86 protein-coding genes and 1 CRISPR repeat array (2 of these 87 running past the window's edge) are annotated in these 115,343 nt (G+C 53.0%); of the genes, 33 read left to right on the top strand and 53 right to left on the bottom strand.

Annotation, left to right across the window (positions count from 1 at the left end; translation table 11 throughout):
• A protein-coding gene (locus K6123_RS06245; RefSeq protein WP_221795238.1) for a hydroxyacylglutathione hydrolase C-terminal domain-containing protein crosses the window boundary here: on the bottom strand, window positions 1-349 show its start. 446 nt of this gene lie to the left of the window's left edge; only the first 349 of its 795 coding nucleotides appear in the window; it begins with the start codon at window positions 347-349; its stop codon lies off the left edge, out of view.
• Between the two features lie 24 nt (window positions 350-373).
• The gene (locus tag K6123_RS06240) at window positions 374-832 is read right to left on the bottom strand and encodes an HIT domain-containing protein (protein ID WP_221795237.1); all 459 of its coding nucleotides are present in this window, start codon (window positions 830-832) and stop codon (window positions 374-376) included.
• Between the two features lie 130 nt (window positions 833-962).
• On the opposite strand from K6123_RS06240, the gene K6123_RS06235 reads away from it, so the two are divergent.
• Window positions 963-2,162, top strand: coding sequence for a GNAT family N-acetyltransferase (locus K6123_RS06235; RefSeq protein WP_221795235.1), 1,200 nt, complete (start codon window positions 963-965; stop codon window positions 2,160-2,162).
• A 98-nt stretch (window positions 2,163-2,260) separates the two neighbouring features.
• Complete coding sequence (locus K6123_RS06230; protein ID WP_221795233.1) at window positions 2,261-2,470, top strand: hypothetical protein; 210 nt, start codon at window positions 2,261-2,263, stop codon at window positions 2,468-2,470.
• Window positions 2,471-2,485: 15 nt separating this feature from the next.
• Here the strand turns inward: K6123_RS06230 and K6123_RS06225 are convergent, their stop codons facing one another.
• From K6123_RS06225 to K6123_RS06190, 8 genes are all read right to left on the bottom strand, one after another.
• Window positions 2,486-2,983, bottom strand: a complete 498-nt coding sequence (locus tag K6123_RS06225; RefSeq protein WP_246624639.1) for a TIGR00645 family protein — start codon at window positions 2,981-2,983, stop codon at window positions 2,486-2,488.
• Window positions 2,984-3,005: 22 nt separating this feature from the next.
• Complete coding sequence (locus tag K6123_RS06220; RefSeq protein WP_221795232.1) at window positions 3,006-3,383, bottom strand: MAPEG family protein; 378 nt, start codon at window positions 3,381-3,383, stop codon at window positions 3,006-3,008.
• Window positions 3,384-3,622: 239 nt separating this feature from the next.
• A complete protein-coding gene (locus K6123_RS06215; RefSeq protein ID WP_221795230.1) occupies window positions 3,623-5,011 on the bottom strand; it encodes a TRAP transporter large permease in 1,389 nt (462 codons plus the stop codon).
• Window positions 5,011-5,559, bottom strand: a complete 549-nt coding sequence (locus K6123_RS06210) for a TRAP transporter small permease (RefSeq protein WP_221795228.1) — start codon at window positions 5,557-5,559, stop codon at window positions 5,011-5,013. Before K6123_RS06210 ends, K6123_RS06215 begins: the two co-directional genes overlap by 1 nt.
• A gap of 325 nt (window positions 5,560-5,884) precedes the next feature.
• Complete coding sequence (locus K6123_RS06205; protein ID WP_221795226.1) at window positions 5,885-6,886, bottom strand: hypothetical protein; 1,002 nt, start codon at window positions 6,884-6,886, stop codon at window positions 5,885-5,887.
• Between the two features lie 36 nt (window positions 6,887-6,922).
• The gene (locus tag K6123_RS06200) at window positions 6,923-7,615 is read right to left on the bottom strand and encodes a hypothetical protein (protein WP_221795225.1); all 693 of its coding nucleotides are present in this window, start codon (window positions 7,613-7,615) and stop codon (window positions 6,923-6,925) included.
• Window positions 7,616-7,866: 251 nt separating this feature from the next.
• The gene (locus K6123_RS06195) at window positions 7,867-9,231 is read right to left on the bottom strand and encodes a sigma-54-dependent transcriptional regulator (RefSeq protein WP_221795223.1); all 1,365 of its coding nucleotides are present in this window, start codon (window positions 9,229-9,231) and stop codon (window positions 7,867-7,869) included.
• Complete coding sequence (locus K6123_RS06190; protein ID WP_221795220.1) at window positions 9,228-11,075, bottom strand: ATP-binding protein; 1,848 nt, start codon at window positions 11,073-11,075, stop codon at window positions 9,228-9,230. The genes K6123_RS06195 and K6123_RS06190 overlap by 4 nt, the downstream gene beginning before the upstream one ends.
• 388 nt (window positions 11,076-11,463) lie before the next feature.
• On the opposite strand from K6123_RS06190, the gene K6123_RS06185 reads away from it, so the two are divergent.
• The 3 genes from K6123_RS06185 to K6123_RS06175 all read left to right on the top strand — a co-directional run bounded on the left by K6123_RS06185 (window position 11,464) and on the right by K6123_RS06175 (window position 14,324).
• A complete protein-coding gene (locus K6123_RS06185; RefSeq protein ID WP_221795218.1) occupies window positions 11,464-12,450 on the top strand; it encodes a TRAP transporter substrate-binding protein in 987 nt (328 codons plus the stop codon).
• A 231-nt stretch (window positions 12,451-12,681) separates the two neighbouring features.
• Window positions 12,682-13,650 carry a porin gene (locus K6123_RS06180; RefSeq protein ID WP_221795216.1) on the top strand — a complete coding sequence of 323 codons (969 nt, stop codon included), beginning with the start codon at window positions 12,682-12,684 and terminating at the stop codon, window positions 13,648-13,650.
• A 92-nt stretch (window positions 13,651-13,742) separates the two neighbouring features.
• Window positions 13,743-14,324 carry a DUF2057 family protein gene (locus K6123_RS06175; protein ID WP_221795214.1) on the top strand — a complete coding sequence of 194 codons (582 nt, stop codon included), beginning with the start codon at window positions 13,743-13,745 and terminating at the stop codon, window positions 14,322-14,324.
• On the opposite strand, the gene K6123_RS06170 is transcribed toward K6123_RS06175, so the two are convergent.
• Together K6123_RS06170 and K6123_RS06165 are read right to left on the bottom strand one after the other, a co-directional pair.
• Window positions 14,321-15,460: a tRNA-queuosine alpha-mannosyltransferase domain-containing protein gene (locus K6123_RS06170; protein ID WP_221795212.1), complete on the bottom strand. Its 1,140-nt coding sequence runs from the start codon at window positions 15,458-15,460 to the stop codon at window positions 14,321-14,323. The two genes, K6123_RS06175 and K6123_RS06170, sit on opposite strands and share 4 nt — an antisense overlap.
• A 41-nt stretch (window positions 15,461-15,501) precedes the next feature.
• Window positions 15,502-16,023 carry a hypothetical protein gene (locus K6123_RS06165; protein WP_221795210.1) on the bottom strand — a complete coding sequence of 174 codons (522 nt, stop codon included), beginning with the start codon at window positions 16,021-16,023 and terminating at the stop codon, window positions 15,502-15,504.
• Window positions 16,024-16,183: 160 nt separating this feature from the next.
• Between K6123_RS06165 and rimO the strand changes: the two genes are divergently transcribed.
• The 10 genes from rimO (at window position 16,184) to K6123_RS06115 (ending at window position 25,781) form a co-directional block, all read left to right on the top strand.
• On the top strand, window positions 16,184-17,590 hold the full coding sequence (rimO, locus tag K6123_RS06160; RefSeq protein WP_221795208.1) for a 30S ribosomal protein S12 methylthiotransferase RimO: 1,407 nt from the start codon (window positions 16,184-16,186) through the stop codon (window positions 17,588-17,590).
• Between the two features lie 59 nt (window positions 17,591-17,649).
• Complete coding sequence (locus K6123_RS06155) at window positions 17,650-18,015, top strand: Fis family transcriptional regulator (RefSeq protein WP_246624638.1); 366 nt, start codon at window positions 17,650-17,652, stop codon at window positions 18,013-18,015.
• A gap of 414 nt (window positions 18,016-18,429) precedes the next feature.
• Window positions 18,430-18,837: a hypothetical protein gene (locus K6123_RS06150; protein ID WP_221795207.1), complete on the top strand. Its 408-nt coding sequence runs from the start codon at window positions 18,430-18,432 to the stop codon at window positions 18,835-18,837.
• 117 nt (window positions 18,838-18,954) lie between these two features.
• The gene (locus K6123_RS06145) at window positions 18,955-19,377 is read left to right on the top strand and encodes a hypothetical protein (RefSeq protein ID WP_221795205.1); all 423 of its coding nucleotides are present in this window, start codon (window positions 18,955-18,957) and stop codon (window positions 19,375-19,377) included.
• A 45-nt stretch (window positions 19,378-19,422) separates the two neighbouring features.
• Window positions 19,423-19,752: a hypothetical protein gene (locus K6123_RS06140; protein ID WP_221795203.1), complete on the top strand. Its 330-nt coding sequence runs from the start codon at window positions 19,423-19,425 to the stop codon at window positions 19,750-19,752.
• Window positions 19,753-20,433: 681 nt separating this feature from the next.
• Window positions 20,434-21,051 carry a hypothetical protein gene (locus K6123_RS06135; protein WP_221795201.1) on the top strand — a complete coding sequence of 206 codons (618 nt, stop codon included), beginning with the start codon at window positions 20,434-20,436 and terminating at the stop codon, window positions 21,049-21,051.
• Between the two features lie 236 nt (window positions 21,052-21,287).
• The gene (locus K6123_RS06130) at window positions 21,288-21,545 is read left to right on the top strand and encodes a ribosomal maturation YjgA family protein (protein ID WP_281423916.1); all 258 of its coding nucleotides are present in this window, start codon (window positions 21,288-21,290) and stop codon (window positions 21,543-21,545) included.
• A 184-nt stretch (window positions 21,546-21,729) separates the two neighbouring features.
• Complete coding sequence (locus K6123_RS06125; protein WP_221795197.1) at window positions 21,730-22,212, top strand: hypothetical protein; 483 nt, start codon at window positions 21,730-21,732, stop codon at window positions 22,210-22,212.
• 37 nt (window positions 22,213-22,249) lie between these two features.
• Window positions 22,250-22,657, top strand: coding sequence for a ribosomal maturation YjgA family protein (locus K6123_RS06120; protein ID WP_221795196.1), 408 nt, complete (start codon window positions 22,250-22,252; stop codon window positions 22,655-22,657).
• Between the two features lie 751 nt (window positions 22,658-23,408).
• Entirely contained in the window at window positions 23,409-25,781 is a 2,373-nt protein-coding gene (locus K6123_RS06115; protein ID WP_221795194.1) for a Vps62-related protein, read from the top strand.
• Between the two features lie 139 nt (window positions 25,782-25,920).
• On the opposite strand, the gene K6123_RS06110 is transcribed toward K6123_RS06115, so the two are convergent.
• The 5 genes from K6123_RS06110 to K6123_RS23130 form a co-directional block, all read right to left on the bottom strand.
• Window positions 25,921-26,370, bottom strand: a complete 450-nt coding sequence (locus tag K6123_RS06110; protein WP_221795192.1) for a hypothetical protein — start codon at window positions 26,368-26,370, stop codon at window positions 25,921-25,923.
• Window positions 26,371-26,736: 366 nt separating this feature from the next.
• Entirely contained in the window at window positions 26,737-27,747 is a 1,011-nt protein-coding gene (locus K6123_RS06105) for an adenosine deaminase (protein ID WP_221795190.1), read from the bottom strand.
• A 148-nt stretch (window positions 27,748-27,895) separates the two neighbouring features.
• The gene (locus K6123_RS06100; protein ID WP_221795189.1) at window positions 27,896-28,228 is read right to left on the bottom strand and encodes a 5-carboxymethyl-2-hydroxymuconate Delta-isomerase; all 333 of its coding nucleotides are present in this window, start codon (window positions 28,226-28,228) and stop codon (window positions 27,896-27,898) included.
• The gene (locus tag K6123_RS06095; protein ID WP_221795187.1) at window positions 28,229-28,441 is read right to left on the bottom strand and encodes a hypothetical protein; all 213 of its coding nucleotides are present in this window, start codon (window positions 28,439-28,441) and stop codon (window positions 28,229-28,231) included.
• A gap of 32 nt (window positions 28,442-28,473) precedes the next feature.
• Window positions 28,474-28,941 carry a GNAT family N-acetyltransferase gene (locus K6123_RS23130; RefSeq protein WP_221795186.1) on the bottom strand — a complete coding sequence of 156 codons (468 nt, stop codon included), beginning with the start codon at window positions 28,939-28,941 and terminating at the stop codon, window positions 28,474-28,476.
• A 248-nt stretch (window positions 28,942-29,189) separates the two neighbouring features.
• Here K6123_RS23130 and K6123_RS06085 point away from each other — a divergent pair, with 248 nt between their 5' ends.
• Window positions 29,190-29,543, top strand: a complete 354-nt coding sequence (locus K6123_RS06085) for a DUF805 domain-containing protein (protein WP_221795184.1) — start codon at window positions 29,190-29,192, stop codon at window positions 29,541-29,543.
• A gap of 129 nt (window positions 29,544-29,672) precedes the next feature.
• Here K6123_RS06085 and K6123_RS06080 read toward each other — a convergent pair whose 3' ends face one another.
• Both K6123_RS06080 and K6123_RS06075 read right to left on the bottom strand, forming a co-directional pair.
• A complete protein-coding gene (locus K6123_RS06080; protein ID WP_221795182.1) occupies window positions 29,673-30,329 on the bottom strand; it encodes a CoA transferase subunit B in 657 nt (218 codons plus the stop codon).
• Between the two features lie 38 nt (window positions 30,330-30,367).
• The gene (locus K6123_RS06075; RefSeq protein ID WP_221795180.1) at window positions 30,368-31,069 is read right to left on the bottom strand and encodes a CoA transferase subunit A; all 702 of its coding nucleotides are present in this window, start codon (window positions 31,067-31,069) and stop codon (window positions 30,368-30,370) included.
• Between the two features lie 437 nt (window positions 31,070-31,506).
• Here K6123_RS06075 and K6123_RS06070 point away from each other — a divergent pair, with 437 nt between their 5' ends.
• Both K6123_RS06070 and K6123_RS06065 read left to right on the top strand, forming a co-directional pair.
• Window positions 31,507-32,439 (top strand): substrate-binding domain-containing protein, encoded by a 933-nt coding sequence (locus tag K6123_RS06070; protein WP_221795178.1) that lies wholly within the window; start codon window positions 31,507-31,509, stop codon window positions 32,437-32,439.
• Between the two features lie 28 nt (window positions 32,440-32,467).
• Window positions 32,468-34,444, top strand: coding sequence for a methyl-accepting chemotaxis protein (locus K6123_RS06065; protein WP_221795176.1), 1,977 nt, complete (start codon window positions 32,468-32,470; stop codon window positions 34,442-34,444).
• 561 nt (window positions 34,445-35,005) lie between these two features.
• Here K6123_RS06065 and K6123_RS06060 read toward each other — a convergent pair.
• The 6 genes from K6123_RS06060 to putP all read right to left on the bottom strand — a co-directional run bounded on the left by K6123_RS06060 (window position 35,006) and on the right by putP (window position 49,901).
• Window positions 35,006-37,567, bottom strand: a complete 2,562-nt coding sequence (locus K6123_RS06060) for a S8 family serine peptidase (RefSeq protein WP_221795174.1) — start codon at window positions 37,565-37,567, stop codon at window positions 35,006-35,008.
• A gap of 53 nt (window positions 37,568-37,620) precedes the next feature.
• Window positions 37,621-39,687: a hypothetical protein gene (locus K6123_RS06055; RefSeq protein ID WP_221795172.1), complete on the bottom strand. Its 2,067-nt coding sequence runs from the start codon at window positions 39,685-39,687 to the stop codon at window positions 37,621-37,623.
• 19 nt (window positions 39,688-39,706) lie between these two features.
• The gene (locus tag K6123_RS06050) at window positions 39,707-43,036 is read right to left on the bottom strand and encodes a carboxypeptidase-like regulatory domain-containing protein (RefSeq protein ID WP_221795170.1); all 3,330 of its coding nucleotides are present in this window, start codon (window positions 43,034-43,036) and stop codon (window positions 39,707-39,709) included.
• Window positions 43,037-43,142: 106 nt separating this feature from the next.
• Window positions 43,143-44,084, bottom strand: a complete 942-nt coding sequence (locus K6123_RS06045) for a helix-turn-helix transcriptional regulator (RefSeq protein WP_221795168.1) — start codon at window positions 44,082-44,084, stop codon at window positions 43,143-43,145.
• A gap of 371 nt (window positions 44,085-44,455) precedes the next feature.
• A complete protein-coding gene (putA, locus tag K6123_RS06040) occupies window positions 44,456-48,112 on the bottom strand; it encodes a bifunctional proline dehydrogenase/L-glutamate gamma-semialdehyde dehydrogenase PutA (RefSeq protein WP_221795166.1) in 3,657 nt (1,218 codons plus the stop codon).
• Between the two features lie 322 nt (window positions 48,113-48,434).
• Window positions 48,435-49,901 carry a sodium/proline symporter PutP gene (putP, locus tag K6123_RS06035; protein WP_221795164.1) on the bottom strand — a complete coding sequence of 489 codons (1,467 nt, stop codon included), beginning with the start codon at window positions 49,899-49,901 and terminating at the stop codon, window positions 48,435-48,437.
• A gap of 462 nt (window positions 49,902-50,363) precedes the next feature.
• Between putP and K6123_RS06030 the strand changes: the two genes are divergently transcribed.
• The 9 genes from K6123_RS06030 to K6123_RS05990 all read left to right on the top strand — a co-directional run bounded on the left by K6123_RS06030 (window position 50,364) and on the right by K6123_RS05990 (window position 61,917).
• The gene (locus K6123_RS06030; RefSeq protein WP_221795161.1) at window positions 50,364-50,834 is read left to right on the top strand and encodes an Lrp/AsnC family transcriptional regulator; all 471 of its coding nucleotides are present in this window, start codon (window positions 50,364-50,366) and stop codon (window positions 50,832-50,834) included.
• 448 nt (window positions 50,835-51,282) lie between these two features.
• Entirely contained in the window at window positions 51,283-52,359 is a 1,077-nt protein-coding gene (locus K6123_RS06025; protein ID WP_221795159.1) for a TRAP transporter substrate-binding protein, read from the top strand.
• A 108-nt stretch (window positions 52,360-52,467) separates the two neighbouring features.
• Window positions 52,468-52,998, top strand: a complete 531-nt coding sequence (locus tag K6123_RS06020) for a TRAP transporter small permease subunit (RefSeq protein ID WP_246624637.1) — start codon at window positions 52,468-52,470, stop codon at window positions 52,996-52,998.
• On the top strand, window positions 52,995-54,284 hold the full coding sequence (locus K6123_RS06015; protein ID WP_221795157.1) for a TRAP transporter large permease: 1,290 nt from the start codon (window positions 52,995-52,997) through the stop codon (window positions 54,282-54,284). Before K6123_RS06020 ends, K6123_RS06015 begins: the two co-directional genes overlap by 4 nt.
• Window positions 54,285-54,382: 98 nt before the next feature.
• Window positions 54,383-55,762: a cache domain-containing protein gene (locus K6123_RS06010; RefSeq protein ID WP_221795155.1), complete on the top strand. Its 1,380-nt coding sequence runs from the start codon at window positions 54,383-54,385 to the stop codon at window positions 55,760-55,762.
• A gap of 32 nt (window positions 55,763-55,794) precedes the next feature.
• A complete protein-coding gene (locus K6123_RS06005) occupies window positions 55,795-56,478 on the top strand; it encodes a response regulator transcription factor (RefSeq protein ID WP_221795153.1) in 684 nt (227 codons plus the stop codon).
• Window positions 56,479-56,722: 244 nt separating this feature from the next.
• Window positions 56,723-58,573, top strand: a complete 1,851-nt coding sequence (locus tag K6123_RS06000) for an RHS repeat domain-containing protein (protein ID WP_221795152.1) — start codon at window positions 56,723-56,725, stop codon at window positions 58,571-58,573.
• A 13-nt stretch (window positions 58,574-58,586) separates the two neighbouring features.
• The gene (locus tag K6123_RS05995) at window positions 58,587-61,277 is read left to right on the top strand and encodes an RHS repeat-associated core domain-containing protein (protein ID WP_221795150.1); all 2,691 of its coding nucleotides are present in this window, start codon (window positions 58,587-58,589) and stop codon (window positions 61,275-61,277) included.
• Window positions 61,278-61,632: 355 nt separating this feature from the next.
• A complete protein-coding gene (locus K6123_RS05990; protein ID WP_221795148.1) occupies window positions 61,633-61,917 on the top strand; it encodes a hypothetical protein in 285 nt (94 codons plus the stop codon).
• 172 nt (window positions 61,918-62,089) lie between these two features.
• Here K6123_RS05990 and K6123_RS05985 read toward each other — a convergent pair whose 3' ends face one another.
• Window positions 62,090-63,034: a DUF4124 domain-containing protein gene (locus K6123_RS05985; protein WP_221795146.1), complete on the bottom strand. Its 945-nt coding sequence runs from the start codon at window positions 63,032-63,034 to the stop codon at window positions 62,090-62,092.
• 41 nt (window positions 63,035-63,075) lie between these two features.
• Entirely contained in the window at window positions 63,076-63,753 is a 678-nt protein-coding gene (locus tag K6123_RS05980) for a LysE family translocator (RefSeq protein WP_221795144.1), read from the bottom strand.
• Window positions 63,754-63,938: 185 nt separating this feature from the next.
• On the opposite strand from K6123_RS05980, the gene K6123_RS05975 reads away from it, so the two are divergent.
• The 6 genes from K6123_RS05975 to K6123_RS05950 all read left to right on the top strand — a co-directional run bounded on the left by K6123_RS05975 (window position 63,939) and on the right by K6123_RS05950 (window position 70,223).
• Window positions 63,939-64,379, top strand: coding sequence for a tellurite resistance TerB family protein (locus K6123_RS05975; RefSeq protein WP_221795142.1), 441 nt, complete (start codon window positions 63,939-63,941; stop codon window positions 64,377-64,379).
• Window positions 64,376-65,242 (top strand): DNA replication terminus site-binding protein, encoded by an 867-nt coding sequence (locus K6123_RS05970; RefSeq protein ID WP_221795140.1) that lies wholly within the window; start codon window positions 64,376-64,378, stop codon window positions 65,240-65,242. The genes K6123_RS05975 and K6123_RS05970 overlap by 4 nt, the downstream gene beginning before the upstream one ends.
• 417 nt (window positions 65,243-65,659) lie before the next feature.
• Window positions 65,660-66,856, top strand: a complete 1,197-nt coding sequence (locus K6123_RS05965; RefSeq protein WP_221795138.1) for a hypothetical protein — start codon at window positions 65,660-65,662, stop codon at window positions 66,854-66,856.
• 83 nt (window positions 66,857-66,939) lie between these two features.
• Window positions 66,940-68,004 (top strand): hypothetical protein, encoded by a 1,065-nt coding sequence (locus K6123_RS05960; RefSeq protein WP_221795137.1) that lies wholly within the window; start codon window positions 66,940-66,942, stop codon window positions 68,002-68,004.
• A gap of 201 nt (window positions 68,005-68,205) precedes the next feature.
• Window positions 68,206-69,018, top strand: coding sequence for an exodeoxyribonuclease III (gene xthA, locus K6123_RS05955; protein ID WP_221795136.1), 813 nt, complete (start codon window positions 68,206-68,208; stop codon window positions 69,016-69,018).
• A gap of 290 nt (window positions 69,019-69,308) precedes the next feature.
• Entirely contained in the window at window positions 69,309-70,223 is a 915-nt protein-coding gene (locus K6123_RS05950) for a DMT family transporter (RefSeq protein WP_221795135.1), read from the top strand.
• 77 nt (window positions 70,224-70,300) lie between these two features.
• On the opposite strand, the gene K6123_RS05945 is transcribed toward K6123_RS05950, so the two are convergent.
• The 26 genes from K6123_RS05945 to csy1 form a co-directional block, all read right to left on the bottom strand.
• Window positions 70,301-71,656, bottom strand: a complete 1,356-nt coding sequence (locus K6123_RS05945; protein ID WP_221795133.1) for a surface lipoprotein assembly modifier — start codon at window positions 71,654-71,656, stop codon at window positions 70,301-70,303.
• Window positions 71,657-71,716: 60 nt separating this feature from the next.
• Window positions 71,717-72,640 carry a hypothetical protein gene (locus K6123_RS05940; RefSeq protein WP_221795131.1) on the bottom strand — a complete coding sequence of 308 codons (924 nt, stop codon included), beginning with the start codon at window positions 72,638-72,640 and terminating at the stop codon, window positions 71,717-71,719.
• Between the two features lie 52 nt (window positions 72,641-72,692).
• Entirely contained in the window at window positions 72,693-82,886 is a 10,194-nt protein-coding gene (locus K6123_RS05935) for a beta strand repeat-containing protein (protein ID WP_221795129.1), read from the bottom strand.
• A 37-nt stretch (window positions 82,887-82,923) separates the two neighbouring features.
• Window positions 82,924-84,366 (bottom strand): tetratricopeptide repeat protein, encoded by a 1,443-nt coding sequence (locus K6123_RS05930; protein WP_221795128.1) that lies wholly within the window; start codon window positions 84,364-84,366, stop codon window positions 82,924-82,926.
• A 54-nt stretch (window positions 84,367-84,420) separates the two neighbouring features.
• Complete coding sequence (locus K6123_RS05925) at window positions 84,421-85,746, bottom strand: TAXI family TRAP transporter solute-binding subunit (protein ID WP_221795125.1); 1,326 nt, start codon at window positions 85,744-85,746, stop codon at window positions 84,421-84,423.
• Window positions 85,747-85,784: 38 nt separating this feature from the next.
• Window positions 85,785-86,168 carry a DUF4150 domain-containing protein gene (locus K6123_RS05920; RefSeq protein ID WP_246624636.1) on the bottom strand — a complete coding sequence of 128 codons (384 nt, stop codon included), beginning with the start codon at window positions 86,166-86,168 and terminating at the stop codon, window positions 85,785-85,787.
• Between the two features lie 33 nt (window positions 86,169-86,201).
• Window positions 86,202-86,849: a DUF3540 domain-containing protein gene (locus K6123_RS05915; protein WP_221795122.1), complete on the bottom strand. Its 648-nt coding sequence runs from the start codon at window positions 86,847-86,849 to the stop codon at window positions 86,202-86,204.
• A gap of 2 nt (window positions 86,850-86,851) precedes the next feature.
• Window positions 86,852-87,922, bottom strand: coding sequence for a pentapeptide repeat-containing protein (locus tag K6123_RS05910; protein ID WP_221795121.1), 1,071 nt, complete (start codon window positions 87,920-87,922; stop codon window positions 86,852-86,854).
• Window positions 87,919-91,071, bottom strand: coding sequence for a DUF2169 domain-containing protein (locus K6123_RS05905; RefSeq protein WP_221795119.1), 3,153 nt, complete (start codon window positions 91,069-91,071; stop codon window positions 87,919-87,921). The genes K6123_RS05910 and K6123_RS05905 overlap by 4 nt, the downstream gene beginning before the upstream one ends.
• A gap of 6 nt (window positions 91,072-91,077) precedes the next feature.
• Complete coding sequence (locus tag K6123_RS05900) at window positions 91,078-93,873, bottom strand: type VI secretion system tip protein TssI/VgrG (protein ID WP_221795117.1); 2,796 nt, start codon at window positions 93,871-93,873, stop codon at window positions 91,078-91,080.
• A gap of 84 nt (window positions 93,874-93,957) precedes the next feature.
• Window positions 93,958-94,950: a type VI secretion system baseplate subunit TssG gene (gene tssG / locus K6123_RS05895; RefSeq protein WP_221795114.1), complete on the bottom strand. Its 993-nt coding sequence runs from the start codon at window positions 94,948-94,950 to the stop codon at window positions 93,958-93,960.
• A complete protein-coding gene (gene tssF / locus K6123_RS05890; RefSeq protein WP_221795112.1) occupies window positions 94,914-96,638 on the bottom strand; it encodes a type VI secretion system baseplate subunit TssF in 1,725 nt (574 codons plus the stop codon). Before tssF ends, tssG begins: the two co-directional genes overlap by 37 nt.
• 8 nt (window positions 96,639-96,646) lie before the next feature.
• A complete protein-coding gene (gene tssE, locus K6123_RS05885; RefSeq protein WP_221795110.1) occupies window positions 96,647-97,069 on the bottom strand; it encodes a type VI secretion system baseplate subunit TssE in 423 nt (140 codons plus the stop codon).
• The gene (gene tssD, locus K6123_RS05880; RefSeq protein ID WP_221795108.1) at window positions 97,069-97,563 is read right to left on the bottom strand and encodes a type VI secretion system tube protein TssD; all 495 of its coding nucleotides are present in this window, start codon (window positions 97,561-97,563) and stop codon (window positions 97,069-97,071) included. The genes tssE and tssD (K6123_RS05880) overlap by 1 nt, the downstream gene beginning before the upstream one ends.
• Before the next feature lie 22 nt (window positions 97,564-97,585).
• The gene (gene tssC, locus K6123_RS05875) at window positions 97,586-99,304 is read right to left on the bottom strand and encodes a type VI secretion system contractile sheath large subunit (protein ID WP_221795107.1); all 1,719 of its coding nucleotides are present in this window, start codon (window positions 99,302-99,304) and stop codon (window positions 97,586-97,588) included.
• Window positions 99,304-102,804: a type VI secretion protein IcmF/TssM N-terminal domain-containing protein gene (locus tag K6123_RS05870; RefSeq protein WP_221795105.1), complete on the bottom strand. Its 3,501-nt coding sequence runs from the start codon at window positions 102,802-102,804 to the stop codon at window positions 99,304-99,306. Before K6123_RS05870 ends, tssC (K6123_RS05875) begins: the two co-directional genes overlap by 1 nt.
• 26 nt (window positions 102,805-102,830) lie before the next feature.
• A complete protein-coding gene (locus tag K6123_RS05865) occupies window positions 102,831-103,490 on the bottom strand; it encodes a DotU family type IV/VI secretion system protein (protein ID WP_221795103.1) in 660 nt (219 codons plus the stop codon).
• Between the two features lie 10 nt (window positions 103,491-103,500).
• The gene (gene tssK, locus K6123_RS05860; protein ID WP_221795101.1) at window positions 103,501-104,892 is read right to left on the bottom strand and encodes a type VI secretion system baseplate subunit TssK; all 1,392 of its coding nucleotides are present in this window, start codon (window positions 104,890-104,892) and stop codon (window positions 103,501-103,503) included.
• Window positions 104,893-104,968: 76 nt separating this feature from the next.
• Window positions 104,969-105,664 (bottom strand): type VI secretion lipoprotein TssJ, encoded by a 696-nt coding sequence (locus K6123_RS05855; protein ID WP_221795098.1) that lies wholly within the window; start codon window positions 105,662-105,664, stop codon window positions 104,969-104,971.
• Window positions 105,665-105,809: 145 nt separating this feature from the next.
• Window positions 105,810-106,355, bottom strand: coding sequence for a type VI secretion system tube protein TssD (gene tssD / locus K6123_RS05850; RefSeq protein ID WP_221795096.1), 546 nt, complete (start codon window positions 106,353-106,355; stop codon window positions 105,810-105,812).
• Between the two features lie 114 nt (window positions 106,356-106,469).
• Window positions 106,470-107,918, bottom strand: a complete 1,449-nt coding sequence (gene tssC / locus K6123_RS05845; RefSeq protein ID WP_221795094.1) for a type VI secretion system contractile sheath large subunit — start codon at window positions 107,916-107,918, stop codon at window positions 106,470-106,472.
• Window positions 107,919-107,931: 13 nt separating this feature from the next.
• The gene (tssB, locus tag K6123_RS05840; protein WP_221795092.1) at window positions 107,932-108,432 is read right to left on the bottom strand and encodes a type VI secretion system contractile sheath small subunit; all 501 of its coding nucleotides are present in this window, start codon (window positions 108,430-108,432) and stop codon (window positions 107,932-107,934) included.
• A 973-nt stretch (window positions 108,433-109,405) separates the two neighbouring features.
• Window positions 109,406-112,373: direct repeats of the CRISPR family, unit length 28 nt; unit sequence TTTCTGAGCTGCCTGGGCGGCAGCGCAC.
• 130 nt (window positions 112,374-112,503) lie between these two features.
• Complete coding sequence (cas6f, locus tag K6123_RS05835) at window positions 112,504-113,058, bottom strand: type I-F CRISPR-associated endoribonuclease Cas6/Csy4 (protein WP_221795090.1); 555 nt, start codon at window positions 113,056-113,058, stop codon at window positions 112,504-112,506.
• 10 nt (window positions 113,059-113,068) lie between these two features.
• A complete protein-coding gene (gene csy3 / locus K6123_RS05830) occupies window positions 113,069-114,094 on the bottom strand; it encodes a type I-F CRISPR-associated protein Csy3 (protein ID WP_221795088.1) in 1,026 nt (341 codons plus the stop codon).
• Between the two features lie 15 nt (window positions 114,095-114,109).
• The gene (gene csy2 / locus K6123_RS05825; RefSeq protein ID WP_221795086.1) at window positions 114,110-115,162 is read right to left on the bottom strand and encodes a type I-F CRISPR-associated protein Csy2; all 1,053 of its coding nucleotides are present in this window, start codon (window positions 115,160-115,162) and stop codon (window positions 114,110-114,112) included.
• Window positions 115,159-115,343, bottom strand: partial view of a type I-F CRISPR-associated protein Csy1 gene (gene csy1 / locus K6123_RS05820; RefSeq protein ID WP_221795084.1) — the final stretch only. The gene runs 1,138 nt beyond the window's last position; 185 of the gene's 1,323 nt are visible here — the last part of the coding sequence; its start codon lies beyond the right edge, outside the window; it ends in the stop codon at window positions 115,159-115,161. Before csy1 ends, csy2 begins: the two co-directional genes overlap by 4 nt.

Genomic DNA, 115,343 nt, shown 5'->3' with positions numbered 1-115,343 from the left:
CCATGGTGTGGCCCGGAGTAAATAGCACCTTCAGCCGAATAGTACCCAGTTCAACCAGGTCACCGGCAACCAGCCCCCGAGCGACATTGGGAATCCGCTCAGCAGCATTCTGGTGCGCCCACACAGGAGCCCCGGTGGCTTGCTGCACCACCGGGTTGCCATCAATATGATCGTGGTGTTCGTGGGTGTTGAGGATCAGCTTGATCTCATAGCCCTGCGCTTCTGCCAGCGCCAGCATTTCATCGGCACCGAGCGGATCCACCGCAATGGCCTGCCGGGTTTTTTCACAGCCAATCAGATAATTGAAGTTACGCAGGTTGTTGTTCATGTAACGACGCAGCACGATCATGGCGATTCCCTCCCTGAGTCCTGATTACCAGTAAATGTTGTTTTCGATGTCTTCGGAACCATCGATATCTTCAACAAAATGACTGGAGAACAAACCTTTCAATTCGTGTACCCGTTGTTCCAGTTCGGCGTCGCCGTATGGCACAGCCGGGCTATGACCCCACACCGGGCCAGGCCAGGCCGGATCTGTCGCTTTACGCACCACATGATGAACGTGCAGCTGCGGCACCACGTTACCCAGCGCAGCTACGTTCATGGATTTGGCGGAGTACTGGTCGGCCAGTTTTTCGGCCACCCAGGCAGACTCGCGCATCATCTGGGTCTGATCCGCGACAGACAAATGATAATACTCACGCGCATCAACCCGCGCCGGTACCAGAATCAGCCAGGGATAACGGCTGTCGTTCATCAAAAGCACCTGACAAAGTGGCAAACGTCCAATGAACACAGTGTCCGCTTGCAGTCGACTATCCAGCGTAAACATAATGGCAACTCCAGTTTTGATGACGATATCGGGCGACAGCTCAAGCGCCGGTTTTTCTTCCTGCGCCGCCAGCCTGTTAACCTGCCCTTTAAGTCATGTTAGGCAATTCCCGGCTTCAGGTCACTGATTTATGGCGACATTCCAGGTTATCCAAAGCATCCACGCGGTGGCAGCGGAGCAATGGCAGCAATTGGTTCCGAACGGTTATCCGTTTCTGGATTACCGTTTTTTAAGTGCATTGGAAAGTTCTGGCTGCCTTGATGAAGACTCCGGCTGGCAGCCGCAATATCTGCTGTTTTTTGACAGTCAGGAACAGCTCGCTGCCGCCCTGCCCACCTTTATCAAGCACAACAGTTACGGCGAATATGTGTTCGACTGGGGCTGGGCGGATGCCTATCACCGCCACGGTCTCAACTATTATCCCAAGCTGCTGTGCGCCGCCCCCTACACGCCGGCAACCGGCCCTAGATTACTGATTCATCCGCAGCAACAGCAGCACAGCCAGCATTGGTGGCGGCAGGCCGTCATCGCTCTCAACAACCATTCATTGCACAACGAGATGTCCGGCTGGCACCTCAACTTCCCCAATCTGGCCGACCTGTCGCTGGCGTCTGATATGGCCGACGAAGGCGAATTTATGATTCGCCGGGCCTGCCAGTTCCACTGGTTTAATCGTGGTTATCAGAGCTTCGACGATTTTCTCGGCTATTTTGCCAGTCGCAAGCGCAAGGGAATCAAAAAGGAACGTCGCAAGGTGATCGACGCCGGTATTGAAATGCGCCGCCTGACGGGCGCAAGCATCAGCGACGACGCCATCCGCCGCTTCTATCGCTGTTATCAGATGACTTATCTGAACCGTGGCAGACAGGGCTACCTGAACCTGAAATTCTTTCGACAATTGCTGGCCAGCATGAATGCGCAAATGCTATTGGTCGAAGCCTGGCGTGAAGACAAGCATCTTGCCAGCGCCCTGTATTTCTTCGATCAACAAACCCTCTACGGCCGTTATTGGGGGTGCATCGACGAATACGACAGCCTGCATTTCGAAGCCTGTTATTACCAGGGCATCGAGTTCTGCATCGAACGCAGCATTCCACACTTCGACCCCGGCACCCAGGGCGAACACAAGATCGCCCGCGGTTTTGAACCTGTACTGACCAGCAGCCTGCATCGTTTACACCACCCGGCCTTTCAGGACGCCGTCGCACGTTTTGTTGATGAAGAGTTCCCCCACATCCTGCGTTATCAGCAGGAAGCGACGGAGTTATTGCCGTTCAGGGAAAATGCCTTTGAGGACAGCGGCCACGAACTGAATCGTTTTGCACCCTGACCCTCGCTGGCAACGGCCAGCACGTCTACAAGACAGAGGTTTGACGAACAGGCCATCGGAATGCAGACTTGGCCGCTGTCATTTTTTCGGTGCCCGTTATGTCCCTGCAAGCCTATAAAGTCGAACACATTGTGGTTTATTCCAGCAAAGGCACCGAAGCCAAATTGCTGGCAGCGCCGAAATTGCGCCCAATGGAAGAATGGCGGGAAAATGTGGATGCCTGGGTGGCATTACGAGCCGAACGAGCGCCGGAACTCGACCATCTGGTCGATCCGGCCGCTACAGAACCCTATATTCAGGCCGAATAAAGGGCTGTCAGAATGTTAATGGGCCTTGCGGGTAATCTTGTCGAGCAAGCCCATGGCAACCGCTGAAATCACAAACGTCAGGTGAATCAGCACGTACCACATCAGTTTGTCATTTGGCACATTGGTGGCGTTCATAAAGATTTTCAGCAAATGAATCGACGAGATTGCCACAATTGAGGCCGCCACCTTGTTCTTTAATGAACCGGTATCCAGCTTGCCCAGCCAGTCGAGTTTTTCTGTGCCTTCGCCCAGATCAATGCGAGAGACAAAGTTCTCGTAGCCTGAAAACATCACCATCACAATCAAACCGCCCACCAGCGCCATGTCGATCATCGACAGGATCACCAGCACCATATCGGTTTCAGAGATTTCCAGCAGGTGCGGCAGTAAATGCGCCAGCTCCACAAAGAATTTTACCGCCAGCGCCACCAGCGTCAGGCTGAGGCCAAGATAGATTGGCGCCAGCAGCCAGCGCGCAGCGTATATCAGGCGTTCAATCAGTCGTTCAATCAAGTGTGTTCTCCTGTCAGGAAAATTAAAAAATTCGTATCCAGATAATCGCCAGTGCCGACAGCATGATGGAACCAAAGGTGCACATAATGCCGGTCACCCGAAAGCGTAACTTCTCATTCAGTTGACTGATGCCCCAGGCATGCAGATAACGTCCCACCAGCAACAGCCCGCCACTCAGTTCAATCAGCCAATGGGCAGCGGACAGGCTTTCGAGCCCATACAGCAATAGCAAGGCCATCGGCACGTATTCAATAAAGTTGCCCTGAGCCCGTATGGCCCGCGCCAGCTCAGCGTGGCCGCCATCACCGATACCGACCAGAAAGCGCCGCCGCAAGCGAATCGTCTGTAGTGAGAGCAACACCAGTAATGGTGCCAGCAAAGCAGCAAATAAAGCCGTCATAGCAGCTCCTTTATGAACACATGAGAACCTTGTGGCTGCGAACATTACCACAGCCGCAGGAAGCTGCCAGCCTCAAACTACATAACAAGCGGCCATAAAAAAGCCCGGCCAATTGGCCGGGCAAATTGCTGTTGCAAACCACATCAACAGCAACAAGGTGCTGAAACAGGGCAAGACATCTCAGCAGTACTTTTTGGTCCGATGCAGGTTTCTGCATCGGAGCAATAACAGCGGGTGGATTACAACCCATCCAGATAGTTAGGCAGCCACAAGCTGATTTGCGGCACAAAGGTAATCACCAGCAGGCACACCAGCATCAGCAGCAGCCACGGCGCACAAGCCTTGATTGCCCAGCCAATGCTCTTGCCGGTGATACCTGCCGTCACAAACAGATTCAGCCCCACCGGCGGCGTCAGCATCCCCAGTTCCATATTCACCACCATCACAATCCCCAGGTGAATCGGATCGATGCCAAGTTGCAAGGCAATTGGCAACAGAATTGGCGCCATAATCAGCAGGATCGCCGACGGCTCCATAAAGTTACCGGCCATCAACAGTAGAATGTTCATCACAATCAGGAAGCCCCAGGCTGGCAGGCCCCATTCCGTGATGGTCGCCGCCAGATGATGCGGAATCTGTTCAGACGTCAGTACATGAGCAAACAGCATGGCATTGGCGATGATAAACAGCAGCGTGATAGATACCCGCGCGGCGTCCTTGACGATCTTGCCAATTTCCGGATTCCAGACCGAGCGCACGATACCCAGTGGCAGCAGGATAATATTACGCACCAGCATGGCGACGACGTTCTCGCCCTCCTTGCGCCACGGCTGATCTTTCAGCGGGCCAACATCGCGATAACCCCAGATCGCCACCAGAAAACCATAGACAGCAGCGACAGCCGCCGCTTCGGTTGGTGAAGCCACACCGGCATAGATCGAACCCAGCACCAGCACAATCAGCAACAAACCACCAGAAGCAGACCAGCCGGTTTTGGCAATGGTGCCGAAACCGGCAAAGGGTTCAGCTGGCAGATTCTTGCGGCGGGCAACGATGTAAATGGTCACCATCAGAATCAGACCAATCAGGATGCCGGGCACAAACCCCGCCATAAACATCCGCGAGGCAGACACTTCCGTCGCTGCGGAATACACCAGCATCACAATCGACGGCGGAATCAGAATGCCCAGCGTTCCGGCAGTAGAAATCGCTCCCGCGGCAAACGACAGCGGATACCCGGAACGCACCATGCCAGCCAGTACAATCGAACCCACCGCTGCGACGGTCGCTGGCGACGAACCCGAGACCGCTGCAAACAGCATACAGGCCAGTACTGACGCCATCGCCAGGCCGCCGCGCACATGACCAATCGAGGCAGTTGCAAAATCAATCAGGCGGCGGGCAACGCCACCAGATGACAGGAATGCCGACGACAGGATAAAAAACGGAATCGCCAACAAGGTGTAGTGTTCCGATACCGACTCAAACAGCTTCAGCGCAATCGACGCCATTGAATCGTTGGTGAACAGCAAAATGGCGGTCATGGAGGAAAAACCCAGCGCAATCGCAATGGGCAGACCTAACGCCATACAGATAAACAGCAAAATAAACAGAGTCGCCGCAGCCATTATGCCTTCTCCCCTTGTTGTTCAGCGTCATCAGCATCGAGACGATCGTCATGCAGCTCGTTTTCGTGGTGTTCATGAAAGCCTGTGGCTTCCAGTTTCCACACCGACACCGCCAGTTCGATCAAGCGCAACGCCAGCGAGGCAAACCCCACCAGCAGGCTGGAAACCACCACCCACTTCGGCAGTGGAATATCGTCCAACTCGATGCCAATCATGTGCAGCTTGGCCACATAGACCCACGAACTTTTCAGGAACAAACCGCAATAGACCAGGCCGACGGCAATGGAAAACAGCAGAATCCATTTACGAACCTGAGGAGAGAATTTTTCAGTCAGGGCATCCACACAAATGTGGGAACGTTCACGCACTGCCCAGGCAGCGCCGAGCAATATCATCCAGGCAGACATTAACAGGGTCGCTTCCTGCGCCCAGTGGATACCGGTATTAAAACCAAAGCGGGCAACCACTTCGACAAACACCAGCAGGGTAATGGCGACCAGCAACAAGCCGATCAGGATATCTTCCAGACGATTAATAAACCGCATCATCTGTGCACTCCTTTTATTTTTGTAAGGCCCGGAGGCCGCTTGGAAAACACGTGAGAGCACACATAGCAGCCACCGTGCCAGGTTGACATTTATCGACACAAAGCCACGGTTTATCAGGCTTGCAGGCGGATCAAGCGGAAAATGGCGGGATCAAAGGCAGGTAATTCGGGGAGAAATACCCCCGTGCGAAATATAAAAGGGAATAATTCCACCCATAATAATTCGCACAGACGGGGCTTTTACTGAGGGGTCGTCCCGCTCTTCCAGGACAAGGAGAGCTTCTGACGCAAAAACCTCAGCATTCCAGTCCCTTTCCGATGAGGGGTCAAAATTCGTTCGCAGGTATACTGTCGCCAGCACCAGAGACAACTTTCAGAGATTGAATAAATTCGTTAGCAGCAATAGCGTTGCAGGATTTTCGGGGAATAAAGTGAGGAACCAATTTCAGCCCTCTATCTATGCTGGAAAATAATACATTGGTGCAGTTATCAGCCAGGATATTACCACGCTCGACCTGCTTGCTCTGGCCATAGCGATAGCGGATAGTAGCCTCTGACGAAGCCAATCTATCGGCGATACTCCATTGGAAATCCATCACACCAAGCTGTAAAGCAGAGCTCGCCAAATCCCGGGCTGTCGATAACAACAAGCCATTTCCTTCCGCATCCAACCAATTCCCATCGTGCTCCATATTTTCAGAAATAACGGTGACGACCCGTTGATAAAGTGGCAGGGATTGGTTTGATGAATCGCTCACGGAAGGAGGCAGTATTTGCATAAGCAAATCCAGTTTTAGCCCCTTCCCATCCTCTGACATGCTGTAACGAAGAGCCAGCTGGATATTCAAAACGTTTTCAGAAGGTTCAGAAACACCATTGGAACCACCGGCAGAGCCTGACTCCAGCTGATCCAGCACTTGTTCCAGCTCAGCTTCCAAATAAACAGAAGTCACAGTAGCAATTTGGTCAGAGACAGGTTCAAGCACCCTATCTGCTGCCAGCTGCGCCTGTTTTTGCTGCTCTTGCTGTCGTGATGAAGCAACGATCATATGAGCAATAAGGGAAGCGACAAAAAGCTCACCAGGATGCAAGGCTTCGTAGCCTCGCATCTGATCTTCGGAGCTTAACTGGCCACGAAACACAACGCCATCCGGTACAACGTCAACCACATAAGAAGCAGACTGACGCGAAACCATATCCATTGATTCTGACTGAATCAGAGAATAATCAATCAACGACGCAGGTCTGGACACATTCTGGTTGCATCCAGAAAGCAACACCAGCATCGCCAAAACAATCACTGCGGCAAGAAATCCTGGAGACTGCATAGCTGCAGCCCCCCGCAAATTGACTACGCAATTCATTTACTTGGCAGTAAATGCATTCAGGACAGCATCCCGAAATTTTTCAACGGCTGAATAATAGGCATTGGTCAGCTTTGGAAAATCAGCAGGCTCATCCCATTCACCTTCAACAGCTTCACGAATATTCAGAGGCATAAACCACTCGTATTGACTGGTTTCGGGATTAACCAAGTACGCATAGCCATATACATATCCCACTGGTGCCGCCGCTGGAATATAACCACTGGAGTACTCCCGGAGTACACCATCGAATTGCACATCAATTACCAAAGCTTTGGAAACCCCTAACTCCTTGGCCAGACCGCTGAAGTCTTTTTTCGAACTATTTTCCAATTTGCTTTTTGAATCCGGTAGCGACTTCAGTACCAAAGGCTTGTCACTAATCACGACTTGCTTGCCCGATTCAGCAAGAACTTGCTTAAGATCTTCTGGTAGAGAAACCAGTTCTTCGGTAGAGAACGTGACAACTTTTTCAGTCAAGGCGGAGTGATTCGCTATGGCAATACCAGCACAAATCAAACAGCTAGCCCCTGGGAAGGTTGTATCAGGTGTAGGAACCTCCGTCGCGATAATTGCAATGGAGTTTGTTTGAGTAAAAGCTTCTTCGTTCAAGGCAACCGGTTTTTGTGCAGCAACTGAACAACCAGTGATAGCCACTACAGCAACCAAGGACAGCAACTTCAAAAATGTCATGCGTCAATTCCATAATTAGTGAGCCAACCGGAAACAGACCATGACTTGACATTCAATTGTCGCCCTGTATGCCCTGTCCCTGGCAGTTTTTGCGTTTTAAGAGATCCTTAAAACCTTTAAAAACTTACTAAATTTTTTGAACCCAGTCACTAAATTACAGAATGCCAATTAAACTTTTCACTTCATAACACCAACACCTCGACAAGACACCAGCTCTTTACTGGTTAAATACAACCAAGACCGAACGGTAATTAATCCCGCAGTTCTTCGCCGTCGTCCTTGAACATCTGTTTGTCGAGGCCGTATTTTTTCATCTTTTCGTAAAGGGTTTTGCGCCCAAGTCCCATTTCTTCCTGGGCGTCCTTGAGCTTGCCCTTGTGACGGGAAAGAATTTCCCGAATCAGGGTTTCCTCGTAACGACTGACCTGTTCAGCCAGCGTGATACCGCTGCCCAGCTCGCCGGTTCGCAGCAGGCGGTCGAACGCCCGTTCGCCTCCCAACAGCACAAAACACTCGGCCAGGTTGCGTAACTCACGCACGTTACCCGGCCAGTCGTGAGCCAATAACTGCTGGCGCTGAGCGGAAGTCAACGCCTGTACTTCAGTGCCATAACGATTGGCCGAAGCCCAGACAAAATGCTCGAACAGCACCGGAATATCTTCGCGGCGATCCCGCAGCGGCGGAATATGCACCTGTACCACGTTAAGGCGGTAATAGAGGTCGAGGCGGAATTCGCCCTTGTCAGACAGCTCTTTCAGATCCACCTTGGTGGCGGCAACCACGCGAATATCCAGCGGAATCTGCTGGTTACCGCCAAGCGGCTCGACCTTTCGTTCCTCCAGCACCCTCAGCATCTTGATCTGCAACACCATCGGCATGCTTTCGATTTCATCGAGGAACAAGGTACCACCGTTGGCGTGCTGGAATTTTCCCACCCGTTTTTTGCCAGCACCGGTAAAGGCACCGGCTTCGTGGCCAAACAGCTCGCTTTCAATCAGGCTTTCAGGGATTGCGCCGCAGTTAATTGCCACAAACGCCTTGTCGCTGCGTTTGCTGTGGCTATGCAGATAACGAGCAACCAGCTCCTTGCCGCAGCCGGTTTCGCCGTGAATCAACACGTCAGCCGGGGTGTCCTTGATGTAGTTGAGTGTATCGCGCAGCTTTTTGACGTCCAGGTGATTGCCGATAATGCGCGGCCCAGGTCGAGACTGTACTTCCACTTCCTGCCGCAAACGGCGGTTTTCCAGCGTCAGCAGACGTTTTTCGTAGGCTCGCTGTACAGTCTCCAGCAGCTGTTCGGTTGGAAAAGGCTTCTCAAGGAAGTCATAGGCGCCGTTGCGCATGGCTTCGACCGCAATCGACACATCGCCATGGCCCGTCAGCATAATGATTGGCAGATCCGGGTCGATCAGCCGAATTTCCCGCATCAATGCCATGCCATCCATCACCGGCATATTGATATCGGTGATCACCACCCCACTCCAGTCAGCGCGAATACAGGCCAGCGCCTCTTTGCCATTGGGCGCGGTGATTACCTCGAAACCTTCGATCACCAGCGTCTGGCTGAGCGCCTTGCGAACGCTATCCTCATCGTCGACAACCAATACTTCAATCATGCCGTTGCCCCGCTGTATTTACGCAGTGTCATCACAAATACGGTTCCTCCGCTGGCCGCTGTTTCTGCCGTCAGGCTGCCAGCCAGTGTTTCAACAATTCGCCGGGAAAGCGCCAGGCCAACCCCCAGGCCTTTGCGCTTGGTGGTAAAAAAGGGTTCAAAAATCCGGCTCTGCAATTCAGGAGCAATCCCCGGGCCATTGTCAGCCACCAGCAGACGCAGCTGTTCACCGGCATCTTCGACCTGCACATGAATGCGGGGATGCGGCTGGTCTTCCATGGCTTCCGAGGCGTTGGTCATCAGATTGATCAAGACCTGCTGGATCTGTACCGGCTCACACAGAATAGCCTGATCAAAATGGGTGGAATCCACCACAAGCTCGACGCCGGCCTTGTTCAGCAAGGGCCGCATGATGGCAACCGAGGCATCAACAATCTCGCCCAGCGGCACCGCCCGTGGTTCTGGTGGCGACTTGCGGGCAAACACTTTCAGCCGCGAAACAATGGAGTGCATCGAACCCGTGATTTGCAGAATTTCATCCAGATTATCGTCGACCATATCCTGACGACCGCGCTGCAACAGCTTCTTGCTGTTTTCAGCATAGGTCTGCAGCGCCAACAAAGGCTGATTGAGTTCGTGATTGATGCCAGCCGACAACTCCCCCAACACCGCCAGCTTGGCGGTCTGGATCAGCTGATCCTGAGTGGCTTCCAGCTCGCTTTGGGTCTGGCGGTAATGCTCCACCAGCTGTTGTAGCTCGGTGTTGGAAGTTGTCAGTTCAGAAGTCAGGTTGGCGACCCGCCGCTCCAGTTCGGAGTTCATGGTCTTGACGTGTGCCTGCACTTCCAGCCGCTTGCGCCAGTACAGCCATAGCACCATCAAGAGGCCGTACAGCAAGGTGAAATAGGTGCAGTATTCAAGCGTGCGGCGCAGCAGTTCGACTCGCGGCATAACCGCAAACAGGTGCCAGCCAGCGTTACGAATCAGGCTACGACCTACCAGATAACGCTGGATAATGCCGTTGGAAACCAGGCTGATATAAGCATCGTTAAAAACATCCTGCCCCTTGCTGCCTACCGTCACCAGCGGCATCAGAGTGGCCTCGCCATAATGCTCTGACTTGCGTACGGCCCGGCGCAGCTCATCCGATACCAACGACAGCATCCGTAATTCCCAGTCCGGGTTCGACGCCGCAAAGACCACCGAGTCATAACCAACCAGCAAATAATCATGCTTGTGCTGATCAACCAGCTTTAGCAGAGGTTCGAGCAGGATTTTCACCACGGCCACCCCAATTACCCGGCCATCGGCCATCACCGGCGAGGAAAAATAATAGCCACGCTCATTGGTGAGCATCCCAACCGCATAATAAGAGCCGTTTTCCCCCAGTAAGGCTTGCTGAAAATAGGGTCGAAAACCAAAGTCATGGCCAACAAAGTTGTTTTTGTCCGGATAGTTGCTGGCCCCAATCACAATGCCGTGAGGGTTCATCACAAACAGTTCGTCACTGCCGAGACTCTGATTGGTCATGGTTAAAAAGCGGTTGAGCCGATCAAGTCCCTCTGGCGTGGCATCAGCCAGCACTTCGCGCAGGGTTTTCAGGTTGGCGACCGATTCGGCAATACCGGCGTATTCATCCAGTGCCGTACGCAGGGTTGCGGCAGATTCATCAGCCTCCATTTTCAGCTCCGCCAGGGCTTCGCGTTCGGTAAAGCTCCAGCTGGTCATCACCACGCTGAGCACACCCACCAGCCAGATAAACACCAGAACGATGACCGACAAAGCCGTCGAACGAACGGCGAAACGGGATTCATTGATCAAGGATTGCGGTACTGCCTCAGTCATGAGTGGAGTTCGACCCATTTATTATTTTTTACGTGGTGATCTCCACCCCGGCGAGGTGAAAATGTACCATAGCATCCGGTATCCGCTCGCTGGGCGAACACCTGTTCGAAATTTTGTGGCACGGGTTTTACGCTCTCAACCCGCTGCCCGACAAATCGTGCCGGAATCGCCTGAAGCCAGAAGCAATGCGGGATGCAGCGTTTCCGGGTGCGACCGATCCAACCAACACCCGAGTCAGGGTAAGCGTATTTGGCTGCCTTGGCAAAAAGCAAAAAAGTTCCATCTGATTTGTATTGGCACGCTGACTGCTATGTCAGCAATCAGCGACCGGACGCAAGCTGTTTGCCCCGTCAGCGTATCAAAACAAATATAAGATTGAGGAAATACAATGAAAGCCTTCGTTGCTGCCACCGTTCTGGCCTGCGCAAGCCTGCTGCCATTTCAGCAAGCTGCTGCCAAACCCATCGAAATCAAATTTTCTCACGTTGTGGCTGAAAACACGCCCAAAGGTCAAATGGCGCTGAAGTTCAAGGAACTGGCTGAAGCCGCCTTGCCAGGCCAGGTTGAGGTCAAGGTTTACCCTAACTCCCAGCTGTTCACCGACTCCACTGTGCTGCAGGCAATGCAGCTGGGTGATGTTGAAATGGCTGCCCCGGCGTTGTCCAAGTTCCAGAAATACACCACCAAACTGCAACTGTTTGACCTGCCATTCCTGTTCAAGGACATCGAAGCCGTTGATCGTTTCCAGCAAAGCCCTGAAGGCCAGAAGCTGCTGAAATCAATGGAAGGCAAGCTGCTGGTTGGCCTGGGTTACCTGCACAACGGCATGAAACAACTGACGGCCAATGATCCGATTCGTACCCCGGCTGACATTTCCGGCAAGAAGTACCGCATCATGACTTCCGACGTACTGCAGGCGCAGTTCGAGGCCGTGCAGGCAATTCCGCTGAAAAAACCGTTCTCTGAAGTCTTCACGCTGCTGCAAACCAAGGCGATCGACGGACAGGAAAACACCTGGTCTAACATCTATTCAAAGAAATTCTTTGAAGTTCAGAAATACGCCACCGAAACCAACCACGGTCTGCTCGACTACATGGTCGTGACCTCCTCTGAATTCTGGTATGGCCTGCCTGACGATGTTCGCAACAAACTGAAAGTCGCCATGGACGAAGCCATCGTTTACGGCAACAAGATCGCGCTGGAAAAAGATTCCGAAGATCGCCAGCAAATCATCGACTCCGGCAAGACCGAAGTCATCAAGATCTCTGCTGAAGAACGCCAGCAGTGGGTCGAAGCCATGAAACCCGTCTGGAACATGTTTGCTGACGAGATTGGTGCCGACCTGATTGGTGCCGCCCTCGAAGCCAACAATTAATCGCTGACGCGAGCAAAAACTTTCCGTAGCGCCGGAGCCAGCCTGGCTTCGGCACAACGGACTCCCCTGATCCTTCTCTGAACACGCTGCAACCGCATGGCTTGCAGGCGCGGCCTTGTCACGCCTGTCAATCCGCTGCGCCAGCCAGTGAGGGTCAGTCACGTGCGTAAACCGGCTAACCACCGGCCAATAAAAACAAACCAACAACACACGACCCTGAGAGCGTTATTTATGAAAATGACTCCTGTGACTACGGCCTCTGTCGCCACACGCATCACGACAACAACAGCAACCATTCTGTCCCTGGCGCTGATGACGGCTTCTGCCTATGCCGCCGAACCGAAAGTCGACTTTTATGGCTCTGTCCGCATCGCGCTGGATAAAAAAGAAGAAGCCATGTCGAGTGAAGATGAACTGTCACGCATCGGCGTTAAAGCCAGCAAGGAACTGGATAACGGCCTGACCGCCGTCGCCCAAGTCGAGTATGAAATTGGTTACGACCAGAAAGCTCCGCTCGAACTGCGTCTGGGCTACCTGGGCCTGAAAGGCAGCTTTGGTGAGATCTACCACGGTTCGCAAACCACCGTCTGGCACAAGTTCGTGCGCGGCGCCTACTTCAGCGACGGTGCCGACAGCTTGCGTATGTACACCATCCGCGACGATGGTCTGACCCAGTACTACTACAAAAACGGTGGTTTCACCTTTGGTGCCGGTGTGCAAACCGAAGACAAGGACGGCAATAACGTCGACACCATCCAGGCCGGTGCCGAGTATAAAATGGGGGCCTTCAAAGGCCAGATCGCCTACGTACAAGACAAAAACAACGCTGGCCGTAATGGCGACAAGGACGCCGGCTTGCTGGGTGCCCGCGTGTGGTACAACAAGGACGGCCTGACCCTGTCCGCCTTTACCCATCGCGCCGACAAGAACTTCGACTACAAAACCAGCAACATCTGCGCTGGCGAAGACACAAGCACCAATGGCGTTTACGGCGGCTACAAAACCGGCGCCCACCTGGTTCATGCCCGCTACGCCGTTAACAGCTGCGATGGCCAGGATCGTGAATCCATCAAGGCCGAATACGTTCACTACCTCGACAAGGCGTTCCAGGTTTGGGCCTCATTCGAACAACTGGACGATGCCAACGGCAGCAGCACCAGCAGTGACTATATGCAGCTGGGCGCCCGTTTCGATTTTTAAGGCGAGCCTGATTCTGTAAACCAGAGTCCCGGCATGCCGGGACCCTGCTCCAAACCTTGCCCAATCCGTAACACCCAGCCAAAGGAACAGATATGAAACTGCCTAAATTACTGACACTGCTGCTACCTTGCTGGCTGGCCGCCTGTGCTGGCAGCAGTCTGAAGCCGGAGTCTGGCGTCAGCATAGGTAACGGTACTATTAACATCGAAGTGCCATCGACTCTGAACGTGCTGTCCGTCAACGGCCATAATTTGAACTCGCCCAACCTCTACACCGGCAACTACCAGCTCAAGGTCAACCCCGGCAGCCAACGTATCGTGGTTCGTTATGAAGCCAATTGGAACAGCACCGACGAATCCGGTTATTACATCCAGTCAGCACCGGTCGCAGTTGATTACGAATTCCGCTCAGACGGCAGTTATCGACTGCAGCACCCGGCTATCGCCAACCGCGACCGGGCACTTGCCATGCAAACCAGCCCGGAAATCTGGCTGCAAACCCAGAGTGGCCGCATTGATGGCCAGGCCGTGATCGAACAAACCGATCAGGTCAGTTATCTGGTGAGTGGCGAGGAAAAAACCGAAGTCACCCGATTGGAACAGCTGCAGGACTTGTGGAACGCCAGTTCAGCCACCGAGCAACAAGCCTTTCGGGAGTGGCTACAACAGCACTAACACTTGAAGGCCAGCCAGTGCTGCCAACGCTGCTCAGCGCTTTCGACGCTTGCGGAGGCATTCGTTGAAGACAACCAGACTGGCAACTCATGCTGTTGCCAGTGCTGCAGCATTTCCCACTCGGCACCGCCCTGCTGCCGGACTTGCAGCAACTTCTGCAAAGATTCCGCTGCCGCTCGGCTATCACCGGCCGGGTAACGACACAGCAACGGATACTGTTCCTGATAGCAGAGATCATCCGGCACCAGGGGTAAGCAGCCCATTGCCGCAGCTTCCAGCATCGACAGCCCCTGAAATTCGTGACAGGCAGTGCTCACCGCAATATCCGCCCGCTCCAGCCAAAGCCAATAGTCGGCCCGACTGACCTTGCCATCGACCACAATCTGATCGGCAAACTGCTCGCGTATTTGCTGCAACACGGCTGGCGTTTTAGCGGCACGCGGCCCTAACAGCGCCAGCTGAAATGGTTGCCCGACAGCCTGCAGTTGCTGCAGCAATTCGAGAAATCTCTCTGGACACTTGTCGTACTCCCAGCGATGACTCCAGAGAATCAGCGGAGCTTCAGCATAGGCGTTCTTGAAAGATAACGGTATAAAATCATTAGACTCAACAACCACAGGCAGCCAGCTGGATTTGGCCGCCAACTCATTTGTCACTTCAGGCGGCACAAAATCCGGCAACTTCTTTAGTAACGCCGCCAGCCCAGCCAGAAAGGACTGCTGATTAAAACGGGAGTTAAACAACAGCTCATCCGCCGCCAGTGCGCCGTACAGCTGCACCATTTGCGGATCTATCGAGCTGTGCTGGCCTTCACCTAGCGGATAGGCAAACTGGTTTTCGTGAAAATAATAGCTGCAGGGAATGTTCGCCAGTTCAGGCAGCAGGCCTTTCAGAGTCGCCAGATCCACCATGCTGGTGGCCAGCAGCCGGTCCGGCTGCCACTCTTGCAACAGCGCCTTTAATTCCACCCGCCACGACAAGGGATTGCCACGAATCCGCCAGCGAAAATAACGCCCTGGCAATTCCAGAACCCGCCAGTCTGCGGCCAGGTTGCGCTGCAGCCAATCTGCCCAACTGGCATGGGAATCCGACCGATAGGCCGACAACAATAGAATTCGGGGACAACGAACAGTCACTGGGCGCTCATGGGAATCAACCAACACAGCTCTGATTATTTCTATTCTGCCAGGGAATCCAACTCTTTTTGCTGCGTTGTAATTTGCGCACTCAGCTGGCTGATCTTGCTCTGATATTCCTGTTGGAGGGAGGTTATCTGTTCACTGACCGCAGCTCGACGATTTTCAGCGTTATTACCTGCGATACCATCATGCGTCTGCTGCAAACTATCGAGACGATTGGCCAGATCCTTTTTGAGCGTATCGAGTTTGTAGGTATTTTCACGCAACTCTCGCTGTAATTTCAGTTTGCGATTGTTACGCTCCAGCTCCTGCAAATGTTCATTGGCATCGCTGATATTACGATCACTGGCCGACGGGTCATTGGCATTCAGCCTGACCCCCTGCGTTTGGGTGTCATAACTACGTTGCTGCTGTAATGTGTAACCAGGCGGGCAGGTATCCTGAGTAAACAGCTTGCCACCGTGGGCATCCAGGCAAACATAGTAGTTACCTGCCCAGGCAGACAGACTGGAAACGCCCAGACAAGTCAGGACAACGCATTTCAAAACAGCAGTTTTCACCGAACTATCCTTCTATAAGTACCGTGCACAACCAATAATAAATACCAGCCGATGACGTACAAAGTCAGCTCATGTAAAATCTTGCGCCTTTTGTCGACTGGTCACATTTCCAGTCTCCCCAGAATGACATCCTGCAGCCCTGCGGCCGAATGAGAGCACTATGACCGATCAAACAGACATCAAGACCACCCCGGACACCAGAACCAACAGCGGCAAGGTTGGGTTTGTATCCCTCGGGTGTCCCAAAGCGCTGGTCGACTCAGAACGCATCCTGACCCAGCTGCGGATGGACAACTACGAAGTGGTTAACAGCTACGACGATGCCGACATCGTAGTGGTTAACACCTGTGGCTTTATTGACGACGCCAAACAGGAATCACTGGAAGCCATTCGCGAAGCCATGGCAGAAAACGGTAAGGTAATCGTCACTGGCTGTATGGGCAAAGGCAAAGATGCTGAAACCATTCGTGAACAAAATCCGAACATTCTGGCGATCACCGGCCCGCAGGCTTACGAAGAAGTCATGACTGCCGTGCACGAATGGGTGCCGCCAGTGAAAAAAGAACATGATCCCTTTACCGATCTGGTGCCACCACAGGGCGTAAAGCTGACACCGCGTCACTACTCTTACCTGAAGATTTCAGAAGGCTGTAACCACAGCTGCACCTTCTGCATCATTCCGGACATGCGCGGCAAACACGTATCCCGCCCAATCGGTGATGTACTGGACGAAGCCAAACGCCTGGTCGACGCCGGCACCCGCGAACTGCTGGTGATCTCGCAGGATACCTCTGCCTATGGTGTCGATCTGAAATACCGCACCGGTTTCTGGGACGGCAAGCCGGTTAAAACCAAACTCTTCGACCTCTGTAACGAACTTGGCAATATGGGTGCCTGGGTGCGTCTGCACTATGTCTACCCCTACCCGAGCGTCGACGATGTGCTGCCATTAATGGCGGAAGGCAAGGTACTGCCGTATCTGGATATTCCGTTCCAGCACGCCAGCCCGCGTATTCTGAAACTGATGAAACGCCCTGCCCACGCCGAAAACACCCTCGAACGCATCAAGAAATGGCGTGAAGTGGTACCAGAGCTGGTGATCCGCTCCACCTTCGTGGTTGGCTTCCCGGGCGAAACCGAAGAAGACTTCCAGATCCTGCTCGACTGGCTGGAAGAAGCTGAACTCGACCGTGTTGGCTGCTTCAAATACAGCCCGGTCGACGGCGCCAAGGCCAACGAACTGCCAGACCATGTACCAGAAGACATCCAGCAACAGCGTTACGACCGCTTTATGCAGGCCCAACAGGTAATCAGTACCCGCAAGCTGCAACGCAAGGTTGGTAAGGTCATGCCGGTAATCATTGACGAAGTCGATGAAGAAGGCGCTATTGGCCGCACCATGGGCGACGCTCCGAACATCGACGGCATGGTGTACCTGAACGAATTCTTCGAGTGCGAACCTGGCGATATTATCGACGTGGAAATCGAACACGCCGACGAATATGACCTGTGGGGTTCCCCGGTGATGCACGCAACCGGGTTTGAAGACGACAGCGACGAAGAATAAGTAGCTCTATTCAAGCGAAAAACAAAATCAGCGGGCCATAAACAGCCCGCTGATTTTTTATGGAAAGCCACCCATTTACTGATATGAAAAAAGCCGACAAGAAAACCTACCAGAATACCGACAACGCCATCATCAAAGCCCTCACCAACGTCTGCGACATTGCCCAGATCGAATCCGAAGGCTTTAAATGGCTGACACATACCGTCAACTATCACCAGTTCCCCGCCTCACTCGTCGTGCTCTGCGTCTATAACACCAACCTCGATCTGGCACTGGCCGACAAAGACCAGATCTACGCCCTTATAAAACACCACCTGGACGCCATCGACATCCAATTGAAAGACATCCCAAAACATGTTCGTTTTGATACCGAAGAAGCCTGCAAGGCCAGTCATAGTGGAAAATGGGCCGAGCGGTTGCATTGATTCAGACATACAATCACGACAACGCCATCCCCCTCATAGCAATCAACACCACGGGTACTCCAGGCACCTGTCAGCAATACCTCTTTTAGTGGGAAAATCTGTATATATAACCTGCATATCGATCAACAACAGAGCCAGCGTGCGTGGTTTATCCGAATGCTTGCTCACTTACTCCGGCACTGCTAACGTAACTTCCTGATACCAAAGGCCTTCTGTAGAAGGTTTACAAGTTAATGCGCACGCCAAAACGAGTTAATGCGCATGCTCGATTTGCCGGACAAGGAATTTTAGAAAAAGGATTTTTGGGTTTATGCCTCAATTAGTTAGCACCGCATTCTCGAAGGATCCTCACCCAGAAAGTGCGCATGCGCACTAATAAACTGTTAGCTGCCAAGGACACTTATGGAGGAGTCTATGCTAAGTCCATGGGTTAGAATACCTTCAGGAATAGTTCTCTTTTTTATAAACTTGTTGTGCTTACTCGGCGTAATCGCAATGCCTATGGCTGTGGATGAAGAGAAATTTCTATTCGGCATACTAATCACAACTGTTTGTGCAATCTTAAATGCATGGCTGTTTATTAAGTGTTTTCAACTCATTTTCAACCTTAATGCTAGGAATGGACTAATCAGTCCTTTTGGCTTCAGAGTTGCAGCTGTTATGTATATGCTACTTCCAATTGTTGGTATTTTTACTGGCTACTATAGTCAGCATGGCTGGCTAGCTGTGGTTCAAGCAGGTATCTACTACTTCATTGGTATATCGTTACTTTCATATGCCAAACAAAGGACAAGCAGATTGGCAGCTAACAAACCGCTGTAGTCGTGCGCTGCGCGCACTGGGACAAAAACACGCAGGCTCCCAGTCGCTTCGCTCCTAATTCTAGCCTGCGTATTTTTGCCCCTAAGCGGGGCGTTAGCAGTTCTAGTGCGAGAGAAGATGAGAGTACTAATTTATCCGTTTAGCTTTTTGGCCTTTGCGCCAGCAATGCTCTTGTTCATGGCCGGCATGATATTGATTGTTCCGGCAACTGTAATTGATTTGTCTAAAGGACATTTTTCAACCCTTCTATATTTATCGCTTCTACTTGGAGGTGGGGCTGGTCTTGCTTCGGCGCTGCTAGTAACTTTTGATGTAGCTGGTAAGCCGTTAGTAGAGTCTTATTTATGGTTAAAGCGTCTAGGTTTAATAATTGGTGTCGTTTCAGAGCTTGTAGTTTTAAGTATTTTCTCACCAGATAAGGAGCCATTTTTACACTACTGGCTACCGCAGTTGGTGGGCGGAGTAGTTTTGCTTGGGCTTTCATTCAGCGTCACTGCTAACAAGTCAAATCAGCAAGGGCCTTCGGCCGGGACGCGCTAACGCGCGCCCCTGTTTGAAACGTCATATGACTAAGGAAGCCGAACATTGAAACAGTTTGAACAATTTGTATGGCACGATCTTCCTGTTCAGGAAATAACTTTCAGTGCCATCGGATTGAAGCTAGTTGTAACTCCATATAATGAGAATGCTGAAGAATACGATAAGTACTGTCTCGAACTCGAAGGGAATTTTGTGTATTCGCTACAAGGCTCTTTCACTTCAGATTCATTAGAACAGCTTGAAGTCGCAACGCTGAATTACGATCTACTTGAAAATGGCACCATTTCTGGAAAGCTTGGCTTGCTGCCCGGCGATGACGGTTATTGGACGATTAGCTTTCAAAGTGCAATGTGGAAGCTCTATCAAGTCACATAACAAGGCCAAACATAAGGAATAGCCACACATGGAGGAGTCTGTGCAGAGAGAAAAATTGGCAATGCTAGGCAGTGGGATTCTTTTTGGATTAGCAATAGTTTTTTTGCCCAATCAGTTTCTATTCTCGAAGACCGTGCCCACTTCATTTTGGACAGAGCATTTCCCTCTACCTTTTGGGGCCGGTTGGTTCATTACATTCGTTACTTTAGTTCCGGTCGTCTGGATAAATAAGTCAGTATTGATTGCTATCAAAGGCTCTATCTCATCCTTGTTGCCGTCCATGTTAGTGGCAGTTCCAATATCGCTAACGGTTATCGGGGGTACGCTGTCACCCAATAACTTGCTAAATCAGTATCTTTGGGTAGGTATCATTTGCATTCCGCCTTTGATTTTCCAAATCATTTTGCGGCGATTCTCATGTTTTTATGCGGACAAATGGCTAACGAAGCGCTGCGCTGATCGAGTATGAAAGACGAAAAATTTCCAGCAAGACTACACGTTCTAGTTGCGCGAGACAGTAAGCGGGCTGTCGTAATACGGAGAGGACCTTCGAAGTCCACTTGTATTCTCGCGTGGGATAGAAAGAAAAATACGTTCGAAGTGTCCCAGTGGCTTAAAGGCCGAATTTACGAAAGAAGGTCTGATATATCTCCCTCCGGAAAGCATTGGATATATTTTGCCATGAACGGCAAATGGGATTCTGAAGCGAAAGGATCATGGACTGCAATTAGCAGAACGCCTTGGCTTAAATCAGTATCTTTATATGCAAAAGGTGATTGTTGGCATGGAGGTGGCCTTTTCCTGGATGAAAAAGAGTTTTGGCTTAATGACGGTCGTGGCCATGAACAACTCATGGATTCTTCCGAGATTAAAAGAAATGAATCATATAAGCCCTCAAAACAATATGGCGGAGAGTGCCTTCACGTTTATTACAACCGACTTCAGCGAGATGGTTGGGTTTTGAAATCCATGAATGAGAAGGGGAAATGGCACTCCGAAACAGTATTCGAGAAATCATTACCGAAGAAATGGGTTCTGGTTAAGATCTGTCACCAGCAAGTATTTCAACCAAAAGGCAAAGGGTGCTATTGGGACGAGCATGAACTTAGAAATGAAGACAATGAAACGTTCAGCAGGTCAAATTGGGAATGGGCCGATTTGGTGGATGACTCAATTGTTTATGCTGATACCGGGTGTCTATATAAAATAACGATTATGAGCTCTATGAAATTGAGTGAACCTATACTTCTGCATGATTTTAATGAATATAAATTCGAAAACATTCAGGCGCCGTACTAAGATATGGGTTAACAAAGCGCTGTTATCAGGCTGGCTTTCCGCTGCGCTACAAACCAGTTCCAAACACAGGCGTTAACAATTCTATGTCGAAACCAATTACCACCTACTCCGCTGCCTGCCTGGTCACTATTATTCTGGGGCTATCCAGCCGATCACCAAACCTAGATTTGCCACTTTTTGTTCATCTGTACGTTGGCGATTTTCTCTGGGCCATGATGGTTTATTTTGGTTGATGCCTGATCACAACGAAATGGCGGTTTCGCAGCCAGATTGCAGCAGCCTTGCTGTTTTCCTACGGGATTGAGTTCTCCCAGTTCTACCACACCGACTGGATCGATAGCATTCGTGCCACCACCATCGGTGGTCTGGTGTTGGGGTTTGGTTTTCGCCTCAGCGATCTGGTCTCCTATACACTGGGCGTAGGAACAGGAGCAGCAATCAACCGGTATCTGCTAAAAAAACCGGGTAATTCATACCACCAGCAGAGCAGCTGATCGACAAACACTCCTACATGGCAATTGCCCTGTTCCGCTTTTTAACCATCCACACAGGATATTTCTGGCCATACCTGCGATCTGACAAAACTGCAAAAAATCCTTTTCAAAGCGCTAAAGCCGTCTCATTTGCGGTCATCTGAAAACCTTATATTTGCTTCCCCAAGTAAATTTCGGATCACGCATGAGCCATATTTTCAGCCCCGTCATCGGCATTTTTACACTGGTGACAATTTTCACAATGCAAGATTGTAGCGCCCTGGAAGCAGATGCAGGCATTTGCAGCAGCTTCACCCTCACCCAAATGCCTGGTGAAATGCTTGCAGGTACCGATATTCACCCACTGCCCTCAACATCTCAAAAGCCCATTGACGAGGGTAATTATTATTCAGACATTGGCGGAGCTGAGGTTTGGCTAACTATCTCTAAATCTTCAGGTTTACACTACCAAGTGGAAATAACTTATATAGAATCCGGAATACCAGCTGAACATTACAGGTCTCTCGATCTCTGCAAGTCCAAAAACACATTACAAAGCAAAGAGATATTAATAAAAGCCACCACTGATGGGATTTTACTAATATCAGACCTAAACAAAACACCATTCCTGCCAGAAGGAATTTGGCTATATCTGATACCGAAGCCTGTAAGCAAGCGGCTGATATAATCGCGGAACTATCACAGATACTATGACAAGGAGTACCATGAGGCACATTCTGATATACAGCATCGCCTGTATTACCACCATCATGCTAGGGCTATCCAGCCGATCACCAAATCTGGATTTGCCACTTTTTGTTCATCTGTACGTTGGTGATTTTCTCTGGGCCATGATGGTTTATTTTGGCTTCTGCCTGATCACGCCGAAATGGCGGTTTCGCAACCAAATTTCAGCGGCCTTGCTGTTTTCCTACGGGATTGAATTCTCCCAGTTTTACCACGCTGACTGGATCGACAGCATTCGTGCCACCACCATCGGCGGTCTGGTGTTGGGGTTTGGTTTTCGCCTCAGCGATCTGGTCGCCTATACACTGGGGGTAGGAACAGGAGCAGCAATCAACCGGTATCTGCTAAAGAAACCGGGTAATTCATACCACCAGCAGAGCAGCTGATCGATCAACACTCCACCATAGCATTTGCCCTAAGGGTCCTTTGGCGTTATGAAACGAAGCTGGACAAGCAACCTGGATCTGGGCCGAGCTGATATCTTCGACTAAATCAATCGGTTAAAACACAATACGACTTTTGACTCGTTCAGCACACTAATGCAAGATCAAGGAGGACATACCCCTACTAGCAACAACCTGACAAAAACCAAACAGACATACCCGATATAAAAAGACGAATAGAGATATAGGCGGGTATTTTTACACTCCGCATAGAAAATCTTATTTTTGCTTATCGACGAGGAAAATTACGCTCCCAAAAGACCAACCAAGTACCATTAATAATCTAAAAACAGCATTCTAAATAACCAGAACAACAAAAATACAAATCATATAACAACTCTCTGACAATCCTTCGAAGTAAGCCGATTCCTTGACATGTCGGATAAAAACTCCTGTGTACTGCACACCCATTTCCATGAACAAAGCTTCTAAATACATCGATTAACCAACAAGGTATTGATAATACTGACAACATAGTTATCCTACTGACCTGTTCGAAATCTGAGCAATAAATCATCGTCTAAAATAGCTTTCGAATAGACATTCCATGACTCTTTGTTAGCCATCTTTACGATAAATTTAGGAAATAACCCAACAGATAGTCGAAATTCGTAAGACCATGATTTCATAAAACGGATTTTCGCTGCATTCCTGCCTGAGTTATACAAATAAACACCAGAAAAGGAATCTCAATATGCCTCAAGACACCGATACTCCATCTATTGAATGGAGCGATCTGGAAACCTGGATACAAAATTTCGCACCACGAATCTACTTCCACTCAGATGAGGTATTTTTTGATGAAGATGCATCAAGCTATGTCAATAACGCAAATGTAGGACTCTTTACCGCCACGCCAGACGAGCATGGCAAACCTGCAATTAACCCCCAGCAAGTAGACAAAAACACAAACCTCACCAACGACAGCAACAATACTCATAATTCCTATATTGGTTTAATAAATGCCGACCCCACATCGGACGCGTTCAAGGAAACAACCAGTGGAGTGCCCGGTCCCTTCACCAATAGTAAATGCTACGTCCACGTTCTGGGTGTCAACGACAGTTACATCGAACTTCAGTATATGTTCTTCTCCCCATTCAACGGCGGAGCTACCGTTCGCTTTGACGCGGGTTGGTGGGGCTCAGACGCCACAGTAAGCCTGAACGATACAGGTGTTGGTTCTCACGAAGGAGATTGGGAACATATAACCGTCCGAATATCCCTGACCGGCGAGTTCATCGCTGCGTGGTATGCAGCTCATTCAGGGGGGAGGTGGTGCACACCCGAACAGGTACAGGGTACTTCCGGGGGAGCCACCCATCCTGTCGTTTACTGTGGGTTGAGGACTCATGCCTCATATCCCTCTCCAGGAACACAAAAAATTTATGCCAAAAAAGAAGTTACTGATAAAGATGGCAATGTCCAGTACAAGATAATGGTGGACCCCTCATTTCACCTTGCACCACTCAATGTAACGATTGGTGTCTGCGATTTGACTGAAAACGCCATGAACGCCAAGTATGGTCCATGGAATACCTGGGAGGGAGCAAATGGTGACAGTACCCTCGGGCCAGATCTGTGTGTATTGGCGATTGACGGTCTCACTGTGACAGGGGGAAATCCGCCCCAAGCTCCAGACTGGCTTGACTTTGGCGGCTTATGGGGGGGGCCGTTTACGGTGAAATATAGCTACAGTGATCTTATCAGTCTGGCACATTCCTTCGTCGCTGCGTTTGCCAAAGCGAACCCGATTGCTTTTGCTATTATCCTTGCTGTTGTTGCAGGGATTACCAGCCCTATTATCTATATTTTTGGTTGGCTTACAGTTCTTTTCGGCTCTGGAACAACCGCCGCACTGGCCCTTGCTTACGCTCATTATTACGCTAACGGGATTACTTCGTACGGCCCCACTCCACCAACGTCCAAGTCTTACTGGAAGCGAGGCGAAGAAGTTCCTTACAGTCCTGAATCACAGCAAATGATGTATGGGAAAAAACAGGTCAGCATAATGTTCTCCCCTAGCTTGACCGTCACCAGTCCGCTAGCCAAATCCGTCAACGATCATTTCAAAAACAACCAGCTATTCGCCTTCTACAGCGACAGAAGCAATAACCTGTGGTTTCAATCATCTGACAACTCTAATACCAGCTGGAATACAAGAAGCAAGGTAACATCCACAAATGTCCACAGTTCTCCAGCCGCTGTATTCCATATGAATGCAAACCAGCAATGGGCTCGCTTGTATGTTTTTTACCAAAGGGCTGACAAATCTATCAACTATAGCCATACAAGCGATCCAGGAGGCACCAGCAACTGGACGGATGCTGCCGTATCAGGAACAAGCGACAAAAAGATGCTTTATAACAGCTCGCTGTCCGCAGCGGTAATGGATGGAAAGATGTATTTGGTATACCGAGATACCAACAAACACTTCCGAATGATCAGCGGCGATATCAAGGAAGATAACGGTGCCAGTATCGATAACTGGCAATTCGTCACACCGAACGACCAAGACTCAGGAGCCCCCTATGATCTTGGAACAATGGATTCGAACCCCTATATTGTTGTGACTGATGACGGCCAGAGATTGCTTTTATCTTACACTCAAAACAATCAGCCATACCTGCGGGAATGTTATTGGAAGGTAATCGAGAAAGATGCCAACGGCGATAGCGCCCATGCAACCCACGAACTGACATGGGGACAAGCGTCCACACTTCCCAAAGATAATCTGGTAGCAGGAAGCTCTGCACAACCGGTGATCGTCGATGGTGTTACTTATCTGGTATACAGGATAAGTAATCCACCAAATAACGCGCTTACGAACATCTATTATGTGACTGCCACTCCAGTCAACCAGCCAGATCAAAATACAAACCCATCACTTCAGTACACAATTAACTCCGCAACGGCACTTGGGATAGACATTGGCGCCGAATACAATCTCGGTTTGGTCTCAGGAATCGATGGTTCTATTCGTCTTCTGGTTCGAAAACAAGGTACTAACTTGCTGTATTTTTCAACGTCTTATCCTTATATCGCCCCATCGACCCAGGGGACCTAATGAGTGACGGGATGTAATTACGTCCCCTTTGAAATTTAACCAACACGCGCATGGCACAAACCATGCGCACGTTGTAGCCATATAACCGCAGATAAACGGCTATCGATCCTGAGGGCTTCGTTCATACCCAGATGTCATATCACTCGCAAGGCTCCTGACAAGCCCGGCAGGCCGTCCGGCGCGCCTTGTGTTTCTTGGGAAAATCTTCGCCGTCACCATATGCAATAAAATCATCGTAGTGACCGTGTGAGCGTTTGGCATTCTGCGGGTGCTTGATCGGGCACCAGTACCATTCCGTACGCCCGGCAATTTCGCTGGCATAGGCAAATACACCATTGGCGTAGTCGCAATAAACACAGTTCAGTTTCTGGAAAGCGTTGAGGTATTTGAGCTTGCCGCGCTCGATATTGATGTATTCGCTACGCCGCACCTGCGGGATCTTGTAGGCAGGAAAACAGATCCACTGATACAGGGTCACACAAACATCAACCACCACAACGGGGAAGATCAGCCCGTAAATCATCGGGGCTGTGATGGTAATCAGAAAGAAATGCCAGGGATTTTTTCTGATTCGGGTAAGCAGCGCCATGCTGACATCCTTTACAAAACACCTGGCGAAATAATACAGGGGACATCTATTTAATCCAGTGCCCACTCTGGGCTTCTGGATGGTTTCGAATCCCGAAGCCGGTTTGCAGGCCCTCTCTCCGAAAAAGACAGGGGTCAAGTCAAAAACCGGCGACACCGAGTCGGGACCATCCGGCAGCCCCCGTAGGGCGCGGGTTGCCACTGCCCAGAGCGGTGTTGGCGAATTTGAAAAGGACGAGTCATTTCGCTGCATTCGCCGCCTTGCTCTGAACACTGGCAACACTCGCGCAGAGCCGTGCAGGATTAAACAGATGCCCCCTATAAGCTTTGCCTTCAAGCGCAAAGCCTTTACACAAAATGAGTCTGATCAGGATGCGGCAAAATCCTGTAACTGGCTCAAATAAGCAGCTTTCGCTTCATCACTGAGGAAACTGGCCTTGAAGCTGTTGGCGACCAGCTGCAGCGCCTGTTCCTTGGTCAACGCCAGCGCATCCGCCAATGACTCAAAGTTTTCGTTCATAAAACCGCCGAAATACGTCGGGTCGTCGGAGTTAACCGTCACACACAGGCCCTGCTGCAGCATTTGCAGCAGATTATGATCGGCCATTTTCTCGAACACACACAAACGCACGTTAGACAGTGGGCAAACCGTCAGCGGAATCTGTTCGTTGATCAAGCGCACCACCAGCTCGGTGTCTTCGACGCAACGAACACCATGGTCGATGCGGTCAACGTGCAATAAATCCAGCGCCTCCCAGATGTACTCTGGCGGACCTTCTTCACCGGCATGAGCAATCAGTTTGTAGCCTTGCGCTTTCGCCTTGGCGTACAGGCGTTCGAATTTACTCGGTGGATGGCCCAGTTCAGAACTGGCCAGACCAATCGCCACGAAGTCATCCCGATACGGTGCAACACTGTCGAGCATGGCAATGGCTTCGTCTTCACTCAGGTGCCGCAACAGACTCAGAATCATCAAGGCTGACTGGCCATTTTGAGCTTTGGCATCCGCAATGGCTTTGCGAAAACCATTCAAAACGGTTTCGACTGTAACGCCATACGGCAGGTAGGTTTGTGGCTCTACCATGATTTCGGTGTGAACAATATTCTGTTCATGGCACTTGTCGAGGTAGTCCTTCATCAGGAAGTAAAAATCTTCCTCATCGCGCAAGACCGAAGCACCCAGATAATACAAGTCGAGGAAGCTTTGCAAGTCTTCAAAGTTATAGGCCTGCTCGACAGACTCAACGCTGTTATAGGGAATCTCGACGCCATTTTTAGCTGCCAGCTGCAACAGCCGTGCAGCCTGCAGGCTACCGTCGATATGAAGATGGAGTTCGGCTTTGGGCATGGCCCACAGCCACTGTTTGAAATCGCTCATACGACCCTGCTGAATTCAGTGGTTTGTAAAAAGAATAGCCGGGTAATGAACAGAGACAAAAAACCCAACCAACCGGTCAGGTATTGTCGCGCATGCGACGGGCCGGAACCAGTTTCTGCACAAGGTTTTTCTGACTGGCGAGAATGGCTTAAATCACCTTGCGGTAGCTGGCACGGTCCATATCGACAACATCGACCGTCATTGATACACCGGCATAGCCAGACTTCGCCAGTCCGGCGATGATGACATCGGCCAGTGTTGATTTCTGCTCAGCAGTACGGCCAGACAGAATCTTCACTGTCACATGGATAAAATCCGCTTTAGCCGGACCGGTCAGGTAGCTTTTAAAGCCTTGTGCCCGCACCTTGATATCACTGCCATCCGGCTCAAACAGCGCTGAAGCCAGCGCCGCCTTGAACACCTGTTCGACCAGGCTGTCCGCATCCAGATTATCCGAATGCTCAATCACACAATGGGGCATTTATTTATCCACTCCTGCTGCAAGTTCATGTTCCTTGATCAGCACATCAAAGTAACCGGAATCTTGCGGGCGATCGTTGATGTTGCTGGCAAAATCATCACGGCAGCCCGGATTACAAAAGCCGACAACAACGCCCCGATATTCGGTTAATGAATCGTCACGGACGGCCTTGCCCGAGCGTGGGCAGAATTTGTTAATCGCATTGACTGGCATACCCACTCCTTGAATTTCTCGATTCGGCGGTATCAGGAAATCATGTATTTCATCTTGTAGCCACCGGTAATCTCAAAACCGTTGGCCTGATAAAAGCTTACGGTACGTTCAAATTCAGGCACTGGTGGCGTGCACAACTCCAATCGTCTCCAGCCTTGTTGCCGCCCCAACGCCACCACCGCTTCAAGCAGGGATTTACCGACCGCTTGCGAGCGATACTCCGGAAGCACATAAAGCTCCTGAACTATGCCAAACCGCCCTTCGGCATAGAGCGAACAGCTTTCCGTAATGGCTGCAAAACCGGCGACACGGTCTCCATCCAGAGCAGCCATCACCTGATAGGCACCGCTGTCGAGGTAGTTTTCACACAGACCAATCGCCAGCGGAACATCAACGTCAAAGTGCTGGACGCCCGTTCTTTCAATAATTTCATTGGTCAGACAAACCGCGAGCCTGGCGATATCTTCAGAACGGCTCGAATCGATTAGTTGGTATTCCACGGCAAAATCATCCTTGTTCCAGACGCCAGCAAGAATTTCAAATCTGAGCCATTAAAGCAATTGCGTTACAGCCAACAAAATCGAAAAAAACAACACGTAATGAAGTACATCGTTTTGTAATGGTTTCAAAAGGTGGTCATTACAAATAAACTCATTACTGGATGGCTCATCTGGCAACCATCCCCTGATCGCAAAGCCAGAGTGGCATCAGCGAATAGCCAGTCATAACCTTTGGAAAGGAACCTGAAATGGAATGGTATTTGGGAGTTTTGAAAAAGTACGTCGAGTTCAGCGGACGCGCCCGCCGCAAGGAATACTGGATGTTCTTCCTCTTCAACTTCATCATCTCGGCTGTACTGGGATTTGTTGAAGGGCTGTTTGGTGGTCCCGGCTTTATCGGCATACTGTACAGCTTGGTAATATTCCTGCCTTCGTTGGCTGTCACCGTTCGCCGGATGCATGATATCGGCCGCAGTGGTTGGTGGATATTAATCCTGTTTGTTCCCCTCATTGGCTTGTTGGTTTTCCTGTACTTCATGATCCAGGAAGGAAAAGACGATACCAACGCCTTTGGTGACAGTCCGAAACTGGTTGCTGCCTGATAGTAATATAGCCCAATAAAAAACCCGGCTATCCTGGCCGGGTTTTCTGCTTTTTGAGCCCGAACGCCCCATCGAATGACGGCTCAGTGGGTGCTGTAGCGCAGTAATATTGATGCTGACAATGCAACTTCAGAAAGTCATTTCAGGGACCTCTTCCGGTACGATCAGTTTACCCGCGGTCTTTTCGATGATTTCTTCAACAGAAACCCCCGGCGCACGTTCTTTCAGATGGAAAGCGCCATCTTCGATTTCCAGCCAGGCCAGGTCGGTCAGCACCTTTTTGATACAGCCTTTGCCCGTCAGCGGCAGCGAACACTCGCTCAGCAGTTTGGATTCGCCGTGTTTGGAGGCGTGGGTCATGGTCACAATAATGTTATCGGCACCAGCCACCAGGTCCATCGCCCCCCCCATGCCTTTAACCAACTTGCCAGGAATCATCCAGGACGCAATATTGCCATGCACGTCAACTTCAAAAGCGCCCAGCACGGTGAGGTCAACGTGGCCGCCACGAATCATGGCGAAGGAGTCAGCCGAGTTGAAAATCGAAGCACCAGGAATCGCCGTCACGGTTTGCTTACCGGCGTTGATCATGTCGGCGTCGAGTTCGGCCTCGGTTGGAAAGCGTCCCATACCCAGTAAGCCATTTTCCGATTGCAGCATCACTTCCATGCCTTCCGGCACATAGTTGGCCACCAGGGTTGGAATGCCGATGCCAAGGTTAACGTAAAAGCCGTCTTGCAGTTCGCGGGCGACGCGCATGGCCATTTGTTCACGTGAAAGAGTCATAACAGTTCCCCTGTCGGTAATTTGAATAGTCGGTTTAATCAGGATTCAGTGATGGTGCGCTTTTCGATGCGCTTCTCGAACGTGCCGACAATCAGGCGGTTCACGTAAATCCCCGGGGTATGGATCTGGGTAGGTTCCAGCTCCCCGACTTCAACCAGCTCTTCCACTTCAACAACGGTAATCTTGCCAGCGGTAGCCGCCAGTGGATTAAAGTTCTGGGCCGTGTGACGGTACATCACGTTGCCATAGCGATCGGCCTTCCAGCCTTTGACAATCGCGAAGTCGCCCACAATGGATTCTTCCAGCAGGTATTCGCGGCCATTGAATTCCCGTACTTCCTTGCCGTCACCGACCGGCGTACCAACGCCAGTGGCCGTATAGAAAGCCGGAATGCCCGCACCGCCGGCACGCATCTTTTCTGCCAGGGTGCCTTGTGGGGTCAGTTCCACTTCCAGTTCTCCGTTCAGCAATTGCTGTTCGAACATGGCGTTTTCACCAACGTAGGAAGAAATCATCTTCTTGACCTGCTTGTCTTCCAGCAGCACCCCCAGACCAAAACCGTCGACACCACAGTTATTTGATACGATGGTCAGATCACGCGTGCCCTTGCGCTTGATTTCCGCAATCAGATTTTCCGGAATACCACACAGTCCGAAGCCACCGGCAATGATGGTCATGCCATCTTCCAGCCCGGCCATTGCCTCTTCATAACTGCCTACAACCTTGTCAAAACCTGCCATTGTTATTCTCCTCGTACACGAAACGTAGGTGGGTGAAACGCCTGTCTTGCCTTGTTCTTGCTTTGGTTTCCGACCGACAGCTCAACGACCGGTGTCTTGTACTGCAGAAATGACCCGGATGGCTCACAGATGGTTCACCGTCATTCAGATGATGGCAGTGTGGCTCCTCAGGTTTAATTCGTTAAGTTTATTATTTAAAGCCTTTGATTTGGTTTGCAAATAAATTAAAGGTGAAAATTCACGTTTTTAAATCCACCGGAGACAGACACTCACCACAGACAATTACTACAAACAGCCGGGGTACCAGGCGCAAAAAACGCATCAAAATGAGCAATTAGCTTATTAACAAAACTATTTGCCGGCCGATAACCGTCTGAAACTGGCCAAAAGTACGACCTTGCCTATCCTTTAGTGTGCAATATCCATCGGAGTCGAACATGCGTTTCAACAAGATAGTGATCAATATGGCAACCGTGGCGCTTCTAACCAGCCCCATCCACAGTGCCAGCGCGGGTGTAATCGCGTCCACCATGTCCAATTTTGAGGATTCTTTTCTGACCGCCATTCGTGCAGCCATGGAAGAAGCCGCCAGTTTTCGTGGTGTTGAAACCTATGTTGATGATGCCGACAACAGCCAACAACTCCAACTGCAACAGATACAGGAGTTTGTCGATGCTGGCGTAGACGCGATTCTGGTAACCCCGGTCACAGCTGATCCCGAATACAACGAAGAACTGATGGATATTGCCGCAGAGGGTTCCATTCCACTGGTATACGTCAATGTCCAACCCGAAATCGAACGACTGCCGGAAAAAGTTGCGTTTGTTGGCTCCAACGAGCTGGCTTCCGGCACCATGCAAATGGAAGAACTGGCCCGTCGCGCCCAATACAGCGGTCAAGTAGCACTGCTTCGTGGTAACGACAAACATCCGTCCACCAAGATCCGTAGCCAGGACGTCCATCAGGTGGTGTACCAGTATCCCGGCATGTCGATTGTTGCCGAAGCATCCGCCAATGGTGATCGCAGCGAAGCCCTGACCCAGGTGTCGCAATGGCTGGCTGAAGGCAAGGAATTCAACATCATCGTCGCCAACAATGACGAAATGGCGATTGGTGCCATTATGGCACTACGCCAGGCCAGCAAGAATCCCGCCGACTATCTGATTGGCGGCATTGATGCCAGTCGTGATGCCCTTGATGCAATGGCCAAAGGCTGGTTGGCCGTGACCGTTCTGCAAGATGCCCAGCGTCAGGCTGAAATGGCAATCAGTATTGCCAACGACCTGATGCGCGGTCGGGAGGTGGAAAGCCGAACCTGGATCAGTTTCAAACTGGTCACGCCCAGCAACCTGTCTGATTTCACCAACTGACAGCCATTGGTTTAACGGGAAGTAACTAATGAGTATCGTACAAAAAATCATCGCTGGTTTTGCCGCTGTGCTGCTGACGCTACTGGTTGTCGCCAGCTCCAACCTGATTTCACTATCGTCTATTAATGGTCAAATGAATGGCATTCTCGACGAAGGTTTGCCGCTGACAACCGCTGCTGCTGATTCCGAGGCAGCCATGCTGAACTCTGAGATCGCTCTGATTGAAGCCAACTGGGCAGCGGACGACATCTCGCTTCAAACCAGCCATCAGCACTTCGATCAGGCACTGGCAGATCTGATCCAGGCCATCGAGCAAATCCCGGCGGGACTGTTGAATAACAATCGTGACGTCAAGTCATCCGCCAGTCAGATGCAAGCGCTGGCTCAGCGACTCGACGACAGTGGCAACAAGATGTTTGGCTATTACGAGCAAAAACTAATCGTCAATCAGCGAGTTGCCAACGGCGTTTATGAAATGACGCGGCTGTCACGCCAGCTGGTACGGTACTTATCACGCTATGGCGAAACCTATGACCCGACCCTCAAAACCATCATCAACAACCTGTCACGCGACGTAAACAGAGTACTGGTTGCTTTTAACAACCATCGAATCAATCCGAATATTGTCCAGCTTAACGCCAACCTGATTGAGCAGGACCTTGCCATCAACAACGCCTACCAGGAACTACTGCAATTCGAGCCCGATATCGGCAAGGTATTCAGTTTTATGATTCCCAAACTGCTGAACCAGATGACAACCCGCAACGGTTTGTTACAGGCCTACCAGGATCAGGACACCCTGCTGAAACAGATTCAGCAGGAAAAAACCCTGGTCAAACAAATTTCCGATTCTGCCAATGCCGCTATTGGCTCGTTTAATCAGCTCACCGCAAACATGCTGGCAGGCGCTCGAACAACGACCGAGTCGACGCTCAGCAACAGCTTCACCAGCCTGTTGATACTGGGCTCAATTGCCGTGGCAGTGGCCGTTATCATCGCCACCATGATTGCCCGTAGTATCCGCGGAGCAATCAAGCAGTTCCGTAGCAGCCTGATGGCGATGGCCAATGGTGATTTGCGTGTCAGCTTCAAGGCCAGTGGCAAGGATGAGTTTGCCGAACTCGGTGGTTATCTGAACGGACTGAACGAATCCCTGCGGCATACCCTGACCCAGCTGGTTAGCTCTGCCCAGCGCCTGAACCAAACCTCGGCGATTAACCAGCAAACGGCCAACAGCTCGCGCAACATTGCCGACCAGCAAAAGGCCTTGATGGAACAAACTTCGGCAGCCATGCACCAGATGGAGCTATCAGTGCAGGAAGTGGCGGATCGTTCACAGGAAACCCGTCAGGCAACCGATGATGTCAAAATTCTCATGCGGGATGCCCGCGAAGCCATCGAAAAAGCAATCAGCAATGTCCGTATTCAGGCTCAGCAAGTGTCCGAAGCATCCTCCACAACCAATGAACTGGATGAATACGGCAAAAAGATCGACAGCGTCATCGAAACCATCCACAACATCGCCGAACAGACCAACCTGCTGGCACTCAACGCCGCCATCGAAGCCGCTCGCGCAGGTGAACAAGGCCGTGGTTTTGCGGTAGTCGCCGACGAAGTTCGTTCCCTCGCCAGCCGCACCAAACAAAGTACCATCGAGATTCAGGAAACCATTGAATTAATGCAGAAACTGATTTCAGCGGTAGTTTCAGTGATGACGGAGTCAACCCGCCTGGGTGAACACAGCATTGAAGTTGCAGGCGATGCTGAGCATGGTTTGCACAGCGTCGACAGCTCCATGACTCAAATTGCCGAAATGAATATCCAGGTTGCCAGCGCCACGGAAGAACAAAGCTGCACCGCTCGTGAGATCAGCCAGAGTCTGGTGGAAATCAACCAGCAGGCTGAACAGAACCTCAAGGGGGCAGACCAGACCGCGGCGATTGGAGCTGAACTGACGGCCATGGCAAAAGAACAGCTGGAGCTGATCAGCCACTATAAAGTGTGATTTTAGTCGGACGTCTGGGAGATTCACGCACTCGAAAACACGTCATTCCAGACTTGTTCTGGAATCCAGACAGCAGTGCAATTTTCTGCGCCGCGTGGATCCCAAATCTCGCAAGCTCGTTTGGGAAGACGGTGTGATTTTACTCTGGCGTCTGGAGGATTCACGCACTCGAACACACGTCATTCCAGGCTTGCTCTGGAATCCAGACAGCGGTGCAATTTTCTGCGTCGCATGGATCCCAAATCTCGCAAGCTCGCTTGGGATGACGGAGTCATTTTAGTCGGACGTCTGGGAGATTCACGCACTCGAAAACACGTCATTCCAGACTTGTTCTGGAATCCAGACAGCGGTGCAATGTTCTGTGCCGCGTGGATCCCAAATCTCGCAAGCTCGTTTGGGAAGACGGCTTAATTTGCTGGCATCTGGGGGATTCACGCACTCTAATACACGTCATTCCAGATTTGCTCTGGAATCCAGACAGCAGTGCAATGTTCTGTACCGCATGGATCCCAAATCTCGCAAGCTCGTTTGGGAAGACGGTGTGATTTGCTGGCGTTATTGTCAGGAGCGCAGGTGTCTCGTCTGCACTTGCGAACGTCCCGCTTGCCAGGCTGCCGCCTTGTAGACAAACCAAAGCGGCATTACCAAAGTCCCGCAAGCCAGTGCCAGCAGCATCAGTAAACGAATAAAACCGCTTGATTGCGGATGCTGCAGCAGCCACTCGGCCAGCGCTGGCGAATATTGATAATAACGCTGAATCAGCCAGTCACCCGCTGGCGCATTGTGCAACCAAATGTCCCGGTAGGAACGCAGCAAGGCCAATAGCCAGGGGTCATGCTGCAGCACCACACTGGCAATAAAGCAGCGCTGATCTGTCCCCGCCAAGGCTCCCGTTGCCGATGGAATACCCGACATATTCAGTCTCAGACTGACCACCAACGGGCTATCAATCGCCGCTTCTGATCGTATAAATACGCCGTCAGCATCGGCTTCCAGCAGCAAACCCGAGTTCGTTTCCTGCAGGCTGGCATTCAGCAGCGCCTGTTGGTGATCTGTCGGCTCAAGATACAAATAACCATCACTGTCGAGTTGTTGGATCACCAGCTGAATGCTGCCATCCAGACCCAGTGCCATTGACGCCAGCTGTGCCTGATAGCTACTGGCTTGCAGGATGAAATCCTCATCCGTATCCAGTGACCACTCAGATTCGTTGTTGAGCAACAAATTAAACCGACGCTGCCCTACCCGGTCACCATCGTCCCAGGTCAATTCAAGGTTTGCCTCGGTTGCGTCAGCAGCGAGTTCCACCAGTACCGCAGAGTCAGCCAGCGTGACCATCACGTCGCTGCTGGCTGGCCAACTCAGGTACGAGGCATCAAGACCGTCTGCAAGTTCGATCCGCCACACGGGGGAACTGCCAGCGGCTGCACTGGCCAGCCGTGTCGTCTGCCAAACACTGTCATCAGCGTTCAGATACAGCACGGAACCGGCTACCGACTCCAGCACTGCTGACGTTGCATCCGGGCCGTTGGGCCAATAGTCCAGCTGACTCGTGAGCCTGACCGCCAGCAAATCTGTGCTATCGGTTTGCAGCTGGTATTGCGATACAGGTGCGTCCACCGTCGCAAGGCTACGCCAGCGGCCATCGCCGCTGTCCGTTTCAATCAACACTCGCCCGGCCATCGAGTCATTGGCCCAGCTCAACAGCCAGCCGCTATCGTTCTCAGTCGCCGCCAGGGCTGCCGGAGCCTGTAGTTCTGGCAACCAGGGTTCACTGAGTTGTAAACCAGTCGACAGGCTTAACCACCAGCGGCCCGGCTGGGCGGTCAGATTCTCCAGCTGCACGGCTTCATCAGACAGCGATGTTATATCCGGCTGATAATTCTGCTGATCGAGCCAGGATTCAAACTGCCAGCTGCTGACATTTTCAAGGCCAATACCGTAGGCCGACACACTGCCATCCGAGTTACGTTCGGTGCGATCCAGCAGCGTTGCTTCCGCCTCAAGCACGCTTGGCATTGCCAGCCGACCACCGCAACGAATTGAGCTGTTCAAGGCTGTTTCATGGGCACAACCACTCAGCAGTCGGCCGCGCAGTTGCTGGCTGCTGTCATCCGGATACGCGACTTTCAACATTGCCATGGCAGCCGATACCAAAGGTGCTGCCATGGAGGTACCGGTACGTTGCTGGGTGGCTGTGCCGGGAGCCAGACTCAGCAAGCGGGTTCCTGAAGCCGCCAGATCAACGCTCTCAAGGCCATAATTACTGGCTGAATAGAGGCTTTGACTGTCGTTATCCCAGTTGGCCACCACCACCATGCCATCCAGGTCCATACCATAAGCTGCCGGATAAGCCGTGAAGGAAGTATTAAGATCCGAGCCGAAATTGCCCGCTGCCGCTACCTGCACGATACCGCGCTGATCAACGTCGGCGATCACTTCCCGCAAGGCATCATAGTCCTGGGTTACTACCCAGGAATGGTTGATGATGTCAGCACCCTGTGCAACCGCCCATTCGATCGCGGTAATGGCGTCGGCTACCTTGCCCCCGCCGGTCGAACCCAGAAACCGCGCGGGTAGCAAAGTAGCGTTCATACAAGCGCCCTGAGGCCAGCTTGTACCCGAAAGTGCCGTTGATGCCATCAAGCCCGCCACATGAGTGCCGTGGCCATAGTCATCGGTTTGATCAGATTCCCCGGTAATCGCGTTGAACTGGGCGGGAAAAGCGGCGTTCAGCAGTGCCGGATGCTGACTATCCACACCGGAATCAATAATCGCGATTTTGACGCTACCACACAGCCGTTGAGAGTCATCCAGACTGGTAAAGCCATCGTTAAGCAGGAAATTCTGGGGCTCACTCAAAGCCAACACGGTGGCATTGAGATATTTCTCTGATGCCAGCTGGCTGTTTTGCTGCAAAAAGCGGATATCCGCGCGGTTGGTTGAATCATCGGTCAATAAATGGCTGACAGCGGCACAATCCAGCTCCGTCAGTACTTCACCGTTAGCGAAATGATAACGAACCTCGCCACCCAGGCTGACTGGCCCGCGTACCAGCCAATTGCCTGAACAGTCTGACGAAAGATTCGCAGACGCTGCTGAGGCCAGCAGCAACACTGCCACTGGCAATCTCTTGATGAACATCACACCGGTACCACGATTAACGGGCAACGGGCCTATTTGGCAACCAGGACGTCAAGACCAGTATCGGATTGCCCGACTGCTGACAGATCTTCCAGGTTACTGGCCGTCATGGTGAACGACTGGGCGCAGATGGTGCCGCTCTCACTGTACACCGTCGAGTCAATGGTCGTACCGACGGTGAACTGATCGCAGTTCATACCATGCTCAACACCACCGTCGACCTGGGTCTCGGTCAGCTCGCAGGACGGCTGGGTAGCGCCATCAACGATATACACACCGCTTTCGAACAGCTCAGCTGTGCCATCACCGTTCATATCCGCCAACGCCAGAACGGTATTGCGATAGGTCACGTCATGCAGCTCAATCAGATACTGGTAGGCGGTCAGGTATTGCTGATACTGCTCGTCGCTGAGGTTGTAGTCATCCAGTGAATCAATAACGTCCTGAAATTGCTGCACCTTGGTGTCAATTTCAGTCATCACCCCGCCTTCCAGCAACAGCGTGTTATAGGTGCCACCCACCCAGTGACTGCTGCCGCTGTCCCACTTGTAGGTGCTGGTGCCCTGCTGCCAGCCACCTCCTTCATAGGACTCACAGCCGTCCACAGCGGCTGCAACCAGGCCACTATCGACCGCAATGGCTTCAAGTGCCGCGTTAAAATAGGCTGGTGGCTGCATGGCTTCGGTTGAACTGGTTGCATCCACTGCGTAAGTGGTCGACGAATACAATCGCTCAATAAAATAGCCGGTCAGCGTGCTGCCATCACTGGCAGCCGTCGGCGCAATGGCCAGACTGGTATAGATATCTTTCCAGATGTCAGTCGCCAGATGAGAGCTGATCTCCAGCAGCGTCAGGCTTTCCGTTGCCCAGTCATCCTGGCTTTCATTCCAATAGGTGTGGGAGCTGCTCGCCGCATCGGTCACTTCATAATAGGTGTTGTCATCGGTGCTGTTATAAACACCGAAGTCATATCCTCCTCCCACGCCAGTGGTCTGGTAACTGCTGAGATCCGCCGAAATCACCGTCGTTGAGGTCGTCACACTGGCGCTGCTGAACTGGAATCCAAGACTGTTTTCACCGTCGAGATACCATTGCATCACTGTTGCCGGGCTACGCACGACATGGCTGCTGATCAGCGTGCTGGAGCCATCGGTATTGGTAGCAGTTGAGCTGCTGGTACTGCCGGATGGCGGGATCATTTCACCTTGGGATGATTCGAGTACAGAAACATACAAGGCGGACTCGCTGAGCTCGCTGAATTCACCAACGCCATCGACCACATCGGCATATTCGTTCGGTGTTACCGCAGCGGCTACATAGCTGGAATCTACCGGCGCAGTTTGCTGCACGCTGTCCCATCCTTCAGGCCAGGAGGTCAGTGTTGCCAGGTGCACAGCATCAATGCCATCGGCAATGCCAAGCGCGGCTGCCAGCGACTGCTCACCGTCGCTGTCCATATCCCAGTCACTGCTCAGGGTCAGACTCGGACTGCCCAGCAGCTGAGGCCGAATTGTGCTGCTGGCGCTCCAGCTGGCAGAGTAGCCCCGCAGAATCAGGGTATGCGCACCCGCATCCAGCACGGCATAACTGACACTGGTTTCGGTAATCGTGCCAGCGTCATCATAAAACGAGGCTTCAACCCGGTAGTTACCCGGTTCCAGATCCAGATAACCGGTCGAGCTGTCCTGTGTAAATTCCAGAGACCCGGCCAGCTCACCGCGCTTGGTCGTATCCGGATCATCCGTTAGCAAGGTGGCACAGGAATAGCCTTCAATCACAGCGGCAGACGGGTCATCCAGACTGTCGCAGCCATCATAGGCGTTCAGCACTAATTGGGCTTGGTTCCAGTCACTCGCCAGGCTCAGGTAAAAACGCACTTCAACCGTCAATCGGTCACCGACCCAGGCCGCCGTCGCTTCACTTTGGGGGAATCGCACCCCCATCGAAACCCGTGCGGTATCCGCAGTGCTGGAATCAGCATCGGCTGCAGTAACAGATGACGTCTGAGCCGAGGTGTTGCCGTCATTACCACCACAGGCAGCCAACAGCAGACTGGCAGTACAAGCGGTGATGGCCAAAAACAGTTTGTTGTTTTTCATCTTCAATTCCTTCTGCCAGTTACTCAATGATCACTTCGACATTGCCGTCACGTTCAATCACTTCAAACGTGGTCGAGGCGGAAGTGGTCTGGCCACGTTCATCGCTGACCGTCAGCACCACGCTATAGCTGGCCACAGCCAGATCCGTCGCAGTGAACGAGATACCGCTGCTGTTTTCCGTATAAGCGGCTTGTGGAGTCACGCTCCAGGATGCAACCGATACGTCACCGAGATCATCCGTTGCAGTAAAGCTGACCTGCACGTTTTCTGTGCCAGCCCCTTCGCCATTATCAATCTGGGCAGCCGGGGTCGCTTGCAGTGAACTGATAACCGGGACTTCATCGGTCAATACCACCACGGTACGGGTGGCGGTTGAAGTTTGGCCAGCCGAGTCGGTCACAGTCACGCTGAGGTTATATTGACCAGGCTTCAGGCTGGCGGCAGGAATCGTTACCTGTGTATCGGTAATTGTCGCTGACAGGCTATCCGGCACAGTCCAGCTGATGGCATCGGTTGGCAGCACTTCGTCGTCGGACCACTCCGCACTGATAACCAGGTCCTCCTCGGCACCGCCGCTGACGGTGCCATAAATCGTACTGGCCGATGCCGTGGTTGAAATGACTGGCGGCAGATCAGCCACAACACTGAAACTCGCGTCGGCTGTGGTGGTTGCCCCGGCAACACCTGCTGCAGTCAGTTCAGTTACTGCAACACTGAGACTGTAATCGCCTTCGGCCAAGGTACCGATCGGAAATGACAAACTGGTTGAGCTGGAAAGATAACTGCTCAGATCAACCACAGCGTCATCCAGCGTCAGAGTCCAGACGATCGTGAGATCAGCCAGCGTAGTCAGATCGTCAGATGCTGCCAGAGAAACCAGCAAAGCCTGACTGTTAACACCATCAACAGCTTCTACGAACTCACTGCCGAGGTAGATTTTGGCTGTCGGCGGCGTATCAGCACTGACGCTCAGCTGCAGAGATGTCTCGGTGGTGAGTTGGGCATCGGAATCATCGGTGATTACCAGCTCAATGCTGGTGTTGCCAACGTTCTCCATCACCCAGTCACAGGCCGACTGGCTACAGATGGTGGAACCATCAGTCCATTCGTAGCTCATGGCATCACCATTGCGATCACGGGCATTGACGCTGATCGACACCGTTTGGCCTTCAACCAGATCAATGTTGCCGCCGTTGGCAACAAAATTACCGTTAGCCGAGAAGCCAAAGACGTCCGGTGCAAACTGTTCAGTTGGCATGATCACGTCAAACATGGAAGTCTGCTGGACGCTATTCACCCCATCCGTTGCAGTCAGAGTCACACTGTAACTCCCGGCGTCACTGGCATCGACGGTGAGAATATTGCCACTGACGGAGGCATTACAGGTATCAGCATCACCAAGGTTACAGGCAGCGATGGTATAGCTCAGAACGTCGTCTTCCGGATCGCTGGCAATGATTTTGATGCTGACCTGGTCACCCACCAGCTTTTGCCCGATCGGGGTAAACAGCATCAAGGTCGGTGGTGCATTGGTCACAACAAAGTCGATACGCAACGGGTACTGATATTCATCGGCATCGCGAATCTCGCCCGTCAGTCCCATCGCCGAAATGTCATAGTCGTAGCCACAGGGAACACTGAGGCTGTAGTTACCAGAACTGTCAGACAGACCGCTGTACCGGCGCTGGTCCAGTGTTGAGACAGCACTGACCAGCTGGTTTTCCGGTGAGACCCCGGCTACATCGATCTGGCCATAAACCGTACACAGTTCGACCGCCGGGTAAATCACCGCTTGCAGGGAGTTACAGGAAGAAGCCGAAGTAGCAAAACTGGAGTTGCTGTAGATATCTGTCAGCTTGATGTATTGCTTGTTACCGCTGACGGGATTGAGGAACCAGAGATTGCCCCAGGACGCGACACTGGCCGCTGAAGCGCTGGCGATAACCCGGGAGACCCGGTAGGCGCCGTTCACCACGTCGATATCGAAGCTGGCACCGTCCGGGCTGCTCAAATAGGCCTTGCCATTGAAGCGGTTGCTTTCACTATCGAGAATCTGGCCGGTCAAACAGACTGTGGTGGCACTGGGCAAGCCAGACGACATGCGGTCGACGTTCAAATGGCTCATCCAGCTCCTCCAGTTGGCGACCGTCACCTGAAAATACATCCGGTATTGATTCACCAGCGAGCTGTTAAACGTCACGGCACCACTATCCCCAATGGTCACCCCCTGGGCAGCACCGGCAACCAGATATTGACCGCCGCTGTAATACACCAGGGTGCCGTTGCCGATATAGGTCCAGTAAGGCTCGTAGCGTAGCGACTTGCCATAGAAGGCAAACTGCAAGCCCTCGATACTGGTGTCAGCATCCGTGTGGAAGGTTTTGGCGTGATAGTTATAGTTGAAACTGTAGCGCATGGTGGAGCCCAGACCGTCAGAGGCCATGGCTTCCGAGCTTTGTAGTGGATTGCCATCCTGGTCGGTAATTTCGACGTTAAAAAACGCCGTTGAGATCAGATCACGGGTTTCGCCATCTCCACCGTCGTTCTCAAAATCAACCGTGTCACCGCCAGTTTCATCGCCCTTGGCTTCGAAACCACCGGAGTAGGACTGGATGTCGTCCTCATCAGTTGAATCATGGCTTGAAACGCTAAAGTTGATCACTTCAGCGTCTTCGTCAATCGCGGCTACCGGAATTTCCAGTTCAAAGTCGGAGTCTTCACCATCCATTGCCTGGGCATCACCAGTGGCAATCCGACGGTTACCGGCAGCATTGGAGAATACCGATAATTTCAGCACGGGTACGCCGCCGTCAGCAGCAATCGCCAGTGCTTCCAGGTCGGCCCGCTTGATCGAAACGCTGGCCGACTGCTCCAATGAACCATTGACCGTCACACGAACATCGTCGGCGGCTACCACGGCATCGTAATCAACCGACGAGAATCCTGGTTTACTGACAGAAACCACCACGGTCGTCACCTCCCCTTCCAGCCCGGTCGGGATAGAGAATAAGTAACCGCCACCCGCATCAGTCGTAGTGCTCATTTCCAGCAGCGCATTGAGATCACTGTCCAGCAGTGCGGCACTGACCGTCGCACCGTCAAGCAGATTGCCCTGCTTGTCGGTCACGGTGCCATCAAGCAGTCGCAGGGCAATATCCGCCGCGATCACCTCCGGATCATCGTCATCCGGATTTTCATCATCATCCTCAGAGCTAGTAACGGGCGATGGATCAGGAGAATTGCTACAGCCGGTAATGACCACAGGGGCTAGCGGAAGCAATATCAGCAGTAAAAGCGCGAGCAAGCGGTCTCGGCAAAGTGAGACCAGCGACTGGGCAACAGGCGGCATAGACAGTTCCTTCTGATTCTTTGCAGCCAATGCTAATTACATAACTTTTTTTACACATCACCCATACAGGGTAAATTGCCGGGCAAGAGCGATCACACGCCGCGGATCAGGGTAACAGGGCCAGCAAAATGGTACTGATCAGTTGGCCCTGCCGCTTCCAGCCGGTTTTGCGAAACACTTGTTTGAGTTGATAACGCACCGTCGCTTCTGACTTGCTGGTCAAATCAGCAACTTCCGCCAGGCTTTTACCCTCTACCAACATTCTGCAAAGGCGCCCTTCTGCGGGCGTCAACTCGAACCGCGCGGCGATACAGGCAGCGCTCGGCAAACGCTGCTTATTATCCACCAGTGCCATCAGCCAGCCATCTTCCAGCTCCACCGACGCAACATTGTTGGTGCCACTCAAGGCTGCAAAAGGATTCAGCAGTTGCTTGCCGATCAGCGAATCAACGTCCAGCGCCAGCGGCACTATCCCCTGATTGCAATAGCGAACGGCACCATCACGCCCAAGCCAGACAATTGCCAGATCACAGCCAGCGAACAGCAACTGCAAACGCGCATCCAGCGGTTGCGCTGCAAGCAATTGCGGGTTTGCCAGCCAGCCGGACAGAACGGCAACCAGGTTTGGCATGGCAGTGCCCTGTAGCAGGCAAGCAAGCCGCTCATCACCACACCATAAATGCGTACCTAATGGATTGTCAGCGCAACTCGCCAGAGGTATGGATGAACCGAAATATTGCCGCCCGAAGCTTTGCCAACGCCCCAGATCATCCGAGTGACAGGCCCGCAGGCCGGCATATTCCTGTTCAAAGCGGTGAGCCAGAGAAGAATCTCTGAAGGAGACAAGATGATGCAGGGGCGCAGCCAAAGGAAACAGCGCCAGGTCGGATGCTGTAATCTGCGCCAGCTCAGTTAACCAGTCTGTCAGCGGGCATTGACCAGCCATCAGGGCCAGCAGAGCCTTACCTACCGCCAGACTGGAACGAGCCCTATTAGTACATTGCGCATGTTCATCAGGCCCGCTGGCCAATGCGTTAACGATCATCAATCCATGAAACCTGCCGTGATCCAATAGCGGCACTATGTCACAAAGCATGGTCGTCAGGGCATGACATTCCTGTGAAGATTACCCGCCGAGCGGCGGTTATTGAGGCATTTAAAACATTCGAACAGGCGTTACCTTATTACTGATAATTCTGTTCAGTTTGATTGTCTGACACTTGTTCAGTTATTAGGAAAAGCATCAGTCATGTCAGGCATAAAAAAGCCCGCCAGAGGCGGGCAAAGGAATTGAACCCAGAAAATACTGATGGTTCGTTACGGGCTGGTGAGAGCCAGAAATAGCAATTCGGGCAGCCTGTCTGAGCGGGACAGACAGGCTGCAACAAGGCTTCTTCAGCCTGTTAAAAGCGCTGCGGTTTATTCTGCCGCAGCGATCAGGCTGGCGTTACCACCAGCGGCGGTGGTGTCGATACAGACATGGCGTTCGAGCACATAACGATGGCTGTTGCTGTCATCATTGATCAGCGGCAGCAATGCACCGTTACGGCTGGCCAGCGCCTTGCGGTATTCAACCATTTGGTTGCCTTCACCGGCACACAGCACAGCATCAAAGCCGGTTGCTGCCGCCAGCGCATCCGCGCTCAACAGACCATCGATGGCAACGATTGGCCACTGGTGACCACGCAGCAGATTGACGGCATTCACCGCACCGGCAGCGACTACGACCACGCGGTTGCCACAAGCCAACGCCATCGCCGCCTGCTTTAGTGCGCGTTCGAGGGTTGGCCCCAGACACAGCACTACGCCACGAGCATGCACAGACAGACGGTTGGTTTCACCGGTTGGCCCTGGCATCAGCTCTGGTTCGTGGTTCTGCAACGCGATACGCACGTTCAGGGCAGCAAAGCTGTCGTTCACCAGTTGCGGCAGGCTCTCTGGCAGCTCCGCCTGGGCCTGGAAGCCCATCGCAGCGACGCTATCCAGTGCTTTTTGCAGTTCACTAACAGATACCGCCGTACCAGCATTTACAAAGCGTTCCAGTGCGGCAGCAGGCTTCACAAAGCGCTCGACATAGTGCGGACCACCCGCTTTTGGACCGGTACCAGACAAGCCTTCACCACCGAATGGCTGGGAGCCAACGATGGCACCAATCTGGTTGCGGTTAACGTAGGCGTTACCGACCTTGATGCGACGAGTAATGTTTTCGACCCGGCTGTCCATACGGGTGTGCAGACCAAAGGTCAGGCCGTAACCACTGTTGTTGATGGCATCAACCACCTGATCAACCTCTTCACCCTTGAAGGTCGCTACGTGCAACACAGGGCCGAAGATTTCTTCCGGCATATCCTGAATGCCATTGACCTTCACCACCGCTGGCGACACAAACAGGCCGTCAGATGGCTTGGCCATACGCTTCAGTACCCGGCCAGCAGCCTGGTGGGCATCAACGTAGTTTTCGATCTTGCTGTGAGCGGCCTGGTCAATCACAGGACCCACATCGGTAGTCAGTTCCCATGGGTTGCCGAGTTCCAGCTCGTCCATGGCGCCATACAGCATTTCCAGCAGGTTGTCGGCAATGTCTTGCTGCACGTAGAGGATGCGCAAGGCTGAACAACGCTGACCGGCACTCTGGAAGGCCGATGCCATCACGTCACGCACAACCTGCTCAGGCAGTGCGGTGGAGTCCACAATCATGGCGTTCAAACCACCGGTCTCGGCGATCAGCGGCGCATCTGGCGCCATAATGCTGGCCATTGCCCGGTTGATAGTTTGTGCTGTTGCGGTAGAACCGGTGAAGCAAACACCCTTGATGCGAGCATCGGAAGTCAGTGGCGCCCCCACATCCTTACCTGAGCCTGGCAGCAACTGAATCACGTTGGCCGGAATACCGGCTTCATGCATCAGTTCAACCGCACGAGCTGCAATCAATGGTGTCTGGTCTGCTGGCTTGGCCAGCACTGAGTTACCCGCGCCAATGGCAGCCAAAATCTGACCAGTGAAAATCGCCAGCGGGAAGTTCCATGGTGAAATACAGGTGATCACACCACGCGCCGCCATGGATTCGCCTTTACCAGCCAGTTTTTCGCTCAGCTGACAGGCCTGATCGGCGTAATAACGGGCGAAATCGACGGCTTCACGGATTTCACCAACAGCGTCTGCGAGGGTTTTACCGGCTTCACGCTGTACCAGTGCGAACAGCTCAATCGCGTGTTCTTCGTACAGATCAGCCAGCTTTTGCAGGGCAGCAGCGCGCTGGGCAACTGGCGTGTTGTTCCATTCCACAGCACCGGTTTCGGCGGCGGCAATGGCCGTTTCGATATCCGCTGCGCTGGTCAGGGTCACTTCACCAACCATGTCCGACGGCTTGGCCGGGTTCAGTACTGGCTGGGTACCAGCACCTTCAACCGCGCCAGCGATCATTGGCGCGGCTTGCCACTTATGAGTTGCAAAGGCTTGACGGGCAGCCAGCAAGTGACCCACTTCAACCACATCCGTGATGTCCCAACCCTTGGCATTCTTGCGCTTGTCACCAAACAGTTTGGCGGCTGGCAGGATTTTCTGGCTTGGCTTGATCACCTCAAACACACCAGCAGCCTCGAACGGATCACGGGCAATCATTTCAGGCGAAATTCGGTGATCCACAATCTGGTTTACGAACGAGCTATTGGCGCCATTTTCCAGCAGACGACGCACCAGGTAAGCCAGCAGGTCACGGTGTTCGCCCACCGGTGCGTAGATCCGGCAGCGGGTGCCTTCACGGGTATGCACCGCATCATGGAGGGATTCACCCATACCGTGCAGACGCTGAAATTCAAACTTGTCCTTGCCGATACCCTGCGACATGCGCAGTACTGCCGCCACAGAATGAGCGTTGTGAGTAGCAAACTGCGGATAGATATGATCGGTCATACCCAGCAGTTTTTCGGCGCAGCAGAGGTAGGAAACGTCAGTGTGTGATTTGCGGGTATAAACCGGGAAACCCGCCAGACCAAGGCTCTGGGCGCGTTTGATTTCCGCATCCCAGTAGGCACCTTTCACCAGACGCACCATGATGCGACGGTCCAGACGCTGGGCCTGGGCATAGAGGAAGTCGATGGCATAGGCGGTACGCTGACCAAAAGCCTGCACCACGATACCAAAACCTTCCCAGCCAGCCAGCTCTGGATCTTCCAGCACAGCAACGATCACATCGAGGGACAAATCCAGGCGATCTGCCTCTTCTGCATCGATGTTGAAACCCATATTGGCTTTTTTGGCCTGACGCGCCAGTTCACGGGTACGCTCAACCAGCTCTTTCATTACGCGTTCGCGCTTGGCGAATTCGTAACGTGGGTGCAGCGCCGACAGCTTGACGGAGATGCCCGGGTTTTCAGCCATGGTTGGACGGGTGCACAGCGGTGCCAAGGCAGCAATCGCAGCACTGTAAGAGTCGAAGTACGCCAGCGCGTCCTTGTCAGTACGCGCCGCTTCACCCAGCATATCGTAGGAATAGGTGTAACCACGATCTTCCATCTTGCGGGCACGATCCGTGGCGTTCTTGATGTTGCTACCCAATACGAACTGGCGACCCAGTTCTTTCATCGCCTGGCCAACCGCCACACGAATAACCGGCTCACCGAGACGCTTGACCAAACCGCGCAGCGTCGAACGGAGGCCTTCGCCATCCGCCGGAGCGATCAGTTTACCGGTCAGCATCAGTGCCCAGGTCGATGAATTCACCAGCCCGGAGTTGGACTGACCCAGGTGTTCACTCCACTGCCCCGGCGCAACCTTGTCTTCAATCAGGCTGTCGATGGTGAATGCATCCGGTACCCGCAACAGAGCTTCTGCCAGGCACATCAATGCAACACCCTCACGGGTGGTCAAACCGTATTCAGCGAGGAAGTTTTCCATCATGGTTGGTCGGCTGCTGGCGCGAACCTGACGCACCAGTTCAGCGGCATCAGTAGAAATTGCCTGACGCTGAGCCGGGGTAAGACGACTATTGGCTACCAGATCGGACAGCGCTTGGGTCTCGTCCATCAGGTAACGGTCGCGGATAACGCGACGAATGTCTTGGATATTGGCAGTCATGCTACAGCCCTCATTTACATGAAACGTTGGCCACATATTACTTACAAGAAAAAATCGTTTTTCCTAAACTTTCACTTTATGCAGACTTATGAACTTCATTTTTTAAATATTAAAGTCTTATATTCTTTTATCCGGCTATTTTTTAGTCTTTAGAAAACCAAGACCTTAGTCTTACAGCACACAGAAATTCGCAATTTCAACTCATCACCCCCCGATTCAGCCACTGACCAGAACGCAAACAGGGAGCACAAAGGCTCCCTGTCTGGAAAGTCATTACACCAGCTGATCCAGCGGCATTAACGACAGCTCATTCGGCATGAACTCAGCTGCGCACTTCGGCAACCACTTCATCGAACTTGCTCTGGATTGAACCGGAAGGCTCACGGGTTGCCAGAGAGGCCAACACAACCGCGATGGTTGCGAAAATCACTCCCGGGATAATTTCATACAGATCGAAAATACCGCCTTCAAGCTGCTTCCAAACCACCACAGTGACACCGCCAACAATGATGCCAGCCAGCGCACCCTGACGGGTCATGCGCTTCCAGTACAAGGACAGCATCAGGGCCGGGCCAAAGGCTGCACCAAAACCAGCCCAGGCATAAGACACCAGATCCAGTACGCCAGAATCCGGATTCATCGCCAACAACGTGGCAATTACAGCAATCGCAACTACTGCGAAACGGCCAATGTTAACCAGACGCTCTGGAGAAGCATCCTTGTGGAACAGGGCTTTGTAGAAGTCTTCAGCCAGCGCGGAAGAAGACACCAGCAACTGGGAATCCGCAGTACTCATGATGGCAGCCAGAATCGCCGCCAGCAGGACACCGGCAACAACCGGGTGGAAAATCGCATTGACCATCACCATGAAAACGGTTTCGTTGTCACCCAGATCGGTTTTCAGGTAGGCCACTGCGAACAAACCAATCGCCAGAGAACCAGCCATGGAAACGCCAGTCCATGCTACCGCAATACGGCGGGCTGCCGGAACGTGATCCTTGCTCTTGATGCCTTTGAAACGTGCCAGAATGTGCGGCTGGCCAAAATAACCCAGCCCCCAGCCCAGCAGTGACAGAGTGCCAATCAGAGTAATGGAAGAACCATCAGCATTGGTAAAGGCATCCAGCAGCTCTGGGTTTTTGGCAGCGATAATGTCAAAGGTAGAAGCAATACCACCAGTCTCAGACAGCGCAATAACCGGAACCAGCACCATGGCGCCAACCATCAGCAGACCCTGTACAACGTCAGTCCAGCTTACCGCCAGGAAACCACCAAACATGGTGTAGGAAATAACCGCAACTGCGCCCAGAACCACAGCCAGCTGGTAATCCAGACCGAATACGGTTTCAAACAGTTTGCCGCCAGCCACCAGGCCAGAACTGGTGTAGAACAGGAAGAAGACCAGTACGAAGAAAGCAGACACCACACGCAGTGCATGGCTGTTGTCTTCAAAACGCTTTTCAAAGAAAGCAGGCAGAGTCAGGGCATCACCGGCACGGTGAGAGTAAACCCGCAAACGCTGGGCAACCAGCAACCAGTTAGCCCAGGTACCCACCAGCAGGCCACCAGCCAGCCAGAAAGCACCGTAACCTGCGCTCATGGCGTAGCCAGGCAGACCCAGCAACAACCAACCGCTCATGTCAGACGCGCCAGCGCTCAGGGCACTGGGAATGGGGCCAAGATTACGGCCACCCAACACGTAGTCAGACAAGTCCTGTGTGCGACGGTATGCGACGATTCCGATACCCAGCATCACCGCCAGGTAGATAATGAACGTCAAAGTAACCATGGATAGTCCTCTTTCGTTTTTTCGTTATTAATTTTGGCGCCTTGCGGAACACCGTATTCTCGAGAGACATCTAACCCTTGCTTGTAAAGCTAACAGGTTCGTGCCTGAGGGTCGAAAAGACTAATGCAGGAGTGATGGGCGAATTTCCTATTTCAGAAACTTTCCTGGGAAAATACTTTTTAAATACAAAAAAAACGCGCCAGATGATCCACAGTTACGATTCTGGAAGAAGTTTTCACTTATGCATCACTAAAGTGCAACAAAACAGGACAAATTTAGGCATTGCATTCTTCTGGTGCAAAATTGAATCATTGCTTTCACCTGATATTCTTCCGAATCAAGGAATTTTTCCCATCAAAAGCCTATTCTTTAGGGGAAAAGTCTTAATCCTTGCATTTAGAATGACTGGCAAATCCCGCACGACATTACCAACCGACTAACAAACACAACAACGGCAGGCAAATGGACTCTCCAGAAAAACTCGACAAACTCGACATGGCCATTTTGCGCGAACTGCAAAAGAACGGCCGCATCACAGTGACCGAACTGGCATCGCGCGTCGGGCTTTCCAAGACGCCTTGCCAGATCCGAATGAAGCGACTGGAAGAAAACGGCTACATCCTTGGCTATATGGCATTAATCGACCAGAAGAAGCTCGGCACCAAGTATGTTGCTTTCGTGCAGGTATCGCTCAGCGACACCCGCACCCGGGCTTTGAATGCCTTTAATGAAGCAGTCCGTGGCATACCGGAGATTGAGCAGTGCCATATGACGGCGGCGACGTTTGACTACCTGCTGAAAATTCGTACCTCCGACATGGAGTCTTACCGGGCAGTGCTGGGTGAAAAAATTTCATCCCTGCCCTACGTCACCCAGACCAGCACCTTTGTGGTCATGGAAGACGTCAAGGATCTGGAGTCCAAACTGATCTGACAGGCAAAGCGCCAGCCTCCGCAGACTGGCGCAAACTCCTTCCGCCCCCAATAGCAAACACCACAAATCCGGCCATATCATCAGAATTACCCTAAAGTCGTATACGCAAAACCCTATCCACCAGTGTCTTAGCCAGCTAACCCTGACAAGCCCCTGCTTCAACAGCTCACCTCGGCCACAGACCAGTATCCATCAGGGTTAGTCTGCTCTGACCAAATACCCACGATCATCTGTCCGGCAACCACTCAAGCTACTACCTAAGTAGTTTTACCTAGCACTAATACCTATAATGCGCGGCGATCTACGCAGCAATACGTATAGGTACCGCATTCCTGCGAATGGCCCATTCACAATCTCTGCACCACTATTTCGATGCCCACTATTCATTTGGCGTCGGCAATACGCCTGCGTTGATTGTGTTGGACCTAAAATCAAGGATAAAAACAAAATGATTAAACTCTCCAGACTGAAGAGCGGCCTGCTGGCTGGTCTGTGCGGTTTGGTCGTCGCTACTGGCGCCCAGGCTGCGGACAAGGTTTACCGTCTGAAAATGGCCGAAACCTGGCAAACTGACTTCCCTATTTTTGGTGACGCTCCGCGCAATATGGCTGCGATGGCAGAAAAAATGTCCAACGGCCGTCTGATCATCACCATTGACTCTGCCAACAAGCACAAATCGCCATTCGGCGTGTTCGATATGGTGCGTGCCGGCCAATACGACATGGGTCACTCTGCTTCCTACTACTGGAAAGGCAAGGTGCCAAACACCCTGTACTTCACCACCATGCCATTCGGTATGACTGCCCCTGAGCAGTACTCCTGGTTCTACCATGGCGGCGGTATGGAACTGATGCAGAAGGTATATCAGCCATTCGGCCTGATGAGCTTCCCTGGTGGTAACACCGGCAACCAGATGGGTGGCTGGTTCCAGAAAGAAATCAAATCCCTCGACGACCTGAAAGGCCTGAAAATGCGTATTCCGGGCTTCGCTGGCGAAGTTCTGGCCAAGTTGGGTGTCAGCCCAACCAACATCCCACCGGGCGAGCTGTACACCGCATTGGAACGTCGCACAATCGACGCTCTGGAATGGGTTGGTCCATCACTGGACTTGCGTATGGGTTTCCACAAGATCGCGCCTTACTACTACACCGGCTGGCATGAGCCTGCGACCGAACTGCAATTCCTGGTCAACGAACGCACCTGGAAAAAACTGCCAGAGGACCTGCAGGAAATCCTTCGCGTCGCCATGCGCACTGCCGCTTACGATATGTACATCCAGTCTTATCATGAATCTGCGGAAAACCTGGCAGTACTGGCCAAGGATTATCCAAATGTCAAGATCAAGACTTTCCCTGCTGACGTAATGGCTGCCATGCACAAGGCCAATGATGAGCTGCTGACCCAGAAAGCAAATGAAGATCCACTGGCCAAGGAAATCCTCGATTCCCAGGCCGATTACCTGAAAAAGGTACGCGCGTGGACCGATATTTCTGACAAGGCTTACCTGAACAGTATCGCCCAGTAACAAAATCCGATACCGTCCGGCCGCCAGCGCCAACCATGGCGCTGGCTTGCTTTCACCACGACCCTCACCGGGTCTTTGTAAATTCCCGAATATCCGGAGGGAGAAATTATGCTGGTTCGGCTGGAGCGAGCGATCAATCGCTTTTCCGATCTGCTCGGCGTTGTATCCGCCGCGCTGTTTCTGCTGCTACTGGTCAACGTGTTTATCGACGTTGTGCTGCGCTACGCCCTGAATGTGGTGTACATCGGCGCCCAGGAAATGGAATGGCACCTGTTTGCTGCCATGTTCATGCTGGCAGTGCCCTACACCCTGAAAGAAGAAGGTCACGTACGCGTTGACCTGGTTTACGAACGCCTGCCGCAATCCTGGAAAAACTGGATTGATATTGGTGGCGGCCTGATTCTGCTGATTCCGTTCTGCATCCTGGTTGGTTATTACGGTATCGGCTTTGCCCACGAAGCGTTCTCACTGGGTGAAACCTCTGGCGACCCCGGCGGCCTGCCTGCCCGCTGGATTATCAAATCCGTTATCCCGGTTGCCTTTTTTGCCACTGCGATCTCTGGCGTTGGCATGATTCTCGGCGCCATTAACGAACTGCGCGGTATCACACACGAGCATCACAAGGGGGCTGCGCTGTGATCGGTATTATTATGTTTATTGTTGCCCTGGTGATGCTGTTGTTCGGCTTCCCGGTGGCGTTCACCTTTGGCGGTGTGGCACTGATTTTTGGTGTGCTGGCCGAAGGCCCGGATATCTTCGCCTTTATGCCCTTCCGGGTGCAGAGCATCATGGAAAACGTCACCATGATGGCGGTACCGCTGTTTGTATTCATGGGCATCATTCTGCAGAAAACCCGTTTGGCCGAGCAGCTGCTGGAAGCCATGGCCAAGTTGTTTGGTGGTGTCCGTGGTGGCCTGGCCATTTCCACCGTACTGGTTGGCGCATTGCTGGCAGCCTCCACCGGTGTGGTTGGCGCTTCTGTGGTAGCGATGGGCCTGATCTCGCTGCCCGTCATGATGAAGTACAACTACGATAAGGGCCTGGCCTGCGGCACTATTTGTGCCTCCGGTACTTTAGGTCAGATCATTCCGCCGTCCATCATCCTGATCATTCTTGGCGACGTAATGGGCATTCCGGTTGGCGACCTGTTCCATGCTGCCGTCGGCCCTGGTCTGTTGCTGATCGGTATTTATGTGGTCTACATCCTGATTTACTCCTTCGTAAAACCGGAAGCAGCCCCGGCACTGCCGGTTGATCCATCGATCAACAAAAAGCAAATGTACATTGATGCCCTTAAGGCAATCATTCCGCCATTGGCACTGATTCTGGTGGTACTCGGCTCAATCTTCGCTGGCATCGCCACACCAACCGAATCATCCGCACTGGGCGGTATTGGTGCGGTAGCACTGGCGGCTATTTACGGCCAGTTCAGCTGGAAAATGCTCTACGAGTCGTCCAAGGAAACCATCAAGATCAGCGCCATGGTGTTTGCCATCCTGCTGGGTGCAACCGCTTTCAGCATGGCCTTCACCTACACCGGTGGTGATGCCATCGTTGAAGAAGTGCTGAGCAACCTGCCTGGTGGCGAGGTTGGATTCCTGATTCTGTCGATGATCGCCATCATGGTACTGGGCTTCTTTATCGACTTCGTCGAAATCAGCTTCATCATTGTGCCGATTCTGTATCCGGTGGCTGAAGCGCTGGGCATTGCGCCACTGTGGTTCGCCATCCTGATCGCAATGAACCTGCAGACGTCATTCCTGACACCACCGTTTGGTTTCGCCCTCTTTTACCTGAAAGGTGTGGCGCCCCCATCGGTACAAACCACCGACATCTACCGCGGGGTGATGCCATTCATCCTGATGCAGGTTGGCGTGGTGATCGCTATCATGATCTTCCCGGAATGGTTCGGTCTGCTGGACTGATCACTCCGTCCGTATAAGGGCAGCCTTAGTGGCTGCCCTATTGCATTTATTGCTGCTGGCGATATAACAAAAAAACCACCTCAGCGACGACACTCTTCATGCCTGCGTTATCTCTCAAGGCCAAAATCTTGCTGCTGACTATCCTGCCGATGGTCGCCCTCAGCCTGACCATCAGCTGGTTGTACCAGCGCCAGGCCAAGGAGATGGCAGAACAACAGGTCGCCATTTTTCAGGAAAACCTGATGACCAGCCGCCGTGAGGCGCTGAAAAATCACGTGCAATTGGCAATGAATTCGATCACCCCGATTCTTGAACAGCTGCAGGCTGGAATGGAACGCTCACAGGTGGAATACCGCATAAAACACCAACTGCGTGGGATGCGTTATGGCACGGATGGCTACTTCTTTGCTTACACCGCCGAAGGCGTCAATCTGGTTCACCCGACCCAGCCAGAACTTGAAGGCCGCGACCTCTATGATCTGCAGGACGAGAACGGCCACTACATCATTCGCGAGCTACTCGACGTTTCCCGAAACAGCGGCGGCTATTACCAATACTTCTGGCGCAAACCGACCAAAGGCTCCGACGTCACCAAGTTGTCCTACGTAATCCGCATTCCCGAACTGGGCTGGATGATCGGCACGGGCTTGTACGTGGATGACATCGCCAAGGAAATCCAGCTGATGGAGCAAAAGGTCGCCAGTAATGTACGCAAGAGCTTCTGGGCCTCCACCATATTGCTGATCGTGACACTGTCGATGGTGGTGCTGATTGTCACCCTGGTGAACATGCACACCACCCAGATGGCCGACCAGCGGCTGCAACAATTGGCCAATCGCTCGGTAACTTTTCAGGTATTCCAGCGTCGAAACTTTGCCCGCGAATTACACGATGGCATTAATCAATTGCTGGTATCGGCCAAGTTGCGTATCAATCTGGTGGAAAAGCAGTGGCCTCAGGAAAAAGCGTTGGAGCATGTCGCCAAGGCGGCGGAGCAGCTCAACATCGCGATTCAGGAAGTGCGCCGCATCTCCCATAATTTGAGACCGGTGCTGCTGGATGATCTGGGGCTGGAAGCAGCTCTGAACGGCCTGCTGGATGAATTGGAAGAACAGTTGCCCGTACACACCCGCCGTCGTATCCGGCTGCCGATGGAGCGCCTGCCCGACGCCATTGAAATGACCATTTACCGGGTGGTTCAGGAAGCTCTGACCAATATTCGCAAACATGCTCAGGCTAACCAGATTCTGCTCAGCGTCACCACCACCGCCAACAAGGCCATTCTGGTGATGGCCGACAACGGCAGCGGTTTTACCCTTGAGGAAGATAACAGCGGTATTGGCCTGATGAACATGCGTGAGCGGGTTGAATTGCTAGGAGGAAAGTTTAGTGTTCGCAGTCGCAAAGCGAGGGGTACACTGGTGAAAGCCGAATTCCAGCTCAATCCGACTATGTCGAGGAATTCCGGAGAGGTCTGAGCCAGCCTCTTCTACAACAACAAAGGTAGCGTATGACGACATCCGAGCGCACACCGATCCGTTTGCTGATTGCCGACGATCATCCTATGGTGCGGGAAGGCCTCAAAGCCAGCCTGGAAAGCGAAAGCTACATCGAAGTGGTAGCAGACGTCAGCAATGGCAAGGAAGCACTAGAACAAACCGCCATTCACCACCCCGACGTGGTATTGCTGGATATATCCATGCCGGTGATGGGCGGCATCGAAGCCTGCGCCGCCTTTCGTGAGCAATTTCCGGATACCCGCCTGTTAATCGTCACCATGCACGACAACCGCGAATACATTTTCAAGGTCATTCAGGCGGGTGCAGCCGGTTACGTATTAAAAGACGTGGCGACCGAAGAACTCCTGCTGGCGGTACAAACGGTCCATCAGGGCGGTACCTACTTCAGCTCCAGCGTTGCCAAAACCCTGTTCAGCGAATTTGGTATGCCGGGCGATCGTAATCAGCCAGCCAACAGCGGTAACCATCCAGCCTCCGCTCTCAGCCCACGAGAAACCGACGTCCTGGCACTGTTGACCGACGGCCTCTGCAACAAGGAAATCGCCGCCGAACTCAGCATTTCTGTCCGTACCGTCGAAGCCCATCGTCTGAAAATCAAACAGAAACTCGGCATCAATAACTCAGCCGGCCTTATTCGTTACGCGCTGGATAACGGCATTGGGAAACCAGCCTGATTACTTCTCCATATTTCCCGGATCAGACGCCGGGAGATATGATTCCTGCCAGATACTCTCACAAAAATCGTAAAGAATCGCCAGAAAAACACCCTCAAATAGACACTACCCGACAAAACATCTACTTTTTATTATCCAGCAAGGCGGCGTGCAAAAAGCCAATCAGCGGTTGATAAATCGATCACAAAACTATTGATAAATGCATGCTATTTTGGGGCAATAGCTAATTAAAAGGAATTAATTAATGTCGCGAGTTGCCCTGGCTTTTTTCGGACTATTGTTTTTTTGCAGCGCCCAGTCTCTTCAATGGTACACCACCGTAGGTGGATATAAAGCCATTGCAGGAGACCCCTACTCAGCATTGAAGAGCGCATGCCAGGATTTCGTATATAATAAATATACCGTCAACTACCCCCATATAGTGGTTTTGGACTCTATCCCCTTGTATAAACAGGTTTCAGAAGTTCGGTATAAAGGAAACTGCGCATGGGGATATTGGAAAGAGAACAGTGATGGCGACACTGTTTTTAATGGTACGGGAGTCATGACAGATCAGAATGTACTAGCGTTGATTTGTGAGCCAGGAGACAGTATTGAAACTGACGATGATGGCAACCCCATATGTCGAAAATACTGTAGCACCGCATCAGTCAGCTCTGATTTCTGCACACCAGAACCAGAATATTTTAATTGCGCAAACCAATCGGATCACCCTATCAATTTCAATGATGGACGTAAACTTCGCACACAGAAATTTGCCACTGCAGGCAGGGTACACCCCATTATTTTTGAGTATTATTACAACAACAGATCGAACAACCTATTAACTGAAAGTGGCTACAATACTGAGAAATCATACCAGACCCAAACAATCATCAAAGAATACTCTCCAGGCTACACCTTGGATAAATACTCCAGTCCGTTAGCATCATTCTCTACCGTTTCAGTAACCGACAATGAAATATCCACCTCTGGCATAAGATTTAACGGTGATGCAACACAGTATTGGCGTCATAGTTACAGTTATTTCTTGGACACCAGCTTTTATAGCTCCGGTCGACTAGCAAAGGCTTCATTGTACTCGCCCAAAGGTGATATAGACTGGTTTGAGTATGGAAGCTCAGATCAAAAACCTGGTTACAAGCTGGATTACACCAGAGATAGCAGTGATGAATATCGGCGCTACTCAGTAACAATTCCAGGCGAGCCCAAACGCTATTTTGACGATGAAGGTAGACTTCGTATTGTTGAATACTCAGAAGGAATTGAACATACCCTTGAGTATAATGATGATTCACAATTAACAAGTATTACCCACTCAGACGGCAGCATAATTAAGTTAATTTACGTAGACGGCACACTAAAGAGGGTTAAATATCCGAATGGAGTGGTTGTATTGGAATGGCGATACAAAGATGTGACGAATGGATATTCATCCACTGTAGTTACAAATAATGAATTATACAAAAAATTTCCTGTGCTTTTTTCTGCCAAATACTACTACCGTGCTGAGTTTAAATTCAAACGTGTTTTCAAATACAATGATGAAAACTGGCCCGCTGCACTAACATCAATATACGACTATGACCCAGCGGTATCATCGGGTCCTGAGCTATATGCTGAATTTGAATACGATGATGAAGGCCGAGCAGTTTACTCTTCTTTGCGAGATGGAGTCGAGTCAGTGTCTGTGGAGTATCCAGACGAAGATACCCGAGTGGTTACCAATGCGCTGGGGCGAGATACAACCTATACATATGGAACGGTGAACAGTTCCCGAGCATTGCTATCGATAGATGGCGAAGCCGTTAGTAGCTGTCAGCAACAAAACATAACTTACACCTATTATTCTTCCGGGCGTGTCAAATCCATCACATGGGAGGGAGTAACAAACACCTACCCGGATTCTGACACTGGCGGAACCTATGTTTCGGCATCAGGGAGCGATGTAGAAACCCACAAAAATATTACCATTGATACAACCGACATACTTAAACGTCCGAGCAATATTGAGTATGAGACCTATAGTGAGGATTTCGAATACACAGATGGCAACTTGACCCACTATGAAATAACTCCGGATGGATGGGAATAAAATGGACTTCAATATGAAAAATATTTCAGTATGGGTTAGCCTGGCCGTATTCCTGTCTACATCATCTATCGTAGAAGCTGGACGAGCATGGGATTATGAATACAACGAAATGGGCCTCGTCATTCTTAAAGATGGCCCCAGAACCGACGTGTCTGATGTTTACACCTATGAATATGACGACGACGGAAACCTGACACTGGAAACCAATCCGCTAGGGCAAACAACTGTCTACTCTGATTTTTTTGGAAATGATAGACCTGGGACGATCCAATTAGAGAATGGAGAAACCTGGCTCAACACCTATGACTGGAATGGTAATATCCAGACAACAGAACTATCGTCCAGCGATGGGGCTCTGGTCTATAGCTATCAGTACAACGCCGCTGGCCAGATCATCCATGCCGAATTGCCAGACGGCAGCACACTGGATATCAAATACGATGTTGCTGGTCGTACCCTGAAACTGACGAATGAAACAGGCGACGAAGTCAATATTACTCGCGACCTGCTGGGCAATATCACCACCTGGGAAGCCAGTGATGATGCGGGCTCAATTGTAAGACGATATCAGCAAGCATTCGACGCTGGCGGTCGTAAGTACCAGAATATTGATGGTGACAATCAGTCAACCAATATTGTCAATAACAGTCGTAATCAACTTGAAGAAACAACAGACGCCCTGAGCAGGCAGACCAGTTATACCTACAACGATCTGGATCGAGTGACGGACATTGTTGATCCTGCCTCGGGCACAACCAGCTTTGAATATAACGATCGAGGGCAAGTTACCTCCGTTACCGATCCTAACGGTCATGTCACGACCTATATTTATAATGGCTATGGCGATCTGACCAATGAATCCAGCCCGGATACCGGCACAGCCACCTACACTTACGATCTTGCGGGCAATCGAAAGACCCGTACCAATGCATTATCTCAAACAACCAGCTACACCTACGATGCTCTGAACCGCCTGACAACTATCACTTATTACGATGAGAGCCAGGTTCAGCTGGAATATGACCTTGAAGATCACTCCTACTCTATTGGCCGACTTAGTCGAGTTACGGATAGAAATGGCCACACAACTGATTACAACTATGATGTGACCGGGCAAATTGCCAGCAAAGAAATCTCTTACTCCAGTACGCCAGCAATTTCCCTGACCACCATATGGAATTATGCCAGCAACGGTCAGCTGGTGAGCATAGAGTATCCTGGCGGAGACACTCTTGAATTTAGCTATGACGGTGCCGGGAAAGTTGCCAAACTGAGCTGGCAAAATGTCGGCGATTCCGCTAGCCAGATATTGGCAACCAGTATTGAATATTTGCCTTGGTCTGAATTGGTAACCGGCTTAACCTACGGAAATGGGCTCAAACTGACCCGGGAGTATGACCTCGACGGAGACTTGGCAACCAGCTCCCTGCAAGGCACCACTACTCTGCGTGAGCGTACTTTGACGCGTGATGCCATTAACCGGATTCAGCAAATCGAACAGCAAGGCGAAACTGGCGATGATACCCAATACTTCCAGTACGACCTGCTTTCTCATCTGACTGTTGCTGATCAGCAAGGCCTCGAAGACAGCTTTGACTACGACGCCGTTGGCAATCGAACCGAACACAGCAATGACGATGGCGATTCGACCCAGTATAGCTATGAGTCTGGTACAAACCGCCTGGAGTCCATCACAGGCACCAAAGCAGAAACCCTCGTACTGAATGCCCTGGGGCAAACCGTCCAACAAGGGCAAGGTTACTTCGACTACGACCCAACCGGGCACCTTGCCAGCGTCTCCGCCAACAGCGTAACAACGAGCTATGAATATGGAGTTGATCAGCTTCGCGTCAGCAAAGCACAAGACTCTGTCACTACCTACTATAACTACGACCAGCAAGGACGCCTGATTAATGAAGTAGATTCGACCGGCAACGTACTGAAAAACTATGTCTGGCTTGGTATCGAACCCCTGGCCATGATCGAGAACGGCCAGATCTATTACATTCATAGTGACCACCTGGCCACCCCGCAAATTGCCACCGACGAATCCGGCGCTATTGTCTGGCAATTGCAACAGCGCGCCTTTGGTGAAGATGTCGCCGATGAAGATCCAGATGAGGATGGCCAACAAGTCACTCTGAACCTGAGATTTCCAGGCCAGTACTATGATGCCGAAAGCGGACTGAGTTATAACTGGCATCGGTACTATGATCCCAGTCTTGGACGATACATTCAGAGTGATCCAATTGGGTTGATGGGCGGTATTAATACCTATGGATATGCTTACCAAAATCCGTTGATTTATACAGATCCATTGGGCTTGGATGTTTATTTATGCAGTCAACCTGCTTTCGGTATTAGCTGGAATCCCTTAGATCACCAATGGATTAAGACGGACTCTGTTGAAGCTGGAATGGGGCCAGCAAAAAGTAGCTGTGGTGACGCTGGAAACCAATCTGGTGATTTACCTGGTGATCCAGTTCAAGTTTGTGATCACCGCCAACGAGATAAAACAAACTCCAGTTGTGAGCTGGTTAGTGATGTAGATGAAAATAAGGTAAACGAGCAATTAGAATTGGGTAGGCCATTGGGCCGTTGGTGGCCTTGGAATCAGTGTCAGTCTTTTGCTTCAGACGTATTGAGAAATTCATCTACAAAGACATGTCGAAGCACGAGACGTGGTATTAGGTGTTACCGATGAAGGAACGGGTTGTTTTATTCGTTCTAAGTGCATTGATTGCTTGTGCTGCACTGTGGTTTTTGATGTGGTTTTTTTCGTCTACCAGTTTGGCTAGTGGGTACTGCAATAATCACTTTTCATTGTTCCATGAGAAGTTTCGTTGTCAGCAACCATTATTGGCTGGGATTGGATTTTTAATTACCTCAGTAGCCAGTATTATCTTATTGGTTTTAGGAGTACGGCGAAAAAACTAACTTTTAATAAAAAGCCCAGCTACTCGCTGGGCTTTATGACTTCTGACGCTTTGTTTTATTCCGGCTTCTTGCTTTGATGGGTAAAGTGATGACATTCATGTATAGAGGTAGATAAAACAAAGATGCCTAAAAAGAAAACCGATTTTCAGAAAGCGGCTGGAAAACTAATATCTGCGATCCAGAAAGAGTGGGGCGAAGAGTTAAGCGAGCCAAATGCGGAGTTTTCAGAGGATGTAATGGATGCTGTGCATGATCTCCTTCAAGCGGGCACACTGGAAAAAGCTAGAGAGGTGCTGGGCCCTATGACTGTTCGCCAGTACCTTGGTGATGTTTGGGTTCAATCACACCCCAGCGTGAAACCGGCTATCTCAGTTATTGAGGACTTATTACACAACACGTCAGCCTAACTACGTTGAAGGCGAAAAATCTCCGTCAGCGGGGCTTTTCCGTTTACCCCCTTCTCGACCATCAACACCAACCGCCCGGGCTTAACCTGCAATCAATGGGGTTGAGGGTATTCGAAATTCTGTGTCAGCCACCCCACCGACTTTACTTACAAGCCCATGCCGATACGTCCGATTAATCCAACCGCACCACCCGCGGCTGCTCCATCTTATTGGCCAGCCATTGGTTCCAGTGCAACTTGAATGCGGACTTGCCGCCAATATAAAGCTCGTCCAGCAAGTAGTATGAACGCTTGTTAACGCCGCGCTTATACGCTTGCAAGAGCCGGGTAATCAGACTGCGGCCATAGCTGGTTGAAAACAGCCGGAACACCAACTGTCCCGCCATCGCCTGATTTGGGCCATCCATCAGGCTTTTGCCCCACTGCTCGCTGTTTTGCTCAACAAACTCCAGCACGTCGGTCGCTTTCGATTGATACCGCAACAACAAGCTATAGTTTTCGGCGTTACGGCCAATGACAAATTGACCGTTTTCCACGGACAGGGTTTCCATCTGTTCGGCCACCCCTTCATTGAGCCAGCGCGGCACCAGTTCAGCCAGCGAGTGTAGTACCGCATGGCTGGTTTCATGCCGGATCGTCGCAAAAGTCAGCTCCAGGCTATCTCGCAGGAAGACCACAATTTCATGCTGACTGGAGAGATAAATACCGCGCGATTCCACGGCCAGCGCTCCCGGAAAACCACGCAGATATTTGATGTAATCCGCCTGCTTTTCAATAAAACGAATCGACACCGGCACCGTCTGGTAAAAATCGAAATAGAGCACCTTGTCGTAGAACTGATAGACGTGATTGACATCCTGCTGGATGGTTTCGCGCATTTGCGCCAACTCGGCCGGAGTGGCTTCCGCAAAACCGTTAAATTCGACCTTGATATCAAGCTGCTGCCAGCCATTGTGGGATTCGATGGTGAGCTTTTCAGCCTTGTCGGTAGAGGTTGGCCGATCGCCAAAATGTGTTTGCCCCTGAGCATCCACCCAACGATAGATCTCAGCCTGGCAGGCACCTGCCAGTGCCACCAACAGCAATACCAGCGATGGAAATCTGAATCCTTTCATCATTCCTCAAACGTCCATATGAATATTGGTTTATTAATCCGCATTCAGACAAATTCCGTGGTGGCCAGTTTAAGAGCCAATCCGATAAATACCAGTCCGGCAAAGGTGTTAACCAATTGCTGTGCCAGCGGTTGCTGCAACAATCGACTGCCCAGGCGATCTGACAGCAGCGCCATAGCGCTGAACACCAACAAGGCAGCCAACATAAACAGCCCCGACAGAACCACTATCTGCAGCGTTTGTGAGTCCCACCAACCAGTGGCTGAAGGTTCGATAAATTGCGGCAGAAATGCCAGAAAAAACACAAACACCTTGGGATTGGACAGATTCATTACCACTCCGCGACGGTACAACGACCAGCCAGCCAGCGGCACACCAGCGCCAGCCCCTGAATCCGGGCCTTGTGCAGCGACCGTTAGATCAACCAAGTCACCCCGCCAGACCGCCAACAGCGCCTGCCAGCCAAGCCTCAGTAAATACAAGGCTCCAAGGGCTTTCAAAACGGTCATCGCCAACGGTGAAGCCATCAACACAGATGCCACACCAAGTGCAACCAGAGCGGCGTGTCCAATAAGACCAGAGCAAAGCCCCAGCGCAATTGTCACGCCGGTACGCCAGCCACGCAAAGCAGACTGGGTCACGACATAAATCAGATCAGGTCCTGGAGCCAATGCCAACAGCACCGCTGCCAGGAAAAAGGCCAGCAGGTTTTCCAATAACAACCAATGTTCCCCTATTCGTCCCAAATATAACGCCGTGCGACCCGGCATTTCAGTTCCACGCTCGCGTCTTTTGACAGACCCGCTTTTGACACCGGAATGGACGCCTGATAGAAACAGCGCCAGAGAAACTGAACCAGTGCAGCAATCCCGCTTCAAAACAGCAAATGAGCACAGAGAATCCCGCCATGATACAAAAACTACTGAGCTTTTTTGCCGACGGTAACAGCCAACGGCAAGCCGACAAATATACCCTTGATCTGGCTGCCGCCGCACTGATGGTGGAGGTCATGCGAGCCGATCACTACATCGACAATGCCGAGCGCAAGGCCCTCAAGCAATCCATCAATGAATTGTTTGAATTGAGCGAAGACGACGTGCTGGAATTAATGGCCCAGGCCGAAAATGCCAGTGCAGAATCGGTCGATCTCTACCAGTTTACCGAAGTCGTGCACGCCCATTTTTCCGAACAGCAGAAATTCAAGCTGATGTGCGGCATGTGGCGGGTTGCCTACGCCAGCGATGGTCTGGACAAGTACGAAGAACACATCATCCGCCGGGTTTCCGAGCTGCTCTACATTCCGCACAGCGAATTTATTCGTGCCAAACAACAGGCTCGCCCCGCGTGATAACAGAACTGGTCAGTCGCTTCCAGCAGCTGCAACACTTGCTGGCCGAACTCAACGAACATTTACACCGCAGCCAACCCAGCCACTGGTTGCCACTGCAACAGACCGAGCAACAGCTGGGTTACAACAGCCTGCAATACGCAACCGACCTGCTCAGCGACCTCTGGTATCGCGATCAGCAGGATGGCCGTGAAACCCGCTCCCGCCACGGTCTGATCCTGGCCGACCAGACCAGCGTCGAGCTGATTCAGCAAATCAACCAGGCCAAGGACGACTTCCGTGCCATCGTTAATGAGCAAAAGCAGGACAAGGAAAGCTGGCCAGCCGGTTACGAGTTCCTCTGTGAACAGCCAGCGCCACTGCGTGAAAAGCTGGCAGTAGCCGGTCTGACCCGCATTCACCTGAAGCAGTGCTTCCGCCACATTCCGCTGTTGGAGCAAGCTCCCAACAAGGTGGGTTTCAGCTGGTATGTGAATGGCCGCAGCATCAAAAAGCTGTCGTTACAGCAGGCGCAGGACAAACTGCTGGAGTTCGGTGAACACAAGGAGCATATCCAGATCCAGCTTGCCAAACTTGGCCAGCTCAGCAGCGGCACTCAATTGGCCCAAATCCAGACCCTGGCACCGGTGGTGCGAGCCAATCTGGTATTTGGCGATAGCCAGCAGCAAACGCCGGTACAACGTAAGTCGATGAACCTGTCGTTGCCCTTGTTTATTCCCACCGACAACGCTCACGGGCCACTACCACAGCACAACACCATTGCGCCTGAGCCACCAGCTGGCCGCACTCGCCAGGCTCGTGGCGACAACCGCATCAGCGATGAGCCTTATTTGCCGACCATCAGAGCCTTTCTGTACGACTGATCCGGTACCCCATGAGCAGTACTCAAGCTTACTGCTCATACTTTCGGAACCTCAATAGCGCCATCAACTGGCCCATCGAGTGTCTTTTAAGAGCCAATCCACGCCATCTGCGTGTGGCCGTCGCTCACATATTGTTACCAAACAGCGAAGCGCCAGCCTGCCTCTTTTACCGGAACATCAAGCGGTTTGAAATATTCGCCACAGTTCGCTTGGGCACCCAGCATTTATTGCCAAAACGGCAATAAAAATCCCTCTGAAGCATGATGTAAACCGTCTGCACATCCACAGATAGTGGCTTATTCCTCATATTTGTCAGCTGTCTCAGAAGCGTCCACGATGCGTCTTATATCGTTCATAAAACCCTATCAGGATGTCGTCTGCTAACAGCAACCGGCAGCCAGAGGTCAAATAACAATAATGAAAAAGACGATGTACAAAACGCTGACGGTACTGGCGACGGCCGTTGCTGCCATAAGTGTCGGGCACTGGTGGTTTGATCCCATTCAGATGATTAATGAATCCAGTGCAACGGTAGGCAATACCAAGCAGTCAAGCTGGCAGGCATCATCACCACCCACAGCCCCGGCTGCACCAGCTGCCAACCCGGCTACCGCTGTCGATGCTGTAACCGCCCTGAAAACCAGCGTCGCGTTGATCGCAAGCGGTTATCAGCAGGTCAGCCAGTATCCAGACTATTCCGTACCGCTGGATCAATTCCAGACCGACCTGCTGTATCCCAACGCCGCCAGCAGCAACCGTCGCGACCTGACTCCAGCAGGACTGCCGCTGAAGATCAGCGTTGAAGTATCGGCTTACCGCCACACCTTCGACCAACCGATTGAATCGCTCACCAGCATCTCGGGTGACTCAGGGGTTTTAGCCGCCATTGGTTCGGTGAGAATGTCGGTGCGCGACAGCGACAACCGTATTCTGCAAACCCTCAAAACCCGCCGCAGTGGTGATAACGGCCTGTTTTCGGCGCTCGGGCAGATCACTTCTGACAGCCAACAACCCGCCCCCGCAATCAACCGGGAAGCCGCCACCAGTTCAACACAAAGCTGGCGCAGCCAGTTTGAAGGCCAGCGCAGCTGGCCCAGTGAACTGAACCTGACGGCTGAAATCACGCTCTCCGATGGTCAGCACTTTATCCAAAGCACACCGTTTCGGCTGATCGAGCTGGCCGCGGTGATCACAGGTGTTGGCCGCCCATGGCAGGACGGCAACGAACTGGTGATCCCGGTGCAACTTGAACAGGCTCAGAAGGGCTATTACAAACTTGGCGCTGTGCTGTACGACGCTGACAAACGCCCGATTGGTTACCTGCAAGGCAAACAGCAGCTAAAAACGTCCACCGGCACCATAGACCTGCGGGCGTGGGGATCATTGTTGCACCAGCTATCACAAGCACAAGGTTTGTGGTTAGGCAGTTTCCAGCTGCGTAACGTCCCTGCTCGCCCCGGTAGCCCGACGCTGTGGGGCGACAGCCAGCAACCAGACTATGCCCTGCCAACCGTCAATCCAGAGGATTTCAGCAACGAGCCTTACCAGAATCAGCAGGCTCAGGCGCGACTGGAATTTCTGCAAGCCCTCAGCGGCAAGGCCCCGGCCAGCTAGATCACCTTCCGAAAACTTCCTGCACCCGCACCTGAGAGTGCACTACCCCCCAAAATCCCCACATTATTAGAGGGAGCACCACGATGAACTACCTGAAGCAACTCACACCCGCCTTGTGTGTTGGCGCGCTGGCACTGGCCAGCTTGCCAACACAAGCGCAGCTGGCGGGTAAAAACCTGATTCTGGTACACGGCTTCAGCCCTTACCAAATCATGTCGGACTCGGTCTCAGAAGCCAGGGTCAGCAGCGATGCTGATGAATACTGGACCGATTTCTGGGGCCAATACGGAGATGACCGGCTCGACTGGAGCTCCAAGGAACGGATTGAAGACGGCATTGCCGAACGCGCCTACAACAAGGTGATTGATTGGGCCAGTAGCGGCTTCTGTAATGACGGTTGTGTCATCGTGACGCATTCAACCGGTGATCTGGTGACTCGCTATATGCTGGAAAATCAGGACATCTGGACCGCAGCCGCCGGTTATCAGCCGCTGAATATTCTCGCCGTGTTCGACTTTGCCGGTGCCGGCGGTGGCTCTGAGCTGGCGGATCTGGCGGTTGATGCCATTGATGGCAGCGGTCTGGTCAGCAGTGCCGTACGCGGTATGTTAACGCTGTGGCTGGGGTTTGATCCCAGCGGAGCTGAGCTTGGGGTTCTGCATGATTTGCGCCCGGCCAATGCCCGTAATCTGGCCACCGCACCATCGGCTGAGCCACGTCTGCGTTTTGTTGGCGGCGGCAGTGAATATCTGGGCACCACCGACCTCTACATTCCCGGTACCGATGATGGCGTAGTGTCAATGCACTCGTCCTGCGGATCACCGTCGCAAGCCAGTTACGACTCCTGCGTCAGCTATCGGGCGCTGGACGGCGAAGCCACCAGCGTTTCCGCACCTGCGTCGCTGCGATATAACTATTACCCGGTATTGATGGGTGACGATACGCACCACGGCGGCACTATCGGCGACCAGACCGGCAACACCCTCAGCTATGTGAACGCCAGTGTCAGCGTCGGGGATGGCGTTAACGTCAGCCTGCAAACCCAGACCACAACTTCTGGTTGGTGGTTGTGGAAAAGCACCTACAACACAGTGGCCAACTCCGCTGATTACAGCATGTCAGAAACCCTGTTTAACGCGGTGAACTGACGCATCATTCATGGAAAGCGGGAGCGCGGGCGTCCCGCCCGCATCACAGCTGGTATGCAGGCGGGACGCCTGCACTCCGCTCCAGACCAAGCCGGTTAAGTGAACGGCATTACGACGGCAAGCGGCGTGTGCCAGCCTGCGATGTTTATGTAAGGGTGTTACACTGCGGCGCTTTGAATTCAGACTGATTGGAATCGCGCCATGACCACCATCGTCAGCTTTAACATCAACGGCATTCGCGCCCGCCAGCACCAGCTGGAAGCCATCCGCGAACAGCTCGACCCGGACATTATGGGCTTGCAGGAAATCAAGGTTCACGACGAGCAGTTCCCGCTTGCCGATGTTGAATCGCTCGGCTGGCACGTCGAACATTTTGGCCAGAAAAGTCACTACGGCGTTGCGTTGGTCAGCAAGAGCAAGCCAGTATTCGTCCAGAAAGGCTGGCCGTGGGACGATGAAGAATCCCAGAAGCGACTGATTCACGCCCGTTACGAAATCGATGGCAAAACCATCGACGTACTGAATGGCTATTTCCCCCAGGGCGAAAGCCGCGATCACGAAACCAAGTTTCCGGCCAAGGAAAAGTTCTACGCCGACCTGATGCGTTATCTGGCAGAGAACTTTGCACCTACCGACCGAGTACTGGTGATGGGTGATATGAACATTTCGCCGGCCGACATCGACATCGGTATTGGTGAGCCCAACCGCAAGCGTTGGCTGAAACAGGGCAAGTGTTCGTTCCTGCCGGAAGAACGCGAGTGGTACGACAAGCTGCTCGGCTGGGGGCTGTTCGACAGCTATCGCAAGCTGTACCCGGACAGCACGGATTTCTACAGCTGGTTCGATTACCGCTCCAAGGGCTTTGAAGACGATCCCAAACGTGGTCTGCGCATTGACCACATTCTGGTTACCCAACCCTTACTGGACGAGTGTTCGGCAGCAGGCGTCAGCTACGATATTCGCGGCCTGGAAAAACCCTCTGATCACGCGCCGATCTGGTCGAAATTCGACTGATCTGATGCGCAGCCATTATCGGGTGAGCTCTGCCCGGTAATGGTTTTGCCCTTCCCCTTGTAGCCCTCCTTGTGCCTTAACCCCACCGCCGTTTTTTTGCTGAAGGCAGCGGTTGATCGCCGTTTTATCCGCCATTAAAGCGGGCCTTACAGACGATCCAATTTACTACTCCAGACCAGCAAAATAATTCATAAATCCAGGTCGTAAAAAGGCCACAGGTTGTCGTATTTCCGGGCATCCAAACTCGTTGTCAGCGTTAGATTCCGCTCATTATCCAAAAGAGTGGCACCATGAACCTGACGCCCTATCAAACCGGCCTGTTGCTGGTCGTTATATCAACCATTTTATGGAGTACCGCAGGCCTGTTCGTGCGCGTCGCAGATGGCATGGAGGTATGGCTATTTGTGGTCTGGCGTTCGATTTTCACCGTCGCCACCATGGCCGCCTACCTGGTGCTGGCATGGTGGTTACAGCGTCGCAAGCAGCGCAGTTCAGCAGGCACTGGCGGAAACCCCCGGCTCAGGTTTGGCAAGCCGGAATTGCTGTCATCAACGGCGATTGCGGTTGCCTCGATTTTTTATGTTGCCTCACTGAGCTGGACCAGCGTTGCCAACGTAATGACCATTTATGCGACCTTGCCGTTTCTGGCCGGTTTGTTTGCCTTTCTGTGGCTGCGGGAAAGAGTTAGCCGGCTGTTTATAATTTGTGGTCTGGCAGCCATGGCCGGAGTCATTATTGCCGTCGGTGGTGGCTTCAGCGGCAGTGATTTGTGGGGTTATCTGGCAGCGCTGGTAATGACAGCGACTTTTGCTTCACAGCTTGTGATCGCCCGACGTTATCAGAATTTGAACACTCCGTTTTGTGTATTGATGGGCGGCTTGTTCTCGATTCTGTTTGCCTTGCCCTTCGTCGAGTTTTCCATCCCGTCAGCGCAAGGATTGCTCGGGGCCATGTTGTACGGCGCGTTCAGTACCGGCCTGGCCTACGTACTGGTACTAGCTGGCAGTCGCCGCATCGGATCCGCTGAAGCGGCACTGATTTCAATGCTCGACGTGGTGCTGGCACCAGTCTGGGTATGGTGGTTTTACGATGAACACGTTGATATCGCCACCCTGGTGGGCGGCTCGGTGGTCTTGCTGGCGGTGTTCTGGTATTTGTCCGGCAAAGCGCTGGCCAAACGTCCAGCAGTGTTGCCGCTGGAATAATTTGCTGCGGGTGTACTCCAAAATCCTTGATGCGGGCACGTAGCCCGCAACTGGCTCTCTCACGGGCGATGCCTTCGTTACAAAGTCGCTCGCAACGTCACCCAGGTCTGGTTACGACTGTTTTCATACAGCGCCACATTGGATGAGTTGGTGTAGTTACGCATGCCCAGGTCAACCGTGAAGCGCTTGCCCCAACTGCCCAATCCCTGCAGGTTATAGCTCAGCTCGCTGCTGAAACGGGTTCGGGTATCACTACGGGTAGTATCGAACGCTTCCAGCGTGCCGGAATACGCCGTCTGACTGGTCTCGAAATTCACCGTCAGCAACAGATTCGGCATCAGCGCATAATCAAACCCTAACGCCAGCAGCATATCGCTGTAACTGTAGGCATCGACTGCCGCACTGCCCTGGCTGTAACCCAGACGGCTATTGAGCAACAGCTTGCTATTCATCCGGTAGTTGGTCAGAAACTGCAGCCCCATCTCACTGGTGTTGCGATCGCTGTCGATGCTGTAGGAATAGTTCTTGTAACTGCCCGTGCCGGTTAAACGCAGGTTGTTGGTTTGCAGCCAGGCATAAGCCCCTTCCAGCGCCATGACGTTAAACAACGATTCTGACCCCAGCGACACATCCACATAACGTGGCTGAATCATGTATTCGCCCGACCACAGCTTGTGCCGATAGGCGGCGTGCAAGTCGACCATACGACTGTCAAAACCGCTGTCTTCGGAATAGCTGATCTGCTCAATGGAAAGTCCGGCCGACACCCGCGCATAACGACTCAGCAACTTCTCGGCAGACAGATTCAGATCCAGCTTGCTGCCTGAACTTGAGATCGGTCGCGACTGGCTGTTCAGCGCCAGATCGGTGCCATAGATGGTCAGTACTTCGGCGTCCGGGCCATAGTTGACGTTACTGTCGTTGATGATGCCAAAACCGGCTTCGAAGTAATATTTCAGTGCATCCGGGCGTTGATCGTAAATCTCCTCGACCTTGTCATGCACCGGCTCATCCAGCTCAGCAACATCCAGCAGGTAGTCGTATTGGTCATTGGCTGCGTCATAGTCGCCCAGATACTGCTGCACCATCGCCAGATCGAGCCGTGGCCGCGCAGCAGTCGGGTCCGCGTCAACGACCTTGATAAAATAATCGCGCGCTTCTTCAAACAGCCCCAGCCCGGCATGACACTGCCCCAGCAGGAACCAGATGTTGTAGGTCAGTTGCGGCTGACGGCTATCAACGTCCTGCGGCAGAATCCGCAGTTCACTGCAGGCTTCGGCGTATTCGCGGGCATTGATTGCCTTGGTGGCCGCCATAATACGGTCATTCAACTGACTGACCGAAAACTGCTGCCAGTCGGGCGCATCGGCACTGGCAGTGATTGAAATCGTGGTTGCGGCGACGGCTACTGTCAGCGCAGAAACCTTCGTCAACAACGGACGCAACCGGGAGGAAACTGATGTTTGTACTTTCATGTGATGACCCGGCAACGATTATTGGGTGGCTTCAATAACATCCCGCGATGGCACGGGAAGATCGTAGAGCTCAACCAGATCGTTGATCTCAAATACCTGGGCGTCGATAAAACTGCCCAGCGTCATCGGCGCCAGCGCCGGGTCCAGATCCGCAAAGGCGGTTTCCGATCGATAGACACTGATCACCTGTTGATCGGCCTGGTCAGCACGGCTGGCAACCATCGGCACCGTGAGGTTGTTGATCACCACTTCCATAATCCGCGGACGGGCCAGCGCCTGCTGTAACGGCACGCCGGAATCCCGGAACACCTGCAGCTGTTCCTTGATGTTGTCTGGCAAGATTTCACTGACCCCCGGGTTTTCCAGTGCTTTGGCCAGTTGCTCCGGCTTGTCGGCCAGCTGCTTGAGGAAGTTCAGCACCATGGTGTGTTGGCTTGGTAACAGTGAAACCGGTTCACCGTCCAGCATGCGCTGTTTAAGCTGGTCTTCCGACAGCATGTTCTGACGAATATAAGCCAGCTTGACCTGCTGCTTCAGTTCAGCCAGTTCTGCCAGCCGTTCATCCAGTTTACGTTGCACCCGGTTGAGGTCACGGCTGCTGGCACGAATGCTTTGCTGCACTTCCTTCTGATCCAGCTGGCGAAACAGCCGGAACGAATCATTGAGGTTGTAATCGTTCTGCGATTTTTCGTCGTACTGGCCATAACGCATCATGGCAAACCGCTGATTCCGCATGGCTTCTTTTTGCAGGGTCTGCAGCTGTTCAACATCCCGCTGCAGCTGCACATACTGGTCTGCCACATCCGGCATGGCAGTCAGCACCATGTCAAACGAGACCTGTAAATCCAGATCAGGATTATCTGCCAACGCGGGGCTGACCAGCGCTCCAGACAGGGCACTGGCGAGCGTCAACATCAGTGCCGCAGTGGTTATTTTTTTCATGTTACTGCCTCAGATTAGCGCTGGCCGGAAGCTGGCCAGCGCCCTTTCCCTATCAATTGATGATGATAACCGCTGCTGTTGCGGTGCCCGTGGTTGGTATCACAGTGATTTCTATCTGATCGCCACTGCTGCCGCCGGTCACTGTCACCAGACCTTCCGAATCGATGATCACAGTCGGTGAACCGGACACCACATTGGAACTCCAGTTGTAGTTATTGCCGGAATCCGCTTTCACATCACCAATGCTCTGGCCATCGCTGTAGTTGGCCTGCACCTTGAAGTCGAGTTCATCACCAACGTCGAGATAAACAGAGGCGCCGCCAGTGCTGGTAGTCACTACCCAATCTGTAACCGTCGCCGCACCAATCACCAGGCTGGCACTACCAACGACGGTACGAGGTTTGGTGCTGGTACCAACCACCTGGCTGATGGTCACAGTGACCGTGCCAGTAGCAACGCCGGTCAGCAGACCGGTTTGGTCAATCGTAGCAATACGGCTGTCAGACACCGACCACACCACACTGGAGGTATCGGCACCGGAATTACCCAGGGTATCAACACCCAGCGCGGTAAGGGTTTCGGTTGCGCCTACCGCCACCACGGCGCCATGCTGCTGGATTTCCAGTGTTGCCAGTTCCGCTGCTTCAACATCCAGTGTCAGGGCTGTCGAAACCTGCCCGGAATCACTGTGGGTCACCGTTACAGAAACCTGACAGGTGGCGGTGGTACAGGACTCGGCCCCCAGCGTCAGCAAGCCGTTACTGTCAATACTGGCCACGACTTCACCGCCAGTATCGTCGCTGATTGCCCAGCTCAAGCCGTTGTTGATCGAAGCCTGCACACCGTTGCTATAGGTTGCGGTAGCTGCCAGCTGCAACTGACGGCCTTCGGCAATAGCGGTCTGACTGATGCTGTCGATGCTGATCGCGGTGACATCCGCTTCACCAACCACCATCACTGCGCTGGTGCTGACGGAACCGAGACTGCCACCGAGGTCCTGCACTGCATAGATGGTGACCGTGCCTTCGGCTATACCAGTCAGCAAACCAGTCGAGGAATCCACTGTGGCAATCAGGCTGTTGGAGCTGCTCCAGCTGGCACCGGTCAGCATCGCTACCGTTGCCGCGTTACCCAGACTGTCCTTACCGGACAGGTTGAGTTGCAGGGTACTGCCAACGCCCACCTGGTCGCCCGCTTCGTCAATCGACATCTGCGCCAGAATTTCTGCATCGATCGTGAAATCAACCGTCGCTGTAATGCTGCTGTCTGCTCGCCAGGTGGCGGTCAGCGTCACCGTATCCGTGGTCGTGGTTGGCTGTTGATTGGCTTGCAACAGCCCCGTCGGTGTCACTTCCACCGCCGCACCAGTTGGCAAGGTAACGTCCCAATCGAGGTCGCTGTTCGACAAGGTCTGGGTAACGCCATTGCTGTAGGTGCCGGTAACCGTCATTTGCTGCTGGGTGCCTGCTGGCAGTGACGTCAGTGACGACAGCGCGATCGACTGCAGACTGGCACTGCCAACGATGACGCTGGCAGAACTGGTCAACAGGCGACGATTCCAGCTTGGGCCAACCAGAATCTGGGCTGTCACGTCCACCGTACCTTCGTTAACACCGGTAATCAGGCCATCACTGTCGATGGTGGCAATGGTGGTATCGGAAACGCTCCAGCTGAGACCACTCATCTGGGCCGTAGTACAGGCTGTGCCCGTGCCAGCGTTGGTCGCAAAACACTGCTGTGAGAGCGAATCCTGCATCACCAGCGTCAGCGTGGTGGTAGTACTTACCGGCAAACTGGTGACCGCTTCGGTCAAATTGATGGCCACCATTTCTTCGTCGGTGAGCGTCACGGTTGCGGTCGCGACCTTGCCGGATGCTGTGTGAGTGGCCTGAATATCCAGCGTATCGCCACTGGTACCGCCGTATACCGACAGCAGACCATCAGAGCTGATATAGGCCTGTGGCGATGCGCTGGTTATTTCCCAGCTGATGCCGGTCAGGTTATCCAGTTCAACACCATTGGAGTAGGTACCCAATACTTCCAGTGGATGCTGCATACCCAGCCCCACTTCGATGCTGGACTGGCCATAACCGGACTGGATTTCAATGCTGGTCAGTGTCGCCGACCCCACCAGCACCGTGGCGCTGGCTGAAATCTGGCGACCGGAGACGGTGGTTTCCGCAGTTACTGTTACTGAACCCGTGGCTATACCCACCAGCTCACCGGTAGCACTGTCGATGGTGGCGATCGAGGTATCAGACACGCTCCAGCTGACGCCGGTGATGCTGCCACTGGCCACACTGGTGCCGTCGGAATTGGTGCCTTTCACTGACATATTCAGCGTCTCGCCGGCGGTGCTGCAGCTGCTCAAGCCCTGCAGGCACACAGCCACAACGGAACCTTGCTGCTCAATGGTCATGCTGACCAGTTCTGCGGCGGCGACGGTCACCGTTGCAGCCGTTACCGACACACTGGTTGATGACGGCGTGACAGTCACATCAAGGGTGTCAGACAAGGCCCCGGCAGTGACCGTCAACAAACCATTGGCGTCCACCACACCAGCAGCAGCGCCGCTGGCATTGGTAATGCCCCAGCTGAAGCCGGTGGTCAGATCACTGATGGTAGTGCCGTCAGAATAAGTGCCTTTGGCGCTGAACTGATGCTGCAGGCCGAGTGCGACGGTCGCGGTTGCCGTATTACTTTCCGACAGTACTTCAATGGCGGTCAGTTCGGCGCTGCCAATCAGTACTTCAGACTCACCATAAACCAACACGCCATCCACCAGCTGAGAAGCCATCACAGTGACCTGACCGGTCGCAATGCCGCTCAACACGCCTGTGCTGCTGTCGATAGACGCCAGTGTGGTATCCGAAACGCTCCACGCAACCGTGCCCACTTCGGCGGCGGTCATGGCATTGCCGAGGGTATCCAGGCCCGTCACCGTAAAGGTGCGGCTGGCACCAATCGCCACGGTTGCGCCATTGGCTGACACAAACAGCTGACGCAACACGGCTGGCTGAATGGTCAGGGTGGCATCGGTAACCGTCACAGTACTGTCGTCCGGCACGACCGTAATATCCACATCGGTATCCGTCGCCACACTGCTGGCCGTAACCAGACCTGTTGGTGAAATATAGGCGGTGGCGCTGTCGGCAGACTGCCAGACAAAACCACTGCTCATGCCGGTGCTGACAGAGCCATCGCTGTAGGTGCCGGTGGCGCTCATTTGCAGCTGATTACCAGCCGCCAGACTGTCGCTGGCTGGACTGATCGCAATCGACACCAATGCCTTGCCGTCAACCACCACAGTGGCAGACGCCGTCAGCAACTGCCGATCCCACGATGGCCCAGCCAACAGGCTGGCATAGATTTCAGCGGTGCCGTAGTTAATCGCTGTCACTACCCCACTCTGGCTGACCGTTGCAATCGTCGCGTCTGAGCTGGACCAGCTCACGGCGGCGATATTGGCGGACGAACAGGCGGTACCGGAACCAATATTGGTTGCCAGACACTGCTGGCTGGCGGAGTCCAGCATCGCCAGCGTGAGGGTTTGGGTGGTATTGATCGGCAAGGTTGAACTGGCTTCCTGCAGTGTCAACGAGACGATTTCAGGGTCCGTTACGGTCACCGTCGCCGTGGTGCTGAGGCCGGAATCGGCATGGCTGGCGGTAACGGTCAGGGTCGAACCACTGCTGCCGACCAATGCAGTCAACAGACCATTGGCATCAATGGTGGCGTCTGTAGTTGGCGTCACCGACCAGCTGACGTCGCTGAGATCAGCCACTTCCACCGAATTGGAATAGCTGCCGGTCACGGTCAGCTGGTGCTGACGGCCTTCGCCCACGGTAATGGTCGACTGATTCGCTGCCGACAGAATTTCCAGCTCGGTCAGTTCGGCATCCCCCACCAGTACGGTGGCGGTTGCAACCACCTGACGACTGTCAATCGTGGCTTGTGCAGTCACGGTTACTGTGCCGCTGTTGATACCAATCAGTTCACCAGAACTGCTGTCGATGGTGGCAATTGCGGTGTCAGACACACTCCAGCTGACGCCGCTTGGGCTGCTGACACTGTTGCCTTCGGAATCCAGCCCTGTAACGGTCATCTGCCGGGTCAGGCCGCTGCTCTGACAGCTTGCAGTTGCCAGCTGGCAAACCGGCACGACAACGCCGTTTTCGTTAATGGTCAGCCGTACCAGTTCCGCCGCCGACAGTGTCACGGTCGCCGTCTGGGTCACAGTCACACTGCTGGACGACGGCGTCGCCGTAACCACCAGGGTGTCACCGACCGAGCCGCCAGTCACCGTCAGAGTGCCGTCGGCCGCAATCACAGCCGTAGCGCTTGAGCCGGATGGAATGGTCACAGCCCAGCTGAAACCTGTGCCCAGGTTGCTCACTTCAGAACCATCAGAATAAACACCGGTCGCACTGAAGCTGTGCTGCATGCCCACAGCCACGGTAGCCGCCGCAGAGCCATCTTCAGCACTGATTTCGATACTGCTGAGTTCAGCATCACCAATCAGCACATCAATCTCCGCCGATACGGTGGTGGAGCCCACCAGCTGGGACGCCAGCACAGTCACCTGTCCGGCATTCACAGCGGTCAATACACCGGTGCTGTCGTCAATCGTCGCGATGGTGTTATCAGAAGTACTCCACTGCACTGTGCCGACTTCCGCCGACGTCATCAGGTCGCCGAGACTGTCGTAGCCGGTCACCGTGAAGGTCTGGGTTTCCCCGACTGGCACACTGGAACCATTACCGGCAATCACCAGCTGTTGCAGCACCGCTGGCTCAACGGTCAGCGTCAGCGAGGTTACCGTCACACCGCTGGCAGTTCCGGCGGCAGTTATGGTCACTGTGGTGCTGGTGCTGACATCCTGTGCCGTCACCTTGCCGCTGGCAGACACGGTTGCTACTGAGGTATCGGACGACTGCCAGATAAAACCGGACTGTAGCGGTTTGGTGATCGACGCATCGGTATAGGTACCGGTGGCGACCAGCTGTAACTGGGTACCCGCTGCCAGACTGGTTTCGTCGGCAGTAATAGCAATGCTTTGCAGCTCTTTGGCAGTCACCACCAGCGTCACTGAATCCGTGACGGTTGCGCCAGTATCCAGGGTGGTACTGATCTGAATGGTGGCCTGACCTTCTGAACGAGCTGTCAGCAAACCCTGGGCAGTAATCGATGCAACACTGCTGTTACTGGTCAGCCAGCTGACACTGGAAGCCGCCAGCGTTCCCGCTGACGAGCCGTCAGACAGGGTGCCCAATACCGACAACTGGGCGGTTTTGCCGTCTGCCAGCGTTGCTGGTGCATCACTGATGCTGATGGCATTCAGCTGTGCCGCAGACACTGTCAGAGTGATGGTGTCGTAAATATCGACATCACCTGAAGCATCGGTCAGCGCGCCAACAATACGGGCTTCAATCTCTGCCGTGCCCAGTGCCTTGGTGGTTACCAGACCATTGGCATCAACAATCGCCACCGAGGTATCACTACTCTGCCAGGTAATACCAGAGGTCACGCTGCTCTGCAGGCTGTCGTCACTGTAGGTACCGGATACCGTCAGCTGCTGCTGGCGACCCAGCGCCACAGCGGGAGCATCGGGTGCTATTGCAATTGCCTTGAGAGTTTTTTCCTGCACGGTGAAGGTCACGGCAGCACTGCTGATGGTTTCACTTTCAGCGTTATCCAGGCTGGCGGCAACCGTCAGGCTGCCCGCCGTCAGGCCGGTAATAACACCGTCAGCGGCAATGGTTGCACGGCTGGTGTTGGAACTGCTCCAGTCAACCGAGCTGGTGATATCAGCAGTGCTGTCGTCAGAATAATGACCGGTTGCGGTTGCCTGACGGGTCATGCCAGCGGGTACTTCGTCAACATCCAGCGTTACCACGATGGATTCCAGTAGCGGGCTCTGAACCGTAATGCTCCAGCTTTCCGTCAGCACCGTACTGTCAAGCAAGGTACGACTGGCGGTGATCTGGGCGTTGCCCGCAGCGATGGCATTGATGGTCAGCACGCTGGATTCACTGGTGGTATCAATCGACAGCGTCGATGTGGTGTCCAGCGTCCAGCTGATGCCATCAGCAAATTCCGCCGTGGTGCCATCAGACAGCTGTCCCAGCGCCGTCAATGTGGCTGACTGGCCTTTGTAAAGACTGGTCTGATCCAGTTCCAGCACCAACCCGGTAACCGCTTTGGTAGTCGCCATGGTGGAGGCAGAAATGGTGTCGCCGTCGAAGTTGTCGAGCGAGGCGGTTACTGCAATCTGACCGGCAAACTGGGCAGTAAACACGCCACCACCCGCACCGCTGACGGCGTTGGTAATGACACCGATTTTGGTTGCCTCATCAGCACCGGCCTGATAGCCGGTTTGCCAGCTAACCAACTGGGTAATGTCGGCACGGCTGCCATCGGAATAACGTCCGTAAGCGGTGAAGCTCTTGCGGGTACTGACCGGTACCACCGGAGACTGGGGTTCCAGCTCAATAGACTGCAGCAGCGCTGAGCCAATTTCGACGCTGTACTGCACCGAAATCGTTTTGCTTTCGCCCAGCTCCGTTATGTCCTGCGAAGCAGTAATGGTGGCGGTGCCAATGCTGACAGGCGTTAACAGACCGTCACTGCTGATGGTCACCACGCTGGTGTCGTCGCTGCTCCAGCTGACAGTACTGGTGAGATCGGCGGTGCTGCTGTCGGAATAGGTGCCGGTCAGGGTCAGTTGATCCGGGATGCCCATCAAAAACAGCGGCTGGGTTTCCGCGTCGTCGCTGTAGCGGGCTGTCGTTGGGGTCACCGTCATACTGCGCAAGGCTTTGGCTTCAACATTGATCTGACGATAGCCGGTAAAGGCGCTCTGGCCGTCCTGGGCTGGGTAAGTGGCACTGATCAACGAAGTACCCACGCCCACCGCTTCCGCCAGATTTGGCTGCACACTGTTGAACTGGACTACATCCAGACGCGGGCTCGACCATTCAACTTCGTCGGTCAGATCCACTTCGGTGTTGTTGGTGTAAATACCATTGGCCGTCAGCGTCTGGCTGTCACCGTTGACCAGGTCTACCTCGGCGGGTTTGATTTCAATCGCTGCCAGCATCGGGCCACCCACGACCACAGTAGCTGTCTGTTCAATGGTATTACCACGGCTGTTTTCTTTCGCCACTGCAATGGTGTTGATCTGATCCTCAGCAGTCGATACGCCGGTTACCAGTCCTTTAAAACCACTGCGGTTATCAACCGTCACGACATCGCTTTGAGAGCTGTCGACCAGACTCCAGACCGTCTCGGTGGTGGTTCCTGCAGCTTCATCTGTGGTGATTTCCTCTTCGCTGCCGTCGGTATATTCAGCATAAGCCTGGAACTGATATTGGCCGCCTTCGGCCAGTCGCCAGGCGGATTCACTGGTGTCCGGTTCAATCCGAATGCTTTCAAAAATCGCCGCAGCATTTTGCAGTGTCAGACTGGCTTCGAATTCCTCACCGGACTTCTGCTCCGTAGCGGAAATGGTAAAGCTGGTGCCAGCGGTCTGGCCTGTCTGGGCAGTCACCAAACCGGTCGCGGCACCAACGGTTGCGATGGTTTCGTCACTGCTGCTCCAGAGCGCCAGAGTGGCGGCCACTTCACGATCCTGACCGTCGGAATAACGTCCCATCACCTGCAGCTGTTCACTGGCACCCAGCGGAATCAGGCCACCGTAAACATTGGTAGATGGCAGTTGCAGATAAATACTTTCCATAGCCGCACCAGCCACTTCGAAAGCCAGTTCACCGCTGATGGATTCACTATCGGCATTGGTCAGGCTGGCAGTCACCACCAGCGAGTCGCTGTCGGAGGTTGGTTGCAGGGCATCGGCCAGGCCACCACTACTGCCGTTAGCCACAATGCTCAAATAGGTCGGCATGCTGCTGACCCAGGTTACCGATTCAGTCAGATCCTGTTCGCTGTTATCGCTGTAGATACCCGTGGCATAGAACTGCTGCTGACGACCACTGGGTACATCGGTCACGGACAGGCCGTACTGGTTCAGGGCTTCAACCACAATCGAATCCAGCAGCGCCGGTTTCACCGTGAAGGTATAGGTGTCGGTGGTGGTTTCGTTATCGTTGGCGGCATCGGTGTAGGTTGCGCTGAATTGCACTTCACCTTCTTCATCGAGCTGCAGGATATAGGCATCACTTTGCTGGGTTACCCGGTTGAGGTCGTCATCCCGCAGGGTCCAGCTGACGCTGTCCGTCAGATCACGTGTTTCGTCGTTGGAGAAATCACCAGTCGCAACAAAGGCTTGCTGACGACCTTTCCAGAAGCCGCTTTGTTCGGTTCCCAAAGCCACTGTCAGTGATGTCAGAATCGGGTCGGTTACTTCAACCGTAATCTGGGCATTAAAGTCATCGCCGTCAGCGGTTACCGCCGCTGCAATCACGACATCACCGAGGACGCCAGAGGTTTTGGTGGCGGTGACAACACCCGCGCTGGATACCGTTGCATAAGTGGCGGCAGCAGACACCCAATCCACCGAGCTGAGCGTTTGCTCAGTCTCATCACTGTAGATACCGGTTAACACCAGCGTATGGGTCAAACCTTGCGGAATCGCCACCCGGCTGTCAGTCAGTTCACCGTCGGTCGCTGAATCAATCCGCACGCTGCGAACTACGGCAGGCGTCACGGTAATCGCCACCGAATTACTGGTGATCAGTGTGCCCTGTTCGTTTTCCATCGACGCGGTTACGCTGGCAGAACCAACGCCTTCAGCATCCACAACCGGAGAGCTTGACCCTTCATTAAACGCCAGGCGATTGGTGTTGGAGCTGCTCCAGACAATATCGGCGTCCGAGCTGATATCGCGGCTGGTATCGTCATCGTAATAGCCAGTGGCAGTCAGCGTTTCCTGATCACCTTTGATAATGCTGCTGGCCGGACTGCTGATGACAATGCTCTGCAGGGTTGGTTTGTTAACCTGCAGGCTGAGGCTGCCAACCACTACTTCATCGCGACGGTTCACGACCGAAGCCGTCAACAGGGTTGTGCCTTCCACCAGCGTCGCTACCAGTGCGGTACTGCCAGAATGAGTAAAGGTCGCGACGCTGGTATCACTGGACGCCAGGGTTGCTGAACTGGAGCCCGAGAAGTCTTCCAGATCACCGTTGGAGTAGGTACCGATCACGTAAAAGGCTTCGGAGCGGCCCAGGCCGATCATGGGGCTAGTAGCGTCAATGTCGCTGCTGACCGGACTGATGGTGATGCTGTCGAGCAATTTGCTTTCAACCGTCAGCGTCATCACATTGGAACTGATGGCCGTACCGTAGTTGTTATCGCGTACCGCATACAGGGTGGTTTCCCCTTCTGCCTGCGCAGTGAGGTTGCCGTCACTATCAATGCTGGCGATTGAGGTGTCCGCCACCACCCAGGTAACGTCGTTGGCCAGATCATCCGTGCTGCTGTCGGTAAAAGTGGCCGTTGCGGTCAGCGCCTGCACTCGTCCCAGTGGCAAGGCAAGGCTACTGTCGATGGCAATCGCAGTGACCGCAGCGGCTGTTACTGCCACTGGCACCGATGTGCTCACGGTTTCGCTGAGGTCGTTGGCAAAACTGGCACTGGCAGTCAGGTCGCCGACATTGTTGGCAGTTAACAAGCCCGCGGTAGAATTGCTGAAGCTGGCCAGGCTGGTATCAGACGCAGCCCAGCTGACGTTGTCAGTAAGGTCAACCGAAGTGCTGTCGCTGTAATGACCGGTAGCGCTGAAGTTCTGGGTCAGGCCCTTGTAAACCGAGGCTTCGGTTGGGGCGATGCTGATTGAAGTCAGCAGCGCCGGGTCAACCGTCAGGGTGCGGCTGGCAGTCTGATAATCATTGGTTGCCGTAATGGTGACAGTGCCGACGCCAGTAGCGGTGACGTTAACCACACAGGCCGAGTCGGTATCCAGTGACACAATCCCCGTGGCGGAAACCGTCCAGCTATAGGGCGCAGAGATGTAAGACTGCTTGTCACTCGACAAGTACAGGCAGTTGTCCTGTACGCCGGTGGAGGTCTCCACCATTGCCATGCTGAGTAACTCGGACAGACGGAAATCCCCGCCTGCGGTTTCATAATCGTGCTGATAGTCGACTACCTGCAGCGCGTAACCACTACTGCCGCCGGAACTACCCGAGCCACCACCGCCACAGCCAGCCAACGCCAGCAGGCTGACCAACGCCAGTCCCACCATCCGTGCGGCGGCAATATTTTTGACAAACCAGTTCATCGTCATTTGACCATTTCGTCCACTGCGCATCCTTCTGGACCACTCAGTAGGTTTCTACCTTGAGGTTGTATTTTGTCTCGTCGTTCTTCGGCGGCATTTCAGCCAGCATCGCGTAATAGGCGCTGCCGATCTGATAACTCAGATACACGGTAGTGTCCGGCCAGAAACGTTTAACCCGAATGCGGGTGTCTTTCACTTCCCAACCGTAATCCACGTCGCCCTGGCCAATGCTGCCGTTGGTTTCGATCGGATTGCCGTACTTGTCGGAAATCAGCTTGATGATTTCCAGCACCTTGTTGGGATCGTTAAAGGCCGTAAAACGATATTCCAGAGTGGCGAGCTTGCCGGTGTTGAGGCTGTAACCGGCGAACAGCCGATCGGTACCCGCCAGCGTCTGGGAGGATTCGTAAACGTCGTACCAGTAGTTATTGGCCTGCCGCATCGGCATCGCGCCGTTCTGCGCCAAAATGGTCCGCATCATGTCACGGGAGGCCAGTGCCAACGGCGTACCAAACAACACCAGCGAGTGCTCATAGAAATCCATTTGGGCACGCAACTGTGGCAAGCGCTGACGAGCCGGAACATAACCGTAGTCCGCTGCCTTGGTTTGCCAGAACAGCGCCTTTTCCATATCCAGCTCAGTGCCTTTACCCTGCTCAAACATCAGCCCGAGATTGAAGCAGGCATCAATAACACCCTGATCGGCCGACGCCTGATACCAGCGGAACGCTACTGAGTCGTCCTGGGCAACGCCCAGGCCATTCTGATACAGCCAGCCGAGGTTATTCTGGGCCGCACCATGGCCTTGCTCCGCCGCCACCTGATACCAGCGAGCAGCCTGTTTGTAATTGAACTCTTGCGATTTGACGCCCTGATAAACCGCCAACAGGTTCGATGACATGGGCACCTTGTCCTGCTGATACAGCAAACCAACCGTAAACTGGGCGGATGGCTGACCGGCACGCGCCGCTGCCAGCAACCAACGCATCGCCTGGTCCATGTTCTGCTCAACGCCAGTGCCGTTCAGATACAGCTGGCCGAGTTCAAATTCGGCATCGGCATAACCAGACTGGGCACTGCGCGCCAACCACAGGCTGCCTTCGTGGGCGTCTCGTGGCAGCCCAAGGCCATTCACAAACATAAAACCAATGTAATATTCGGCGCGGTGATCACGATCCTTGGCGAGCGGATACCACTGCATCAAGGCCTGGCTGTAACGCTGTTCCTTGTAGGCTGCCATGCCTTCATCAAAGTCGCCCAGCGACCCCAGACCATAGAGCGGCTCCAGCATTTCATAGCTGGGTACCACGTCCACATAAGCCGGGTTGTTTTGCTGGTTAAGCGGCGAACCAACAGGATCATCGTTTTTACCAACAACAGGCTTTTCCGTTTTGTCACCCGACAACATGGAACAGCCGCTGACGGCCGCTATGGCCAGCGCCAGCAACAGACTGGCTGCACGGCGTTGCATTGGTTTGTTATTCATAAATTCCCAGACACGCACTGGTCTCGTCCTTATCCGGCTGACTATGGGGCTTGCTCAGGAAACCATCATGGTATGGCTGTTCATACCCATCGACAGCTTCCACTGCACGTCACCAATGACGTGGTCACACTGCTGCAGGAAGGCAACAAAAATCTGGCTGTCGGTCATCGCCAGTTCGGTTGCCACCTTGAGACCGTCCTGCTTGATCTTGCGCGCATCTGCCAGGCGACGATTGAGGACGCGGTAGTCCTTGCTGTCGGCCTGCATGATTTCCAGTTCGTTGATGTCTTCGAGCATCTTTTCAATACGCTTGTGACGCTGCAGCTTGTCCAGCTCAATGCGGTTAAGACGGAATTGCTGCCAGCGGGCGTTGGCCGTCAGTGCCAGCACCAACAAACAGATGATCCAGAACTTGTATTGCCACAGCTGCAGCAAACCGGCGTAGATGGTGGTTTTCAATTCACCATACGGATCGAAATAACGGGCCACTGCCGGATGGGCATCCAGCGCCGTGAAGCGACCCGCTTTTTCATCAGCCCACTCGGTCAGCAGCGGATAGTCCGCCTTGGTCTTGTTGCTCATCAGCACTGCCAATACGGTATCGACCATGGCAGATGGCGCATCAGCGCGGGTAACCAGCACGGAATCGCTGTAAACCGATGGCATCCAGTCAACCGGCATCGGGCCATTAACACTTGGGTAACTGCCCAGTGGCAGCATGTCAGCCTTGGTGTGCGGAGTTACGGAAGCAAAGGCATCGGCCGCCATAATTGGCAGCAACTTGAAGCGGCCAGTCGCCATCATTTCACGCAGCACCGGGTCCTGCAGGCTGGCGGAAACAATGGCCCCGTCCAGTTCGCGACCTGTCATCAGCTCCTGATATGGCAATTCAGTCGCCCGCAGGGAGCGTTCTTCAATGCTGTAATAGCCCAGCAGTCGCAGCGCCTGCTTGCGCTGGTCAGACTCCAGAGAGCCCAATGAAATACGGTGACCCGGCAGATCCTGAATGTTGTCGAGGCGGCCGTCGGCATTCACCAGCACCTGCAAGTACTGACGCACAATCGGCGCCACTACCGCCAGGTTAACCATTTCGGTATTGGCCGGCGCCACAATTGCCATATCCGCCTGACCGCTCTGCACCAGACCACGGTTAAACGACGAGTCACCACTGACCACCAGCTCAACCTTGTAATCCGAAGCCTGTTCGATGCGCTTTTTCAGATCTGCACCCACAGCCATGGCATAGCTGCCACGCTCACCAGTCGCCAGACGTAAAACGCTGCTCTGGTTGTTTTGCTGATAACCCAAATAAATCACGCCAACGATGGCCGCCGCCATTAAACCCCAGCTTAGCCACGGGCGCAGACTGTAACGGTTCATGAATGTATTCCCCTAAATTTATTCTTTATCCAGGTCCATCAGGACATGATCATGACTTTGGTTTGGGCAGGTTTGATTGTTGTGCCCATGGCATTTGGTGCTGCGCCGTTCTGACCAGTAGGATCCGTCATCCGAGTAACCGGCATCCCTCCCGCCAACACTTTCATGCTGCCTTTCATGTGTTTGCAGGGGCCCATAATCATATTAGAGACAACCCCTCCCAAAACGCCTGGCTGGTCACCATTGGTCATGGTCACTGTAGTGCCGAGGTTATGAACCGGCATAGCCAAGATCAGCCATTTGGTTTGATTCGGAACCGCCATGGTCGACAGCGCCGTATTCGGATACGGCATTGGTGTAGGAATCGGCCCTGCTGGCGATGGCGTCGGAAACTTGCAAACATCCGGCATCGCCATGCTCATGGCACCACCCTGTGTGTTGGCAAACATATTCAGTTACCCCATATGAATTCGTTTGGCATCCACCTTGATGTCCTGATCGGACGTGAGGATGGTGTTTTTGGAATGACTCTTGAAGCAGTTACGGATTTTATGAACCAGCTGTCCGGCGGTCACAATTTCTGCATCCTGGATCTGACGAACGCTGCTTTTTACCTTTTGCATCAAGGTGCCAACACTGAACACTGCGCGATCGGCCTTGGCGTCCAGCTGCAGACTCTGGAAAACAGTTTCCTGGCTGGCAAGCGCCAGTTTGCCAGTGGTGTGAACTTCCGCCTGGCTGGTTACCGAGACCTTTGCACCATACTGCTCCAGCGACTGCTGAGCGTGCTGACGAACGGTCAGGCCAACCATCTGCACCGAGCCGTTTTTGGAGCAGAGCGTCAGGTTACCTTCGGTCTGTAATGACACCTCACCGGTATCTTCACGATCAAGGATGTGGGTGACCCAATGCTCACCATCGACATGCATAACCACCACCTTGTCTGCCAACTGCGGCGCAATCAGGCAGTCGAACGACCTGCGTGACCGATGCACGCCTGTCGATGTGCGTACCAGCCAAAATCTGGATTCCTGACCAATAACATGGCCGCTTTCCTGCAGCGGCAGTGCCTTTTCAGGCAGGTTGTGAATGTTTGCACTCATAATCATGTCACCTTGAAGGATTCGGCTTTTTTGCGTTTTGGATCCGTGCCCAAGGCGTCGCCCTTGTTGGACCCCGACCACAGCACCATACCGTCGTCCATACAATGGAAGTTGGCTCTGGTCAGTTCGCAATTACTGAAATCAGATTTGAAAATACCCGCATGGGAAAAATCGGCGTACGTCAGTACCGCGCCACTAAAAAAGCAGCCGTCGATGCGGGTTTCAGAAAAATTGGATTGCTCGGCTTTGGCACCGCGGAATTCACAACCACTCAACGAGGATTTGGCAAACATCGCCTGTTCAACCACGACTTTATTCGCCTTCACCCCCACCAGCTCAGCCTCAGCCAACAGCGCCTGGGACAAGTCCGCACCCGTGAAATCCACCTGATGCAGTTTACAGCCCATAAAACCGCACATTTTCAACGTGCAGCCGGTGAAGTTAGCGCCGGTCAAATCAGCTTTCTGGAACTGTAGCAGTGCGTTGTCTGTGTTGGTTGTACTGAAATCCAACCCCTGACATTGGCCATCATTAAAAACCAGAGTACCCAGAGTCGCGCCATCGAATGAACAGCCACGCAAGTCAGCCTCAAGAAACACAGTCCGGTGCAAACGGCAGCCGTTAAAGACCGCGTCCGTCAGCACCGGGGTCACAAACGATACCGCTTCCATTTGACTGTTGCTGAAGTCTGCCCGGGGAATAACTGCAGTGACCCAGTTGGAATCGCACAAATCGGCTTCAATCAGCTTAAGATCCGGCATTTCAGGTTCAATCAGACTCATACCGCGCATCACTGCATGGGAAAAGTCGACGTTCTGGCCTTTGGGCTCGATCCAGTCACTGTTACGCAGATCAGCTTCAACAAATATGCTGTTATCAAACCGGCAGTTCAGAAAAGTGCATTCACGCAGGTCACTGCCCGACAGATCAGCATTGCTGAAATCGACCTTCGAAAAAACACCACCAGTCAAGTCCAGCCCGGTTAACACCTGGCCTGACAAGTCCAGAGCATCAACCAGAGCAGCTTCGCCACCTTTAACCATGGCCACCAGTTGTTCCGCTGTTACTGTCATGGTCGCCAATCCTGTAACAAGGTATTACCCAGGTCTGCACCCATAAAATGGGTGTCCCCGAGAGTTGCATCGAGGAAATTCACACAGAAACAGTTACTGTTACGGAAGTTGGCAGCCACCAGACGACTGGCAGCCAGATTGGCTTCGAACAGGTTGGACCCCTGAAACTGCGCTCCCTCCAGGTTGGCCATCTGGAACATGCCCTGCGGGAAATTGCTTTGCTGAAGGTTAGCCTTGCTCAGATTGGCATCCGCCAGGTAGGCCATCGCCAGGCTGGCACCCGAAAAATCCGCACCCTGCAGGTTACAGCCAGCAGCGGTCAGGCCCTCTCCCGAGCTGTTTGAAAAATTGGCTCGACTGAGGTCACAGTCACCAGCGAAAACCAGCGTTTTGATGTCTGTACCGCTGAAATCTGCATCCGGGATTTTGGTGTCAGTACAGGCCACACTTTCCAGTTTACATTCATAGGCCACCAGACCCGGGGCGGTCAGTTCAATAAAGACACAGCCTTTCAGCCAGGACTTCACAAAACGACAGTCTGGCAAGCTGGCTTCGATCAAGTTGAGACCAAACACCTCACATTGATCAAACGAAACTGTCTGCATCGAAAGTTCCAGCGACTGATTATCGTGCAACTGGCAATGACTGAAACGTACCTGCTGATACTTGCCGTAAGAGAGTATCGTTGCGCCGAAGGAACAATCTTCAAATGAACTGCCTACAAGTACGACAGCCCCGAAATTGGCATCGTTGAAGTTACAACCAACAAACTGGCAGTCTTCAAACGATGCCCGAGCCAGAATCGCTTTGCAAAAATCCACCTGTTCAAAACGGCAATTCTGAAATCGGGTTTGCTCCAGAAATGCGCCAGTCAAGTCCAGTCCTTGCCAGGTTTCGTTGGCAAATTGCAAACACGCCCAGTCACCATTTTTCAGAGCGCCTGCCGTTGCCTTTCCTGCGGCAAACAGGGCGGCTACTTCAGTCAGGGGCATATTTTGCGGAGGTAACCCTTCGTCCATCATATGAGCACCCATTTTGTAGGTATCCCACAGTTGCCCCTCCTGATCAGCTTCAAACTCTTGCTGCCGAAAGCGTAAATCCTGATATGTTTTGTCAAACTGCGCTTTAACATCATCCAGTGATGGTGCCGCCGCAAACTCTTCCAGTTGTTTTTGGATAGCCAGCGCATCCGCAGATCCCACCACGGCTTGCAACTGGAGTTCATTCAAACTTTTAATAGCAGCCTCTATACCGGGTTGAGCGGCCTTCAGTTGGGCGACAGCCTGTTCGGCATTAGATTCCAGTTCAGCTAGAGGCTGATCGAAAATAGCGGCTGTAGGAGGCCTGAAAACTGGCCCTATCACCTTCTCGCCGCGCAGCAAAGCCCAAGTATCAGCCTCAGCCTGCAGTAAATCTTGCTGGGCTTGCTCGATTTTTACTTTGGCTTCTGCCAGCGACTGGCGGGTTTCCTCATCTTCCGCAGTCGCCGCAGTCACTTGTTCGGCAGCAGCTGCCAGTTGGGCCTTGCCTTCTTCAAACCCCTTACGTACGTCGGGCTCAGTCTTGGCCAACTGCTTCTTCACGTACTCGTCAATTTTATCACCCAGCTGACTGAGTTTTTTCATGTCGACTGCCATCAAGTCGACTTCATCAGGCCTGTTCTTGCTTTTTGGCATAATCTGCTCAACAAAGTCGAGCAGAGCCTGCAAATCGGGGTCTTCAATTTTGGGCCCCTCCGCCAACACTTTTTCAATATCAGCTATTTGCTGACGCTTATTCGCCAGATCATTCTTCAAGTCCACTTGCTGCTTTTCAAGCCCTGCTTTGCGGGCTGACAGCGTGTCTATCTGAAATTTGTTGGCACCAGAAAGAATGGCCGCTCGCAGCTCGTCATCAGCACTGTCAATGGCACCTTGCAACTGCTCCTCTGGCTTCTGGGCAAGAATTTCATCGAACTTCCTTTGCATAACCAAAAGCTGTGCTTTCACATCGTCAAAGGCTGAGTTTTTAACCTGGTCTACGTGACTGCCAATGTTTTTACCCATAAACATCTGGACCGCATCCGGATCGTCACTATCCAACTCGTCCAGATCAACGGTTGATGGCACGATATCGCGGCTATAAAGCATAAACTTGATGGCCTGATCATCGTCTTCACGGTTCAGCATTGCCTGCTGATACCAAGCCAGATCACGGCGGTCTGCTGTTTTATGCTCAGATGCAACCAGTAAATGCTGAATTTCGGAGCCGTAGCGATCAGATACTGCCGCCGAACCGTGAAATACCAATACCCCCATATCCTTATGCGGTGCAAACCATAGCGTATCCAGTGTCATTGGTATTTCTTCAATAACAGCTGAATGATCCTCTTTAACACGCTTGATAAATGCACGACCGCGCCAAGGCGGTAAACTACCCGATATCACTGGGTGTTCCGGATGCATGTTAAAAAATCGGAAATTTTCTTCACCGGTCAATGGTTCATCAAACCATTGATCCGAAGCGGTATCATTAAAATAGTGCCAATCAATATTTTTCGGATAACTATACGGGTCTTCACCGTCTGAAGGCTTGCCACAACGTGAAATACGTGGCTCATTCAACGGGTTCAACGGTGCAAAAGATGCAGGTTTGATTTTTGCACTTCTACTTACAGCCAGATCGGACGAATATTCAACATTAGCCAGCCATTGAATACCGTCCTCATCTGCCAACAGCCCTTTGCCATTGACATTGCGCTCAAATGTCTTCCCACCATAGGCATTGCTGTATTGCAATGGCATTTGTGTAAATGGCACCGGATTACTCGGCAAACCAAGCGGTTGCCAATAACGCTCACCACTCACCAGCAACTCTTTTTTGAGTTTACCAATTTCAGCCCGAACCAACACAGACTCTGCCGCCACATTATCAGGAGCGAAACATCTCGCCGACAACATATATTCCGGAGAATGTTTTGGAACGCCTGAATCCATGGCGCATTCACCCATTGCATCTTCGAAAGCAGCATAGATGTCCTGTTCTACAAACGCACGAGAAGGATTTTTCAAAGAAAATGGCAACAGAATACTAACAGTCTGAATAAATCGACCATTATACCCGATAACTTTTGATTCAGCTGAGACACAGCGTGCTTTGGATATTTTCATCAATAACTACATCCAAATACTAGCCTTGGCGGTAACTATTTTGCTCTGATATTCCTCTAGCGAAGTCTTAGCACTTTTCAGCTCAGCCTCGGCTTTGGCAATTGCAGTCTTCTTTACTTCAACATCTGCAATTGAGTTTTCAACCATCGAATTTGCAGTGGCAAGTACATTCTGGGCAGCAGAAACCGCCGTACTTGCAGCATCCAGCTCCTCTTTTTTTACTTCTGTAGTTACTGTGGCATCGATTACTGTTCTAGCCCCAGTATCAATTGAGGTTTTTGTCCCTGCACACAATTCGAAGGCCGCTGCCAACTTCATTTCAGCCCAAGCACCTATAAACGTTTCCAGGGATGCTCCCGCCGTCATTTCAGTAACCGCACTTAAAGCGACTTCATTAACAGTACCAATATACATACCCTGAGTTGCGCCAATTACGCGCTCCTGCATAGCACCGTAATAGCATTCCCAGGTATTACCGTAATAATGGGCTTCAGATTTACCGTATTGAATTTCAAGAGAGTTGCCATCGGTATACTCATATGAATCACCAAAGTTCTTGGTTATCCACGTTGAATCAGAGTGCATACCCAGGCCGGATTCACTTTTAATACCACCAGGATTAGGACCACCTTTGTGAAGCTTATCCATTTTATGGCCGGCATTAATCTCATTACCCTCATCCATATGATTTTCTTCGTAACCATTGCCGAAGTTGTAATCAGCAGTGTCACCGTAACCATAGTTATTGCCACATTGATAACTGATAGTATCCGCCCAGACCTTTTCTACCAGGGTTTTATCAAGATCGATTTCACCACCACTGACACCTGGCACTCCAAGGCGATTACCCTCAGGCCAAACTTCGGCATCATCACCATCACAACCATCTTCATTGGCGTGTACTTCGGTATAGCCATTACCGAATTCAAAAACGTTGCCGCCGCCATAGATATATTCGTTACCGTCGGTCCAGAGGTACTTATCCCCGACCCGCCGTTCAATCAGATACTTGCCTGAAAGCTCATCACTATCTTCCATATCATCATCAGATACGCCATCTCCTTCCGACGACTTGATTTTGAATTGGAAGTGATTAGCAGTATCCAGATCGTACTCATCAATTGCTGATGATGAGTTATCAGAACGTTTGCTGGAAATGGTCTCGCCGTCTTCAAGGTCGGCGTCCCGTACCAATACTGTGATGCGCTGGCCGCCCTGGATGTATTTACGTTCGATACCATCGGTTACCACAACCCAGCCGTCACCCGCGTGGTTTGGTGCCCCCAGGTGCATGTAGCTGTTGTTCTGGTTAGTCTGGAACTTGATGCGGTTGCTGCCTTCCTTGTCTTCGATCTCAATTTTGCTGCCAGTGGCAGTCTGGATCACACTGTTGGTGTGGTTTTCCGAGTTCACAATACTCGGTGCACCGGCGTTTGGCAGCGAGCCGGAAATTACTGGCCGATCCGGGTCACCACCCACAAACGTCAGCAGTACTTCAGTGCCCTTGCGCAGCGGGAAGTGCATACCCTGACGTTCACCGGCGAATGGCTGGCTCATGCGAATCCAGTGGGAGGCCTTGCCACCGTCACGGTCGATACGGTCGAATGGCAGCAAAATACGGTATCGACCTTCTTCGTCAATTTCAGCGTATTGGCCATCGCCTTCGGCGTCGACGTAGGCATTTAGCACACCGTGAATTTCAGGGCGATGGGTTTCCAGCGCCGGACGGTATTGTACGTCTGCCGGAATCGCGGTCAGTTCATTGAAATAGGCAACGCCGCTTTCAGCCTTGCTGGATTCCAGCAGGCGTTTGTCGCTGCCTTCGTGGTGCAATGCCAGCAAACAGTAATCGCGGTTACAGACCTTGCGGAAGTGGCCATCCAGTTTGAAGAAAAAGCCCGGGATCAGACGGTTGACCGCACTTTCACCATGGAACATGAGCTTACCGGCACGAAATTGTTCGGCCCTCATTTCCGCCAGCCGCTCCCCTTCTTCGACGGTCTCAATATTCTGGCCCCAGACGTAGATTTCACTGCTCTTGCTGGCGCTGTCATCAATGATGGCTTCGCCCATGATATCGACCGACGGGCTGTCATCGTTGTAGTCTTTCAGCAGCACCTTGTGTGGCAAACGCTGCTGCTGGGTAACAAAGCTGTAGACCACATTGGCGCGGCTGTTGATTTCCAGCGACTCGGCAGCGCTGTATTCAACCGCAGGCTTGGGCAGGTCAGCCTGCATATTGAAATCATCACAGAAGATGATCTTCTCGCCCGCATCACCTGTGGTGAAATAATAATAAATGCCGTCGCGCTCCATCAGGCGTGAGATGAAGTCCAGATGGGTTTCGCCGTACTGACACTTGTAAGGCCACTTCTTGTAGTCGCCCTGCAGATCAGACAGGTCATAATCCACGCTTTCAAAACCGGCTTCGGCCAGCACCTGCTCGATGATCTCGGGAACCGTCATCTCGAGATACACTTCGTTGGTGTGATAGAGCGACAATTCCCACAGGCGCGGTACCAGACGAGCCTTGTAAAGCACCTGGTTGTTAACCTGACGGACGGCGTCAAAGCGCGACACAATGCCCTGAATCACGCGACTGTCGTCGCCTTGGGTCAGGGTCAGGCTGGCTGGTTGCTGCAGGATTGAGTCGATATCCAGATCGGCATTGGCCGACAGCAATTCGATATTGAATTCATAGAGGCGCGAAATTCCTTCGTCACCTTCAAAACGCAAGACATTCAGCTGCTCGTTTTGCTGGGCACCTGACAGTGCAAAGGTAAACCGGATTTGATCACTCATAATCATCTACTCAATCTTGTTAACCTGAGGTTGCAACAGCAACCACCGGCTGGCCTGTGGCCAACAGTCCTTGCATAACGCCCGTCAGGCGACGTGCAAGGTGCTGATCATCACTTCATTGTCGTTATCGGACGGCTGTTGCAACCAGGTGTCTACACCCAACTGCGACCACAGTCGCTGGCCCAGCTGTACACCCTGGGAGCCGCGTTGCCGCAAGGCCGCCCGTACTTCCACTTCAATCGGTGCGTTCAGATACAAACGCACGAAGGCACAAAATTTTTGCCACTGTGCTGGCTCGGCCACCCGGCTGCGAAAGACGCTGGAGTCAATCGGCCCGAGGTGGATACAAATCTTGTTGTGACGGTCGATCAGCTGATCGCCCACCAAGGCATTTTTACCCAGCTGACAGGACGACAGTCCCAGCCGGGTGACGTGACGGGCGGGGATTTTCACCTTGCGCGTCACAAATTCCTCTACTCGTACCGGCACCCCCGCGAGAATGCCGCTCAGCAAACTTTCCAATCCGCGCGCCGAACGCTGCGGTGATGCCAGCAAGCTGAAGAAGCCCAGCAATTCCGACTCCGCTGGCAGCTTGCTGCGCAGTGCTTCGTCGCGGTTACCAATCATGCTCAGCAGCAGGTCACTGAAACCGCTGTGCTGGCGTTCAATGGTGCGGCGCAGGCTGTCGTACTGTTGCAGCGTATCGGCATACAGCTGATACAGGCGCTGATGAATCACGTCGATGAACAGGCGTGCCGATGTCTGATCTTCCTGCTCCAGCGCCAACAACTCTTCAGTATAGAAGGCTGGCAACGGCGACGAGCCACCGTAGAGGCCGAGGAAGTTGGTTGCGACTTCATAACCACCGTCTTCCTGCTGGCGCACAGCAACGACCTGACTGCGTGGCTGCTGCAGCGACAGCAACGGCCGCACCCGAATCATCCGGGCTGGCTCCTGACCACGCTGAATCACCAGCGCAGTCAGAGCTCCGATCACCCGTTCAAACGAGTAAGCCGACGCATCGCTCAGCAATGCCTGCTCTATTGCAGTGGGCGACTGCCGATCCGCGCTGGCCATTGCAGCTGCTCTCCACTAAAGAAATCTTCGAACACCAGTTCGGAATACACATTGATCGCCGAGGTGGCGGCAAAAAACTGCTCCAGCACGCAACCAAACAGGAACTTGTCACCCGGGCTGGCAAAAAACTCGGACTTCAGCTGCACCTTGATTTCCTGGCCATGTACAAAGGAATGGCCAAACAGGGTTTCCGACTGCTTCACCGTCACTGCCGTGATGGCCTCGATTTTTTTCTCGTTCAGCAAACGATCACTCTTGGCCTTGGCATCCGGTGCCACGTACAGCGTCAGCAAGCCACGCAGGCTGTCGGCGTCAGTGACCGACAGATAGTTCAGCGACAGGTGCGAAATCATCCGCCAGAGCTTGTCGCCATCCATCGGAATACGTCGCGCCGGGGTTGGCTTGGTGATGTTTTTGAAGGTCGCCAGTTCTGGCGTGCTGCTGGTTGCAACCGAGATATCGCCCACTTGTAACCGGTCAGCCAGCTCACCGTTACTGCAGGTCAACTGGGCCTTGAGGATTTCCTTGGCTTCCAGCTGCTGACCTGGCGGGAAGGCCAGCTTCAGATAAACATCCGGGTTCAATGAATTCTGGCCGCTGTCGTACTGGATTTCGTACACCGCGGACTCGTCAGAGCTGCTGACAAAACCACCGAATTCGATGTATTCACGAGCCTTTTCCATACCACGGGCGACGCTTTCAACATCATCAACGGAATAAATCACGGCATCTTCAGAGTGATTACTGATCGCTGGTAACAACTGGAAACTCTGTTGCAGCGGGTCCAGCAGGATCGACTGCGCCTTGTGCTCAAACAGGTTTACAGCTGGCACCGCATGGATCACGAAGTGTTCCTTGCCCAGTGTTGGCAGACTGAAATTCGGCTTTTTGCAGGTGAAGCGCAGCACAAAGCGGTCACCGCTACGGTGACGCCAGTTGCTCAGGTCGATATCCACAAACAGGAACTTCTGCGGACAGAGGAAATACTGCTGCAACAGATCGACCGCTGGCATAACACCACGACGCTGGCCAAAAATACTCTGGGAAACGCCAAAACCGGTACCGTCCACCGCTGAGGTTGGCAGGCTGATTTCACCGCCAGAGACCAGGGTCAACGACTTCAGCTGCTGGCGCAGCAGGAAATACAGATCGCTGGCATCAGCAAACTCACCGCCCAGATACAACCGCAGCGACTGCATCGGCAGCTGATCCAGCGTGGTGCCTTGGAGGGTGAAATGCAGCTCAACCGCCAGCTGGGGAGTCTGGGTTTCGGGCAGCGTGACGACTTTCTCCAGCAACAGCGGCAGCAACGTCATGTCTTCGGTGGTCCGGAAACGACAGCTGCCCTGCTCGCCCGCGCGCGAATCAATAAAGGTGCCCTTTTCGATCAGCAACGGCTGGGTCAGGCTGGCTCGCGGTTCGAACGCCATAATTGTGGTTGCTGGCAGCGGCCGGATGTATTGCGGACAAACCACCTGGGCAAGGCTGTGCAGCAGCTTCGGAAACTGTTGGTCCAGTTCCTGACGAATGTTGGCTGACAGGAATGCGACACCTTCCAGTACCCGACTGACGTCCGGATCAGCGCTGTCGCCGGACAGTGCCCGGCTCAGTTCCGGGTTGGACCTGGTGTAATCCGCGGCGATCTTCCTGAGTCGGCGAATTTCTTGTTTGTAGTAGTCAGTTAACACCGCGCACCCTACGCTACAGGATCAAATTCTATGGTTCCGTCGGAGCTGACGACGCCTTTCAGACTGACCGGCCGTTGCTTGCCGTTGTCGAGCAGAAAGCCATCCAGGCTAAGACGGATAGAGACGTTATCGTCATTGCTCAGCACGATGCGCAGGCTTTGCTGATGCAGCCGTGGTTCGTAACGATGAACCACCGCCAGCATCGCCTGCGCCATCATGTCGGCGTTGACCATCACACTGTTGCCCGGCCCGGACGACATATCTGGCACCCCGAAATCCGGGTCCACCAGCACGCTGCCAGCACGGGTATTCAACAGCCGGGTCAAATGGTGGCGAACCGAGATCAACAGCAAATCCTGCTGTGCCATCACCCGCCGCTGGTCGTCAGACAAATCCAGTGTTGCCAGACGCTCCAGCATCCGTAACGCCATTATTCAGCGCCTCCGCTACGGGCTTCGGCTTCAAATTCCACTTCGCCATCGAGGCCCCAGCTCCAGAGGATTTTTTCGTAGCTGATGGCCACATCTTCCATCAGCCGGTAGTTGTCCTGGCTGGTTTCAAACTGATGTGGCATCCAGCTGCGCACGCGGGTAATCAGGGCATTGTGCAGCTGCAGCTGATAAAAACGTTCGGCCTGACCCGACGCCGTTGGCTGATACCAGGTGATCACGATGTCCGTCAGCACTTCGCGCTTTTCCATCGCCCGCATCAGCTTGGGGGTGCTTTTGTCGACCAGCTTGTTCAGTACGATGGCACCATGCACCGGCGCACCAGCACTGATCGACGAACCACCCGCCCCAGGCACTTCAATCTGATGCTCAAAACTCAGCAGTTCAATTTCACCTTCGTGGTCAATCTGGGTGACACTGCCTTCGATGTTGCCCTGGTCTGCACCGGCAACAGTCATATAACCAATAAGCGCCATAATGCTTCGCTCCGAGTTGCGGTTAATCCGCCAACAGGTTCAGCGCCAGGGTAAAATCCTGACCCTGGAACTTCATGTGTGGGGTAACGGCCAATTCCATATGCAGGCCACCTTCGTCGTCGGTCATGACGCGCAGATCGGCCTGCTTCAGTGGTTTGCGCATCCGAATGCCCGGTGCCGGGTTATCGACATCGGAAACATAACGGCGCAACCAGCGGTTCAATTCGGTTTCCAGTTCGCCCTTGCTTTGCAGTCCACCAAGCGCCTCGCGCTGCACCACTTTAAGGTAATGAGCAATGCGGGCGACCACAAACAGGTACGGCAATTGGGCTTCAACCTGCATATCCAGCAGCGAATCGCCGTATTGCCAGCCCGGCTGATTAAGGCCGCCCCAACGCATCGAATAGGCGCTGGCAAAATACATTTCGCCATTGGCGCTGTTGACGGTCAGCGGCATCAAGCCGCGCGCGCTCAGCTCCGCCAGCCGGTGTTCGCTGCAACGGGTTTCAATCGGATAGCTGCCCAACACCGGGTCTACCCTGGCTGGCGAACTGACGCGCCCGCCCTCTTCACCACAAATGCGGGTGCAGATGCCGAGTTCACCAAAACTGCGCAGCAGACACTGGGCAAAACCGAATGAGGCGTTGCCCAGCAGGGATTTATTGGCCGCCAGCCGGACGTCTTCCTGATACGGCAGCAAGCCGATCTGGCCAGCCGGGTAACGGTAACCGTCGCGCAACTGGATACGCGGCAGGGTCAGCGCCAGATAGTTGGCCCAGTGTTCCTGCTGCAGGTTGCGCCACTTGATATACCGGGGGCCGGACAGCAGTTCGGCAATATCGACGTTGCCACCAAGATCGCTGAAGTCGTCCTTACCAAACAGATGGGCGCTGACGCCAGCAACAAACGGCACATGGGCGGCATAACCAACCTGACCAATGCTGCGCAGCAACTGAATATCTTCTGCGCCCTGCGAAAACTCATAGTCGGCGATGATGGCGCCATAAGGCTGACCACCAAACTGGGCGAATTCGTTGAAATACACCACGTCGAACAACTTGCTTTCACGCACATCACGATTGGCGAGGAAGTCTTCGTTGAGCACGTCCTTGCTGACATCGAGAATATCGATTTCACAGTCATCGAACTGGTGCGCGACCTGGCACACCTGCCAGAGGCCACGCCAGATGGCTTCGATGCGCTGGAACTGTTCGTCATGCAGAATGCTGTCGATCAGTCGATGCAGATGCTCATTGAGATCCATGGCGACAAAATCGCATTCACCCGCAGGAACCACATCACCGCTGACGCCACAACGACGCAACAGTTGCTGCTCAGCAGCAGAGAACTGCGCCAGCTCCAGCGCACCAGCGGCTTGCTGGAAACTGCGCATCAAGGCCAGATGCATGGTCAGATAGGGAATGTTGCGCAACAGCTGGGCCGGTTCGAAGTCCTGCAGTGAATTCACCGGAATATCGATAAATTCAACGCCAATGCCAGCACCGTCAGTGGGTTGCAGCAACTCAATCGACAGTTCCAGCCGGAAGCCCGCCAGAATCCGGTCAAAGCTTGCCAGATCAACCTGAATCGGTGTCAGCGTTGGCAGCTGCTCGGTGACATCCCGGCCCGAGAACGAGCCCATCACCAGCAGCTTGAGCGGCAGTTTCAGTTCAGCTTCAGAGCCAATGGCCTGATAGCTGAATGAAAACTTGTCCCAGAACGGGGTCGCTGCGGCAGCCATTATTCTTCTGCCACCGCGGCAACTGGCGTTGGCCAGCACTGGGCAATCTCGCGCGGAATCACCAGATCACGGTTATCCAGCGACTTCAGCAAGGCTTCCTGACCGGTGATGCGGTATTCCACTTCGATGAAGCTGACACCAGACTCACGCAGCTGCTCGGCATTGGACGGAAAATCCGATGGCGTAAAGCGCTTCTGACCGCTGGCGAAATCCTGCAGGAACAGCGGGAAGCCAAGTGGACCTTCGTAACGTTTTTGCAGCGTGAAACGACCCAGGTCGATGGTCAGGCTGACATCGCCACAGGCGTTGTTCCATTGATAGTTCTGGGTCACCGGGAAGTTGAGGTTGGTCAAATCAGTTACCTGATCAGCACAACGCAGTTCCAGCACGGTTTTGCTGACGTGATACTTGGCATCCAGGTTGGTACTGGTTGGCATGCCTTTAACATCAACACGATAGGTGTCCTGCTTGGCTTGCTTGGCATCCTTGGCACGGGCCGCGAATTCGAGGAAGTCAGCGGTCAACGGATACACGTCACCAAGCGCACGCTGGGCACTGTAACCGGCACCGTATTGGGCTTTCACAAACGGCATCAAATCAGTATCCAGGGTCTGCCACAGCTTGCCGCCTTCACCAAATGCCAGTTCCGGCAACTTGTACTCCGGCACGCCTTCGAGCGCTGCCAGGAAGTTGTTCTGCCAGTTTTGCTGCACTTCACAGGCCGACTCATCCAGCATGAACTCGCGCATCAACTGCAACGGACCCATATACAGGTTCCAGAAAGCACGGTTGTCGCGGTTTTCCTTGCCAACAATTGCCTGCAGACTCTTCAGTGACTTGTAACCACCCGCCAGCGAGCTGTCGCCTGTATCCGGACGATCCGGCGTGGTGTACAGCGCCGCCATGGCAGCGTAGGAAACGGAGCGGGTTTCGGCACTGTAAACGAAGTCAGACAGCGACTTGCGGTAATCGCCCAGCAAGGCACCCGCCTGCTCCAGCTGCATTTCACGCTCGTCAACCGACGGGCCCGACTTGCCAGCGGCCTTGTCGAGTTTCTTCTGGGTTTTCATGCCTGACTTGCCAGCACCGGCAATAGCCTTGCCAACCGGGCCAGCCTTGCCAACCACTTTGAGAGCCATTTTGGCCAGCACCTTGTTCTGCTTGCCATTATCGGTGTTTTCATCCGGTCCGTAGGCACGCATGTCCTGATAGTAGGAAACCATCGTGGCCCAGTCTGGCAGACCAGCGTCATCCTTGTACGGCTCGATCTGCTCGTAAACCAGATCCAGTGCGTTGAAGAAAATGTTGCGGCCGGTCGACAAATTGTTGATGACGGTCAGCCACTCATCGCGGTTACGCAGCTTCTGACTACCATTGAAGAAGTTGCTGGCAAAGGATTCCCACTGCTTCAGATATTGCTTCTGATAAGTCGCCTGGAAGCCTGGCAGAATTTCATCAAGGATTTCATCGTAGCGTTTGGTGGTACGAATCTGCTCGATAAAGCTGTCGATCTGCTCTTTACCGGCCAGCGTGTAGGCACCGGAAATCACCACGTCATTTTTCATTTCACCGGTACCGGCGATCCAGAAGTCAGACACTTTCACGACTTCGTTTTGGGATACCCGGTTGGCCCATGGAATCAGCCAGTTGGCCAGCGCCTTGCTCTTGACCAGAATGCTGCGCAGCTGGTCTTCCATCATTTTCAGATCCTGTTCCAGCTGGCTCTTGTCGGTGGTCCATAACAAGGATTGCAGGTACAGATTGTTCATCTTGTCGACGGTAGCAACGTCACGAATGCCAAACAGGTCGGCGTCGCTGTCGCTGTACGGCAACGGCATTTCGTTGAGGTCGCTTTCGCTGGCACCGCCCATGTAGGCATCAAGAATGTTGATACGGCGTACCAGCGTGCTGATGAAGGCGACGATTTCTTCTTCCGACACCTCGCCACTGGAATACATGGCGCTGTTCATGGCGGTCGAGAACACCTGGTCAGCCCGGGCAATCAGGCGGCTGTGGACGCGTTCGGCAAACATGTCCTGCAGGCCGGAGACAAATGCCGGGGTTTCCACCGCCATGCCAAACCAGGGCGCCCAGTTGTTATCGGCCAGCTTATTCACCATCGCCCGGTAGTCGTACAGGGTGTTGATGTTCTGCTCCAGCGCCACCGCTTCTTCAAAGCTGCCGGCATTCTGGTTGGTCATGTCTTCGAGCAGGCCGAAGTTGCCACGGTAGTTGGAATACAGCGCTGCAAACACACCGGCGGAAGCCAGATACCAGATCGCAGCCTTGCCCAGCTTGCGGTTGGTTTCTACCTTCTCGGCCCGCGCCAGTGACGAAATCAGGCCACGCTCGGCCGGAACGATTTCAGTAAACAGGCGGTGCGAGAACAGGCCTCGGCCCTGGGAATCGGTCTGCAATTCGACGTTGCGGGCTTCACCAATAAAGTAAAGGCCACGGAACATCGGTGTTTTCTGATACGGGTTCTGTTGGAAAATGCTCTGGGCATAGGTCACCAGATGGCGCTCCAGCGCTTCAAAGCGGGTTGGCAGGCGGATCAGATCGGCACTGGCCTGTTCGTCCTGCAATGCAGACAGCTGCAAATACTTCAGTCGTTCGCCAATCGCGGCAACGGTTTGCTCAACGAAATCTTCTGGCTGCTGTTCTTTCTGGTTGATCAGACCCAGAGGATCACGGAACTTGTCCTGATCCATGGTGGCAATCCAGTCGTTCACACCCGGCAGTTCATCCAGCTTGGTCACCACCAGATAAATCGGCACCTGTACGTGCAGCACCTGAATCAGCTGTTCAAGGTTCTTGCGCGCCTGGGTACCCATTTCGATCAGCTTCTGGCTGTTGCCTTCCAGCAACACATCCATCGGCAGCGCCACTACAACGCCGTTGATCGGCTCGCGGGAACGATGTTTGTTGAGCAACGACAGTAGCTTCAGCCACTCGTCGTTACGACTGCTTTCAACATCGGCGATGTAGGTTCCCGGGGTATCAATGGCAATGGCCTGGTTGTAGAAATACCAGTTCAGACCGTCATCACTGTTAAGCGCCGTCTGGCCTTCAATGGTGGGCATCGGCAGGTTGGCCTGACCCAGCGCATGGCTCTTGCCGCTGTTGTCGTGACCCAACATGACGAACCACGGCAGCACATACACGGGTTCGCCATGAACCTTGAGGTAACTGCCGTTGAGGATCTTCAGCACTGCCTTGAAGTTTTTGTCGAGGCCGCTGGTTTGCTTCCAGAAGTTCAGGCTGCGTTTTTCACCGCTGGTCTTCTCGACATTAACCAGTGACTCCACTTTCTTCTTGGCGCGGTAATAGATAACGATCTTGCGAATAATGATAAACGCCAGATAGATGCCAAAAATGACACCAAAGATCTGCAGGCCCAGTTCCAGGCTGTTACCGGTGAACAAGGCACCAGCCACACAAGCCGCGGCGATTAGCAGCCAGACCAGTAACCAGAGCAGGAATTTAAAGAATTTTTTCATGGATCAACTTCTCTCTTGGCTGCTGGTTATACGGAGATCAACAGGAAGTTGGCCATGTCCAACATCTCTTTACGGAAATAGAAAAACGAACCAATAATCAGCAACACCGGCAGACCGTAATACAGGGCGGTAAAATCACGCCGGGCTTTCAGCTGACTACTGCTTTTCTGTTGGCCGAGTGCTTCCGGGAACAGACTGGTGTCGCCACTCTCGTCCACCAGCAACTCGTAGTTGTCACGCTTGATTTTGGCCAGTGAAGACTGCGCACCTTCACCGTAAAACTTGCCACAGAAGCCCAGTGTCAGGCAGTAGTAATACACCTCACGAATGTCCAGCTCGGCCGGGTTAAACGGGTTGAGAGCGTCAAGACGAGTGAAGAACTCGACCCCGGCGTTGGTGGTTTCGTAGAACTCCCGTTGCAGCAAATTGCGCGCCCAGGCGTCACGACCCGGCCAGTCGTTCGAGACCAGCTGCTCGTCGATAAAGGCGATGACCGCAAAACGTGCGGTGCGAACCTGCGGCAGGCTGTAACCACCGTGACTGGCAGGACCTTCGACCGAGTTCAGCTGGCTTTGCAAATGGCTGCGAACGTCTTCATAACTGGCGGCAGCCATGCCAGTACCAGCATTGCGTACCAGCTCCAGCGTGTAGGCCAAACTGTCGATAAAGCAATCAATGAGTCTCATCTGTCATCCCTTAGCCGCGTACGACAACCATCTCGACGACCAGGTCTGCCGGGGCGTCATCCCACAGCAGGGTAATCTGGCCCTGATCCGATACCGACTTCCATTTTTCACTGTCGCGATCGAGCGTGAAGTAAGACACCTTCGGACGACGCTCCAGACCGGTTGGCTGATCCGGGAACAAACGCAGCGTAATACCCGGAATGGCGCGCTGGCTGAAGATGTCGATTTCCTTGCTGGCACCCAGCTTGGCGAAGCCTTCGAACGACTCCGCCAGCTCGGCGTATGGTCGGCTGCTTTCCAGCATCAGATACAAATCGTTCTGGCGGGCGAAGAACTCGGATGGCAGCTCGGCCGAGAAGCGGTTACTGCCGTCGCGGTTGAAGCGCACCAGCAGTTCCGGACTGACGGTCAGTTCGTCCAGCAAGCTGACAATCATGTTGCTGGCGGCCAGGAAGGTCGCCGCCAGTTCATTATGGTTGTAGCGCGGCAAGGACGGGCCATTGCCAGTGGACTCACCCAGCAGGTTAACCTTGTGCGAGAAGGTGCTCAGTTCACCAATCAGGCTGCGCAGACAGCCGTAAATATCGGCTGGATGCACTCCCGGATTTTCGAACCAGTGCTGCAGCATCGGCGCGTAATGAGCCAGCAAACGCAAGGCGGAACGGTAACGTTCGGCCACCGGGTTGAACTCGGCTGCCCGCGAAGTTGGCGTATTCTTGTAGTTTTCCAGCTGCTTGCTGCGACCCAGCAGTTCGTCACGAATGCCCTTGATACGGCTCATCAGCAAGGCGGAGCCGGACAGTTTCAGCACCGGCGCAATACAGTCTTCGCTGAGCAGGATTTCTTCACCGTGCTGCTCCAGTGCAAACAGCGGCATCAGCTGCTTGTCGTTGAGGTCGGCAATTTCCGATTCAAAATACAGCGCCAGCGCGTACTGCAGGGTTTTCACCGAAGTGCTGGTATTGCCCTGATGCAGATCGGACATTTCCGCGCCTTCGGTAATACCGACGTAACGGCTGTGAATCTGTGGTGCCGAAGCCAGGCTTGGTACTTCGGTAACGTTGGCAGAGGTTGGGTCGAGCTTGCTCAAGCCCAGATAAACCTTCAGCGGCTGGGTACGATCATCCCAGAAACCATCGACGCTGCGGGAGCGCACATGGGCGTTATCAGGAAACTCCACCAGCGTGCCGTCTTCAAACAGAGCCTTGATATAACGCAGTTCCACCACGCCACCAGCCAGCGCCTGCTCTTCCAGTTGCATGCGCGCCACACCCCAGGGGTACGGCGTCAGCTCACGCATATACTGAATGACCAGCTGCTCGTTGTGATAACTGGCGGCTTGAAAATGCTGGGGCTGCAGAAACTGCCCCTGATACCAGGAAAGCGGCTGTTTGAAGTTCACCGATGAAATCCTTACAGGTTAAACCTTCAGCCTCGCCGGTTACCTTTGGCGGCACCGGCACGGCGGGAAATTAATATTATTCAGCGATCATTTGCAGGCGTGACACCTTGGTCACACCCAGATCTACCCATGCCTTGATACGTGCAGCTTCCGGCGGCAAGTCGTCCGCAAACGGGTTGAGACGAGTCATCCAGCCACCATCATTACGGGCAGCCACGGCAGGAATCGGGAAGACACGCACCACTTCCTTGGGATCGAGCTGGTAATAACCGGCCACAATTGCCACAAAGCGGGTTTCTTTCATCCGTTCGAGGGTGACTTTGAGCATTTCATCCGGCGCAATCACATACTCTTCCTTGGTCAGAAAGGTTGGATCAATCTCAGCGCTGGTCAGCAGCTCACGAATACCAGCCTGGCTTTTGCTGATGTCGTTAAACACCTTGAGGTCGGAGAGCTGGTACACCCGCAGATACAGGGTGTGCGGTTTGCCGGAATGGAGATTCAGTTGTTTGGGCGCAACAAAACGCATGGCAATACCTTTGCCATCGTAGTCCCAGGTCATGTAATCGGCTTTGACCGGATCGCCATCGCGATAAAACCAGTCAGATGTCTGATCGAGCCAAACCCAGTTGTTACCGGATTCGTTGGCATCATCAATACTCAGAGGCGGTTCATCTTCAATGCTGCCATTCCAGGCAAGCGGCTTGGTAGCACAACCCTGCATGGCAAGCTGGCTGATAACCAACCCCAGAATTGCGATGAACTTTTTCATATCCTTAGACCTTTCCAAGGTGACGCCAGACCGCGGCACAATCCACATATTCTTTTAGTAGTGATCTGATTTGGGCCATAAACCCGGACTCCAGATACAAACAAGGGGGACAGATCCATCCCCCCTGCCCGTTCAATCGACTGAATTAATCGTCGAATGCAACGCTTTCAGCGTTTTCGCCGTTAGAAGCAGTATCAACCGCTTCAGTACCGCTTACGTCGTGTTTCCAGGCTACTGCGTTGAAGCTGAAACGAACGCGCTCGTAGGCCATGAAATTGTCGTTAGCCGGGTTCATCGCGTCTGGAGACAGGGTTTCCAGACTGATCAGTTTGGCTTCAGACATTTTGATCTGGTAGTAACGAACTGGCTCACCAGAGCTGGTTTCGTCTGGAGAACGGTAGAACTCAACATGGATGTTCAGGTCAGTCGGCTGGGACAGCAACTGAGCCAGCAGTGGGCTGCTCTTGTCGATCAGCTTGGTGATTTCCAGGTATTCGTAGCGACGAACGCCCGTCACCTGACCGTTGCGAGGATCCGTTGGCAGAACGCTGCGCTGTTCCAGTGCCTGCACAAAGATTTTGTCTTCGTGGTTTTCCTTGTAGTAGGCACCGATACTTTCCTTGGAAGAAGCGCCTTCTGTCAGGTTATTACCTTCGGAGTCTTCGATAGTTACGAAAATTTCATTTGGCATGTCTTGATTCCTATCTTATTGGTTGCCCATAAATCGGAGTGCAAGACCCCGAACTATGACTGCGTCGCTTTACAAAACGTATTACGCCGCCTCTACGAAGCGGCGTGTCAGGCCTTAGCCCCGCTCAAGAATTCCACTCAGGGACAGAGTGAAATCAGCTCCCATGAACTTGAAGTGTGGCGTCACACTCAATGACACTGAGTACCAGCCCACATCGTTTTCAACTTCAGAGACCGTAATCTCAGCTTTACGCAACGGACGAGAGCTGCGAGTCGCTGGGGACGGATTTTCCTGGTCTGCCACGTAGCGGCGCAGCCATTTGTTCAGCTCGGTTTCCAGGTCAGCACGGGTTTTCCAGCTGCCCAGGTTTTCGCGCTGCAACACCTTGATGTAGTGCGCCAGACGGCTGACGATAAACAAGTACGGCAGCTGGGTACCCAGCTTGTAATTGATCTCGGCAACGTTGCCTTCTTCGGTGTTTTCGAACTTGATCGGCTTCTGTACGGAGTTGGAAGAGAAGAACACCGCATTATCGCCACCCTTGCGCAGGGTCAGCGGGATAAAGCCCATTTCAGATAGTTCAAATTCCTTGCGGTCAGAGATTACGATCTCAACCGGGCCATTGATCTGGTCCGTACCATCCACATCCACCACATGAATTGGCAGATCTTCCAGGGCACCACCAGACTGCGGACCAATAATGTTTGGACACCAGCGGAACTTGGCAAAGCTGTCAGCCAGGCGGCTGGCATAAGCAAACGCAGCATTACCCCACAGGTATTCCTGCTTGCCAGAAACGGTTTCCTGATAGTTGAACGAACGCACCATCAGATCTTCGCCGTAGGTTGGGCGCAGCATGAAATCTGGCATCACCAGACCCAGGTTACGGGAGTCATCAGACTCACGCAGGCTTTGCCACTTGGCGTATTGGGCACCTTCGAAAATGGACTCCAGCTCCTTCAGCGAAGGCAGCTCTTCATAATCGTCGATACCAAAGAATTCATAGCTGGCAGCGGCAATAAACGGCGCATGGGTCATAGCACCCAGAGAAGCCATCTCGCTCAGCAGGTTGATGTCTTTGGCATGGTGATTAAAGGTGTAATCACCCAGCACAACACCGTACGGTTCACCACCGAACTGGCCGTATTCGTCGGTGTAGACACGACGGTACAGACCAGACTGGGTAATGTCCGGTGCATCTTCATAATCTTCGATCAGGTCTTCTTTGCTGGCGTTGAGGATTTCCAGCTTGATGTTCTGGGCGAAATCCGTGCGATCAACCAGAAACTTGAGGCTGCGCCATGGACGTTCCAGACTCTTGAACTGTTCATTGTGCAGGATGGCATCCATCTGCTTGCTCAAACGGGCGTCCAGTTCTTCGATCATCTGATCGACAAACGACTTGTCGACACGAACTGACTGTTCGTCCTGCTTCAGCAGCTCTTGCAGCAAGGTTTCAACACCCTGCTTCACCACCGGATAGCTTTCATCGTTTTCAGGGATGCGGGTAAAGCCCAGTACTTCACCAACCAGAGAAGCTTCCATTACGGCATCAGTAGTCATCTTTTCGCTCCCCTCAGCCTTGTTGTCCGTCAGAGTTCAATTCATCCAGCAGGCGTTTGCGAGTGGATTCATCAGTAATCATCGTCTGGATCTTGCGGCGCATTTGCGGCACGTTACCCAGCGGGCCTTTCAGAGCTTTTAATGCATTACGCAACTCAATGACCTTCTTCAACTCAGGGATGGAATCGACCAGATTATCCGGCGTGAAATCCTTCAGGCTCTGCGGCTTGAAGTTCACATCGATATCGGTCTCACCGTTGCCGGAAATATAGTTGGGAACACTGAATTGCATTTCCAGGCCCATCGACGCCAGCACTTCATCGAAGTTATTGCTGTTAACGTTGATAGGTTCCCGCTCCTCGATTACCCGGTCGTCTGGACGCTGGGTAAAATCGCCGAGAATCAAAGCCTTGAATGGCAATTCAATCTGTTTTTTGCCATCACCAACTGCGGGCTTATAGGAAATATTGACGCGTTCTTTTGGGGCGACAGAGCCCGCATTTTTCTTTTTCATGGCATCCCTACGTCTTGAAGTGCTGTCTGAAAACGTGAACTGGTTAACGTGGAGAAATGTAGTCAAAGACCTCCAATCTGTCTAGCAGTGTTATTACTATCAACAAACCAGGCATTAACAAATCAGAAAATATTTGACAGGTTAAAAATATTCACAAAATCAATCGAGAAACCTTGGATTTGATTAAATATTAACCACTTAAAGGCCAATAATTACAAAAACTTACCAACACGCCATTAAAATCGTCACAAATAATCCAACCTTCGTCGCATTTAAGCCTTTCATTTTCTGCCGGGTAGTAAAAACCGCCATAAATCGACGCATAATTTGGCGCAATTTCACGATCAAACACGGCAAAAAATGACCAAAAACAAAATTTAACCACGAGATACAAAATGACACAAAACTAACAATGTGGCCATTTATGTCCTAATTCAGATTAAATCTATCAATCGTTAGATGCTTTCAATCAATATCCATTGAATTTCATTCCAATATTTATATGTAGGCATATATTGTAAAGATCTATTGTCGAACCCGATCTTACAAGCCATCACATAATGATGGTCTGAATGAATATCCATATAGAGAATTTGGACTTTTATAAGACCAAGATAATTGAATATTCACGTTCAAGCCCACCAAAAAACACCCCTGCCATCTATATATTTAAACGTTCAGGATTGAGATTCCTGCTGCCTGAAAACCAATGACCAATCACCGATTTATGTGCGCGGATTTGATCCTGAGATTGGCAGGAGTACCGAGCCCGACAATCAGATTGATAACCAAACGCTGCGTTTCCCGAGCTGCCTGGGTGACAGCGTACAGCGCTACCAGCCATGCAGTTTCAATCAAGAGCCAGCGAGGCTAACAACAACGTCTTCCCGGACGAGCCTGCGAGATCCGGGATCCATGCTGCAAAGAGATCCTGGTTGGTTGATAGCCCCCTTCAGGCTGGCACAGTTCAAAACGATTGAGCTGCCTGGGCGGCAGCGCACTTTCGCATTGATGAATCCACCAACGACGAGCTTTTCTGAGCTGCCTGGGCGGCAGCGCACTCCTCAAGGGCATCCAGTCGATGGAGCTCAAGTTTCTGAGCTGCCTGGGCGGCAGCGCACTTCCGTTGCGTTCAAATTCCTGCCGTTGCCATTTTCTGAGCTGCCTGGGCGGCAGCGCACTTATTGGCATATCCCTGATCACGCTTCAACTTTTTCTGAGCTGCCTGGGCGGCAGCGCACTAAATCAAGCATAAAACACCAATAAAAAAGGATTTCTGAGCTGCCTGGGCGGCAGCGCACGCTTCTTAGTGACCCTGATAACGAAACCTATCTTTCTGAGCTGCCTGGGCGGCAGCGCACTGAACGTGTGTACCAGATCACCGGCCGTCATTTTTCTGAGCTGCCTGGGCGGCAGCGCACAATCAGGATCCACGCCGAGCGTTTCCATGGCTTTTCTGAGCTGCCTGGGCGGCAGCGCACATATGACAACGCCAGCACACGTTATTGATATGTTTCTGAGCTGCCTGGGCGGCAGCGCACAGCAAATCCCAACGCATCAACAAAGACGTCGATTTCTGAGCTGCCTGGGCGGCAGCGCACGAGATCTACCGGTCTCTCCGTGGCAGCCTCGCTTTCTGAGCTGCCTGGGCGGCAGCGCACGGATCGCATGGTGGAGTTGCCCCAGAAAGCCATTTCTGAGCTGCCTGGGCGGCAGCGCACGTTACTGATAACCGCTTGACCTGGACGATCCTTTTCTGAGCTGCCTGGGCGGCAGCGCACCTGAAACACGAATCTGCTGAAGCTGAATTTCTTTTCTGAGCTGCCTGGGCGGCAGCGCACATTCGCACCGAACCCACTTCAGCGGCGGCGTTTTTCTGAGCTGCCTGGGCGGCAGCGCACGCTGATAGACGAAAAGTCAGGTAATGTTTGTGTTTCTGAGCTGCCTGGGCGGCAGCGCACGCAGACAGCGCTTCATGCGTTGCTTCTTCTTCTTTCTGAGCTGCCTGGGCGGCAGCGCACCCGAACACGTTATGGCCCTGAAGAATTTTAGCTTTCTGAGCTGCCTGGGCGGCAGCGCACAAACAGCAGAAGCCAAGCGTTCGCAAGAAACGTTTCTGAGCTGCCTGGGCGGCAGCGCACACGTCATAGGGATATGACCGGCGTTTTACCTTTTTCTGAGCTGCCTGGGCGGCAGCGCACCCACACCGTGATTGTTTGGCCATCCCTGCTCTTTTCTGAGCTGCCTGGGCGGCAGCGCACACTGGCCCTCGCCATTTAATGAAATCCAACCCTTTCTGAGCTGCCTGGGCGGCAGCGCACCCAGAATGACGCTGCAGCAGGACAACTACTCATTTCTGAGCTGCCTGGGCGGCAGCGCACCCATCTGGGCCCGGTTTGATGACCAAAGCAAATTTCTGAGCTGCCTGGGCGGCAGCGCACCAGAGCGGCCGACTCATAATCGGCGGGTCATCTTTCTGAGCTGCCTGGGCGGCAGCGCACGGAACAATTAGACGGGCTGGAACTCCCTCTCTTTTCTGAGCTGCCTGGGCGGCAGCGCACAATGTCCATGACTATGACGATCTCTTCCCGCTTTTCTGAGCTGCCTGGGCGGCAGCGCACGAATACGGTAAATTCAGGGTGCAATGGTTTGCTTTCTGAGCTGCCTAGGCGGCAGCGCACTTTTTCTTGGCATGCTCAAGCACTTCATCGCGTTTCTGAGCTGCCTGGGCGGCAGCGCACATGGTAAGTTGGTTAATGTCCTTGTTGGTCTTTTTCTGAGCTGCCTGGGCGGCAGCGCACTCGTAATTTTTACGCCAAGTCTGCTTTCTTCCTTTCTGAGCTGCCTGGGCGGCAGCGCACTCGGATGATGTCGATACCCTGGATATGTCAAATTTCTGAGCTGCCTGGGCGGCAGCGCACATATTAGCAATCATCATTGCATGAACCTTTGTTTTCTGAGCTGCCTGGGCGGCAGCGCACGCGGAACTTGCGAACGCCAGATTCGCCCATCTTTTCTGAGCTGCCTGGGCGGCAGCGCACATTGATTTTATAAGTGCCGTATTTTTCGTACATTTCTGAGCTGCCTGGGCGGCAGCGCACTTTTTCAATTGGGTCGTGGGTCGGAACGCCTTTTTCTGAGCTGCCTGGGCGGCAGCGCACTCAAACTAATTTAATTAATCGGAGAATGTAATTTTCTGAGCTGCCTGGGCGGCAGCGCACCACGGTCAGCGAGTGGACTGCAATTATTTCAATTTCTGAGCTGCCTGGGCGGCAGCGCACCGGAAAATCCATTTATTACCATCGCGCTTACCTTTCTGAGCTGCCTGGGCGGCAGCGCACGCGGTTCTGGTTACGGCATTGTCATAAATTATTTTCTGAGCTGCCTGGGCGGCAGCGCACTTTACAGTTTCCGTGATGCTCTGGAATCATCATTTCTGAGCTGCCTGGGCGGCAGCGCACAGTGGTTTACAAATGACTAAACCAACTCTAATTTTCTGAGCTGCCTGGGCGGCAGCGCACTTTCTTGGTTCAAGACGACAAAAAAGCGGAGTTTTCTGAGCTGCCTGGGCGGCAGCGCACAGTTGCTTTCTCCATTACAGGCGCCGCGACTTTTTCTGAGCTGCCTGGGCGGCAGCGCACGCCCGCATATCCGGCGCCAGCCGCATATAACCTTTCTGAGCTGCCTGGGCGGCAGCGCACACCGAGCGGCGCGGGCAGGCAGCCAGGGCAGATTTCTGAGCTGCCTGGGCGGCAGCGCACATGTGGAGCAGTGCAGCCCAAGGGAGTATCACTTTCTGAGCTGCCTGGGCGGCAGCGCACATCTGGCCGCTGCGGGTTTTCGGCCAGGTGACTTTCTGAGCTGCCTGGGCGGCAGCGCACTATTGCTTCGCCATGATCAGCCGCTAATAACCTTTCTGAGCTGCCTGGGCGGCAGCGCACTGTAGCAATTTAAAGCCAGGTTCCTGTTTTTTAAAGAGCTTCCCTGCACTTTCAGGTTTTTACCCTGTTTTTTCTGGATTCTGCCAAGTCCTTTAAAATCAAGGACTTGGCATTTCGCTAAAAAAAAGGGTCAAAACCAGGGGATGGTTGTGGTGCTGCTCAAACCGTAGCTGCTGAACGTTCCGGCCACTGACGCCTTCTGCAATTCACCGTGTTCGATATACACCCGCATGTTGTTGCCGTTCGACAGGCTTTTAATCTGTATAAACGGCAAGTGTTTGAGGCTCTTTTGCTGGTTGTCGGTGATTTTCGCGGCAGCCTCTTCCTCGGTTAACCAGCCTTTGGCGATTGAACGTTTGCGCTTGTTCCAGGCGCTTTTGGCCTGCACTCGTCGCACGGTTCGATATTGGCAGCCTGCTGGCACCGCCTGAATATCAGAGACGCGGGTGTAATCACCCAGTCCTTTCATCCAGCCACTACACATCAGCTTGTCCAATGCCGCGGCACTACCGTGCAAACGCATTCGACCGCCGAGTCGCTTGCCAACATCCGGGAAGCTGATGCCAATTTCACCAGCTACGCTTTGACTCATACCTCGGTGGAACTTGGAGAACAGCGCGTTCAACAGCAGCTGCTCTTCGAACTCGGGGTCCGGCAGCAGGGTAATTTCAAGATAATGATCCATCCTCTACCCCTTAACCGGCTTCACCGAATACGCCACCACGAATCAGGATACCCATCACGTAGTGCTGGTTATCAACCGATGGCGTTTCTCCTTTCAACACCCATTTGTCCAGCAGGTTATAGAAATCCTGCTTTTCTTTGGGTTGGCGATAGGCCGCGCCGCGGCTGGTGACAGAGCCGTAGGGTTCGACGGCAATTGGGCCAAAGGTGTCGGCTTGCGGGTACCAGGTATCGATGGTGCGAATGGCGTTACCAATTTTCTGCGAGTGCATGGCCGCCTGACCATCTACCTGATACAGAAACTTGCTCTTTTTGCTGTTGCCGGAGCCATCCAGTACCAGTTCCTGGGATGGAAAGATTTCCTGTCCTTCGCCCAGACGGACGTATGCTTCAACGCGCAGCAATACAAAGCTTTTACCACTCAGGCCGGTTTGAATCAGATCTGCCAGTGGCTTGATGATTGCCGCCTGGGTGCCGAAGTTACGCAGGTCGAAGCTGTGAGCATCGAAGGTCCAGCTATTCAGAACATCAGTGCCTGAGAGCTGGGATACCTTGACTTCAATTTGCTCCGCACCAACGCGGTTACGCCAGAGGAATCGCCCATTGGCGAGGTTTTCAGCGTAGCGGGCAGCGAGTTCGGTAAATTGTTCCCGTTCAATATAGCCGTTGATAACCTCAGCCAACGCTTGCTGATATTCACCGTCGTTACAGGCTGAAGGCGTTGCCAGATCCCCCAATACACGTAAGGTGAAGCTGACTTTCAGAGTGTCGCTGTCCTGTGGTAGTGCTGCAGTATCAACGGTTTGCAGGTTGGGTTTCTGGATTTCGGCGTCCAGTTTCAAGGGATCATCAGCAATAGCGGCCTTGAGGCGGTTGGAAATGGTGCCGCGTACAGATTTTTGTTGTACCTCGATGGCTTGCCAGCCTTCCGTGTTGCTGCGCTCTTGCCAGCGCCCGGCGAACATAGCGGCGTCTGAGTTAGCGTGTTTGCGTTCAAACGCCAGAACGGAAGCTGTTTTCAGTTTGGTAGTAGCCATGTTGTCGCTCCTTGATTAGTACAATTCGTCAAATGTGTTGAAGTCGTTGTCCGGGATTTCGATGTGGTCATCTTCACTGCGATCAGTAATCGTTGCAGCCTGAGAAGGAATTTCACATAAATAGGCACCATTACTGTGGCGGTATTGCCAAAGCAGCTCTTGCGGGGATTGCAACCGGTGCGGACTGCACCATTCACCAATGCTGTAGGCGCTTTCGACAAACCGGAATGGCACTGAATTGTCGCGAGCCCGGCTGACTGTACCGGCGGCATACAATTCAGAAATGGCCTGATAGCCTGCCGCCAGTGGCACCAGATAGCCTTTGCCGGCACCGGGCCTGGGTTTGATTTTCCAGTCTGCTTTGGTCTCGCCGGGAATCGGTTCATCCCCGTCTTTCAGCCCTGTTGGTTCTGGCTGATAGCAAAGCGCAATAAAATCGAGCCAGCTGTCGAGCAGTTCAGCTGCCGGGTTGAGCTGCCGTTGCGCCTGGTGGTGTGCGGCCAACAAGTCCGTACGATCAAGCAGCACAAAACCGGGAATCAGCCGCAGCATCTGACGCCGGAACGCTCGCTGACTATCGCTGTTGGTTTCATCGAATTGCCAGTATCGAACCCGGCCAATGCTGGTAATGATGCCACCCGCCAGACGTTGGGTTGCCAGCCAGTCCAGCAACTGATTTTCAAACTGTCGGATACGCTGCTCGGGAAGGTCATCGCCTAACGCCAGTTCCAGTGGATCGAACTCGCACTCCACCAGCAAGCTGACTGTCATATGCATACGTCCCTCTTCGTTGAAGGGGGCGGTCTTGCCGTCTTTGGTCAGTGGATTACGACTGAGTGCAAATACGTGTTCGAAACCACTCGGCTGCTGGCTATGCACCTGATGGTGATGGCAAATAATGCCGACACCGCCCAGGCTGGCCTGCGCTCCCCACTTCGCCTGACATTTACGCGATAGCGCGTGAGTGAATCCGAGAAAATTGCTGGGTGCCGGGAAGCCCCAGGTCATGCCGGCAATCGCATTGGCGTTTTCCACTCGCAGCTTATTGAGCAACAGCAGATGTTTCATGCCAGATCCTCCAGATCAACCATCAGCAGGTACGCCTGACGCTGAATTTGTTGTTTGAAGTGGGCAGTTTCCACATCACTCATGCTCAACTTGGCTTTTTTGCCTTTTTGATCGATGGCTTTGGACAAAACCCGGCCAAAGGTCAGTGCCAGCTTTTTACACCAGGCTTTGCCGTCTCGTT

It is taken from the genome of Oceanobacter mangrovi, assembly GCF_019740315.1.
Taxonomy (GTDB): domain Bacteria; phylum Pseudomonadota; class Gammaproteobacteria; order Pseudomonadales; family Oceanobacteraceae; genus Oceanobacter; species Oceanobacter mangrovi.
This window is presented reverse-complemented; position numbering and strand designations above follow the sequence as displayed.

Excerpts from the sequence above, each read along its gene's own strand:
- K6123_RS06025 (WP_221795159.1), top strand. The coding sequence starts at position 51,283 with ATGATTAAACTCTCCAGACTGAAGAGCGGCCTGCTGGCTGGTCTGTGC.
- K6123_RS06155 (WP_246624638.1), top strand. The coding sequence starts at position 17,650 with ATGGAAAGCCACCCATTTACTGATATGAAAAAAGCCGACAAGAAAACC.
- K6123_RS05950 (WP_221795135.1), top strand. The coding sequence starts at position 69,309 with ATGAACCTGACGCCCTATCAAACCGGCCTGTTGCTGGTCGTTATATCA.
- K6123_RS06145 (WP_221795205.1), top strand. The coding sequence starts at position 18,955 with ATGAGAGTACTAATTTATCCGTTTAGCTTTTTGGCCTTTGCGCCAGCA.
- K6123_RS06150 (WP_221795207.1), top strand. The coding sequence starts at position 18,430 with ATGCTAAGTCCATGGGTTAGAATACCTTCAGGAATAGTTCTCTTTTTT.
- csy3 (WP_221795088.1), bottom strand. The coding sequence starts at position 114,094 with ATGGCTACTACCAAACTGAAAACAGCTTCCGTTCTGGCGTTTGAACGC.
- K6123_RS05865 (WP_221795103.1), bottom strand. The coding sequence starts at position 103,490 with ATGAGACTCATTGATTGCTTTATCGACAGTTTGGCCTACACGCTGGAG.
- K6123_RS06180 (WP_221795216.1), top strand. The coding sequence starts at position 12,682 with ATGAAAATGACTCCTGTGACTACGGCCTCTGTCGCCACACGCATCACG.
- K6123_RS05935 (WP_221795129.1), bottom strand. The coding sequence starts at position 82,886 with ATGACGATGAACTGGTTTGTCAAAAATATTGCCGCCGCACGGATGGTG.
- K6123_RS06200 (WP_221795225.1), bottom strand. The coding sequence starts at position 7,615 with ATGACATTTTTGAAGTTGCTGTCCTTGGTTGCTGTAGTGGCTATCACT.
- rimO (WP_221795208.1), top strand. The coding sequence starts at position 16,184 with ATGACCGATCAAACAGACATCAAGACCACCCCGGACACCAGAACCAAC.
- tssC (WP_221795107.1), bottom strand. The coding sequence starts at position 99,304 with ATGGCTGCCGCAGCGACCCCGTTCTGGGACAAGTTTTCATTCAGCTAT.
- K6123_RS06205 (WP_221795226.1), bottom strand. The coding sequence starts at position 6,886 with ATGCAGTCTCCAGGATTTCTTGCCGCAGTGATTGTTTTGGCGATGCTG.
- K6123_RS06190 (WP_221795220.1), bottom strand. The coding sequence starts at position 11,075 with ATGACTGAGGCAGTACCGCAATCCTTGATCAATGAATCCCGTTTCGCC.
- K6123_RS05900 (WP_221795117.1), bottom strand. The coding sequence starts at position 93,873 with ATGAGTGATCAAATCCGGTTTACCTTTGCACTGTCAGGTGCCCAGCAA.
- putP (WP_221795164.1), bottom strand. The coding sequence starts at position 49,901 with ATGGTTACTTTGACGTTCATTATCTACCTGGCGGTGATGCTGGGTATC.
- K6123_RS06240 (WP_221795237.1), bottom strand. The coding sequence starts at position 832 with ATGTTTACGCTGGATAGTCGACTGCAAGCGGACACTGTGTTCATTGGA.
- K6123_RS06020 (WP_246624637.1), top strand. The coding sequence starts at position 52,468 with ATGCTGGTTCGGCTGGAGCGAGCGATCAATCGCTTTTCCGATCTGCTC.
- csy2 (WP_221795086.1), bottom strand. The coding sequence starts at position 115,162 with ATGAAACATCTGCTGTTGCTCAATAAGCTGCGAGTGGAAAACGCCAAT.
- K6123_RS06080 (WP_221795182.1), bottom strand. The coding sequence starts at position 30,329 with ATGACTCTTTCACGTGAACAAATGGCCATGCGCGTCGCCCGCGAACTG.
- K6123_RS06210 (WP_221795228.1), bottom strand. The coding sequence starts at position 5,559 with ATGATGCGGTTTATTAATCGTCTGGAAGATATCCTGATCGGCTTGTTG.
- K6123_RS05855 (WP_221795098.1), bottom strand. The coding sequence starts at position 105,664 with ATGAAAAAGTTCATCGCAATTCTGGGGTTGGTTATCAGCCAGCTTGCC.
- K6123_RS06005 (WP_221795153.1), top strand. The coding sequence starts at position 55,795 with ATGACGACATCCGAGCGCACACCGATCCGTTTGCTGATTGCCGACGAT.
- K6123_RS06185 (WP_221795218.1), top strand. The coding sequence starts at position 11,464 with ATGAAAGCCTTCGTTGCTGCCACCGTTCTGGCCTGCGCAAGCCTGCTG.
- K6123_RS06195 (WP_221795223.1), bottom strand. The coding sequence starts at position 9,231 with ATGATTGAAGTATTGGTTGTCGACGATGAGGATAGCGTTCGCAAGGCG.
- K6123_RS06105 (WP_221795190.1), bottom strand. The coding sequence starts at position 27,747 with ATGAGCGATTTCAAACAGTGGCTGTGGGCCATGCCCAAAGCCGAACTC.
- K6123_RS06120 (WP_221795196.1), top strand. The coding sequence starts at position 22,250 with ATGAGGCACATTCTGATATACAGCATCGCCTGTATTACCACCATCATG.
- K6123_RS06215 (WP_221795230.1), bottom strand. The coding sequence starts at position 5,011 with ATGGCTGCGGCGACTCTGTTTATTTTGCTGTTTATCTGTATGGCGTTA.
- K6123_RS06110 (WP_221795192.1), bottom strand. The coding sequence starts at position 26,370 with ATGGCGCTGCTTACCCGAATCAGAAAAAATCCCTGGCATTTCTTTCTG.
- K6123_RS05940 (WP_221795131.1), bottom strand. The coding sequence starts at position 72,640 with ATGAAAAAAATAACCACTGCGGCACTGATGTTGACGCTCGCCAGTGCC.
- K6123_RS05995 (WP_221795150.1), top strand. The coding sequence starts at position 58,587 with ATGAAAAATATTTCAGTATGGGTTAGCCTGGCCGTATTCCTGTCTACA.
- K6123_RS06050 (WP_221795170.1), bottom strand. The coding sequence starts at position 43,036 with ATGCCGCCTGTTGCCCAGTCGCTGGTCTCACTTTGCCGAGACCGCTTG.
- K6123_RS05975 (WP_221795142.1), top strand. The coding sequence starts at position 63,939 with ATGATACAAAAACTACTGAGCTTTTTTGCCGACGGTAACAGCCAACGG.
- K6123_RS06030 (WP_221795161.1), top strand. The coding sequence starts at position 50,364 with ATGGACTCTCCAGAAAAACTCGACAAACTCGACATGGCCATTTTGCGC.
- K6123_RS06135 (WP_221795201.1), top strand. The coding sequence starts at position 20,434 with ATGAACGGCAAATGGGATTCTGAAGCGAAAGGATCATGGACTGCAATT.
- K6123_RS05990 (WP_221795148.1), top strand. The coding sequence starts at position 61,633 with ATGCCTAAAAAGAAAACCGATTTTCAGAAAGCGGCTGGAAAACTAATA.
- K6123_RS06115 (WP_221795194.1), top strand. The coding sequence starts at position 23,409 with ATGCCTCAAGACACCGATACTCCATCTATTGAATGGAGCGATCTGGAA.
- K6123_RS06230 (WP_221795233.1), top strand. The coding sequence starts at position 2,261 with ATGTCCCTGCAAGCCTATAAAGTCGAACACATTGTGGTTTATTCCAGC.
- tssG (WP_221795114.1), bottom strand. The coding sequence starts at position 94,950 with ATGGCCAGCGCGGATCGGCAGTCGCCCACTGCAATAGAGCAGGCATTG.
- tssD (WP_221795108.1), bottom strand. The coding sequence starts at position 97,563 with ATGGCGCTTATTGGTTATATGACTGTTGCCGGTGCAGACCAGGGCAAC.
- cas6f (WP_221795090.1), bottom strand. The coding sequence starts at position 113,058 with ATGGATCATTATCTTGAAATTACCCTGCTGCCGGACCCCGAGTTCGAA.
- K6123_RS06125 (WP_221795197.1), top strand. The coding sequence starts at position 21,730 with ATGAGCCATATTTTCAGCCCCGTCATCGGCATTTTTACACTGGTGACA.
- K6123_RS06095 (WP_221795187.1), bottom strand. The coding sequence starts at position 28,441 with ATGCCAGTCAATGCGATTAACAAATTCTGCCCACGCTCGGGCAAGGCC.
- K6123_RS06235 (WP_221795235.1), top strand. The coding sequence starts at position 963 with ATGGCGACATTCCAGGTTATCCAAAGCATCCACGCGGTGGCAGCGGAG.
- xthA (WP_221795136.1), top strand. The coding sequence starts at position 68,206 with ATGACCACCATCGTCAGCTTTAACATCAACGGCATTCGCGCCCGCCAG.
- K6123_RS06055 (WP_221795172.1), bottom strand. The coding sequence starts at position 39,687 with ATGAAAAACAACAAACTGTTTTTGGCCATCACCGCTTGTACTGCCAGT.
- K6123_RS05910 (WP_221795121.1), bottom strand. The coding sequence starts at position 87,922 with ATGACAGTAACAGCGGAACAACTGGTGGCCATGGTTAAAGGTGGCGAA.
- K6123_RS06070 (WP_221795178.1), top strand. The coding sequence starts at position 31,507 with ATGCGTTTCAACAAGATAGTGATCAATATGGCAACCGTGGCGCTTCTA.
- K6123_RS05965 (WP_221795138.1), top strand. The coding sequence starts at position 65,660 with ATGAAAAAGACGATGTACAAAACGCTGACGGTACTGGCGACGGCCGTT.
- tssE (WP_221795110.1), bottom strand. The coding sequence starts at position 97,069 with ATGGCGTTACGGATGCTGGAGCGTCTGGCAACACTGGATTTGTCTGAC.
- K6123_RS05960 (WP_221795137.1), top strand. The coding sequence starts at position 66,940 with ATGAACTACCTGAAGCAACTCACACCCGCCTTGTGTGTTGGCGCGCTG.
- tssD (WP_221795096.1), bottom strand. The coding sequence starts at position 106,355 with ATGCCAAATGAAATTTTCGTAACTATCGAAGACTCCGAAGGTAATAAC.
- putA (WP_221795166.1), bottom strand. The coding sequence starts at position 48,112 with ATGACTGCCAATATCCAAGACATTCGTCGCGTTATCCGCGACCGTTAC.
- K6123_RS06000 (WP_221795152.1), top strand. The coding sequence starts at position 56,723 with ATGTCGCGAGTTGCCCTGGCTTTTTTCGGACTATTGTTTTTTTGCAGC.
- K6123_RS05925 (WP_221795125.1), bottom strand. The coding sequence starts at position 85,746 with ATGAACCGTTACAGTCTGCGCCCGTGGCTAAGCTGGGGTTTAATGGCG.
- tssC (WP_221795094.1), bottom strand. The coding sequence starts at position 107,918 with ATGACTACTGATGCCGTAATGGAAGCTTCTCTGGTTGGTGAAGTACTG.
- K6123_RS06065 (WP_221795176.1), top strand. The coding sequence starts at position 32,468 with ATGAGTATCGTACAAAAAATCATCGCTGGTTTTGCCGCTGTGCTGCTG.
- K6123_RS06085 (WP_221795184.1), top strand. The coding sequence starts at position 29,190 with ATGGAATGGTATTTGGGAGTTTTGAAAAAGTACGTCGAGTTCAGCGGA.
- K6123_RS05915 (WP_221795122.1), bottom strand. The coding sequence starts at position 86,849 with ATGAGTGCAAACATTCACAACCTGCCTGAAAAGGCACTGCCGCTGCAG.
- K6123_RS05985 (WP_221795146.1), bottom strand. The coding sequence starts at position 63,034 with ATGATGAAAGGATTCAGATTTCCATCGCTGGTATTGCTGTTGGTGGCA.
- K6123_RS05930 (WP_221795128.1), bottom strand. The coding sequence starts at position 84,366 with ATGAATAACAAACCAATGCAACGCCGTGCAGCCAGTCTGTTGCTGGCG.
- tssB (WP_221795092.1), bottom strand. The coding sequence starts at position 108,432 with ATGAAAAAGAAAAATGCGGGCTCTGTCGCCCCAAAAGAACGCGTCAAT.
- K6123_RS06175 (WP_221795214.1), top strand. The coding sequence starts at position 13,743 with ATGAAACTGCCTAAATTACTGACACTGCTGCTACCTTGCTGGCTGGCC.
- K6123_RS06100 (WP_221795189.1), bottom strand. The coding sequence starts at position 28,228 with ATGCCCCATTGTGTGATTGAGCATTCGGATAATCTGGATGCGGACAGC.
- K6123_RS05870 (WP_221795105.1), bottom strand. The coding sequence starts at position 102,804 with ATGAAAAAATTCTTTAAATTCCTGCTCTGGTTACTGGTCTGGCTGCTA.
- K6123_RS05920 (WP_246624636.1), bottom strand. The coding sequence starts at position 86,168 with ATGAGCATGGCGATGCCGGATGTTTGCAAGTTTCCGACGCCATCGCCA.
- K6123_RS06010 (WP_221795155.1), top strand. The coding sequence starts at position 54,383 with ATGCCTGCGTTATCTCTCAAGGCCAAAATCTTGCTGCTGACTATCCTG.
- K6123_RS06075 (WP_221795180.1), bottom strand. The coding sequence starts at position 31,069 with ATGGCAGGTTTTGACAAGGTTGTAGGCAGTTATGAAGAGGCAATGGCC.
- K6123_RS06220 (WP_221795232.1), bottom strand. The coding sequence starts at position 3,383 with ATGACGGCTTTATTTGCTGCTTTGCTGGCACCATTACTGGTGTTGCTC.
- K6123_RS05905 (WP_221795119.1), bottom strand. The coding sequence starts at position 91,071 with ATGAAAATATCCAAAGCACGCTGTGTCTCAGCTGAATCAAAAGTTATC.